The 99,175-nt window shown below is 52.7% G+C and carries 107 protein-coding genes; 79 read left to right on the top strand and 28 right to left on the bottom strand.

Translation table 11 applies throughout. The annotated features are described in order from the left end of the window. The 29 genes from NYR02_RS13630 to rplQ form a co-directional block, all read left to right on the top strand. On the top strand, nt 1-459 hold a 459-nt coding region (locus NYR02_RS13630), incomplete at its 5' end, for an EF-Tu C-terminal domain-related protein (protein WP_260976901.1). A gap of 213 nt (nt 460-672) precedes the next feature. Further along, the gene (rpsJ, locus tag NYR02_RS13625; protein WP_260976900.1) at nt 673-984 is read left to right on the top strand and encodes a 30S ribosomal protein S10; all 312 of its coding nucleotides are present in this window, start codon (nt 673-675) and stop codon (nt 982-984) included. A 109-nt stretch (nt 985-1,093) separates the two neighbouring features. Further along, nucleotides 1,094-1,726, top strand: coding sequence for a 50S ribosomal protein L3 (gene rplC, locus NYR02_RS13620; protein ID WP_260976899.1), 633 nt, complete (start codon nt 1,094-1,096; stop codon nt 1,724-1,726). Nucleotides 1,727-1,729: 3 nt separating this feature from the next. Next, nucleotides 1,730-2,332 (top strand): 50S ribosomal protein L4, encoded by a 603-nt coding sequence (rplD, locus tag NYR02_RS13615; protein WP_260976898.1) that lies wholly within the window; start codon nt 1,730-1,732, stop codon nt 2,330-2,332. Beyond that, nucleotides 2,329-2,625: a 50S ribosomal protein L23 gene (rplW, locus tag NYR02_RS13610; RefSeq protein WP_260976897.1), complete on the top strand. Its 297-nt coding sequence runs from the start codon at nt 2,329-2,331 to the stop codon at nt 2,623-2,625. The genes rplD and rplW overlap by 4 nt, the downstream gene beginning before the upstream one ends. A 12-nt stretch (nt 2,626-2,637) precedes the next feature. Beyond that, on the top strand, nt 2,638-3,465 hold the full coding sequence (gene rplB / locus NYR02_RS13605; protein WP_260976896.1) for a 50S ribosomal protein L2: 828 nt from the start codon (nt 2,638-2,640) through the stop codon (nt 3,463-3,465). 17 nt (nt 3,466-3,482) lie between these two features. Further along, nucleotides 3,483-3,758, top strand: coding sequence for a 30S ribosomal protein S19 (gene rpsS / locus NYR02_RS13600; RefSeq protein ID WP_145466720.1), 276 nt, complete (start codon nt 3,483-3,485; stop codon nt 3,756-3,758). 13 nt (nt 3,759-3,771) lie between these two features. Then, nucleotides 3,772-4,107, top strand: a complete 336-nt coding sequence (rplV, locus tag NYR02_RS13595; protein WP_145466719.1) for a 50S ribosomal protein L22 — start codon at nt 3,772-3,774, stop codon at nt 4,105-4,107. Nucleotides 4,108-4,118: 11 nt separating this feature from the next. Beyond that, nucleotides 4,119-4,808, top strand: coding sequence for a 30S ribosomal protein S3 (gene rpsC / locus NYR02_RS13590; RefSeq protein WP_260976895.1), 690 nt, complete (start codon nt 4,119-4,121; stop codon nt 4,806-4,808). Between the two features lie 12 nt (nt 4,809-4,820). Next, nucleotides 4,821-5,234, top strand: a complete 414-nt coding sequence (gene rplP, locus NYR02_RS13585) for a 50S ribosomal protein L16 (RefSeq protein WP_145466717.1) — start codon at nt 4,821-4,823, stop codon at nt 5,232-5,234. Then, nucleotides 5,234-5,425, top strand: coding sequence for a 50S ribosomal protein L29 (rpmC, locus tag NYR02_RS13580; RefSeq protein ID WP_260976902.1), 192 nt, complete (start codon nt 5,234-5,236; stop codon nt 5,423-5,425). Before rplP ends, rpmC begins: the two co-directional genes overlap by 1 nt. A 2-nt stretch (nt 5,426-5,427) precedes the next feature. Further along, nucleotides 5,428-5,694: a 30S ribosomal protein S17 gene (gene rpsQ, locus NYR02_RS13575; RefSeq protein WP_260976894.1), complete on the top strand. Its 267-nt coding sequence runs from the start codon at nt 5,428-5,430 to the stop codon at nt 5,692-5,694. A gap of 32 nt (nt 5,695-5,726) precedes the next feature. Beyond that, nucleotides 5,727-6,095, top strand: a complete 369-nt coding sequence (gene rplN, locus NYR02_RS13570) for a 50S ribosomal protein L14 (RefSeq protein WP_145466715.1) — start codon at nt 5,727-5,729, stop codon at nt 6,093-6,095. Nucleotides 6,096-6,110: 15 nt separating this feature from the next. Next, nucleotides 6,111-6,425: a 50S ribosomal protein L24 gene (gene rplX, locus NYR02_RS13565; RefSeq protein ID WP_260976893.1), complete on the top strand. Its 315-nt coding sequence runs from the start codon at nt 6,111-6,113 to the stop codon at nt 6,423-6,425. 18 nt (nt 6,426-6,443) lie between these two features. Further along, a complete protein-coding gene (gene rplE, locus NYR02_RS13560; RefSeq protein WP_260976892.1) occupies nt 6,444-6,983 on the top strand; it encodes a 50S ribosomal protein L5 in 540 nt (179 codons plus the stop codon). A 10-nt stretch (nt 6,984-6,993) separates the two neighbouring features. After that, nucleotides 6,994-7,299, top strand: a complete 306-nt coding sequence (rpsN, locus tag NYR02_RS13555) for a 30S ribosomal protein S14 (protein WP_145466712.1) — start codon at nt 6,994-6,996, stop codon at nt 7,297-7,299. Between the two features lie 60 nt (nt 7,300-7,359). Continuing rightward, nucleotides 7,360-7,752 (top strand): 30S ribosomal protein S8, encoded by a 393-nt coding sequence (gene rpsH, locus NYR02_RS13550; protein ID WP_145466711.1) that lies wholly within the window; start codon nt 7,360-7,362, stop codon nt 7,750-7,752. Between the two features lie 11 nt (nt 7,753-7,763). Continuing rightward, the gene (rplF, locus tag NYR02_RS13545; protein ID WP_145466710.1) at nt 7,764-8,297 is read left to right on the top strand and encodes a 50S ribosomal protein L6; all 534 of its coding nucleotides are present in this window, start codon (nt 7,764-7,766) and stop codon (nt 8,295-8,297) included. A gap of 10 nt (nt 8,298-8,307) precedes the next feature. Further along, on the top strand, nt 8,308-8,658 hold the full coding sequence (gene rplR / locus NYR02_RS13540) for a 50S ribosomal protein L18 (protein ID WP_145466709.1): 351 nt from the start codon (nt 8,308-8,310) through the stop codon (nt 8,656-8,658). 11 nt (nt 8,659-8,669) lie between these two features. After that, the gene (gene rpsE / locus NYR02_RS13535; RefSeq protein ID WP_260976891.1) at nt 8,670-9,179 is read left to right on the top strand and encodes a 30S ribosomal protein S5; all 510 of its coding nucleotides are present in this window, start codon (nt 8,670-8,672) and stop codon (nt 9,177-9,179) included. 6 nt (nt 9,180-9,185) lie between these two features. Beyond that, complete coding sequence (gene rpmD, locus NYR02_RS13530) at nt 9,186-9,371, top strand: 50S ribosomal protein L30 (RefSeq protein ID WP_145466707.1); 186 nt, start codon at nt 9,186-9,188, stop codon at nt 9,369-9,371. 1 nt (nt 9,372) lies between these two features. After that, on the top strand, nt 9,373-9,807 hold the full coding sequence (rplO, locus tag NYR02_RS13525; protein WP_145466706.1) for a 50S ribosomal protein L15: 435 nt from the start codon (nt 9,373-9,375) through the stop codon (nt 9,805-9,807). Next, entirely contained in the window at nt 9,807-11,126 is a 1,320-nt protein-coding gene (gene secY / locus NYR02_RS13520; RefSeq protein ID WP_260976890.1) for a preprotein translocase subunit SecY, read from the top strand. Before rplO ends, secY begins: the two co-directional genes overlap by 1 nt. A gap of 20 nt (nt 11,127-11,146) precedes the next feature. Then, on the top strand, nt 11,147-11,260 hold the full coding sequence (gene rpmJ / locus NYR02_RS13515; RefSeq protein ID WP_145466704.1) for a 50S ribosomal protein L36: 114 nt from the start codon (nt 11,147-11,149) through the stop codon (nt 11,258-11,260). Nucleotides 11,261-11,366: 106 nt separating this feature from the next. Beyond that, entirely contained in the window at nt 11,367-11,723 is a 357-nt protein-coding gene (gene rpsM, locus NYR02_RS13510; protein ID WP_145466703.1) for a 30S ribosomal protein S13, read from the top strand. Nucleotides 11,724-11,795: 72 nt separating this feature from the next. Next, the gene (rpsK, locus tag NYR02_RS13505) at nt 11,796-12,185 is read left to right on the top strand and encodes a 30S ribosomal protein S11 (protein ID WP_145466702.1); all 390 of its coding nucleotides are present in this window, start codon (nt 11,796-11,798) and stop codon (nt 12,183-12,185) included. Nucleotides 12,186-12,197: 12 nt separating this feature from the next. Next, the gene (gene rpsD, locus NYR02_RS13500; protein ID WP_145466701.1) at nt 12,198-12,818 is read left to right on the top strand and encodes a 30S ribosomal protein S4; all 621 of its coding nucleotides are present in this window, start codon (nt 12,198-12,200) and stop codon (nt 12,816-12,818) included. A gap of 22 nt (nt 12,819-12,840) precedes the next feature. Beyond that, entirely contained in the window at nt 12,841-13,842 is a 1,002-nt protein-coding gene (locus NYR02_RS13495) for a DNA-directed RNA polymerase subunit alpha (RefSeq protein ID WP_260976889.1), read from the top strand. Between the two features lie 32 nt (nt 13,843-13,874). After that, complete coding sequence (gene rplQ / locus NYR02_RS13490) at nt 13,875-14,285, top strand: 50S ribosomal protein L17 (RefSeq protein WP_260976888.1); 411 nt, start codon at nt 13,875-13,877, stop codon at nt 14,283-14,285. 59 nt (nt 14,286-14,344) lie between these two features. Here rplQ and NYR02_RS13485 read toward each other — a convergent pair whose 3' ends face one another. The 7 genes from NYR02_RS13485 to NYR02_RS13455 all read right to left on the bottom strand — a co-directional run bounded on the left by NYR02_RS13485 (nt 14,345) and on the right by NYR02_RS13455 (nt 24,563). Next, nucleotides 14,345-15,256: an alpha/beta hydrolase gene (locus NYR02_RS13485; protein ID WP_260976887.1), complete on the bottom strand. Its 912-nt coding sequence runs from the start codon at nt 15,254-15,256 to the stop codon at nt 14,345-14,347. A gap of 200 nt (nt 15,257-15,456) precedes the next feature. Then, nucleotides 15,457-16,734: a TRAP transporter large permease gene (locus tag NYR02_RS13480; RefSeq protein WP_260976886.1), complete on the bottom strand. Its 1,278-nt coding sequence runs from the start codon at nt 16,732-16,734 to the stop codon at nt 15,457-15,459. Next, nucleotides 16,731-17,216, bottom strand: a complete 486-nt coding sequence (locus tag NYR02_RS13475) for a TRAP transporter small permease (protein WP_260976885.1) — start codon at nt 17,214-17,216, stop codon at nt 16,731-16,733. Before NYR02_RS13475 ends, NYR02_RS13480 begins: the two co-directional genes overlap by 4 nt. Then, complete coding sequence (locus NYR02_RS13470; protein ID WP_260976884.1) at nt 17,216-18,217, bottom strand: TRAP transporter substrate-binding protein; 1,002 nt, start codon at nt 18,215-18,217, stop codon at nt 17,216-17,218. The genes NYR02_RS13475 and NYR02_RS13470 overlap by 1 nt, the downstream gene beginning before the upstream one ends. A 6-nt stretch (nt 18,218-18,223) precedes the next feature. Further along, entirely contained in the window at nt 18,224-19,057 is an 834-nt protein-coding gene (locus NYR02_RS13465; protein ID WP_260976883.1) for a TRAP transporter TatT component family protein, read from the bottom strand. 98 nt (nt 19,058-19,155) lie between these two features. Then, nucleotides 19,156-22,896, bottom strand: coding sequence for a DUF1631 family protein (locus NYR02_RS13460; protein WP_260976882.1), 3,741 nt, complete (start codon nt 22,894-22,896; stop codon nt 19,156-19,158). Between the two features lie 287 nt (nt 22,897-23,183). Further along, nucleotides 23,184-24,563 (bottom strand): sigma-54 interaction domain-containing protein, encoded by a 1,380-nt coding sequence (locus NYR02_RS13455; RefSeq protein WP_260976881.1) that lies wholly within the window; start codon nt 24,561-24,563, stop codon nt 23,184-23,186. A 322-nt stretch (nt 24,564-24,885) separates the two neighbouring features. Here NYR02_RS13455 and cydP point away from each other — a divergent pair, with 322 nt between their 5' ends. The 9 genes from cydP (at nt 24,886) to NYR02_RS13410 (ending at nt 30,731) form a co-directional block, all read left to right on the top strand. Then, nucleotides 24,886-25,083, top strand: coding sequence for a cytochrome oxidase putative small subunit CydP (gene cydP, locus NYR02_RS13450; RefSeq protein ID WP_260976880.1), 198 nt, complete (start codon nt 24,886-24,888; stop codon nt 25,081-25,083). Beyond that, nucleotides 25,080-26,684 carry a cytochrome ubiquinol oxidase subunit I gene (locus NYR02_RS13445; protein ID WP_260976879.1) on the top strand — a complete coding sequence of 535 codons (1,605 nt, stop codon included), beginning with the start codon at nt 25,080-25,082 and terminating at the stop codon, nt 26,682-26,684. The genes cydP and NYR02_RS13445 overlap by 4 nt, the downstream gene beginning before the upstream one ends. 10 nt (nt 26,685-26,694) lie before the next feature. Beyond that, the gene (gene cydB, locus NYR02_RS13440) at nt 26,695-27,831 is read left to right on the top strand and encodes a cytochrome d ubiquinol oxidase subunit II (RefSeq protein ID WP_260976878.1); all 1,137 of its coding nucleotides are present in this window, start codon (nt 26,695-26,697) and stop codon (nt 27,829-27,831) included. Between the two features lie 43 nt (nt 27,832-27,874). Further along, nucleotides 27,875-27,991, top strand: a complete 117-nt coding sequence (gene cydX, locus NYR02_RS13435; protein ID WP_145466689.1) for a cytochrome bd-I oxidase subunit CydX — start codon at nt 27,875-27,877, stop codon at nt 27,989-27,991. A gap of 3 nt (nt 27,992-27,994) precedes the next feature. After that, nucleotides 27,995-28,291, top strand: a complete 297-nt coding sequence (locus NYR02_RS13430) for a cyd operon YbgE family protein (RefSeq protein WP_260976877.1) — start codon at nt 27,995-27,997, stop codon at nt 28,289-28,291. A 60-nt stretch (nt 28,292-28,351) separates the two neighbouring features. Beyond that, a complete protein-coding gene (locus tag NYR02_RS13425; RefSeq protein ID WP_260976876.1) occupies nt 28,352-28,732 on the top strand; it encodes a rhodanese-like domain-containing protein in 381 nt (126 codons plus the stop codon). 9 nt (nt 28,733-28,741) lie between these two features. Beyond that, complete coding sequence (locus NYR02_RS13420; protein WP_260976875.1) at nt 28,742-29,317, top strand: Tll0287-like domain-containing protein; 576 nt, start codon at nt 28,742-28,744, stop codon at nt 29,315-29,317. A 1-nt stretch (nt 29,318) separates the two neighbouring features. Next, nucleotides 29,319-29,756, top strand: a complete 438-nt coding sequence (locus NYR02_RS13415; protein ID WP_260976874.1) for an OsmC family protein — start codon at nt 29,319-29,321, stop codon at nt 29,754-29,756. A gap of 132 nt (nt 29,757-29,888) precedes the next feature. Next, nucleotides 29,889-30,731 (top strand): potassium channel family protein, encoded by an 843-nt coding sequence (locus NYR02_RS13410; RefSeq protein WP_225693558.1) that lies wholly within the window; start codon nt 29,889-29,891, stop codon nt 30,729-30,731. Here NYR02_RS13410 and NYR02_RS13405 read toward each other — a convergent pair. Beyond that, nucleotides 30,728-31,060, bottom strand: coding sequence for a TraR/DksA family transcriptional regulator (locus tag NYR02_RS13405; RefSeq protein WP_260976873.1), 333 nt, complete (start codon nt 31,058-31,060; stop codon nt 30,728-30,730). The genes NYR02_RS13410 and NYR02_RS13405 overlap by 4 nt on opposite strands. Before the next feature lie 145 nt (nt 31,061-31,205). Here NYR02_RS13405 and NYR02_RS13400 point away from each other — a divergent pair, with 145 nt between their 5' ends. Then, nucleotides 31,206-32,333: an HD domain-containing phosphohydrolase gene (locus NYR02_RS13400; RefSeq protein ID WP_260976872.1), complete on the top strand. Its 1,128-nt coding sequence runs from the start codon at nt 31,206-31,208 to the stop codon at nt 32,331-32,333. On the opposite strand, the gene NYR02_RS13395 is transcribed toward NYR02_RS13400, so the two are convergent. Continuing rightward, entirely contained in the window at nt 32,321-32,749 is a 429-nt protein-coding gene (locus NYR02_RS13395) for a CBS domain-containing protein (RefSeq protein WP_260976871.1), read from the bottom strand. The genes NYR02_RS13400 and NYR02_RS13395 overlap by 13 nt on opposite strands. A 126-nt stretch (nt 32,750-32,875) precedes the next feature. Between NYR02_RS13395 and NYR02_RS13390 the strand changes: the two genes are divergently transcribed. The 7 genes from NYR02_RS13390 to NYR02_RS13360 all read left to right on the top strand — a co-directional run bounded on the left by NYR02_RS13390 (nt 32,876) and on the right by NYR02_RS13360 (nt 39,227). Beyond that, a complete protein-coding gene (locus NYR02_RS13390; protein WP_260976870.1) occupies nt 32,876-33,151 on the top strand; it encodes a late competence development ComFB family protein in 276 nt (91 codons plus the stop codon). 97 nt (nt 33,152-33,248) lie between these two features. Next, complete coding sequence (locus NYR02_RS13385; RefSeq protein WP_260976869.1) at nt 33,249-33,944, top strand: response regulator transcription factor; 696 nt, start codon at nt 33,249-33,251, stop codon at nt 33,942-33,944. Between the two features lie 39 nt (nt 33,945-33,983). Further along, nucleotides 33,984-35,324, top strand: a complete 1,341-nt coding sequence (locus NYR02_RS13380) for a sensor histidine kinase (RefSeq protein WP_260976868.1) — start codon at nt 33,984-33,986, stop codon at nt 35,322-35,324. A 162-nt stretch (nt 35,325-35,486) separates the two neighbouring features. Continuing rightward, nucleotides 35,487-35,735 (top strand): hypothetical protein, encoded by a 249-nt coding sequence (locus tag NYR02_RS13375; protein WP_260976867.1) that lies wholly within the window; start codon nt 35,487-35,489, stop codon nt 35,733-35,735. A 99-nt stretch (nt 35,736-35,834) separates the two neighbouring features. After that, nucleotides 35,835-36,869 (top strand): NAD(P)H-dependent flavin oxidoreductase, encoded by a 1,035-nt coding sequence (locus NYR02_RS13370; protein WP_260976866.1) that lies wholly within the window; start codon nt 35,835-35,837, stop codon nt 36,867-36,869. 417 nt (nt 36,870-37,286) lie between these two features. Beyond that, nucleotides 37,287-38,228 carry a lipase family alpha/beta hydrolase gene (locus tag NYR02_RS13365; RefSeq protein WP_260976865.1) on the top strand — a complete coding sequence of 314 codons (942 nt, stop codon included), beginning with the start codon at nt 37,287-37,289 and terminating at the stop codon, nt 38,226-38,228. 3 nt (nt 38,229-38,231) lie between these two features. Continuing rightward, complete coding sequence (locus NYR02_RS13360; protein ID WP_260976864.1) at nt 38,232-39,227, top strand: lipase secretion chaperone; 996 nt, start codon at nt 38,232-38,234, stop codon at nt 39,225-39,227. Here NYR02_RS13360 and NYR02_RS13355 read toward each other — a convergent pair. The 3 genes from NYR02_RS13355 to NYR02_RS13345 form a co-directional block, all read right to left on the bottom strand. Next, nucleotides 39,204-40,016, bottom strand: coding sequence for an inositol monophosphatase family protein (locus NYR02_RS13355; RefSeq protein WP_260976863.1), 813 nt, complete (start codon nt 40,014-40,016; stop codon nt 39,204-39,206). The two genes, NYR02_RS13360 and NYR02_RS13355, sit on opposite strands and share 24 nt — an antisense overlap. A gap of 107 nt (nt 40,017-40,123) precedes the next feature. After that, nucleotides 40,124-42,808: a putative bifunctional diguanylate cyclase/phosphodiesterase gene (locus NYR02_RS13350; RefSeq protein ID WP_260976862.1), complete on the bottom strand. Its 2,685-nt coding sequence runs from the start codon at nt 42,806-42,808 to the stop codon at nt 40,124-40,126. A gap of 69 nt (nt 42,809-42,877) precedes the next feature. Next, nucleotides 42,878-43,525, bottom strand: coding sequence for an arylesterase (locus NYR02_RS13345; RefSeq protein WP_260976861.1), 648 nt, complete (start codon nt 43,523-43,525; stop codon nt 42,878-42,880). Nucleotides 43,526-43,562: 37 nt separating this feature from the next. Between NYR02_RS13345 and NYR02_RS13340 the strand changes: the two genes are divergently transcribed. The 5 genes from NYR02_RS13340 to NYR02_RS13320 all read left to right on the top strand — a co-directional run bounded on the left by NYR02_RS13340 (nt 43,563) and on the right by NYR02_RS13320 (nt 51,367). Beyond that, nucleotides 43,563-44,264: an ABC transporter ATP-binding protein gene (locus tag NYR02_RS13340; protein ID WP_260976860.1), complete on the top strand. Its 702-nt coding sequence runs from the start codon at nt 43,563-43,565 to the stop codon at nt 44,262-44,264. Further along, a complete protein-coding gene (locus NYR02_RS13335) occupies nt 44,261-46,759 on the top strand; it encodes an ABC transporter permease (protein WP_260976859.1) in 2,499 nt (832 codons plus the stop codon). Before NYR02_RS13340 ends, NYR02_RS13335 begins: the two co-directional genes overlap by 4 nt. Nucleotides 46,760-46,814: 55 nt before the next feature. Beyond that, nucleotides 46,815-47,795 (top strand): CobW family GTP-binding protein, encoded by a 981-nt coding sequence (locus tag NYR02_RS13330; RefSeq protein WP_260976858.1) that lies wholly within the window; start codon nt 46,815-46,817, stop codon nt 47,793-47,795. Between the two features lie 85 nt (nt 47,796-47,880). Then, nucleotides 47,881-48,615 carry a substrate-binding periplasmic protein gene (locus tag NYR02_RS13325; protein WP_260976857.1) on the top strand — a complete coding sequence of 245 codons (735 nt, stop codon included), beginning with the start codon at nt 47,881-47,883 and terminating at the stop codon, nt 48,613-48,615. Nucleotides 48,616-48,727: 112 nt separating this feature from the next. Then, nucleotides 48,728-51,367 (top strand): ExeM/NucH family extracellular endonuclease, encoded by a 2,640-nt coding sequence (locus NYR02_RS13320; RefSeq protein WP_260976856.1) that lies wholly within the window; start codon nt 48,728-48,730, stop codon nt 51,365-51,367. A gap of 90 nt (nt 51,368-51,457) precedes the next feature. Here NYR02_RS13320 and NYR02_RS13315 read toward each other — a convergent pair whose 3' ends face one another. Then, nucleotides 51,458-51,928, bottom strand: coding sequence for a CZB domain-containing protein (locus tag NYR02_RS13315; RefSeq protein ID WP_260976855.1), 471 nt, complete (start codon nt 51,926-51,928; stop codon nt 51,458-51,460). Nucleotides 51,929-52,142: 214 nt separating this feature from the next. Next, nucleotides 52,143-52,619: a hypothetical protein gene (locus NYR02_RS13310; RefSeq protein WP_260976854.1), complete on the bottom strand. Its 477-nt coding sequence runs from the start codon at nt 52,617-52,619 to the stop codon at nt 52,143-52,145. A 202-nt stretch (nt 52,620-52,821) separates the two neighbouring features. On the opposite strand from NYR02_RS13310, the gene NYR02_RS13305 reads away from it, so the two are divergent. Together NYR02_RS13305 and NYR02_RS13300 are read left to right on the top strand one after the other, a co-directional pair. Beyond that, a complete protein-coding gene (locus NYR02_RS13305; RefSeq protein ID WP_260976853.1) occupies nt 52,822-53,712 on the top strand; it encodes a diacylglycerol/lipid kinase family protein in 891 nt (296 codons plus the stop codon). Between the two features lie 102 nt (nt 53,713-53,814). Further along, entirely contained in the window at nt 53,815-55,422 is a 1,608-nt protein-coding gene (locus NYR02_RS13300; protein ID WP_260976852.1) for a DUF4124 domain-containing protein, read from the top strand. 20 nt (nt 55,423-55,442) lie between these two features. Here NYR02_RS13300 and NYR02_RS13295 read toward each other — a convergent pair whose 3' ends face one another. Next, entirely contained in the window at nt 55,443-55,826 is a 384-nt protein-coding gene (locus tag NYR02_RS13295) for a hypothetical protein (RefSeq protein WP_260976851.1), read from the bottom strand. Then, nucleotides 55,819-56,097 (bottom strand): hypothetical protein, encoded by a 279-nt coding sequence (locus NYR02_RS13290; RefSeq protein ID WP_260976850.1) that lies wholly within the window; start codon nt 56,095-56,097, stop codon nt 55,819-55,821. The genes NYR02_RS13295 and NYR02_RS13290 overlap by 8 nt, the downstream gene beginning before the upstream one ends. 148 nt (nt 56,098-56,245) lie before the next feature. Between NYR02_RS13290 and NYR02_RS13285 the strand changes: the two genes are divergently transcribed. From NYR02_RS13285 to NYR02_RS13255, 7 genes are all read left to right on the top strand, one after another. Next, nucleotides 56,246-58,420 (top strand): TonB-dependent receptor plug domain-containing protein, encoded by a 2,175-nt coding sequence (locus tag NYR02_RS13285; RefSeq protein WP_260976849.1) that lies wholly within the window; start codon nt 56,246-56,248, stop codon nt 58,418-58,420. A gap of 24 nt (nt 58,421-58,444) precedes the next feature. Further along, nucleotides 58,445-59,578 carry an HmuY family protein gene (locus tag NYR02_RS13280; protein ID WP_260976848.1) on the top strand — a complete coding sequence of 378 codons (1,134 nt, stop codon included), beginning with the start codon at nt 58,445-58,447 and terminating at the stop codon, nt 59,576-59,578. A 19-nt stretch (nt 59,579-59,597) separates the two neighbouring features. After that, nucleotides 59,598-60,797, top strand: a complete 1,200-nt coding sequence (locus NYR02_RS13275) for a hemin-degrading factor (RefSeq protein WP_260976847.1) — start codon at nt 59,598-59,600, stop codon at nt 60,795-60,797. Between the two features lie 2 nt (nt 60,798-60,799). Beyond that, a complete protein-coding gene (locus NYR02_RS13270; RefSeq protein WP_260976846.1) occupies nt 60,800-61,693 on the top strand; it encodes a heme/hemin ABC transporter substrate-binding protein in 894 nt (297 codons plus the stop codon). A 20-nt stretch (nt 61,694-61,713) separates the two neighbouring features. Next, on the top strand, nt 61,714-62,784 hold the full coding sequence (locus tag NYR02_RS13265) for a FecCD family ABC transporter permease (protein ID WP_260976845.1): 1,071 nt from the start codon (nt 61,714-61,716) through the stop codon (nt 62,782-62,784). Nucleotides 62,785-63,152: 368 nt separating this feature from the next. Continuing rightward, on the top strand, nt 63,153-63,956 hold the full coding sequence (locus NYR02_RS13260) for a heme ABC transporter ATP-binding protein (protein WP_260976844.1): 804 nt from the start codon (nt 63,153-63,155) through the stop codon (nt 63,954-63,956). Nucleotides 63,957-64,060: 104 nt separating this feature from the next. Then, nucleotides 64,061-64,489, top strand: coding sequence for a hotdog fold thioesterase (locus NYR02_RS13255; protein WP_260976843.1), 429 nt, complete (start codon nt 64,061-64,063; stop codon nt 64,487-64,489). A gap of 62 nt (nt 64,490-64,551) precedes the next feature. Here NYR02_RS13255 and NYR02_RS13250 read toward each other — a convergent pair whose 3' ends face one another. The 3 genes from NYR02_RS13250 to NYR02_RS13240 form a co-directional block, all read right to left on the bottom strand. Next, the gene (locus NYR02_RS13250) at nt 64,552-65,652 is read right to left on the bottom strand and encodes a M48 family metallopeptidase (RefSeq protein WP_260976842.1); all 1,101 of its coding nucleotides are present in this window, start codon (nt 65,650-65,652) and stop codon (nt 64,552-64,554) included. Between the two features lie 27 nt (nt 65,653-65,679). After that, nucleotides 65,680-66,744 (bottom strand): YjgN family protein, encoded by a 1,065-nt coding sequence (locus NYR02_RS13245; protein WP_260976841.1) that lies wholly within the window; start codon nt 66,742-66,744, stop codon nt 65,680-65,682. A 182-nt stretch (nt 66,745-66,926) separates the two neighbouring features. After that, nucleotides 66,927-67,760 carry an MBL fold metallo-hydrolase gene (locus NYR02_RS13240; RefSeq protein WP_260976840.1) on the bottom strand — a complete coding sequence of 278 codons (834 nt, stop codon included), beginning with the start codon at nt 67,758-67,760 and terminating at the stop codon, nt 66,927-66,929. Nucleotides 67,761-68,359: 599 nt separating this feature from the next. Here NYR02_RS13240 and NYR02_RS13235 point away from each other — a divergent pair. The 6 genes from NYR02_RS13235 to NYR02_RS13210 all read left to right on the top strand — a co-directional run bounded on the left by NYR02_RS13235 (nt 68,360) and on the right by NYR02_RS13210 (nt 73,933). After that, on the top strand, nt 68,360-69,913 hold the full coding sequence (locus tag NYR02_RS13235; RefSeq protein ID WP_260976839.1) for a flavin-containing monooxygenase: 1,554 nt from the start codon (nt 68,360-68,362) through the stop codon (nt 69,911-69,913). Next, nucleotides 69,910-70,887, top strand: coding sequence for a patatin-like phospholipase family protein (locus NYR02_RS13230; RefSeq protein WP_260976838.1), 978 nt, complete (start codon nt 69,910-69,912; stop codon nt 70,885-70,887). Before NYR02_RS13235 ends, NYR02_RS13230 begins: the two co-directional genes overlap by 4 nt. Before the next feature lie 100 nt (nt 70,888-70,987). Further along, the gene (locus tag NYR02_RS13225; RefSeq protein ID WP_260976837.1) at nt 70,988-71,401 is read left to right on the top strand and encodes an NUDIX hydrolase; all 414 of its coding nucleotides are present in this window, start codon (nt 70,988-70,990) and stop codon (nt 71,399-71,401) included. Nucleotides 71,402-71,430: 29 nt separating this feature from the next. Then, nucleotides 71,431-72,135: an AraC family transcriptional regulator gene (locus NYR02_RS13220; protein ID WP_260976836.1), complete on the top strand. Its 705-nt coding sequence runs from the start codon at nt 71,431-71,433 to the stop codon at nt 72,133-72,135. Between the two features lie 106 nt (nt 72,136-72,241). Next, nucleotides 72,242-72,973, top strand: coding sequence for a transglutaminase-like domain-containing protein (locus tag NYR02_RS13215; protein WP_260976835.1), 732 nt, complete (start codon nt 72,242-72,244; stop codon nt 72,971-72,973). A 78-nt stretch (nt 72,974-73,051) separates the two neighbouring features. Further along, a complete protein-coding gene (locus NYR02_RS13210) occupies nt 73,052-73,933 on the top strand; it encodes a bifunctional transcriptional activator/DNA repair enzyme AdaA (protein ID WP_260976834.1) in 882 nt (293 codons plus the stop codon). A gap of 228 nt (nt 73,934-74,161) precedes the next feature. Here NYR02_RS13210 and NYR02_RS13205 read toward each other — a convergent pair whose 3' ends face one another. Beyond that, nucleotides 74,162-74,749 (bottom strand): hypothetical protein, encoded by a 588-nt coding sequence (locus tag NYR02_RS13205; protein WP_260976833.1) that lies wholly within the window; start codon nt 74,747-74,749, stop codon nt 74,162-74,164. Here NYR02_RS13205 and NYR02_RS13200 point away from each other — a divergent pair. Both NYR02_RS13200 and NYR02_RS13195 read left to right on the top strand, forming a co-directional pair. Continuing rightward, nucleotides 74,738-76,258: a nitrite/sulfite reductase gene (locus NYR02_RS13200; RefSeq protein ID WP_260976832.1), complete on the top strand. Its 1,521-nt coding sequence runs from the start codon at nt 74,738-74,740 to the stop codon at nt 76,256-76,258. The two genes, NYR02_RS13205 and NYR02_RS13200, sit on opposite strands and share 12 nt — an antisense overlap. A 1-nt stretch (nt 76,259) precedes the next feature. Further along, nucleotides 76,260-76,757, top strand: a complete 498-nt coding sequence (locus tag NYR02_RS13195; protein ID WP_260976831.1) for a DUF934 domain-containing protein — start codon at nt 76,260-76,262, stop codon at nt 76,755-76,757. A gap of 109 nt (nt 76,758-76,866) precedes the next feature. Here the strand turns inward: NYR02_RS13195 and NYR02_RS13190 are convergent, their stop codons facing one another. Beyond that, complete coding sequence (locus tag NYR02_RS13190; protein WP_260976830.1) at nt 76,867-78,282, bottom strand: aminotransferase-like domain-containing protein; 1,416 nt, start codon at nt 78,280-78,282, stop codon at nt 76,867-76,869. Nucleotides 78,283-78,421: 139 nt separating this feature from the next. Between NYR02_RS13190 and NYR02_RS13185 the strand changes: the two genes are divergently transcribed. The 3 genes from NYR02_RS13185 (at nt 78,422) to NYR02_RS13175 (ending at nt 81,042) form a co-directional block, all read left to right on the top strand. Next, nucleotides 78,422-79,822 (top strand): cytochrome ubiquinol oxidase subunit I, encoded by a 1,401-nt coding sequence (locus tag NYR02_RS13185; RefSeq protein WP_260976829.1) that lies wholly within the window; start codon nt 78,422-78,424, stop codon nt 79,820-79,822. 11 nt (nt 79,823-79,833) lie between these two features. After that, nucleotides 79,834-80,841, top strand: coding sequence for a cytochrome d ubiquinol oxidase subunit II (gene cydB / locus NYR02_RS13180; RefSeq protein WP_260976828.1), 1,008 nt, complete (start codon nt 79,834-79,836; stop codon nt 80,839-80,841). Between the two features lie 75 nt (nt 80,842-80,916). Then, complete coding sequence (locus NYR02_RS13175; protein ID WP_260976827.1) at nt 80,917-81,042, top strand: DUF2474 family protein; 126 nt, start codon at nt 80,917-80,919, stop codon at nt 81,040-81,042. A 69-nt stretch (nt 81,043-81,111) separates the two neighbouring features. On the opposite strand, the gene NYR02_RS13170 is transcribed toward NYR02_RS13175, so the two are convergent. From NYR02_RS13170 to NYR02_RS13160, 3 genes are all read right to left on the bottom strand, one after another. Then, nucleotides 81,112-82,047, bottom strand: a complete 936-nt coding sequence (locus NYR02_RS13170; protein WP_260976826.1) for a phosphatase PAP2 family protein — start codon at nt 82,045-82,047, stop codon at nt 81,112-81,114. Between the two features lie 152 nt (nt 82,048-82,199). Then, nucleotides 82,200-82,799 (bottom strand): hypothetical protein, encoded by a 600-nt coding sequence (locus tag NYR02_RS13165; RefSeq protein ID WP_260976825.1) that lies wholly within the window; start codon nt 82,797-82,799, stop codon nt 82,200-82,202. Nucleotides 82,800-83,639: 840 nt separating this feature from the next. Next, nucleotides 83,640-84,677, bottom strand: a complete 1,038-nt coding sequence (locus NYR02_RS13160; protein ID WP_260976824.1) for a PNPOx family protein — start codon at nt 84,675-84,677, stop codon at nt 83,640-83,642. Between the two features lie 178 nt (nt 84,678-84,855). Here NYR02_RS13160 and NYR02_RS13155 point away from each other — a divergent pair, with 178 nt between their 5' ends. The 4 genes from NYR02_RS13155 (at nt 84,856) to NYR02_RS13140 (ending at nt 91,696) form a co-directional block, all read left to right on the top strand. Beyond that, on the top strand, nt 84,856-85,890 hold the full coding sequence (locus NYR02_RS13155; RefSeq protein WP_260976823.1) for an AraC family transcriptional regulator: 1,035 nt from the start codon (nt 84,856-84,858) through the stop codon (nt 85,888-85,890). Between the two features lie 156 nt (nt 85,891-86,046). Then, nucleotides 86,047-87,798 (top strand): alkaline phosphatase D family protein, encoded by a 1,752-nt coding sequence (locus NYR02_RS13150; RefSeq protein WP_260976822.1) that lies wholly within the window; start codon nt 86,047-86,049, stop codon nt 87,796-87,798. A 299-nt stretch (nt 87,799-88,097) separates the two neighbouring features. Further along, the gene (locus NYR02_RS13145) at nt 88,098-91,130 is read left to right on the top strand and encodes a ricin-type beta-trefoil lectin domain protein (protein WP_260976821.1); all 3,033 of its coding nucleotides are present in this window, start codon (nt 88,098-88,100) and stop codon (nt 91,128-91,130) included. A 281-nt stretch (nt 91,131-91,411) separates the two neighbouring features. Next, nucleotides 91,412-91,696 (top strand): DUF3861 domain-containing protein, encoded by a 285-nt coding sequence (locus tag NYR02_RS13140; protein ID WP_260976820.1) that lies wholly within the window; start codon nt 91,412-91,414, stop codon nt 91,694-91,696. Nucleotides 91,697-92,040: 344 nt separating this feature from the next. Here the strand turns inward: NYR02_RS13140 and NYR02_RS13135 are convergent, their stop codons facing one another. Beyond that, complete coding sequence (locus NYR02_RS13135) at nt 92,041-92,901, bottom strand: LysR family transcriptional regulator (RefSeq protein WP_260976819.1); 861 nt, start codon at nt 92,899-92,901, stop codon at nt 92,041-92,043. 101 nt (nt 92,902-93,002) lie between these two features. Here NYR02_RS13135 and NYR02_RS13130 point away from each other — a divergent pair, with 101 nt between their 5' ends. After that, nucleotides 93,003-93,932 carry an MBL fold metallo-hydrolase gene (locus tag NYR02_RS13130; protein WP_260976818.1) on the top strand — a complete coding sequence of 310 codons (930 nt, stop codon included), beginning with the start codon at nt 93,003-93,005 and terminating at the stop codon, nt 93,930-93,932. A gap of 11 nt (nt 93,933-93,943) precedes the next feature. Here NYR02_RS13130 and NYR02_RS13125 read toward each other — a convergent pair whose 3' ends face one another. Both NYR02_RS13125 and NYR02_RS13120 read right to left on the bottom strand, forming a co-directional pair. After that, entirely contained in the window at nt 93,944-94,261 is a 318-nt protein-coding gene (locus NYR02_RS13125) for a hypothetical protein (protein WP_260976817.1), read from the bottom strand. A gap of 53 nt (nt 94,262-94,314) precedes the next feature. Continuing rightward, on the bottom strand, nt 94,315-95,277 hold the full coding sequence (locus NYR02_RS13120; RefSeq protein WP_260976816.1) for a GlxA family transcriptional regulator: 963 nt from the start codon (nt 95,275-95,277) through the stop codon (nt 94,315-94,317). A gap of 153 nt (nt 95,278-95,430) precedes the next feature. Between NYR02_RS13120 and NYR02_RS13115 the strand changes: the two genes are divergently transcribed. Then, nucleotides 95,431-95,910, top strand: coding sequence for a nuclear transport factor 2 family protein (locus tag NYR02_RS13115; protein ID WP_260976815.1), 480 nt, complete (start codon nt 95,431-95,433; stop codon nt 95,908-95,910). A 138-nt stretch (nt 95,911-96,048) separates the two neighbouring features. Here the strand turns inward: NYR02_RS13115 and NYR02_RS13110 are convergent, their stop codons facing one another. Further along, nucleotides 96,049-96,969, bottom strand: coding sequence for an alpha/beta fold hydrolase (locus NYR02_RS13110; protein WP_260976814.1), 921 nt, complete (start codon nt 96,967-96,969; stop codon nt 96,049-96,051). A gap of 298 nt (nt 96,970-97,267) precedes the next feature. Between NYR02_RS13110 and NYR02_RS13105 the strand changes: the two genes are divergently transcribed. Further along, nucleotides 97,268-98,209, top strand: coding sequence for an SPFH domain-containing protein (locus tag NYR02_RS13105; protein WP_260976813.1), 942 nt, complete (start codon nt 97,268-97,270; stop codon nt 98,207-98,209). 3 nt (nt 98,210-98,212) lie between these two features. Then, a complete protein-coding gene (locus NYR02_RS13100) occupies nt 98,213-98,683 on the top strand; it encodes an NfeD family protein (RefSeq protein WP_260976812.1) in 471 nt (156 codons plus the stop codon). The last annotated feature ends 492 nt before the right edge of the window (nt 98,684-99,175 follow it).

Below are 99,175 nucleotides of genomic sequence, written 5' to 3'. Positions count from 1 at the left end.
CTGTCCATCATCGGTATCAAAGAGACCATCAAGACGACCTGTACCGGTGTTGAGATGTTCCGTAAGATTCTGGACGAAGGCCGTGCTGGTGAGAACGTAGGTGTTCTGCTGCGTGGTACCAAGCGTGACGAAGTTGAGCGTGGTCAGGTACTGGCTAAGCCAGGCACTATTACTCCGCACACCAAGTTTGAATCTGAAGTTTACGTACTGGGTAAAGATGAAGGTGGTCGTCACACGCCATTCTTCAAAGGTTACCGTCCACAGTTCTACTTCCGTACCACTGACGTGACTGGCGCTTGTGAGCTGCCAGAAGGCGTTGAGATGGTAATGCCAGGTGACAACGTTAAGCTGACCGTTACTCTGATCGCGCCGATCGCGATGGATGAAGGTCTGCGTTTTGCGATCCGTGAAGGCGGTCGTACTGTTGGCGCTGGCGTTGTAGCTAAGATCATCGAATAATCTGAGCTCTGTCTGCAGGCCCTTGGGTCTGCTCTGAAAAAGCCCGCTTTCAGCGGGCTTTTTTGTCGGTAATGTTCCGCTGCGGCAGTTGATTGTCCGCTCCGGAAGTTGCTTGCTATTCCGTGGTTGACACTTTTTGTACAGCCGCATACAATTCGCGTCCCCTTAATCCGGGGAAAAGTGAGCTCTTGCACATAAACTTGGAGTTTGGTAATGCAAAACCAACGAATCCGTATCCGTTTGAAGGCATTTGACCATCGACTGATCGATACATCGACTCAGGAAATTGTTGATACTGCCAAACGTACGGGCGCTCAGGTACGTGGTCCTATCCCACTGCCTACTCGTAAAGAGCGTTTTACCGTTCTGATCTCCCCGCACGTTAATAAAGACGCGCGTGATCAGTACGAAATCCGTACACACAAGCGCATGCTCGACATTGTTGAGCCGACTGAAAAAACAGTTGATGCGCTGATGAAACTGGATCTGGCTGCCGGCGTGGAAGTTCAGATCAGCTTGGGTTAATCCGGCTGGGTTTAACCATACACAGTGCTCTGTGTAACGCCCTGATCCATCCCGGATACAGAGGCGGCCATAGTGGGTTAAAGCCCCGTACACGAGAGGTAATTAGAAAATGGCAATTGGTATTGTCGGTAAGAAAGCGGGCATGACTCGTATCTTTACCGAAGAAGGTCAATCTGTTGCTGTTACTGTAGTTCACGTAACACCTAACCGTGTTGCGCAAGTGAAAACCGTTGATACTGACGGCTACAGTGCTCTGCAGGTTACATTTGGTGAGAAGAAAGCTTCTCGCACTACAAAAGCTGAGGCAGGCCACTTTGCGAAAGCAAACGTACAGGCAGGTCGCGGCGTAATGGAATTCCGCACCGAAGAAGCTCTTGCCAATGGCGATGAGCTGACCGTTGCGCAATTCGAAGCTGGTCAGAAAGTTGACGTGACTGGTTCATCTAAAGGTAAAGGCTTCCAGGGTGGCGTTAAGCGCTGGAATTTCCGTACTCAGGATGCTACCCACGGTAACTCCCTGTCCCATCGTGCTCCTGGTTCTATCGGTCAGTGTCAGACTCCTGGTCGTGTGTGGAAGGGCAAGAAGATGGCAGGTCACATGGGTGCTGAACAGGTTACTACTCAGAACCTGGAAGTCGTTCGTGTGGACGCAGAAAACAATCTGCTGCTGATCAAAGGTGCTGTGCCAGGTGCTACTGGTTCCGATGTGATTGTTAAACCAGCTGTTAAGGCTAAGGGGTAAGCAATGGAACTGAAAACTAACACTGGTACCGCTGTAGCTGTTTCTGAAGCTGCATTTGGTCGTGAATTTAATGAAGCTCTGGTTCACCAGATCGTTACCGCCTATATGGCCGGTGGCCGTCAGGGTACCAAAGCACAGAAGTCTCGTTCTGAAGTCAGTGGTGGCGGTGCTAAGCCATGGCGTCAGAAGGGTACTGGTCGTGCCCGTGCGGGTACTTCTAACAGCCCGATCTGGCGTTCAGGTGGTGTTACATTTGCTGCTAAGCCACGTAACTACGAGCAGAAAGTTAACAAGAAAATGTATCGCGCGGCGATGCAGTCAATCTTGTCTGAGCTGGTTCGTCAGGACCGTCTGATTGTTGCTGATTCTTTCTCTGTGGAATCCCACAAGACCAAAGAATTTGTTGCCAAGCTGAAAGGCATGGAACTGAGCAATGTCCTGATCGTTGCCGATGAGATCGACGAGAAGCTGTATCTGGCTGCCCGTAATGTTCCTCATGTTGGTATTACCGAAGCTTCAGCTATCGATCCTGTAAGCCTGATCGCTTTTGAAAAGGTACTGGTGACTGTGCCCGCCCTGAAGAAACTCGAGGAGGCATACGCATGAACCGTGAACGTATCTATAAGGTACTGGTAGCTCCGCATATTTCCGAGAAAGCAACCCTGGTTGCTGAGAAACACGGCCAATATGTATTCCGTGTTGCTCCGGATGCCACCAAGCCTGAAATCAAAAAGGCTGTTGAAGCTTTGTTCGAAGTGAAAGTTGACTCCGTACAAACTGTCAACATCAAAGGTAAAACCAAGCGTACTGCTCGCGGTGTAGGCAAACGTAACAATGTGCGTAAAGCATATGTTCGCCTGGCTGCTGGTCAGGACATCGACTTCGCAGACGCGGAATAAGGGGTTTAAGTCATGGCATTGGTGAAAACTAAACCGACTTCTCCTGGCCGTCGCCATCTGGTGAAAGTCGTCAACAATGAACTGCATAAAGGCAAGCCTTTCGCAGCTCTGGTTGAGAAGAAGTCAAAAAGTGGTGGTCGTAATAATAACGGTCGCATTACTACCCGTCACATTGGTGGTGGCCACAAGCAGCATTATCGCTTGGTCGACTTCAAGCGTGACAAGGACGGTGTTCCAGCAGTTGTTGAACGTCTGGAATACGATCCAAACCGCAGCGCAAACATCGCACTGCTGAAATATGCCGATGGCGAACGTCGCTACATCCTGGCCCCTAAAGGTCTGAATGCTGGTGATGCGATTGTGTCTGGTGAAGATGCACCAATCAAAGTAGGTAGCGCGATGTCTCTGCGCAACGTACCGGTTGGTAGCGTAATTCACAACGTAGAACTGAAGCCTGGTAAAGGCGGTCAGATCGCACGTTCTGCAGGTACTTCTGCTCAGCTGGTAGCGCGTGAAGGTGCTTACTGCACTCTGCGTCTGCGCTCTGGTGAGATGCGTAAGGTCCTGTCTGATTGTCGTGCCACGATCGGTGAAGTTGGCAACAATGAGCACGCTCTGCGTGAACTGGGTAAGGCTGGTGCTTCGCGCTGGCGCGGTGTTCGTCCTACCGTTCGCGGTGTGGTAATGAACCCTGTTGATCACCCACACGGTGGTGGTGAAGGTCGTACCTCTGGTGGTCGTCATCCTGTTACTCCATGGGGCGTTCCAACCAAGGGTTACAAGACTCGTAAGAATAAGCGTACCGATAAACTCATCGTACGTCGTCGTTCTGCGAAATAATTAGAGAGGATAGAACTGTGCCACGTTCATTGAAAAAAGGTCCATTTATTGACCATCACTTGATGAAGAAGGTAGAGGCCGCTCTTGAGAAGAACGACAAACGTCCGATCAAGACTTGGTCTCGCCGCTCCACAATCTTTCCAGATTTCGTGGGGCTGACAATCGCTGTTCATAACGGCAAACAACACATGCCAGTTTTCGTAACTGAAGACATGGTAGGTCATAAACTCGGCGAATTCGCGCTGACCCGTACTTACAAGGGTCATGTGGCGGATAAGAAAGCCAAACGATAATAAGGGGTGAAATATGTCTGAAGTAGCCGCTGTATTACGTGGTGCTCGCTTATCTGCACAGAAAGCACGTCTGGTTGCGGATCAGATCCGCGGCAAGAAGATTGATGAAGCTCTGAACATTCTTTCCTTCTCAGGAAAGAAAGGTGCAGACATCATCAAGAAAGTACTGGAATCTGCCATCGCCAACGCTGAGCACAACGACGGTGCCGACGTAGACGAACTCAAGGTTTCTACCGTGTTCGTTGACGAAGGTATGACAATGAAGCGTATTCGCCCACGTGCGAAAGGTCGTGCCGATCGCATCATGAAACGCACTTGTCACATCACTGTGAAAGTTTCAGAAAAATAGGAGTTGGTCAGATGGGTCAGAAAGTTCATCCAACCGGTATCCGTTTAGGTATCACTAAAGATCATAACTCGATCTGGTATGCCGGTAAGGATAAGTACGCCGACAACCTGCTGACTGACATTGCTGTTCGATCTCTGATCGAAAAGCGCCTGGAAAAGGCTTCAGTGAGCAAGGTCGTCATCGAGCGTCCAGCGCAAAACGCCAAAGTAACCATCCACACTGCCCGTCCAGGCATCGTGATTGGTAAAAAAGGTGAAGACGTAGAAGTTCTGCGTAAAGATCTCAGCGATCTGATGGGTATCCCGGTACACATCAATATCGAAGAAGTTCGTAAACCGGATCTGGATGCCAAGCTGGTAGCCCAGAGCGTTGCAAGTCAGCTGGAGCGTCGCGTGATGTTCCGTCGCGCTATGAAGCGTGCTGTACAGAATGCAATGCGTGGTGGTGCCGAAGGTATCAAGATCCAAGTGAGTGGCCGTCTGGGTGGTGCTGAAATCGCTCGTTCCGAGTGGTACCGCGAAGGTCGTGTTCCTCTGCACACATTGCGTGCAGATATCGACTACGCAACGTACGAAGCACACACTACCTATGGTGTAATTGGCGTTAAGGTCTGGATCTTCAAAGGTGAGATCCTCGGTGGTATCCAAGAGGTACGCGACCGCGCTAAGAGCCAGGGCAAAAAGAAAACCGGTCGTTCGTAAGGGGAATTAGTTATGTTGTTACCAAAACGTACAAAGTTCCGTAAAGTTCAGACCGGCCGCAATCGCGGTTTGGCGATCCGTGGCTCTAAAGTGAGCTTCGGTGAGTACGCTCTGAAGGCTACTGGACGTGGTCGTCTGACTTCGCGTCAGATTGAGGCAGCACGTCGTGCGATGACTCGTAAAGTTAAGCGTGGTGGTAAAATCTGGATTCGCGTTTTCCCAGATAAGCCTATTACCGAGAAACCTCTTGAGGTTCGTATGGGTAAAGGTAAGGGTAACGTTGAGTACTGGGTTTGTCAGATCCAACCAGGTCGCGTTCTTTACGAAATCGAAGGCGTACCAGAAGAGCTGGCTCGTGAAGCCTTTGCTCTGGCTGCTGCGAAACTGCCTTTTGAAACCGCATTTGTTAAACGGACGGTGCTGTGATGAAAGCAAGTGAACTGAACAATAAATCAGTGGCTGAGCTGCAATCTCAGCTGGAAGAACTGTTGAGCGATCAATTTAAACTGCGTATGCAGAAAGCGACAGGTCAGCTGGGTCAAACTCATCTGATCGGCCAGACCCGTCGTGATATTGCTCGCGTAAAAACCGTGCTGGCTAGCAAGGCAGGTGAATAATCATGACTGAGAACACAAAAACCGTTCGTACCTTGAGTGGTCGTGTCGTGAGCAACAAGATGGACAAGTCCGTCACTGTTCTGGTTGAACGCTTTGTAAAGCATCCGATCTATAAAAAGTTCGTGAAGCGCTCTACTAAAGTGATGGCCCACGATGAAAATAACGAGTGCCAGATTGGCGATCTCGTTACAGTAAAAGAGTCACGTCCAATGTCTAAAAACAAGACTTGGGCGCTGGTAAATATCGACGAGCGCGCCGCCAAGGTCTAACGACCGGGCGCAGTTAGTTAGGAGCGAGAGGCATGATTCAAACTCAATCAATGCTCGACGTTGCCGACAACAGCGGCGCGAAGCGCGTACAGTGCATCAAAGTACTGGGCGGTTCTCATCGTCGTTATGCCGGCATCGGTGATTTGATTAAAGTATCCGTGAAGGAAGCAATTCCACGCGGTAAAGTGAAAAAAGGTCAGGTAATGAACGCCGTGGTAGTGCGTACCCGTAAAGGTGTACGCCGTCCGGACGGATCTATTATCCGTTTTGATGTAAACTCTGCCGTTCTGCTGAATGCTTCATTGGCGCCAATCGGTACCCGTATCTTTGGCCCTGTGACTCGTGAGCTGCGCTCTGAGCAGTTCATGAAAATCATTTCCCTGGCACCAGAAGTGCTTTAAGGGAGGGGACACGATATGTTAAAGATTCGCAAAAATGACGAAGTAGTTGTTATTGCCGGTAAAGATAAAGGCAAACGTGGCAAAGTGCAGAAAGTTCTGCAGGATGGCCGTGTGCTGGTATCTGGCATTAACGTGGTGAAAAAACACCAGAAACCAAACCCGTACCTGCAGCAACCAGGCGGCATCGTTGAGAAAGAAACCGGTATTCAGGTTTCCAACGTAGCCATCTGGAACCCGAAAACTGAAAAAGCCGACCGCGTTGGTTTTAAAGTTGAAGGCGAAAGCAAGGTACGTATCTTCAAATCCACTGGCGATCAAGTCGACGCCTAATTGGAGTTGGATACTACTATGTCACGTTTACAAGAACTGTATAAAAACGAAGTAGTAACCAAGCTGCAAGAAGAGTTTGGTTACAAAAACATCATGGAAGTGCCGAAAGTCACCAAAATCACCCTGAACATGGGTGTTGGTGAAGCACTGGGCGACAAAAAACTGCTCGACAATGCGGTGGCCGAAATGGAAGCCATCAGCGGTCAGAAAGTTGTTGTCACCAAGGCACGTAAGTCTGTCGCAGCTTTTAAACTGCGTGAAGGCTGGCCAATTGGCTGTAAAGTTACCCTGCGTCGCGATCGCATGTGGGAATTCATGGACCGTCTGATCGACGTGGCTTTGCCACGTGTTCGTGACTTCCGTGGTATCAACCCTAAGTCTTTCGATGGTCGTGGTAACTACAGCATGGGTGTGAAGGAACAGATCATCTTCCCGGAAATTGAATACGATAAAGTAGACAAAGTCCGTGGTATGGATGTGACCATCACAACTACCGCAAAAACCAACGAAGAAGGCCGCGCTCTGCTGAAAGCGCTGCAGTTCCCGTTCCGTAACTAAGGAGTTAAGCATGGCTAAGATTAGCATGAAGAATCGTGAACTGAAGCGTGAAGCACTGGTTGCCAAGTTTGCCGCCAAGCGCGCTGAACTGAAAGCGATCGTAAGCAACGTTAACTCTTCTGACGAAGAGCGTTGGAATGCACAACAAGCTCTGCAGAAACTGCCACGCGATTCATCCGCGAGCCGTCTGCAGCGTCGTTGTCAAATGACAGGTCGTCCACACGGCGTATACCGTAAATTCAAGCTTTCACGTATTAAGTTGCGCGAAGAAGGCATGAAGGGTAATGTGCCAGGCCTGAAAAAAGCTAGTTGGTAAGCAATTCCCCCTTTCGGGTAGAACCGAGAGGGGGGCGCTGTACAACAGAGGTAACTATTAATGAGTATGCAAGATACGTTGGCGGACATGTTTACCCGCATTCGTAATGCCCAGCAAGCTGGTCATAAGAATGTGAGCATGCCGTCTTCAAAAATTAAGAAGTCTGTAGCCCAGGTTCTCGAAGCTGAAGGTTACATCAACAGTTTTTCTATCGATGAAGCGGTCAAACCGACCATGACCATCGACCTGAAATACTACGAAGGTAAGCCAGTTATTGAGCGTATCCAGCGCGTTAGCCGCCCTGGTCTGCGTCAGTATCGTGGCACCACAGAACTGCCTAAAGTTGAAGCAGGTCTGGGTGTGGCTATCGTATCCACCTCTAAAGGCGTTATGACTGATCGCGCTGCTCGTGCTGCGGGCGTGGGCGGTGAAGTTATTGCGACCGTATTCTAAGGGGAATTACGATGTCTCGCGTAGCAAAAGCTCCTGTACAAATCCCAGCCGGTGTAGAAGTTAAACTGGCTGCAGACAAAATCGCCATCAAAGGCAAGCAAGGCCAGCTTGAGCTGGATGTACATTCTTCTGTTGAAATCAAACAGGAAGAAAATGTACTGACCTTCGCACCTAAAACTGGCGACAAACAAGCTAACGCTCTGGCCGGTACTTTCCGCGCCCTGGTAAACAACATGGTTACCGGTGTGAACGTTGGTTTTGAAAAGAAACTGATTCTGCAGGGTGTTGGTTATCGTGCCAAAGCATCCGGCAAGTCATTAAATTTGACTCTGGGCTTCTCTCACCCAATCGACTATGAACTGCCGGAAGGTATTTCTGTCGAGACGCCAAGCCAGACCGAAGTGGTTATCAAAGGTATTGATAAGCAGAAAGTAGGTCAGGTTGCTGCTGAGATCCGTGGCTACCGTCCACCAGAACCTTATAAAGGTAAGGGTGTTCGCTATGCTGATGAAAATGTGCGTCGTAAAGAAGCCAAGAAAAAGTAAGGTCTAGGCCATGAATGAGAAGAAAAAAGCTCGTTTGCGCCGTGCCACCAAAACACGGATGAATATCCGTGAGAAAAGCGCGGTTCGTCTGTGCGTTCATCGTACGCCCAGACACATTTACGCTCAGATCATCTCTGCCAATGGCGCTACCGTCTTGGCGACAGCTTCCACCGTTGAAGCGGATCTGCGTAGTGACACTACTGGTAACGTTAATGCAGCGACCAAAGTTGGTCAGTTGATTGCTGAGCGTGCGAAAGCTGCTGGCATCACTAAAGTTGCGTTCGATCGTTCTGGTTTTAAATACCATGGTCGTGTGAAAGCTCTGGCTGACGCGGCTCGTGAAAGCGGCCTGGAATTCTAAGGGTAAAGATCATGGCAAATAATGAACGTGTAGAACGTAACGAAAGTGAACTGCAAGAGAAGCTGGTTCAGGTAAACCGCGTAGCCAAAGTGGTAAAAGGTGGTCGTATTTTCGCCTTTACCGCTCTGACCGTGGTTGGCGACGGCAATGGTCGTGTTGGTTTTGGTCGTGGTAAATCCCGTGAAGTGCCTCTGGCAATTCAAAAGGCGATGGAACAGGCTAAGCGCAATATGGTCAATGTCCAGCTGGACGGCAACACTCTGCAGTATCCTATCCGTGCCCGTCACTCTGGTGCACAGATTTACATGCAGCCGGCCTCTGAAGGTACCGGTATCATCGCCGGCGGTGCAATGCGCGCTGTTCTGGAGATGGTTGGTGTTAAAAACGTATTGGCTAAGTGCTATGGCTCTACCAACCCGGTAAACGTTGTTCGTGCGACCTTCAATGGTCTGGCACAAATGAAGTCTCCGGAAGAAGTAGCTGCTAAGCGCGGTAAGTCCGTAGAAGAGATCCTGGGGTAATACGTTATGGCTAAGAAAACCGTAAAAGTGACCCAGACACGGAGCACTATTGGCAAGTTGCCAAAGCACCGTGCGACTATGCAGGGCCTGGGTCTGCGTCGTATTGGTCATACCGTTGAGCTGGAAGATACTCCATCTGTACGCGGCATGATCAACCAAGTTCAATACATGGTTAAGGTAGAAGGGGAGTAATATGCGTCTCAACGAATTGAGCCCAGCTCCTGGTTCGAAGCCTGCTCCTAAGCGTGTTGGCCGTGGTATCGGTTCTGGTCTGGGTAAGACTGGCGGCCGTGGCCACAAAGGTCAGAAATCACGCTCAGGCGGTAAAGTGGCTCCGGGCTTTGAAGGCGGTCAGATGCCAATCCACCGTCGTCTGCCAAAATTTGGCTTTACTTCACGCAAAGCACAGTACGTTGCAGAGATCCGTCTGAACGAACTGGCTCTGGTTGAAGGCGATGTTGTTGATCTGGCAGCTCTGAAAGCCGCTGACGTAATCGGCGAGAAGATTAAAGAAGCTCGCGTGATTCTGTCCGGCGAAGTCAAGAAGGCTTTGACCATTAAAGGTCTGAAAGTCACTCAAGGCGCAAAAGCTGCTATTGAAGCAGCTGGTGGAAAGGTCGAAGACTAATGGCTAGGCAAGGACTCCCACAGGGCACGCAAGGCGGACTGACTGAACTCTGGTCACGCATCCGCTTCGTGCTTCTGGCGATTGTAGTATATCGGATAGGCACCCATATTCCGGTGCCAGGTATTAATCCGGAAGCATTGGCACGTTTGTTTGAACAGAATCAGGGCACAATCCTGGAGATGTTCAATATGTTCTCCGGTGGTGCACTGGAACGCATGAGCATTCTTGCATTGGGTATCATGCCCTACATCTCTGCCTCCATTATCATGCAATTGCTGACGGCGGTGAGTCCGCAGCTGGAACAGTTGAAGAAAGAAGGCGAAGCTGGTCGTCGCAAGATCACGCAATACACCCGTTACGGAACTGTACTGCTGGCGACGATTCAGGCCTTTGGCGTCTCGGCCGGCTTAGCCGGTCAGGGCGTTACCTTTTCTTCGGGCATTGATTTCTACATCGCCGCCGTACCCTCCTTCGTGGCAGGTGCAGTGTTTATGATGTGGCTGGGTGAGCAGGTTACTGAGCGTGGTATCGGTAATGGCATCTCTATCCTGATCTTTGCTGGTATTGTTGCCGGTTTGCCGAGTGCTATTGGTCAGGCTTTCGAGTCTGCGCGTCAGGGTGACCTGAATATTCTGGTATTGCTGATTATTGCTGCCCTGGCAGTCGTGGTGATTGGTTTCGTAGTGTTTGTTGAACGCGGTCAGCGCCGCATCACAATCAACTACGCAAAGCGTCAGCAGGGCCGCCAGATGTTCGCTGCACAAACCAGTCATTTACCGCTGAAACTTAATATGGCCGGTGTAATTCCTGCGATCTTTGCCTCCAGTCTGCTGCTGTTCCCTGCGTCATTGGGAACGTGGTTTGGCCAGGGTGAAGGTATGGAATGGCTGCAGGACGTAAGTATGGCTCTGGCGCCAAGCCAGCCTCTGTACATCGTACTGTTCGCTGCCGGTATTATTTTCTTCTGCTACTTCTATACGGCGTTGATGTTCAACCCGAAAGATGTTGCCGAAAACCTGAAGAAGTCTGGTGCTTTCATTCCGGGTATTCGCCCGGGCATTCAGACCGCCAAGTATATTGATGCCGTCTTAGGACGCCTGACACTGTTCGGCTCGCTGTATATCGCTGCCGTGTGTCTGATGCCTCAATTCCTGGTGGTTGCTGCAGATGTACCTTTCTACTTCGGTGGCACATCGTTACTGATCGTGGTTGTGGTCGTAATGGATTTTATGGCGCAGGTTCAATCGCACCTGATGTCAAACCAGTACGAATCGCTGATGAAGAAAGCAAATCTGAAGAATTTTGGCTCAGCTCGCTGAGTCAGATTTAGGAGACTGTCATGAAAGTACGTGCGTCTGTTAAAAAAATCTGCCGTGAATGCAAAATTATTCGCCGTAACGGTAGTGTGCGCGTGATCTGTTCAGATCCAAAGCACAAGCAACGTCAGGGTTAATCCCCGGACAAGGTCGGGTGTGAATACTACGGATAGCTTGATTTATTTTTAAGCTGCCTGTAGTATCTCGCGCCCTTTCATCAAGTAAAGTGTAACGGAGTTAGACATGGCCCGTATTGCCGGTGTCAATATTCCTGACAACAAGCATGCAGTGATTTCTCTGACCTATGTCTATGGCATTGGTCGTACTACTGCCCAGCAGATCTGTGCCGCTACTGGCATCGCTGAGACCACCAAAATTGGTGATCTGAGCGAAGAGTTGTTGGATGTTGTTCGTAACGAAGTAGCTAAACATACGGTTGAAGGTGATTTGCGCCGTGAAGTGCAAATGAACATCAAGCGTCTGATGGATATGGCTTGCTATCGTGGTATCCGCCACCGTCGCAGCCTGCCACTTCGTGGTCAGCGTACTAAAACGAATGCTCGTACTCGCAAGGGTCCGCGCAAACCGATCCGTAAGTAATCTTACGGTCGGTCTTTTAGTGTAGCTGCATTCGACTTGTTGCAGTGTTGATATTAAAAGCAGGATTTAAAAATGGCTAAGCCACAAAGATCAACCAAGAAAAAGGTTAAAAAGACGGTCGTCGATGGCATTGCGCACATCCACGCCTCTTTTAACAACACCATTGTGACCATCACCGACCGTCAGGGTAATGCTCTGTCATGGGCAACCGCCGGTGGTTCTGGTTTCCGTGGTTCTCGTAAGAGCACTCCTTTCGCCGCTCAGGTAGCAGCAGAGCGTGCTGGTGAAGCAGCAAAAGAGTACGGTCTGAAAAACCTAGACGTGGAAGTTAAAGGTCCAGGTCCAGGTCGTGAATCAGCAGTCCGCGCTCTGAACGCATGTGGATACAAGATCGCTAACATCACCGATGTTACCCCGATCCCACATAACGGCTGTCGTCCACCTAAGAAGCGTCGCGTATAAGGAGGCAGAAATATGGCACGTTATATTGGTCCTAAGTGTAAGCTGTCTCGTCGTGAAGGAACTGACCTGTTCCTGAAGAGCGGCGTTCGTGCATTAGACACTAAATGCAAAATGGAAACCAAGCCTGGCGTACACGGTGCTGGTCGCGGTCGTCTGTCTGACTACGGTCTGCAGCTGCGCGAAAAGCAAAAAGTACGTCGCTTGTACGGTATCCTGGAAAAGCAATTCCGCAGCTACTACAAAGAAGCAGCGCGTCGTAAAGGCGCAACTGGTGAAAACCTGCTGCAACTGCTGGAATCTCGTCTGGATAACGTTGTATACCGCATGGGCTTCGGCTCTACCCGCGCTGAATCGCGTCAGCTGGTCACTCACAAAGCAGTAGCTGTGAATGGTCAGACTGTGAACGTTCCTTCGTTCAACGTTAAGAGCGGCGATGTGGTTACGATTCGTGAAAAAGCGAAAAATCAGGATCGTATCAAAACTGCTCTTGAACTGGCAGCACAGCGCACTGATTGTGCGTGGATTGATGTCAATGCAGGTAAGATGGAAGGAACTTTCAAAGCAGTTCCTGAGCGCGCTGATCTCCCAGCAGAGATCAACGAAAACCTGATCGTGGAACTTTACTCTAAGTAATAGAGGAAATTAAGGGGCAGCTATGCAGCGTGCAGTTAATGAATTTTTGACACCTCGTCACATCCAGGTGGATGAGGTAAACAATACCCACGCTAAAGTGACTCTGGAGCCGCTTGAACGCGGTTTTGGCCACACTTTAGGCAACGCATTGCGTCGTATCCTGCTTTCCTCTATGCCGGGTGCTGCGATCGTTGAATGCGAAATCGATGGCGTTCTGCATGAGTACAGCGCGATCGAAGGTGTACAGGAAGACGTCATTGAAATCCTGCTGAACCTGAAAGGTGTTGCGGTCAAATTACATGAACGTGACGAAGCGATTCTGAGTCTGGCGAAAGTTGGCCCGGCGACAGTTACAGCTGCCGACATTCAACTGGATCATGGTGTTGAGGTTGCTAACCCAGCTCACGTTATCGCCCATCTGGGTGAAGGCGCTGAACTGAAAATGACCCTTAAAGTTGCTTCAGGCCGCGGTTACGAGACTGTTGAGTCACGTAATCAGAGCGATGAAGAAACCAAGGCGATTGGCAAGCTGCAGCTCGATGCAACTTACAGCCCGGTTAAACGTGTTTCTTACAGCGTCGAAAGCGCTCGTGTAGAACAACGTACCGACCTGGACAAGTTGGTTATCGATCTGGAAACCAACGGTACTATTGATCCGGAAGAAGCGATCCGTCGTTCCGCGACCATCTTGCAGCAACAGCTGGCTATTTTCGTGAATCTGGAAAATGACGAAGTCGTTGAACAGATTCGTGAAGAAGAAGAGATCGATCCGATCCTGCTTCGTCCTGTGGACGATCTGGAACTGACCGTTCGTTCTGCCAACTGTTTGAAAGCAGAAAACATTTACTACATCGGTGATCTGATCCAGCGTACAGAAGTAGAGCTGTTGAAGACTCCTAATTTAGGTAAGAAGTCTCTGACTGAAATCAAAGACGTTCTGGCCTCACGCGGACTGTCGTTGGGTATGCATCTGGAGAACTGGCCACCAGCCAGCCTCCGCAACGACGACAAAGTATTAGCCTGAGCTGAGCGTTCAGTTAGTTAAGGAATAAAACCATGCGTCATCGTAAAAGTGGTCGTCACTTCAATCGTACCAGCGCACACCGTCAAGCCATGTTTAAAAACATGGCGGTGAGCCTGTTCGAGCATGAAATTATCAAGACTACCCTGCCAAAGGCGAAAGAGCTGCGTCGTGTAGCTGAGCCACTGATTACTCTTGCAAAAGAAGACTCAGTTGCTAACCGTCGTCTGGCCTTTGCTCGTACCCGTAGCAAAGAAGCAGTAGGTAAGTTGTTCAGCGATTTGGGTCCTCGTTATCAAGCCCGCCCAGGCGGCTACATTCGTATTCTGAAATGTGGCTTCCGTGCTGGTGATAACGCTCCAATGGCTTATGTTGAACTGGTAGACCGTCCGGTTGCAGTAGCAGAAGCGGATGTTGTTGAAGTTCAGGATGAAGCCGCTGAGTAATTTCAGCAGTTAAATAAAAAGGCCCGCCGTCGTAAGACTGCGGGCCTTTTTATTGGCCGTTATTCGGCTTGCTGACGGATAAAAGCCGCCACTTCATTCAGCGCCTGCCGGGCTTCAGGCATATATCCGGCATGCAGCTGAAACACATGCCACATCTGCGGGTATTCACTGAGGGTCACATCGACACCGGCATGGCGCATGCGCTGGGCCAGGCGGCAGCTGTCATCGTAAAGAATTTCTTCACTGCCGACCTGAATCAGGGTGGGGGGAAAATCACAGAAGTCAGCATGCAACGGTGACAAGTGCGGATGGCCCAGATCCTGATCACCGGCGTACTGTTCGGCGGCATAACGCAGCCATTCCGCCTGTAGCAGTACTTCACGCTCATCACGTTCATTGATTGAGGCACCACTGCAACTCAGATCACACCAGGGCGAGAATAAAACCAGCGCCTGTGGGCGTGGTAGCTGCTGTTCCAGAATAGCTGCAGTCAGGGTCAGACTCAGTCCACCGCCAGCGGAGTCGCCAGCGATGATTACCGGTCCCTGAGCTCTGAGTGTACGGTAAGCCCTTAACGCATCCTGCAGTGCGGCCGGTGCCGGATGCTCCGGTGCAAGGCGGTAATCAATCAGCCAGGTATCGAGATTGCACTGGCGGGCAATGCGCGCAACCATCTCGCCATGACTGGTCGGTGAGCCCACCACATAACCTCCGCCATGAAGGTAAAGCAAGACCGTTTGCGGGATCGTCTGCGTGGGCGAAGCTTCATGAATCGTGGCCGGTGTCAGGCGCCAGGCCGGAATACCGCCGCAGGGCGTCGTCTGTTTGCGCACGCCAAAAGGCATCGGCATAAGTTGTTGCAGGGTATTTAAGCGCTGACGCTGGCGTTTAAGGCCGAACCCGGGGGTGAATGTGGGTTGCACGAGGGTGCGCAGCAGTGTGCGGGTCAGGCGGGCGCTCAGACTGGCCATAAGCCTTCCTGTAATTATTATTGATTTGACGGACGGGATTAAAAAAAGCGGGTCAAGATTAACCCGCAAACAACGTCTTAGGAAGGATACTCATCCATGAGCACGATCATGAGTGACTACCATAACCCGCCGCCATGTCAGATTGGGCAAGCAGCTGTAAAGAAGGGTCAGACGCTCCGCAGAACGTCTGTAGTCGTTGTTTATAACAGTGCGAGGCTCAGACCAGGCCAATAGGTAATAATCAGCACACAGGCGAGCAGAATAAAGAAGAACGGGATGGTGGCGCGATACAGAGTCATAACCGGTTTATTAAAGCGGAAGCTGGCAATAAACAGATTCATCCCCACTGGCGGCGTAAAGTAGCCGAGCTGCATATTGGCGAGGAACAGAATGCCCAGATGAATCGGGTGGATGCCGTACTCAACGGCAATCGGCAGGATGATCGGAATCATAATGACGATGGCTGAGAAGATATCGAGCATCATGCCCAGAATCAGCAGGAAGATGGTCAGCAGCAGCAGGAAAGTGAAAGCATCACTGACGTGTTGCTGAATAAAACCAAAAATCTGCTCCGGTACACCAGCATCAATCATGTAGTTGGTGGATGCCATCGAAACCGCCAGAATCAGCAGAATAGCACCGACCAGTTTCATCGAGTCGCGCATCACCTGTGGCAGCTGGGTAAAGCCGATTTCACGGCGGATAACCACGCTGACGATGAGCACATAAAACGCCGTCAGGGCGGCAGCTTCCGACACCGCAAAGAAGCCGCTGTAAATCCCGCCAAGCACGACAAATGGCAGTGGAATTTCCCAGGCGCTGTCTTTGATAGCCGCCCAGGCTTCGGCTTTGTCGAAGGGACGGGTTTCTTTATGGATACCGCGTGATTGCCACGCACTGTACAGCGACAGAGCAAACAACATCAGCAGACCGGGCAGTAAACCGGCGAGGAACAGGTCATCAATGCTGACCGGAGTTTCCAGCGCCATCTGTTGCGCGACCACACCGTAAAGAATCAGCGGCAGAGACGGCGCAAATAACAGGCCGAGGCTGCCGGAGGTGGTGACCAAACCAAGGTTGAACGATTCTTTGTAGCCCGCTTTCTGCAGGGCCGGCACCAGCAGCGCGCCGAGCGCAACAATGGTGACACCGGACGCGCCGGTAAAGGCGGTAAACAGCGCACAGGCGGCCAGCGCAACAATGGCCAGGCCACCGGGCATCCAGCCGAGGAAGGCATCGGTAATGCGCACAAGACGCTGTGGCGCCTTACTTTCGCCCAGCATATAGCCGGCAAAGGTAAATAGTGGAATGGCAATCAGTACCGGCATTTCAGCAATCTGGTAAATGCTGATGGCCATGGTTTGCAGATCCACATCGGTCTGCCAGAAGCCCCACATCGCACTGGCGGCAATTACGGTGAACAACGGCGCTCCGGCTAACGCCAACAGCAACAATAACAGTGGAACCAGAATGCTCATGCGCTGGCCTCCTGCGGTTTACCCAGCAGCTCGCTGATGCCTTGCAGGGCAAAACGCAGGCCCATCAGGGCGAAGCTGAGCGGAATCACCAGTTGCAGCGGCCAGGCAGGGACGCGCCCGAAAGCAACGTCGCCGAACTCAAAAGCAAAACGCACAAAGGCCTGAGCATGCCAGGCGATCACCAGACAGATAAATGCGGCAAAGGCCGAGGTCAGAACGGCCAGCCAGCGTTTGGTCTGCGGGCCGGCGAGGCGGTTGATCAGATCGATGGCAATGTGTTCGCGTGAGCGGGTTGCCAGCAGCGCACCCAGCAGGCCCAGCCACAGCACCATCACACGCAGCAGTGGCTGCACCCAAACAACGCCACCACCAAATAAGGTGCGGGCGAGAATATCGAAGCCGGCGAGTACAATCATCACCAGCAGTAACAGCACCAGCACACCGTCTTCGATGCGATGCAGGGTATGCAGCCATTTTTTCATTACTGGGCAGCCGCCTGACGTTTGTTTTCCAGGGTCTGCTTCAGCTGATTGTACAGTTCGGCAGGGTAGACCGATTTTTCACGCAGTGTATCAATGCTGTCCTTAGCCATCTTGCGCCAGGCAACTTTGTCTTCTTCGCTCAGCTCAACAAACTGCATGCCGTTGTTGATGAGTGCTTCGCGCGCGCCTTTTTCGTCTTTTTCGTTCTGTACGTCCATTGCGCGGAATGTGGCGGCCATCACGCGTTTCACAACAGCCTGATCAGCGGCGTCGATTTTGCTGAAGGCGCGTTCGTCAACGACCAGCATGCCGAAGATAAAGGCTAGAGGGAAATCCGTGGCGTAGCTCAGTTTGGTGTGCCACTGCATGGCAATGGCTGAGGTGGCATTAACGGCAACGGTGTCAATCAGGCCGGTCTGCAGGCTGGTATAAACATCGGATACCGGCAGCGATATCGGCTCAACCTGGCCGTTCTCGAACGTGGTCTGGCTGATCATATCGCCTTCCGGTACCCAGACTTTCTGGCTGCGGGCATCGACGGAGGTTTTGATTGGCTGGTTGGACATCAGGTAGGCGAAACCTCCCTCCGACAGCCCCAGCAGTACATAGCCTTTTTCCTGCAGAGCTGCGGCAATGTAGTGATCGTATTCGGCGCGTACGGCACGCACTTCATCCAGATTACGAAAGGTAAATGGCAGGCTGTAGATCTGCGTCACGTTGGTGATGTGAGCCATGGCACCGGTCGATACGGCACCGCCCTGCAACTGACGAATCTGCATTTTACGCAGTACGCTTTTGTCGCTGCCCTGCACGCCACCGGGGAAGTATTTGATTTTTACCCGGCTATCGGTTTCGGTTTTGATGTCGTCAGCGGCCTGGCGCATCAGCTTCATCCAGTTGGTGCCATCAGGAACCAGGGTAGCAATTTTCAGGGTGGTGGCTGCCTGAGCAAGCGGACTCAGCAAGCTCAGGGTCAGCGCCAGGGCGGTGATCAGTTTCATAGGATCTCACTCAAAATAGTCTGGGGATTCGGCTAACAGAACGGCTGCCTGACGCTGGGCCAGGCGGTTAATCAGGGTAAGCCCCTCGCTGTGTGGATCGGCGTCCAGAGCTTCCTGTAATAAGCGGTCGTGCAATGCCTGTTCAAACATCAGGCGGGCGTATTGTTTGGCATACAGCACTTTGGCCATCAGGTTTTCGCCCTGGGTCATGCTGATGGCGCGTTCGAAATATTCCCGCCCCAGTTCCGGCTTACCGCCCAGTGACGGCGGTAACTGGGTTTCCAGCACGCCGAGGTACACCTGCACGGTGGCGTGGTCATATCCCGGGTCCTGGGTGGCTACCCATTGCATCAGGATTTTGACCTTGCCGAGCTGAGCGATGGCATTCCAGTCATCGCTGTTGGCCTGAATCCAGCCGGCCCAGGCGGCGGCCATGGCGTAGAACACGGCGATATCGTCGGCATCGTAATCTTCCTGCAGGCCGGGCAGGATCTGATCCTGCGGGCCATCGATTAAGATACAGGCATCTTCATCGTATTCGCATAACGCCCGGCGGGCATAACCGATGGCTTTATCGGCCATGCGCTTGGCCTGGTCCGGATCCTGCGCAAAAACGCCGGCATAAGCGCCGTACAGGCGTGAGCCGGCGAGCAGGAAATCTTCGTTATCGGGATAGGTAAGAATTAAGGCATCGAGGAGTAACAGGTAGGCCGGGGCACCGGCGGCGACGATGGCAGGATCATCCTGATTCATCATCGAGCGCGACAGGTTGCCGGGCAGGTTGCTCACTGAACAGGCACTGAGCAACCCGAATAACATAAGACTGACAATCGTTTTCATACCGCTTCAGAACCAGAGCGCTGCTTTATGGAGCGCGGATTGTACACTGGTTATCCTTGCGGTTTCATTACCTGCTCAGGCCATCGGCCTGAGACGCGTCAGCCAAGCTTCTCAAGCGCCTGATATTCCGCCGGTGCGCCGACGACAAAGTCGATACCAATGGAACGCAGAATTTCCCAGACGTTATTGTTCGCGCTGTATTCGGCAATGGTTTTCTTGGCCATAAAGTGTGTGATTTCCTGAATGGATTTCACCAGCGCGTAGTCGGCGGAACTGGTGTGAAGCCCGTCGATAAAGCTGTGGTCGATCTTAACGTAGTCCACCGGCAGGGCTTTGAGGTATTCAAAGGACGACTGACCGGTACCGAAATCGGACAGCACAAACTGGCAGCCGAGGCTGCGCATTTCATGCATAAAGTCGGCGGCATCTTCCAGATTGCGGATGGCCGATGTCTCGTTCAGCTCAAAACAGAGTTTCTTCACCGGAACATCTTTTTCCCGTGCTTGCTCAAAAATGTAGGCCAGCAGGCTTTCATCGTTGATGGCGTGGCCCGACAGGCGCAGTACAAAGCGGTTGATGCTTTGCGCAGCGGTGGGGTGGTCATGCATCCATTGCACTAACTGCTCCAGTGTCCAGCGATCCAGCATATACATGCGATTGTAGTTTTCGGCGGCCTGCAGATATTCCATCGGCGGAATCTGAGCGCCATTTTTATCCTGGATACTGATGATGATTTCATACTGGCGCGTACCTTTATGCCGCTCCTGGATTGCGGTAATCGGCACGCACAGCACCTGCAGCTGATTGTTGGCCAGTGCCTGATTGAGCTTATTGCCCCAGGCCATAAATTCATCGTGGCGCAGGCGGCCGGCATCATCGAACTCGTACTGAACGATGCGTGAACCGCCTTTTTCTTTCGCGATTAAACAGGCGGATTCGGCTTGCTCAACCAGATCTGAAGCGTCGGTGATATCGGCATTCATGGCCGCCAGTCCGACGCTGATATGAATATGGAAGCTGTCCTCAGCGCTGCTGATGGCCGCGCCTTCAATGGTTTTCTTCAGCAGTTTGGCACTGGCTTCGGCTTGTTCCATGTCGGCATGATTCAGTAACACGGCAAATTCATTACTGCCGATGCGCGCGCACAAAGCATCGTGACACTGGTCTTCCAGCATGATTGCCACCGCCTGCAGGCAGGCATCGCCGCCATCCACGCCATAGTTTTTATTGATCAATTTGAATTGGTCAATATCGATCATCGCGAGGGTACAGGGCGCCGGGTTGCGCAGACTGGCCTGGAAGCGCTCCTGCAGTTGGCGCAGGAAGTGCTGACGATTGGTCAGGCCGGTCAGGGCATCGATGTTGGCCTGCTCGGAAAGGTCGCGGTAGATCTGTTGTACCAGTTTATCGACGCCCTGATCGACGGCCGATTCATCCTGTTCGTACATCCGTTTAACCCGGCCTTCGTCAAAGGCCCGGGCCAGTTCGGCCAGGGTAAAGTCGATGACCTTCATGCCGCTGTGATTCACACAGGCAAACTTGGAGGCGTCCTGAGCGATCCAGACCACGGAAGCAGACTGATCCTGTTCGACCAGCAACAACCAGTCACCCACCTGCAGATTCATGGCGCGGCGCATGCCACGACCTTCCGGCACCACTTCGGCGGGTTTGGCGACGAAGGTTGGCAGATCGATGGCTTCGCGAATTTCACCCTGATTCAGATGGCTTTCCGCCGCGGCCATGATTTCGTCATACCAGCGCTGATGCTCCGGCAGACTGCCGTTCAGGCGGTCCAGCTCCGCGCGGGCGAGCTCCATCATTGGCTGAAAACGCTGCAATAACTCACGTCGTCCGCTGTTGTCCGGATTAAACAGCGCCAATACCTGACGATAGAGCTTTACCGCACCTTTGAAGCGTTTGCTGTCCGGGCCTTCGCGCAGCAACAGCAGGGACAGCATTTGTTGCCAGCCCTGTTGCAGCCACTCGACCACACAGGAAGGCAGGGTTCTGTCAGAGCTGTCTTTGCCGACCAGGTGTTCGATCTGGCGGCGGACTTTCTGCAGCTTATGCTCACCTTCGGCGGCCTGAGCCACACGCTCAGCGTTCTGCTTGGCTTTGCGTTCTGCGCCCGTGACCAGTCCCTGCAGGCTCTCGAGCAGTTCGTCGAGTGAGTTCTCATCGGTGCTGATGTTATGCACGACCGGGTCGATCATGCCCTGCAGGCGACTGGCGACCTGAGCTTCACCGCTGGTGGTCAGTTGTCCCAGCTTGGCCAGCTGATTCAGAACCTGACGACCGGGGTGGTCGGGGTTGAACAGCAGGCTGGCATCTTTCAGCATCAGCTGCAGCAAAGGCCAGCCCAGACGCTCAATGAACGGTTTAATGAAGTCGGCTACCTGATCGCTGGACAGCAGGTGTTGGGTGACGTGTTCCAGTGTATCGATGGCATCGCGGGATTCTGCAGGCAGGCTGACGTCTTTTTCCGCCAGAACTTTCTCCACATGCTCACGCACATGACCCTGAGCCAGACTCTGTTGCTGGGCAACGTGGCTGACGACATCACTGATCAGCTCCGGCTCGGCGGCGGGCAGGGTGTCCTGAGCGAGGGTTGCTTGTTCGAAGCGCTGGTAGCGCAGTTGCAGTAAATTCTGAATATTGGAGTAGGCCTGGCGCGCCTCTTCCTGGTGACGCTGAAAGTTCTGCAGGGTTTGTTCGTTGTAGTGCGCCGGTTGAGCGTTGCGCATCGCGGTGCTGGCATGATGGTTGGTGCCTGTCTGTGAGCCATTACCCGCAGGCATCGTATTGCCGGAGGCGTCGTTGTTGCCATTAGCGCCGCCGTTAGTCTGATTATAACCGTTACGGCTGTCCTGCTTTTCCGCCGCGGGTTTGCGGTAACGGAAGGTGAGCGGGATATCGATCTGTTTGACCAGGTTCTGATACGTGGTCTGCAGATTGCCGCCAGCGATTTGCTCAAAGGTTTCAAAGGCCAGTGCACGTGCTTCCTGCGGCAATTGCAGTTTTTCCAGACTGTCACGGAAGGCTTCGGTAATGGTGCCGGGCCCTATCGGGTTGAAGCAGTTTTCAATGCTGGCGTCGGACAGTGTGTCGAGCAGCTGGCGCAGTTCAAACGTCATGTGTGCCAGACGTGACTGCAGATGCGATGAGGTAACCTTGGCCAGCAGCCAATCTTCAAATTCAGCCTGTTGTACCAGCGACAGGCGCATATCGCCGCTGGCCTGCTGATTCTCGGCGACATATTCCGGTTTGCCTTCAAACCACAATTCGAGCTGGCGCATCAGATTCTGGCTGAAACGCTGATGCAGTGCTGCGGCTTTTTCTTTGGATTGTTTTTCCAGACGCAGCCATTGTTGCTGCTCGGCGGTGTTGCGCGCCATATTGGCTTTGGTGAACGTGCCTTCAAGAAATTCCGGCAGCCAGAGTTTAGGCAGGCGGTCGATCAGTGAATTGGCTTCCTGACGGAACAGCTCGAGATATTTTTTGCGCTGTTCAGGGTTGATCTTTTTTACGTTGCGATGGTTCTGATTAAATTCCTGCAGACGCAGAAACAGACGATCATCGGCTTTATGCAGATGCACACCGGCGTGCTGCTCGTTGCAGAACACCCATTCTACTTTGACATCGATTTTTTGTGTATCAAGCGCCAGCTCCAGCGTCAGGATGCCAGCGCTATTCTCTGGCTTACCGTGAGGCCAAAGCAGATGCATTCCGCTTTGCGAATAATCCAGTACCTGACAATCAAGCGCTGTGCCATCGGTCAATAATAAGCGGGCGTTAACGTAGGTGGAAAAGCGTGGGTGTTCTCTCAGTTCGACAGCCATAAGTCATCCGTTAATGCGGTGTAACCCTTGCTACACGCGGTTTTGGAGCCCGGACTGTGAGTATAGTCCGCTCTCTGATCCCTTCCCGTACTGTGCTGCAGTTTCGTACTCGCCTTGTGCCGGGCACGCACACACCGTTCACTGTCGCCGGTGCGGCAGGGGAGTGGTGTTTTTTGGCAATTGGCAGGAAACGCGAATATATCTATAAGCGTATATTCTTATCTAAAACGCCTGCCGCGCCTACTGTTATTACGGCCAAAGTGTAAGGCGCGGCGGCGGATGTTCACTTATTTGTCCATATTGCTGCTGTTTTCTGCCCGTGCCTGTTTCAGTTTGCGGTACAGCGTGCGTTCGCTGATGCCGAGCTTGTAGGCCAGGTTGGCATTGTCACCGACATGCCGCGCTGCAAGTTGAGTCAGGTAGGCATTTTCGAGTTGGTCCAGCGGCATGATCTCAGGCAAACCATCGTGAGCAATGAATGCGGATGGCGTGTGATTGGCGTGTGCTCCCTGATGCTGACTGAACTGATGCAGATCCAGGTGCAGGTGTTCGGGTTCGATCTGCGAGCCGTCACACAGCAGAATGGCGCGCTCGATGCGATTACGCAGTTCGCGGATATTACCGGGGAACGGCTGCAGAATAAGCCAGTCGCAGGCGTCTTCGGATAATTGCAGTACGCGATGCTGGCTGAGTTGCTGCAGCAGGTGAGTGGCGAGTGGAATAATGTCTTCCGGCCGTTCTCGCAGAGAGGGCAGCAGCACCGGGAACGGACTGATGCGGTAGTACAGATCCTGGCGGAAGGTACCGGCGGCAACCAGATCTCCGAGTTGCCGGTGAGTGGCGCAGATCAGGCGGAAATCAGCTTGTTTGGGGGTAATGCTGCCAACCGGACGATAGCTGCCGGATTCAATCAGGCGCAGCAGCTTAACCTGCATTGGCATGGGAATATCACCAATTTCATCGAGAAACAGCGTGCCGCCCCGGGCCGCTTCGATCAATCCCGGTTTGCGGTGAGTGGCGCCGGTAAAGGCGCCTTTTTCGTGGCCGAACAGCTCGCTTTCAAACAGGCTTTCCGTCAATCCTGAGCATTCTACGGTAACAAAAGGGTTGTTTCGTCGCGGGCTGTGGCCGTGCAGATATTGTGCGGCCAGTTCTTTGCCGGTGCCGGACTCGCCCAGCAACAGGACGCTGATATCGCTGGCCGCCGCGCGGCTGAGTAATTCCAGCATCTGTGTATAAGCCGGACTGTAACCGACCATTTGCTGCTCGAATGGACAATCCCCGTGTTGTACCGGGTTCATGATCTCGACGAAGAAACGGATCTCGCCCTCTTCGTCGCGTATCGGGCTGATCTCAACATCCACGTGCTCGCGCCCGCGGGCAGTATTATGAATATGCAGAATGCGCTGGCGCTGGCCGCTTTCAAAGCACTGGCGCAGCGGGCAGGTTTCTCCGGCCTGATCGCAGGGGACTTTATAGCCATGGGACACTTCGTAACAGTGACGCCCGACGACCTGGTCATTATCACTGCCGGCAAAGGTATGACGATAGGCTTCATTGGCGGCGCAGATTTCATAATCAGGACTGAGCAGGACAGCCGGTGCAGCGATCGCCTCCAGCAGTGAGGCAATGGCAGGCAAAGAACGATAATGCGGATGACTGAACATAGTATGACGTCTGTGACATAGCGTCTGACAAATCTGGCAGTGTGTCAGGGGTTTGTAAAGCATAACCTGCGGATTATTGTCTGCCGACGGCCATTATATGGCTTTGTCCGGGTTGGCCTGCTCTTTGCTCTGTTCTGTGCCGCCAGGCATAAAGCGTCCATCGTCATCGCCCTGCGACAAAGCATCGCAGTGTTGTCATTGCAATATTGCTCTATGCTGATGCTGTTATTTAGCCGCCGCCTTTTCCTGTGCTGCGGGTTCGCTTTGGTGGATTGTACGCGCTGCCCGGCGACAAATGAGTACCTCATGCAAGAGAGTGTTTATGGCAAAAAAATCCCTGTTTTCTGTGCCTCTGGTGCGTGAGCTGATGGTCGTACTGGTGATCAAGCTGATGCTGATCTTTGCCATCAAAATTATCTGGTTTTCTGAACCTGTGGACATGACCAATCCGCAGGATGCTGTTTCGCAACAATTTGGTTTTTCAACTACTACCCCCTCGCAATCGGAGGATCAGCAATGATCAGTGAGAGTCTCGTCGATTTATCGCGGCTGCAGTTTGCTATCACCGCGCTTTATCACTTTTTGTTCGTGCCATTAACGCTGGGACTGTCGTTTATCCTGGCGATTATGGAGTCTGCCTATGTCATGACCGGTAAGCAGGTCTATCAGGATATGGTCAAGTTCTGGGGCAAGTTGTTCGGTATTAACTTCGCGCTGGGCGTTACTACCGGCCTGACCATGGAATTTCAGTTCGGTACTAACTGGGCTTATTACTCACACTATGTGGGGGATATTTTCGGTGCACCGCTGGCGATTGAAGGACTGATGGCTTTCTTCCTTGAGTCGACGTTTATCGGTCTGTTCTTTTTTGGCTGGGACCGCCTGACCCGTGTGCAGCATTTAATGGTGACCTGGCTGGTGGCCATTGGCTCTAACATGTCGGCACTGTGGATTCTGATTGCTAACGGCTGGATGCAAAACCCGGTGGGTGCAGAATTTAATTATGAAACCATGCGCATGGAAATGACCAATTTCGCCGAGGTGATTTTTAACCCGGTCGCGCAGGTTAAGTTTGTTCATACCGTATCAGCCGGCTACGTTACCGGTGCCATGTTCGTGCTGGCTATTTCTGCTTATTACATGCTGAAAAAACGCGACCTGCCGTTTGCCCGCCGCTCGTTTGCCATTGCTGCAAGCTTTGGTTTTGCCTCGATTATCAGCGTTATTATTCTGGGTGATGAATCGGGTTATGAAATTGGCGATGTACAGAAAACCAAACTGGCGGCGATAGAAGCAGAATGGCATACCCAGGAGCCACCGGCAGATTTCACTCTGATTGGCTTCCCGAATCAGGAAACCATGGAAACCGATTACGCAGTTAAAATTCCTGGCGCTCTGGGGTTAATTGCTACCCGTTCAGTGGATGAAGAAATCGTTGGTATTAAAGATCTTCTGAAAGAACACGAGCTGCGTATTCGTCGTGGTATTGAAGCTTATGCCTTGCTGGAAAAAATGCGTCGTGGTGATAAATCAGATCCGACCATCGCCGCTTTTGATGCATTAAAAGACGATCTTGGTTATGGCCTGTTGTTGAAGAAATACACCAACAACGTGGTCGATGCGACCGAAGAACAAATTAAGCAGGCCGCACAGGATACCATTCCGAAAGTGGCGCCGATGTTCTGGGCATTCCGTTTGATGGTCGGCCTTGGCTTCCTGATGTTTATCCTGATTTCGCTGTCGTTCTATTACAGCACGCAACATAACGTAGAAACCAAAACCTGGTTGTTAAAGGCGCTGATTATTTCTCTGCCAGCGCCCTGGATTGCCTGTGAAGTCGGTTGGTTTGTTGCAGAATTTGGCCGTCAGCCATGGTCGATTGCCGAAGTGTTACCAACGCATTTATCGGTATCAACCCGTTCGGTAGAAGATCTGTACATGAGTCTGGCTGGTTTTATTGGTCTGTATACGCTGCTGTTGATTGTCGAGATGTACCTGATGATCCGCTTTTCACGCATGGGGCCATCCAGTCTGCATACCGGCCGCTATCACTTTGAACAGAATCATGGCGGAGGCGCGGCCATTGCCCAGCCTCAGCAAGCCGTAAAAGATCAGGCATAAGGAGCAGAGCATGGATTACGAAACCCTGAAGTTAACATGGTGGGTACTGATCGGCGTGCTGCTGATCGGCTTTGCCGTGACCGACGGCTTTGATATGGGCGTTGGTGCCTTACTGCGCGTCATCGGTAAAACCGACAGTGAGCGCCGCGTGATGCTGAACACCATTGGTCCGCACTGGGATGGTAACCAGGTGTGGTTTATTACCGCCGGTGGTGCCCTGTTTGCGGCCTGGCCGGTGGTGTATGCGGTGGCGTTTTCGGGCTTTTACTGGGCGTTGCTGCTGGTGTTATTCGCCATGTTTTTCCGTCCGGTTGGATTTGAATACCGCTCGAAAATGGAAGATCCGCGCTGGCGCAGTGCCTGGGACTGGGGTCTGACCATCGGTGGTGCCGTACCGGCGTTGGTATTTGGTGTGGCCTTCGGTAATTTATTCCTCGGTGTGCCGTTTACCCTGGATGAGTTTATGCGCTCCACTTATACCGGTTCGTTCTGGGCGCTGCTGAATCCGTTTGCGCTGGTGGCCGGTCTGGTGAGTCTGGGGATGCTGGCCATGCATGGTGCAACCTATCTGCAGATGCGAACCGACGGTGACCTGCATGAACGGGCGCGGAAAATTTCCGTTCTGCTGGCGATTATCGTAGCCGTGCTGTTTGCTCTGGCGGGTGTGTGGATTTATGTGGGTATTGATGGTCTGGTGATTACCAGCACGATTAATACCGCTGCAGCAATGACACCGCTGGATAAAACCGTAGACGTTGCCGCCGGCGGCTGGCTGGAAAATTATTCGCGCTATCCGGTCATGATCAGCGCGCCGGTTGTCGCTTTCGCCGGACTGTTAATTACTGTGCTGATGTCCGCGGCTAACCGTGGCGCGCTGGCCTTTATCGGCAGCTCGTTGGCGGTAACCGGTATTATCTGTACCGCCGGTTTCAGTTTGTTCCCGTTTATTATGCCGTCGAGCCTTAATCCGGCGTACAGCCTGACCGTTTGGGATGTGGTGTCCAGTCATAAAACCCTCGGCATTATGTTCTGGGTGGCGATGATTTTTGTGCCCATTATTCTGCTGTATACCACCTGGGGTTATTACAAAATGCGCGGACGTTTAACCACCGCCTTTATCGAAGACAATAAATACAGCACTTACTGATACAGAATGAGTGGCCGCAGCGCGGCCACAAAGGAGATTATTTATGTGGTATTTCGCCTGGATTTTAGGGGTGTTGCTGGCCTGTTCCTTTGGTCTGATTAACGCCATGTGGCTGGAAATGAATGAAAATTTTGATCGCGACGCGGATCTGAAAGAGTAAGTCATGAACGCACCGGTGGATTATAAAACTTACGGCCCGCTGTATGCGGGCTGGGCGCGGGCGCTGTCATTACTGGCGGCGCTGGGCTTATCGGGATTATTGCTGGCGGTGCCGCATGTGGTGGCCAGTGAAACCATGAATATTGATCATGGCCTGCTGTCTCTGTGTTTATGGGGGATCAGTGCCGGTTTTGTGCATGGTGTGGGCTATGTACCGGAAATGAAAATCTGGCGGCTGCTGTTCAGCCCTTATGTTGGCTGGCCACTGATGCTGGTCTGTGGCTGGTGGTGGATTGCCTGACAGCTGTCAGTACTAATACATTCCTGTATGCTTATTCGGAAATGCGAAAGGAGAACTGACATGGCATTAAGCAAAGACGATTTATTGGCTGAAGCACGCACCGCTGTTAATCCGGTGGATGCCGCCGCCGCTGAAGCATTGTTGGCACAAGGCGCGGTGGTGCTGGATGTGCGTGAACCGGCGGAGTTCGATATGGGCCACTTGCCCGGTGCGGTTAATGTACCGCGTGGCGTACTGGAATTTCGCGTGGGTGATCACCCGGCATTAACCAACCCGCAGGCCGATATTCTGCTCTACTGCAAAAATGGCGGACGCAGCACGCTGGCGGCTTATACGTTGAAGCGTATGGGCTTTGAACAGGTCAAAATGCTGGTGGGCGGCTTTGACGGCTGGAGCGGCACAGTACACAAAGTTGAAGTTGACCCAAGCGTGTATCGCTGAGGAGTTGCTATGGAAATGTTAAAACGCAGTCTGGTGCTCACTGCCATGCTCAGTCTGACGCCGTTGGCGTTGGCTCAAAACACGCCTGCGACAAACGAAGCACAACTGACGCAGGAAGCGCGGATGCAGACCAAAGCCTTTGCTCAGGCGCTGCAGAAAACCCTGAAACAGGGGATTCAGTCGAGTGGCCCGGATGCAGCGATTCATTTGTGCAATACCGAAGCCCCGGTCATTGCCGCCGGGCTGAGCCAGAATGGCTGGCAGGTGGCGCGCACCTCAACAAAAATCCGTAACCCGGACAATGTTGCCGACGCCTGGGAACAGCAAACGCTGGAAGATTTTGCACAGCGGCTGCAGGCCGGTGAAGACCCGATGAGCATCGAAGCCACGACCCTTGCGGATGGCGAATTTCGCTATATGAAAGCCATTCCGACCGCACCGCTGTGCCTGACGTGTCACGGCGCGCAGCTGGCACCATCGGTAACCGCCAAGCTGGACGAGTTGTATCCTGCCGATCAGGCGCGCGGATTTAACGTGGGTGATCTGCGCGGCGCTTTCACATTACGTAAAACACTGGAGCAATAACGTGTCAGAACACCGGATTGATATTCGCTGGGAAAAACAGGGTGAGTTTTCCCATGAGGGGTTTGAACGCCGCCACAATATTCAGTTTTTACCGCAGGTCAGTCTGGCTGCTGGCGGCGCGGGTAATGATTTTGGCGCGGACCCCGAACAGATGCTGGCGGCGGCGATGGCCAGCTGTCATATGCAGACCTTTCTCGCCTTAGCGGCTAAAAAGCGCCTGCAGGTATTGTCGTATGAAGATTCGGCGGTGGCAGAAATGGCACAGCGCGAAGATGGTAAATTCTGGGTGTCGTGTATCCGCCTGAATCCGAAAGCGGTATTCGGCGGCGATAAGCAACCGGATGAGGCGGCGGTGCTGGCGATGCATGATAAAGCGCATCAGCATTGTTTTATTGCCAATTCCACCACCAGCGACGTTCAGGTTAATCCGCAGTTCTGAATACGGATGGTAAGGCGCCGGTTTTTCCTTGCCGGATGATCTGCGTCGCGTTTTAGCGTTAAGATTCGGCTACTCTTTTACGTAACCCGTTTTTATAAAGCGGCTTACCCGACGGTGCTGAACTGAGCTTTGATGATTCTCTCTTTTTCTAAAATGGTCGGCCTTTCCGGCGTTGATAACAACGAAAATGCCCGCGCCCGGCGCATCGGCCGCATGTTTGAATGGCCGATGATTCTTATCGCCTTCTGGATTGTGTTCGAGTGGTATCTCGAAGCCCGCGCCGATGGCCCACTGCCATACACCTACATTACCGACTGGTTTCTGTGGACGTTTTTCCTGCTGGAAACGCTGGTGCTGACCGCCGTGGTCGACGATAAAGCGCGCTACTTACGTAATAACTGGAGCAATCTGGTGATTGTGATTGCCGGTATGCCGTTGCTCTGGCAGGCCTTTCCTCACGCCGGTGGATTACGCGCATTGCGACTGTTGGCGATGTTCACCATGTTGATGAATATGTCCGGCTCGTTCCAGAAAATTATGGGAAGAAATCATCTGGGGCCAACGCTGATGGTGAGTTTTATCATCATCATTATGGCCGGCACCTTAATGGCTGTGATTGATCCCAATGTGCAGACACCGATGGATGGTATCTGGTGGGCCTGGGTGACGGTGACGACGGTCGGTTATGGCGATATTGTGCCGGGCAGCACCGCCGGGCGTTTATTCGGATCGGTGCTGATTCTGATGGGTATTGGCTTATTTTCGATGATGACCGCCAGCTTCTCAGCGTTCTTTATGCAGCAGGAAGAAGAGGATCTGATCGCCAAAGAAACGGCGAATGCCGACCGGCTGGCTAAAATGGAAAGCCGTATGGAGCAGCTGGAAACCAAACTGGATCAGCTGCTGACCATTGCCCTGGAAGCTGAGCAGCAACGCCGTGAACAGGGACGCGACCTGGATGGTGGCGAGCGTTAATCAGTCTGTTCTGCGCACTGGATACATTGGGTTGTGTAAGGAACGGCCTGCAGGCGTTTTTCGTCGATGGTATTTCCACATTCGCTGCATTCGCCATAAATACCTGCATCCAAACGTGTCAGAGCCTGATTGATCATCGTGATCTCGTGTAAAGATTCACCGGCGATGGCGTGCAGAACATCATCATTTTCCCGTTCGACCGCCTGCTCGGCAAAATCCGCCGACAGTGGCTCATCGCGGTGACTGGCATCACGCTCAACCTTACTGGCGCGGTTTTCCAGCATGGCTTTACGCTGTGTTAAGACTTGTCTGACGGCGCTGGTATCCATATCACTTTCCTTTGTTAGCTTTACTTTAGGCTAGGCCAGTGGTTGGCTTTTCACCTTGATGTGTATCAGGAAGGCAGCATTCTCTGCCGCCGGGCGCGGGCCAGTTGGCCTACACTGTGGCTGTTGAATGGCGGCGAGAGCAGACATGGAAGAACCCCTGTTTCTTAACGATCCCTATCAGGCTTTGGGTCATAAAATGCATTTTATGCAGCGTATCGAACGCCTTTACCGCGTGTTACGCGAGCAGTATGAAGGCATTCAGCGTTTTGCTCTGGTGCTGTACAACGACGATGACGGCCTGCTGTCGACCTTTATTTATGAAAGCGACGATGCCTCACCGTTGCTGGGTTACAGCGTCGGTCTTGATGATGTTCCGTCATTGCGCGAACTGGCCGAAAAACCGGCGGTGCGTGTGGTGAATGATATGCGCTGCTTCCGCAATACACGCTGGTCAGCTCATACCGAGGCTCTGTTATCACAGGGGTATCGTGCCAGCCTGACGATGCCGGTGTTTAACGATGGAGAATTACTGGGTTTTCTGTTTCTCAATTCATTACAGCGCGATTATTTTTCTGAACAGAAAATTGCCTACTGCAATCTTTGGGCGCACCTGATCGCTCAGCTGTTGGTGCGTGAGCAGGATGCCGTTCGCCGCATGCAGGCGCTGGTAAATTTTGCCACCGATGTCAGCGGCCGGCGTTCAGTTGAAACCGATGCGCATGTACGGCGCATGGCGGCTTATGCGCGTATGATTGCCCGTTCGCTGCAGAAAACACTGCAGTTAAGTGATGCCTTTATCGAATACTTGGCTTTGTTTGCGCCACTGCATGACATTGGCAAAATAACGATTCCGGACAGTATTCTGCACAAAGCCGGCCCTCTGAGCAGCGATGAATTTGAGCGCATGAAAACGCATGTAAAAGAGGGGCGCGACATTGTTGATCAGGCGCTGGCACACTTTTCTTTGGGTGATATGGAGCATACGGAAATGTTGCGTAATATCGTTCAGTTTCATCATGAAAAGTTGAATGGCAGCGGTTATCTGGGCGCACAGGGGGATGATATTCCGCTGGAGGCGCGCATTATTGCTGTTGCCGATATTCTCGATGCGTTGCTGAACCGACGCAGTTATAAAGAAGCGTGGCCACAGGAAAACGTCTTTGCTGAGCTACAGAGAATGGCGGTAGCGCACGAACTCGACCAGGCTTGTGTGGATGCGGTATTGCAGCATCCACAACAGATTGATGATATTCAGCGGCGTTATCCGTCCTGACGTTCCAGTAATTCAATCGCCAGGCGGACGAAATCTTTCGAACTGAGCAGGCCAATCAGATGATTGTCGCTGTCGGTGACCAGCAAGCAGCCCTGGCGGCTGTTACGCAATTGTTGCCCGGCGGTGGTCAGTGGCATATCAGCCGGAATGGTTTGTACGTCAGTGTTTATGCAGGAGCGCAGGGTTGTCTTGGCCAGATACGTCTGCATGTTATGCGCGCCGAATTTATCGGTAATGCGGAACGCTTCGGTTAAAAACTCTTTCTGGCTGAGCAGGCCAAAAATTTTCCCTTCTTCATCGACCACCGGAATATGACGGATCTGATGGCGCCCCATGGTTTGTTCGGCATCCTGCAGGGTATCGTCAGGTAAGTGGGTAAGCAGTTCGCGGGTCATCAGGTCGCTGACCAATTTCATATCATGTTCCTGTAGAAAGTCCGGATTGACGGCGTTAGCGCCCATCCCGGAGTGGTTGTACTCTGTTTATCAGTAAAGCAGGAAATAGCCGGAGTGCTATGCTGAGACTACTTAAAGGAGGGTGGCATGAGCATCAATAATCACATTCGTAATTACTATGAGCAGCTGGTTGCGGAAGAGATTCTGCGTCGTCTGCATGGCCAGACGCCGGAGGTCAGCATTGAGCATATGGCAGACATTGCCTGTGTTGCGCTGAATCGCCTGCCACCACGCTATATCCGCTTTGAAGTGGATATGGCGTTTTTCATGACACCGGACGAATTGGTGCAGACCAATAACAGTGTTATCAAGGCCGTCGACGAGGCCATTACCTTCGTTGCCGAGCACCGGCGTGAAGAATAATAACGTCCGTTTCTTTACATAATGTAAAGAAACGGTTCAGCTGCTTGAAACTACAGCGCTTTTTCTCTGACACTGAGCCCCATAACCGGGGGAACTTATGAATTTGTTATTGGTTGATGACGATCAGGAACTGTGTGCATTGCTGCGCCGTTACCTCGAACGTGAGTTGTTTAAGGTCACGACGGTACATACCGCCGACGAAGGACTGAGCGAAGCACTGACCGGCAAATACCAGGCGGTTATTCTCGATATCATGCTGCCGGGAGGTAACGGCCTCGAAATTCTGCGCAGCATCCGCCAGCGCAGTGATCTGCCGGTTATCATGCTGACCGCCAAAGGTGATGAGATTGACCGTATTGAAGGTCTGGAGATTGGTGCTGACGATTACCTGCCGAAACCCTGCAATCCCCGTGAACTGTCTGCGCGTCTGCGTTCGGTATTGCGGCGCAATCGTTCCGCCGAGGTTGTCTCGGCCAATATTGAGCTGGATGAACTGGTGATCGATCTCGACCAGCATCAGGTGCTGCGTAACAACGAAGCCATAGAACTCACCGTCACCGAGTTCAATATTCTCAGTGTACTGGCTCGCGACGCGGGCAAAGTGGTGGAGAAAAACCGCCTGGCGGAGCAATCCATGCAGCGCTCCCTGACGCTGTTTGACCGCAGTCTGGACATGCATCTGAGTAATCTGCGTAAAAAGCTCGGACCTAACCGCAACGGCGATGCCCGTATCCGTACCATTCGTGGCGTTGGCTACATGTACGCTCCGGAACAGGATATGGCTCAGGCCTGATTCGTGCGCGGCATCTTTATTCGGATCTACCTCGCCTTTATGGTCACCAGTCTAGTGGCCACGCTGGTGACCCTGTTACTGGCGATGTATTACCGCCAGTGGTCTAACGACTCCGTTAACCTGATTGCGCCTACGGGCGGTTATATCTCCGCGGCCGAGCTGATTCTGCAGCGTGGCGGAGAACCCTTGTTGCTCGAATGGTTGCTGACCTTCGAGCGCCATCCCAGTGTGAATGCTTATGTCTTTGACGATCAGGGCATCAGCCTGTTGCCCCATGTGCCGGCCGATGTTCTGGAATACGCCTTTGCGTCCGACTCTTATCAGGCGCGGGTTAATCCACTCGGACAAACCGAAATTCTGGTGAAGGCACCGCTGCAGAGTCACGATGGCCGGGTCTATCTGCTGGTGGTTGAGTTTCTGCACCCGCTGGCGGTGTTTAACTTACCGGCTTATCTCGGTTGGGGATTTCTGGCATCGCTGCTGCTGTTTGCTATCTGGGGATTTGTGCTGTCGCGCTACATGGCGCGGCCGTTGCTGTCTTTGCAGCGCAGCGTACGGGCCTTTGCCGATGGCCAGTGGCCGGTGCGGATTGCACCTAAATTACTGCGGCGGCGTGACGAAATTGGTGAGCTGGGGCGTGAATTTGGTCAGATGGCCGAGCGTCTGCAACGGCTGATTTCCGACCAGCGCCAGTTGTTGCGCGATGTCTCCCACGAATTGCGTTCGCCACTCGCACGCACCGCCGTTGCCCTTGAGCTGGCACGCCTGGATGCCGTGCCAGAGCAGGAGGAATACCTCGACCGTATTGAGCTGGAGACCCAGCGCCTGAATGAACTGATTGAAGATCTGCTGGGCATGGCGCGGCTGGAAACGGTGCAGGATCACAGCCATTGGCAATCGGTTAACTGCGCGGCCTTGTTGCAACAGGTTGTTGCTGACGCCCGTTTCGAACGGCCACAAAATGTGCTGCAACTGAACCTGCCTATGGATGCTGTTTGGGTTCAGGGTGACGCGCGGTTACTGACTTCGGCGTTTGAAAATATTATCCGCAACGCATTGCTGCATACCGCCAGTGGTACTTCGGTGGATATTGATCTGCTCTGCCGCCGCGGTCAGGTACGTATCAGCATCCGCGATCATGGTCCCGGGGTGCCGGAGCACTTATTGGCGGATTTGCTGCGGCCTTTTGTGCGCAGCGAGCAGGCGCGGGAGCGCAGCCCTGACAGTCTGAGCAGTGGCCACCGCGGTTTTGGCCTGGGTCTGGCGATTGCTGACCGGGTCATTCGTCATCATCGTGGCAATTTGCAGCTGAGCAATCACGCCCAAGGAGGGCTGGTGGTGACTATTCAGCTACCACAAGAGAGCTCTGAAGATGACTGACCGGGCACTTTACGTCTCTTTTACGCCTGCAGGGCTGTGTATTGACTGCCCGCTGCCGTTAGAATCCATGGATTGTTATTACGGGGTTTGTCTGTGAGGTTATCGGGCTTATTGTTATGTTGCTGCGTTTGGACGGTTCATGCCGGGCCGGATGTTCACATATTGCCAGCAGAACCCGCCCCCATTCAGCATCCCGGACTGCAGCTGGAGTGGAACAACAGCCGCCCGGAGCAGCGTCAGGCCCTTGATAACTTCTATCGCTCATTGCAGAACCTGCAAGTGCAGGAACAAGCGATGCAACGCATGGAACGCCAGCAGCGCATTGAACAGCTGCGTGGTATGTCGCCGGAACAGCGTCAGCAACAATTCCTCAACTTCGTTCAGCAACAGCAGCTCGCCCCCGGGCGCTGATCCTCTTTTCTTCCCAATCTCTTTCCGGATTATCTGTGCAGGTCGCCAGCTGGCGGGTCAGGCATTAGAATGCGTGTTTTTATTTTTCCGGATCTGGTTATGAAAACGCGTATTACTGAATTGCTGGGCATCGAGCATCCCTTGCTATTACCGGGTATGAGCTGGATTTCTACCCCTGAACTGGTGGCGGCGGTGTCAAACGCCGGTGGTCTTGGGATTCTGGCCAGTGGTCCGCTGACCGTCAGCGAAACCCGTGACGCTATTCAGCGTATACGCGAACTGACGGATAAGCCTTTTGGTATCGGCGTAACCCTGTTGATGCCGGGCGCTAAAGAAAACGCTGAAGTGGCCCTGGCTGAGAAAGTCCCGGTTATTAACTTCTCGCTGGGCAAGGGCGATTGGCTGGTGAAGCGCGCTCATGAGTATGGCGGCAAAGTGATTGCGACCGTGGTCAGTGAAAAACATGCGTTGTCGGCGCAAGCAATTGGCGCCGATGCATTGCTGGTTACCGGCCATGAAGCGGCGGCTCACGGAGGAGATGTAACCTCGCTGGTGCTGGTGCCGGCCATCGCCGCTAAAGTTCGTATCCCGGTGATTGCTACCGGAGGCTTTGCTGATGGACGTGGATTGCTGGCCGCCTTATCACTGGGCGCTGAAGCGGTAGCCATGGGTTCACGTTTCGCCACCAGTGAGGAAAGCCCGTTGCATCAGGCGACCAAAGATGCGGTCATCGCGCGCAGCGAACAGGATACGATTTATTCGAAAAACTTCGACGGTATACCGGCCCGCGTTATGCGCACGCCACGCTCAATTAAAGCCACCCGCAAACCGATGAATTTTCTGCTCGCCTGTTGGCAAGCAACACGGGCTGCGCGCATGGTCAAACAGCCGGTGTGGAAAGTGATGATTGGAATGCTGGCAATGATGGATAAGGTTAAATTGCTGGCTTATTTTGGTGCCAGTGTGCCGCGCTTGAAAGCCGCGACCATTGATGGCGATTTACAGCAGGGCGTGCAGTTTATCGGTCAGACCCAGGGGTTGATAAACGATATACCCAGTGTTGAAGACATCATTCAGCGCATGCTGCGTGAAGCTCAGGAGCTGCACCAGCAACAACAGCGTTACTGGAACTGACATTGCCGGGCTGCGTATGCGCGCAGCCTGTTCTCCTGCTTCAGTCCATCTTATCTTCGGGCCATCTTATCTTCGGGCCATCTCATCTTTGATCTATTTAACCCTCAGCCTGCTTTGCCACCTGTCGGTGCCCCAGTGTAAGACTATGTTGTAAAAACATTCTTTTTATTCCTTTTGTTGTTATCGATAGGTTCTGATTGGTACGGACGAACAACTCAGGTGGCGTGTTGTGTCGTATTTGGCGAGGGGCGTCTTCGACCATGAGGGAAGGGGGCAGCGCTGACCCGTCATGTCCTACCGCTCCGGTGGTGCTGGCCTACACTGAGTTCGCTTTTGCAGTATCAGGGAACCTTCCCGGTCAGTGCATTACGGTGAGAGTGCGGTTTCCAACAAAAATAACAAACCCAAGGAACGCTCATGCTAAGCAAAATATTCTCTGTGGCAGCGCTGTCTGCCGTGCTGTTTTCGGCTCAGGTGTCGGCCATGTCGGCAACCCCGGAAAGTGGTTATACCGCCACCAAATACCCCATCGTGCTGACTCACGGCCTTTATGGCTTTGACAGCCTGCTGGGTGTTGATTACTGGTACAAGGTTCCGGAAACCCTGCAGAAAGATGGTGCCCGGGTGTTTGTTACCACCGTATCCAACTCTAATTCGCCGGAAATCCGTGGCGAGCAGCTGATTCCGCAAATTGAACAGATTCTGGCGCTTACCGGTGCCGAAAAAGTTAACCTCATCGGTCACAGTCATGGTGGTCCGACTACACGTTATGTGGCCTCTGTGCGTCCTGATCTTATAGCGTCCGTTACCACCATTGCCGGTGTTAACCGTGGTACTCCGGTCGCCGAAACCCTCAACGACTGGTCCAATGGTTCGAAAGAATTTGAAGGCCTGATCAAAACACTGGGTAACGCTTTGGCTGTCGCTATTAACTTCCTGTCCGGTGGTGATTACGATCAGGATATTCTGGCGTCCATGCGTTCTATGACCTTTGCCGAAACCGCAGCCTTTAATCAGCAGCATCCGGGTGGCATTCCGACCACGGCCTGTGGTGAAGGGGACTATCAGTACAATGGTGTGCGTTACTACTCTTGGAGTGGTGCCAAGCCGCTGACCAACGTACTTGATCCTCTGGATCTGCTGACCGGTACGACCAGTCTGTTCTTTCCGGCCGGTGAGAAAAATGATGGTCTGGTCGGCTCCTGCGCCAGCCGTCTGGGGATGGTGATCCGTGATGATTTCCGCATGAACCATCTGGATGAAGTAAACCAGACTCTGGGGTTGCATGATCTGACCGAAACCGATCCGCTGACGGTATTCCGTACCCACGCCAATCGTCTGAAAAACATCGGGTTGTAAGCCATGAAGCCACTTCACGGTGCGCTGGGCTTAACACTGTCGGTGGTGGCGGTCGTCCTGCTGGTATCGGTCTGGCAGGACGATGTTCTGGTGCAGCGGGCTGAATTTCAGCCTGCGCGCACCGGCAGCGGAGCGGATTCCGCTGCTCCGCGGGCTGCCATGCCAGAGAATGGTGTTGATCCCACACAGCTGATGACGTTTCGTGGTGCCACGGTGGATGGTTATCTGCGAACCGATCATCGTGGGCAGTTGGTTATTGATATACAGCTGCGTCACTGGATGGATTTTTATCTGTCTGCTCAGGGCGAAGTACCGCTCGATGATTTATTGCTGACCATGCGCGCTCAAATACGCGGGTTGCCTGAGCCCGGACGCTCACAGGCAGAGAACATTCTGGATGAATATCTGGGCTATCTGGCGGCATTGGCTGACTATGATCGCGAAGCGCAGAAGCGGGTTGGAGAATCCGGGCTGGATGAGCTGTCTGCACGGGTTGCCTGGCAACAGCGCTTGCGCCGCGAATGGCTTGAGCCGCCAGTGGTCGAGGCGTTTTTTCAGGCAGATGAAGTGATGGATAACTACACGCTGGCGCGTCATCAACTGCGTGCGCAGGGCGCTGATGAGGCGCAGCTGGCGGAGTTGAACAGCAGTCTGCCGCAAGAGTTACAGCAGATGCGCGAGCAATCGCAGCAAGTGCTGACGCTGCAGCAGCAGGAACAAAAACTGCGTCAGCAGGGTTCCTCAGCGGCTGATATTCAACAATGGCGTGAACAGCAATATGGCAAGGAGGCGGCTGAACGACTGGCAAAAGCCGATCAGCAGCAACAGCACTGGCAGCAGCGTTTGCAGGATTATCAGCAATACCGTGATTCGCTGGCCTTGCAGGGATTGGCGAATCAGGACCGTGAGTTGCTGCTGAAAACATACCGCAGCCGGCACTTTTCTGAAGCAGAGCAAAAGCGTCTTAACGCCGCCTTAACTCTTCTGGCTGGCGAATAAGGCATCGGCCTGTTGCAGTAATTGCTGCAACGGGCTGAACAATGCCGGGACGGCCAGAATAATATTCTCTCCCACCAACTGTGGGTTTAATCCCTCCGCTACGGGATGAATGTGTCCAAATTGCACTCCGGCTTCGCGGGCAATTAATTGTGCGGCGGCAAAATCCCAGGGTTTGACCGTTTCGTAGTAACCATCCAGACGGCCACAGGCTACCCAACAAATATCCAGCGCAGCGGAGCCCAGACGACGCACATCGGCACATTGTGTCAGTACCGCCTGCAAACGCTGTATCAGCTTTGGAATATCGTGTTTTTCATAAGGAAAGCCGGTGGCTATTAATGCACGGCGCATATCCTGTGTTGCGGCACACTGAATTGGCTGTTGATTCAGCCAAGCACCAAGGCCATTAATGGCACTGAATGTTTCGTTCAGAAACGGGTTATGCACAACGGCGACCTGAGCTTCGCCCTGATGATAATAAGCAATGGAAATGGCCACTTGCGGGTGCAGGTGAGCGTAATTTACGGTGCCATCAATCGGGTCGATAATCCACAGATGCTCGCTATCGGTCGGATTATCCGGTGCCAGCTCTTCGGAAAGAATCTGATGTTGCGGAAAACGGGAGAGAATACCATCACGGATAATCTGGTCGGCGGCCACATCCGCCTGTGTGACCAGCTCGGTTCCCTGTTTAAACTGAATATCCAGCTGATGGCGCTGACGGGCAATTTCTTCCCCGGCCTGGCGGGCGAGCTGCAGGGCAACATCGTATAACGTTTGATTATCCACGGATGGGTCTCTCATCTGGTTTTTGGGTGCGTATGTCAGCACTGATGATTGGATGTATTCCAGAGCACTTCGGAATGGCTCTGCGTCATACCGGAGAAATGTTTAGCCTAGTATTGCTGCAGCATTTTCTCTGCGGGCGGGCTTTGTTCCAGATAATTCTGGCGAAAAACAGCGGCCGGTACCGGCTTGCTGAAATAGTATCCCTGATAACTGTCACACGCCAGCGCCTGCAGCAGTGTCAGTTGCTGGTGGTTTTCCACACCTTCGGCGACCAGTTCAAGTTTCAGTGTTTTGGCCAGAGCAATAATGGCGCGGACAATGGCTTCGTCCTCCGGGTCGCTGTTGATTTCATTGATAAAAGCCCGGTCAATTTTCAGCTTACTGATCGGAAATTGTTTCAGATAGCTCAGTGACGAATAGCCGGTGCCGAAATCATCCATCGCAAAACGCACACCCAGCTTATTGATGTTATCCAGAATTCTTAAATTCTCCTGCACATTATCCAGCAGCAGGCTTTCGGTGATTTCCAGCTCCAGATATTTTGGATCAAGGCCGCTGATGTTTAATATTTCCTGGGTGCGCAGCACAAAAGCATCGTCCAGCTGGCGTACCGATACGTTAACCGAAATGGTCATATCCAGTGAAAACGTGTCATTCCATTCGCGGAACTGTTTGCAGGCTTCCATTAATGCCCAGTCACCAATCTCACGAATCAGCCCGGTTTCCTCGGCGATAGGAATAAAATCAGCCGGTGACACAACACCGGCACTTGGGTGTATCCAGCGGATTAATGCTTCTGCTCCCAATAACGTGTTATCAAACGTGTTGACCTGGGGTTGGTAGTACAGCTCAAACTCCTGATTTTTAACCGCACGGCGCAATTCATTTTCCAGGGTTAAGCGTGAATTCGCTTTTTGATTCATTTCTTCGGTATAAAACTGATAGCAGTTACCGCCACGGGATTTTGCCTGATACATCGCGGTATCGGCATTGCGCAGCAGTATATAAGACTCGCTGGAGTCATCCGGGCATACGCTGATGCCAATACTGCAACTGATTGAAAGTTTGTAGTGGTCAAGTTTATAGGTCTGGCTCACAGCTTTAATAATTTTGTCTGCCAGCTGCTCTATTTTCTTTGAATTTTCAGGATCGCTCACCATGACGATAAACTCATCGCCGCCTAAGCGGGCAATCATGTACTGAGGATCAATCAGATGACGTAAACGGTCGGCAACCAGTTTCAGCAAACGATCTCCGACCTGATGACCGAGAGAATCGTTAACCGTTTTAAAGCGATCCAAATCAATAAACAGCAGGGCAATTTTACCTTTATTGGGTTGCATGCGCTCAATGCTGTTAATAAGCTCGTCATTAAAATAATAACGGTTGAACAGTTCGGTCAGCGGATCGCGTGTGGCCAGGAACTCAACATGCTGTTGCGACAGCGTATGGTCGGTAATATCAATCAACAGCCCTTCAAGGCGATAAGGCTGTTGTGCATTAAACAGCACTTGGCCACGGTCCATAATCCATTTTAATTCGTGCTGCAGAGTCTGAACCCGGTAGGTGATTTTATAAGGCGTCCGGCTGTTGCAGTGGCTGTCAATTTCCTGCAGGTATCTTTCCTGATCATCAGGGTGGATATGGGCAAGCAGGCTTTGGCGTCCGGCGCGATCGCTGTCTTCGTCAGCAATAATGCGCAGGTCGCCACTGGTAATAAAGTTCAGCAGGTGTTCGGGCAAACTGATTTGATAAATACTGCCCGGGATATTGCTCATTAGCATATTGATAACGTTTTCTTTCTCGCCTAATGCGCGGCTTTCCTGCGAATAGCGATGTTCTTTTTGCAGCGTATTGCTGAGAACGTAGCGGTAGAGCTGCCAGCTGCCAGCCAGCAATATGAGCAGGAATAACACAGGCCAGATAATATCTTCCAGCCACAGACTGAGCAGGGAGGCCATTGGCAGCGAAACCATTTGCAGCAGTTGCAGTTGTGGATCAAAGCTGACGACACCTAAGCGTTTAATGCCATCGAATTCGGTTTTATTCGAAAAATAAGCAAGCGTGGTTTCGCGATAGACGTCCGTGCGCAGGTTGAGGTCGTCACGTTGTCGCTCGCTGACGTTCTTGCCCAGAATCTGCTGGCGGCTGACCGGCAATGGCGAGGCAATTAACAGTACGCCGTTACCGCTGATAATACGTTGCGCGGAATGCTCCAGACTGCCGGCGGCCTGCCATTGCAGACCATTACTGCTGGTTGATGTCAGCAGGCAAGCAATCAGCGCTGTCTGTTGCTGCTGCATTGGCATGCAATAGGGCAGATAGTGCCCTTTATTGATCTGTACGGTACTGACAAAACCCGCATGTTGTTGGTGTCGTAACAGGTTCAGATCATCGTTGCTGAGATCGGGTGGAGTCTGCTGCGGGTCGGCACTGTCAAAGGAGCTGGCGAGCAGCTGGCCGTCGCGATGGTAAAGAGCAAGGTGGCTGTGTTGCGGTCGTGGTTTTTGCTTTTGGCGTAACCACTGTAATCCATCAAAGTCTGTGCTGTGGTTTTGCAGGTCGGTTCTGAGATCAAGCAGCTGGTGCTGAAGTTGCTGCTGCAGCAGCCGCGTGTTGCTCTGCGCGACGGCAACCAGTGCTTCAAGCTGGGTCAGCGTGCGTTGGCGGTTGGTTTCCCAGCTGCCGAACAGGTAAAGCAGAAGCAGCACGGCAAATAGCAGCAGCCCCAGCAGCACGCGGATACGCTGTGGCGGCATGGCTTTCAGAGTGTGCGTGATGCGGTTGAACATAGTCTGTCCCTGATACCCTGAAGAGCCCGGGAAAATGCAGGCTGGCCCCTCAGAAACAGAGTATAGAAGTCAGTTACCGTTGCTGCTCAGGTGTGGCTCTAACCAATTGTTCAGTACCGCAAGCACCGCATCACGCATCAGCGGTTGCGCGGCGGCTGTCGGGTGAATACCGTCGGCCTGCATCAGCTCTGGTCTGGTGGCGATCCCCTCCAGCAGAAAAGGCAGCAGCAGCGTGTTGTGTTGTGTCGCCAGTTGCGAAAATACGTCGCGGAAGGCACTGGCATATCGCGCCCCATAGTTAGGCGGAATCTGCATACCCAGCAAGAGAACGTCGCTGTTTGCCTGATTGGAAAGCATGATCATACGTTGCAGGTTTTTTTCGATCACGCGTACCGGTATACCACGCAGGCCATCGTTGCCGCCCAGCTCGATGATCGTCAGATCGGGTTGATGCTGTTGCAGCAATGCGGGCAGACGTGTCAGGCCACCGCCAGTGGTGTCGCCACTGATGCTGGCATTCACTACCCGGGCACCGGGAACGCGTTGTTGCAGCGAATTCTGTAATAAAGCGACCCAGCCCTGTTGCACCGGCACGCCAAATCCGGCACTAATGCTGTCTCCGACAATCAGAATGAGTGGTTCTGCGCGCGCAGTCAGCGGCAGAGCCAGCAGTATTAACAACGGCAAAGGAAGAAGTACTTTGACGGACAGCGGCACAAACAGCCTGAGCAAGGCTCCTACAGAGGCTCGGCACATGACTGAAGCAGGCAGTAATAAAGCAGACACCGGTTTTTCTCTCCGAATTCAGCAGCTGGGCAAAGTGGTGGATACCGGCGCCCAGCGGCTGACCATCTTGCAGGCTGTGAATATTGAGATCAAGTCGGGTGAGAGCGTGGCCATTGTCGGCGCTTCCGGGAGCGGTAAATCAACTCTGCTGGGGATTATGGCCGGGCTGGATTTACCGACCACGGGCAGTGTGGAGTTACTGGGTCATGAACTGGGAACGCTGGATGAAGATCAGCGTGCGGCAGTGCGCGCTGAAGGCGTGAGTTTTGTGTTCCAGAACTTCCAGCTGCTGCCAGGCCTGACGGCATTAGAAAACGTGATGCTGCCGCTGGAGATTCGCGGTGTGCGCAACGCCCGTGACGAAGCCCGGCAACTGCTGACTCAGGTGGGCCTGGGCGAACGACAACTGCATTACCCGACGCAACTGTCTGGCGGCGAACAGCAGCGGGTTGCTATTGCCCGCGCCTTTGCCGGTAAGCCAGCGATTCTGTTTGCTGATGAACCGACCGGTAATCTCGACAGCACAACCGGTGCGCAAATCGAAGACCTGTTGTTTGAGCTGAATCAGGCCGGTGGCACCACCCTGGTTCTGGTCACCCACGATGAACGTCTGGCGCAACGTTGCCAGCGCCGGGTGCACATGAACGCCGGTCGGCTGGAGGCGTTATGACGCTCTATCGCCAATGGCTGCTATCGCTGCGTCTGTTATTGCGCGAAGCGCGCAGTGGTGAGCTGACGTTAATTCTTGCGGCGCTGCTGATTGCCGTGACCTCTACCACCGCCATTGCGTTGTTCAGTGCCCGTCTTGATCTGGCCATGCAATCGCGTTCCAACGATTTACTCGGCGCCGATCTGCGCCTGCAATCGACCACGCCGATTGATTCTGCCTGGACGGAGCAGGCGCAGCAGCTGGGGCTGAAAACCAGCCAGACCCTGACCTTCCCTTCGGTGGTGTTGCATGGCGATGATATGTCGCTGGCGGCGATCAAAGCGGTGGATCAGGGCTATCCGCTGCGCGGTATTCTGCGCATCCGTGAGCAGGCCGACGACAACGCCGCCGTCTTCGCCGCAGCACAAGGCCCGGCGGCAGGTGAAGCCTGGGTTGAGCCGCGTTTGCTGGCATTGCTGAATGCGCAACTGGGTGATGAAGTTGAGCTGGGTACGACCCGGTTGCGCCTCAGTGCGGTGATTATTGAAGAAAGTGACCGTGGTGGAAATTTTTATAATCTGTCGCCGCGGCTGATGATGAACTGGGCCGATCTTGAAGCCAGCGGCTTAACCGCTGCCGGCAGCCGCCTGAAGTGGCGCTTGCTGTTACTCGGCGATGAGCAGGCACTGGCGCAGTTGCGTAACTTCCGCGATCTGGCGCCCAATCAGACATTTGAATCACTGGCCGACAGCAATCAGGCGATGGCCAACGCTCTCGATAAGGCGCGGCGTTATCTGGGCTTAGCCGCCATGCTGGCGGTGGTGCTGGCCAGTGTGGCGGTGGCGATCAGCGCCCAGCGCTATGCCAGTCGCCATTTTGATATCAGCGCGCTGATGCGTACCTTTGGTCTGGCGCGGGCACAGGTGTGGAATATCTACGCCTTACAGCTGTTGCAGCTGGGGCTGGTGGCGACGCTGGCCGGTCTGGCGCTGGCGGCCGGGCTGCAGGCGGGCTTGTTGGCGGTTCTGGGTGAACTGGTGCCGCAGCCGTTACCGGCTGCACCCTGGTCGGCCTGGCTGCTGGGTGCCAGCAGCGGTGTGCTGACCTTGCTCGGTTTTGCCTTGCCTTATCTGCTGCCGCTGGCGCGGGTGACGCCGCTGCGGGTGCTGCGCCGTGAGTTGCAGCCGGTGCCGTTATCGGGCTGGTTGATTACCTCGCTGGCGTTAATCGCTTTGACCCTGCTGCTGTTCCTGTTTACACACGATCTGCCGATGACGCTGGGCATGATGGGCGGTGGTAGTTTGCTGGTGGTGATTATGCTGCTGGTGCTGAATGGTCTGATTCTGCACTTGCGCCAGCGCCTGGCGCAGCACGATTTGCCGTTAATGTGGCGTTTTGCCTGGCAACATCTGAGCCGCAACAGCCGTCAGAGTGCCGGACAGATTCTCGCCTTTGCCCTGACCATGATGGTGATGCTGGTGATCGGCGCGCTGCGCAACGATCTGCTGGCTGACTGGCAGGCGAGCCTGCCGGACGATGCGCCCAATGTGTTCGCCATTAATATCCAGCCCTATGAAGTGGATGACTTCCGCCAGTCACTGCAGGACGCCGGGCTGGAAAGTCAGAAGCTGTACCCGATGGTGCCCGGCCGCCTGTTGCGCATTAATGATGTCAGTGTGCAGGAGCTGGCGGTGGCCGATGACCCGGCAATTAACCGCGATCTGGCGCTGACGTCGGATCAGCAACTACCGGCCTCTAATGTCATTGAAGAGGGCAGCTGGCAAAGGCTGCTGGATGAGAGTGGGCAGGTATCGCTGGAGCAGCGTCTGGCCGGACGGCTGGGTGTCGGGCTGGGTGACACACTGGCATTCAGTGCCGGTGGGGTGGAATTCAGCGCGGTGGTAAGCAGTATCCGCAGTGTTGACTGGGGTACCATGACGCCGAACTTTTACATGATGTTCTCCGCCGATGTACTGGCGCAGTTGCCGGCCAATTACCTCACCAGTTTTTATGTGCCACCGGCATCACAGGCGCAGCTGACGGCACTGATTCGTCAGTATCCGGGGATTACCCTGCTGGATATGCAGGTGGTGCTGGGCCAGGTGCAGGCGCTGCTCAGTCAGGTCAGTCTGGCGGTGGAGCTGATTCTGCTGTTTGTACTGGTGGCAGCGCTGCTGGTGATGCTGTCGTCGCTGGTGGCGGCGTTACCGGAGCGTCTGCGCGAAGGCGCGGTGTTGCGCACCTTAGGGGCCGGTACCGCGTTATTGCGTCGCGGCCATCTGGCGGAATTTGCTTTGCTCGGTTTTATTTCCTCGTTGCTGGCATTGCTCGGTGCCGAGGCGATCTGTTTTGGGCTGTACCGTGGCCTGCTGTCGCTGCCATACGATGGTCTGGGCTGGGTGTGGTTATGGCTGCCACCGCTGGCGGCGGTCATGCTGGCGCTGCCGGGCATGTGGCTGATGCGGCGTACCGTAACCGTGGCGCCACTGACCGTTTTACGTGAGCTGGTGGAGTGACAGGTGGGTGGACAGTAGTGTTATTATGTAACAATTTTGTTTTAGAGATCCTGTCATGATCCGTACCCACCTGATTACCGGTTTCCTCGGCGTTGGTAAAACAACGGCTATTCTGCACCTGCTGAAACAAAAGCCAGCTGATGAAAAGTGGGCGGTGCTGGTTAACGAGTTTGGCGAAGTCGGGGTCGACGGCGCCATCCTTGCCAGCCAGGGGGCGGTGGTGAAAGAAGTGCCCGGCGGCTGTTTGTGTTGTGTCTCCGGCCTGCCATTTCAGATTGGTCTGAATATGCTGATTGCGCGGGAAAAACCCGATGTGCTGCTGATTGAGCCAACCGGGCTGGGCCATCCGCGCAATATTCTGCAAACCCTGCGTAATGAACATTACCGCGATATTCTGCAACCGGGCGCCAGTCTGTGTGTGCTTGATCCGCGTCATCTCAGTGACCCGCGCTATCTGGATAATGACGTCTTTGCCGATCAGATTCAGCTCGCCGATGTGCTGGTGGCGAATAAAACGGATCTGGCAACAGACGCTGACCGCAACGCGTTTGAGCAATTACTGCAGCGCGCTGAGCCGGCGAAAACCGCCAGCGCCTGGGTAGTGAATGGTGAGATAGCGCTGGAATTATTAGCCGGTGGTACGCAATCGCAACGTCTGGCATTGCATCCCGATGCGCACGCGCATCAGCATGCCCGCGAGGATCTGGCACCGCAGAATGCGCTGGCAGAGGGTGAAGAGCTGCGCCTGCTGGAAAATCATGGCCAGGGTTATTACTCCGTTGGCTGGTTAATTAACGCAGGTTGGGTATTTTCGGCACGGGCTTTACGTGGCTGGCTGAACAGCCTCGATGTGCAACGCGCTAAAGGTATTATACTGACCGACGAAGGGTCGCTGGTGCTGAATATGCGCGATGGGGTATTAACCGAAATGCCAACGCGTATGCCGGATGAAAGCCGGCTGGAATTACTGCACACGCAGCCGTTAGAGTCTGCCGTGCTGCAACAGTCACTCCTGGCTTGCCGGGCAGAGTCATAAATTATTGATCAATAAAATCGCAGGCGTATGCAGTCTGTCGTCTGAATACGGAGAGTTGGTAGTGCGTCCTGTGCTTTTTCTATGTATGTCGATGATTGTTTTATTCAGCCCGCTGTTCAGTGCCAACAGTTATGCACTGACTCTGAATATTGCCGCCGAAGATGCCTGGCCACCATTTTCCGATGCGCAGGGTAATGGTTACTCCCGTGATCTGGCTCTGGCTGCTTTTGCGGTCAGCGGTGTCAGTCTGACGATTCAGGCCGTGCCTTATGCCCGTGCTTTAAATCTTACCCTGGCGGGAAAAGCCGATGGCTGTTGGAATGTCACTCGCCAGCCAAGCACCGAGGAACAGTATATTTTTGGCGAGCAGCCATTATTTACCGCCTCGGCTTCTTATTATTTTAAAACCGGAAAAGAAAAAAACTGGCAAACTCCGGCGGATATTCCGGACGGAACTGCGCTGGCGATCATGAACGGTTACGAATACGGTGCCGAGTTTGAAAAGCACCGTCACCGACTTAAACTGATTGAAGTCTCCAAACAGCAACAAATGATTGCCATGCTGATCAGTGAACGCGTGGCCGGTGCCATCTTCTTTGACCGGGTATTCGATTACACCATGGCTGGCAGTCATTACGACCGTTCGCTGATTCGCCGTGGTCAGCAAAATCACACCAGTGATATTTACATTGCCTTCAGTCGCCAGAAACCGGAGGCCGATAAATATGCCCAATTACTTGATGAGGGTCTGAAAATACTGAAAGCAAATGGTGAATATCAACGCATTATGGACAGCCACTACGATCGCTGGTCAGAATAACGGCGCTGTCATATAACGCACATAAATCTGTCAATAATCCGTATCTTATCTGCAACACTTATTCTCTTTAATGCCCTGCTGAATCATCCATTTTTTACAGCAGAGAAATACGATGAAACCGCTTCTTACACTGACGCTTCTGGGCTTAAGCCTGAGCAGTCTGGCCGACAGCAGCGCGCTGTTAATCAACGAAGTCGATTCCGACAATTCAGGCACCGATACCGCAGAATTTATTGAACTTTACGATGGTGGTATTGGTAATACGGCGCTTGATGGTCATGTTGTTGTGCTGTTTAACGGCTCGAGTGATCAGAGCTATCTGACGGTTGATCTCAGTGGCCACAGCACCAACGCTCAGGGCTATTTTGTCATTTGTGGTGATGCGGCCAATGTTGCCAACTGCGACCTGGATATTTCCCCCGACAGCAACCTGATTCAGAACGGTGCCGATGCGGTGGCGTTGTATCAGGCCGCGGCGGTCGATTTCCCGAATAATACTGCGGTAACCACCACGAACCTGATTGATGCTCTGGTGTATGACACTAATGATAACGATGATTCAGGTCTGTTGGTGTTGCTGAATGCCGGTCAACCGCAGATGAATGAAAACGAAGGCGGCGATAAAGACAACCAATCGCTGCAGCGCTGTGAAAATGGTGCCGGAGGTGCCCGTAACAGCGCCGGTTTTATTACCGCAACACCGACTCCCGGTGCTGCATCTGCCTGTAATGTGGTGGTTGAACCTGTGCTGGGTAACTGCGGCGAAAGCAGTCAGGCAGAATTCCGTTTAATCAGTGCGGTGCAGGGCAATATTACTGATGTCAGCGCTGATGCCAGTCCGCTGTTGGGTGAAACGGTGATCGTCGAAGGTATCGTCACGCTGGATAAGCAGGGCGGTTTGCTGGCGAACGGCGACAGCTCTTATGAATACAGCGGCTTCTGGCTGCAGGAAGAAGACAGTGATGCCGATAACGATGCCATGACCTCTGAAGGTATTTTTATTTATGACTATAAAAATACCGTGAACAGCGGAGACAAAGTCCGGCTAATGGCAAAGGTTGCTGAATACCAGCAGGTAACGCAGCTGAAAAATGTGCAGGATCTGGTGATCTGTTCTTCCGTTAATGCCTTGCCGGCCGCGGTCCCAGTTACTTTACCGGTGACTAATCTGAATAAACTGGAAGCGCTGGAAGGCATGCGCATCAGCAGCTCGCAGAACCTGGTTGTCAGCGACCTGTTTGGTACCGGTTATGGTTTCGGTAATTACGGCCAGTTTGTTGTGTCATCGGCACTGCATTTCCAGAGTACCGAAATTGCTGCACCACAATCAGCAGAAGCTCAGGCGGTTATCGCTGCGCGCGCACTGGATGTGTTATTAATCGATGATGGTGTGTCGGCGGCGTATCCGGCATTTATTCCGTTTCCGGACGACAGTGGTTTCAGCGCGCTGAATCCTGTGCGTATCGGTGACAGCGTCAGCACCTTCGATGGTGTTATGCATGCTTATAAAAATAATTACACCGTAATTCCTTCTGCACTGAGCATCGACCCTACACATCCGCGTACGGCCGCACCCACGATTGCTGCCGATGCCAATCTGGTGATCGTTGGTATGAATGTTCTCAATTACTTTAATGGTGATGGTCAGGGTGGCGGTTTCCCAACCAGCCGTGGTGCTAAAACCTATGATGCATTCACCATGCAGAGCGATAAAATTGTCGCGGCGTTAACCGCTATGAATGCCGATATTATCGGTCTTATGGAAATCGAGAACGACGGTTTCGGTGAGTACAGCGCTATTCAGACACTGGTTAATGAACTGAATAAACAGCAGACGGCAGGTAATGAATACAGCCTGATTAATCCGGGTGTCAGCAGCATTGGCAGCGATGCGATTACCGTAGGTTTGATTTACCGCGCCGGAAAAGTAACCGCCGTAGGTACCACCGCGATTCTCGACAGCAGCAATTCAGCCAAAGATGAAAATGATCGGCCATTATTTCTTGATACTAAAAACCGTCCGGCATTAATTCAGTCGTTCAGTATGAATGATGAAATCTTCACGGTTGCTGTTAATCACCTGAAATCCAAAGGCTCTGCCTGTAATGAAGACAATGAAGGCGCCGATGGTCAGGGCAACTGTAATCAGACCCGCAACCGCGCCGCGCAGGCATTAGTCCAGTATCTGGCAACCCAGCCTACCGGTGTCAGCAGCAATGCCCAGCTGGTGTTGGGTGATCTGAATGCTTACAGCAAAGAAGATCCGATTAATACGATTCTGGATGCCGGTTTCAGCAATCTGAAATACAGCGAAAAATCGACAGAAACTCAGCCTTATTCTTATTCCTTTGGTGGTTTTCTTGGCAGCCTGGACCATGCTCTGGCGACCGCAGATTTTTATGCCCATGTGGTCAGTGTTGATGCCTGGCATATCAACTCGGTAGAAGACAGTCTGATGGATTATGAGACTGAAGCAACGGGTCAGGATTACGACTCCATTGATAATTACGCCAATGCTGATGCTTACCGCTCATCCGACCATGATCCGATTGTGGTTGCCCTGCGTATTGATGAGAAAACGCCAGAGCCTCAGCCAGAACCCGAGCCTCAGCCAGAACCTGCACCGGAAAATCCGGATAACGGCTCAGATAACGGAAACAATAATAATAACGACGATAACAACGGTGGCCCATTGCACCCGTTGAGTTTGCTGGTGCTGGCATTGACTGCCGCATTGCGTCGTCGTGCCTGAGGGCGAAAACGGATAAACATAAGCAACACGGACGTGATAAAAAATCAGCCCCGCCAGTGAACACTGGCGGGGCTTTTTTAATGTGACCGATTAAAACTCTTGTGTTGCCTGAAGCTGTCGCTCCAGAGTTTCCAGTGAGCGTAATAAATCACCGGAAACACTGGTCAGCAGTGTGGCTTTCAACTGTATTTCTGCGGCTTTTTTACTATCGCCTTTGCCTGTCGGGTCCAGAATACGTTGCCAGAGCGATGGTTTTTCACTGCGCTTCAGCAGGCTGAATAAGTCGAGGCAAACCTGATGCAGTTGTTTGTGTGGGATTTCTATTGCGCGGAATTCCGGCAGGGTACGTAAGGCCTGGCCAGCACCATAATACCAACGCCCGAACTGACATTCGTCATGTTCCAGCGGCAGCTGGCCCTCTTCGATATCGTGGCCGGAGAGCAGTGCCTGAGCGTAGGCGCGCCAGCGCAGGTGTGCGGTTTTGGCGCGGCCAATCTGCTGCAGAAATTTTTCTCTGTCGGTATGGCTGATATTAATATTGGCAATAAAGGGCATAAGCATCAGGCACAATAATGGATAACTTCAGCCTAGCAATAAATGGCAAAAGTGCCGTATGCCTGCTTTAAAGCGCTAACCTTGGACACCTCTGAATACGTCAGTGCCCGCTTCGGCTTACTGAAAACGTTCACATTATTCAGCGGTGCCCTCGAGTAAGTGCATCCTTGCTTACCCTCAGTCCATTTCGGTACGAGCAATCCGGTGCTCGTTTTAATCATCAGCTCAGGTAACGATTGGCGAGCGTAAATTCATGCACAATCAGATTCAGATGCGTGCAGCGTTCCGGTTTCGTGCGGTACAAATGCTGCAGCGCAAAAAAAGGTTGGTACAGATAATCCAGACACTGACGCCGCCAATGGTTGCTGGCATCGGTGTTAAACGTTGCATCACGCAAGGTGTTATACATACGCGTCAGCCAGCTTTCCTGTAACGGTTGCAGATGGCGCTCACCGGCGCGGCAGGCCAGTTCCAGCCCCAAATCCAGATATTCATTCAGCCATTCCGGGTGCAGCTCGCAACCCTGGTGCGAGCGTATCTGCAGCTCCAGCTGTGCGAGTCGTTGCTGCTCATGCATTGGCACCAGGCTGCCGCCTTGCGTGGCCGGAGCCGAACGAAACTGCCGTGGACGGATAACCCGCCCGCCAGCTGCGGGCTGCGCAGAACAGAAAGCAGATTCGCAGTATGAATGAGGCATGGCGGACTCCTTGGTAAGTGCAGGCAAATTAATCTAATGATAATAATTATCATTTGCAAGCTTTTCATGGAATCTTGATTTGTCGCAGGCATGGCCGTCAACGGCATCCATAGGCTGGCTGTCATCATTCCGCTATAATCCGCGCCGCGCTGGCCTCCACCCTTGTTCATTGCCGCCAGCGTGCCGATGGGGAGTATGCTGAGTGGCTGCAACACAGGTTCTGATCGTTTTTAATCCGGTTTCCGGCTCCGGTAATCGCCGCATTGTTGAAGCTGTACAGCAGGCGCTGAGCAACCGTGGTTGTGATGTCAGTCTGTATCCGACTCAGAGTGCCGGTGATGCAACCCGTTATCTGGCAGCGTATGAAGGCCAGCTCGATGTTGTGGCGGTGGCCGGTGGCGATGGCACGATCAATGAAGTTGTGAACGGTCTGCGTGAGCGCGACAATCAAAGCTACCGCCTGGCTTTAATTCCGACCGGAACCGTGAATGTTCTGGCGGCTGAACTGGGCATTGGCAAAACACCGGAAGGCATCGCCGATATTATTCTGCAGGGACGCGAAAAGCCGATTTATCTGGGATCAGTAAATGAACGCCGCTTTGTTTTAATGGCAGGAATCGGTTACGACGCCTGGGTGGTGGATAACGTCGATCTGGCGTTAAAAAAGAAAGTCGGCAAGCTGGCGTATGTATTGTCGATGCTTAAACAGCTGCGCCACTTCGGTAAAAAAACCTATCAGCTGACGGTGGATGGCGAACGCTATCAGGCCAATTCTGTGGTGATTACCAATGGCCGTTATTATGCTGGATCTTTTGTCCTGTCGCGTCAGGCGGATTTAAGCAAGCCTACCACGCAGGTATTGATGATATCCGGCAACAGCCCGCTGAAATTTATCGGCATTTTGCTGGGGCTGCCCTTGGGGATTATGGAAAAAATGCCGGGCATGAAATCTGTTGCTGCCCGTCATGTGCAGATTGAATTACTGAATGCCGGTACCGAACGCGAGCCGGTGCAGGCCGATGGTGATTCGCTGGCCGAATTGCCGCTGAATCTGCAGATGGAAGGCAGTCCGGTACGCCTGCTGGTGCCTTAGCGCCCGTTTTATCCCTTTATTCAGGCAACAGGCGACGGTTACATGTAACCCTCAAACTGTTACTCTTCACGATAACGGATGAAGGATAACAAGGAGGGTTATATGCGCATAACGCTGTCGTTACTGCTGTTTTCATTATGGGTCGCCAGCGCGCAGGCTCAGGTTTATAAATGGACCGACGATAAAGGTCAGGTGCATTTCAGCGACAAGCCTCCGGCAACCAGTCAAACGCCTGCTAAAGTCGAAACCGTTAATCCCGGAGCTCAGAAGCGTAACAGTCATTTGTCGACTGCTCCTGATAGCGCAGCTGCGCAGTTTGTTTCTTCATCCTCTTCTGATGCCATTCAGTTCGTTGTTTCTTTACGCCAGATGCTGGCCGAAAAAAATTACACCAGCCTGAACCTGCGTCTTCAGGCTCTGAGCCGTTTGCGTGAAAAAGATATTCGCAGTGAGCGCAGCGAAGTTGCCGCCTATGCTGCTTTCCGGGTAATCCGTGAAAATTATCTCCAGCAACTGAACGATTGGGTGAGCAGCAGCCCGGTTAATGTGCAACCCTATATGGCAAGGGCAAATTATTATTACGCGATGGCCTGGGCCAGTCGTGGCGGCAACGTCAGCTCCGAAACCAGTGATCAGCAAATTCAGGGTATGGAGTCTTATGCAAAACTGGCCCGTGCTGATTTGCAGCGGGTTATCCAGCGTAAGGCCGATATGTTGCCGGCCTATGCGTTATTAATCTGGACAGAAAAACTATTAGGAAATGACGAGGGAAGTCAGCAGGCTTTTTCACAGGGAGTAGATTTACAGCCTGCCAGCTATACGCTTTACCGTAATTTTATTATTACTCAGGCTCCTCACTGGGGTGGTTCCTATGACAGCATGAAGGCCGTTGCGGAAGCCGCAAACTCCGGGGTCAGCAGTAACCCTCTGCTGGCACAAATTCCCGGATTTATTCTGCAGGAAGCAGGCAAAGATTCACGCATCGCGAATCATTATAATGATTCTCTGCAATATTATGATGCCGCGCTGCAGCTGGGTGATAACGATGAAGCGTTCTATGGCAAAGGCCGGACACTGTATGACAAAAAAGAATACGCAGCGGCTTCAAAGGCGCATCAGCGGGCAATCACCCTGTATCCTTATGAAAGCAGCTATTATCAGCAACTGGCCTGGAGTGAGTATAAGCGCGAAGAATACAGTGCAGCGGGTAAAGCAATACGTCAGGCCTGTCAGTTGAATCCTGAGAACGAAAAATATCAGAGTTTGCGTAAAGATATTGCATTGAGCCTGGCGCAAAAAACTTACCAGCAGCGCTCGGAGATGTTGCCCGGAGCGCAGGTTGCGGCTTATCAGCAGGCGCTGCAGTTAGCCCCGGATAATGATGAAGTGTATTACTACCGCGCACTTTATTATGCTCATCAGGGAGACTGGAGCAATGCTGAAGTTGATCTTAAAAAAGCCATCGAGCTGGATCCCGAAGATTTCGACAATTATTACCGGCTGGATTATGCCCTTATCCGGAAAAACAAAGACTTTGCGCAAATAGCCAGATACTGGCTGCAGTATCTTGAATTAAAACCGAATGACAGTAAGGCCCTGCTGGAGATTGCCGGAACTTATTATCATATGAAAGACAAAGAAAAAATGCGCTTTTATGCCCAGAAATCTGCCGATCTGGGCAATATTGAAGCGCAAAAGTATCTGCAGTGAATCAGATATTTACAGGCGTTTTAAACCCAGTCGAAGGGCTTTTCTTCATCGCGGATTAACTTAATCCAGCCTGGTTCATCACTTTGAGCCGATTCCTGCCAGCCACTGTCAGAGCAGCGTACTTCGCTGCTCAGTGCGGCGTGGGCGGCACGGCCACAGTCGAGGTCGGTTGCCCAGGGGGTCAGGTTCTGTTTAAACCACAGGCTGGCAAAGTTTTTCTCGGCATTTTCATTCAGGAAAATGTCCATACTGCTGCCATCTATCTGTGCTTGCCAGTGGTGGCTTCCGGCGTTTTCTTTCAGGGTTTGCAGTGGCTGTTGCAGTGCATCCTGCAGCCATTGACGTACAGCCACTGGCTCAGCTTTCATGATGTAAATTTCAATATCGGGGAAGTGTTCAGTCATTTTTCCGGGTCAACCTTATGATGCGCAGAATGCTCAGCGCAATATAACCGAGAGCGGCGCTCAGAGCACCCATTGCCGCGAGGATCAGACCTGCCAGGCTGACAATTTCCTGCGCCAAAGAAGGTAACAGGTATTTCTGCGCCATCAATATAATGCCCAGTCCGGCGAAAAAAGCCGCAGCACCGAATACGAATAAACGCAGGTTTTCCCGATCCTGTTCAGCCCTTTTTTGCAGCCATTGCAGCAGTGCTGTGGCCTTCTTGCTTGCCATACATCATCCCCACCTTCTGTCCGACGGGCAGAGCATAGCAAAAGCCAGACCCTGGTGTGAGCTGGCATTACTTTGCAAAGGCGTTGTTGCGAATAAGTATCATTTGTGTTTATTATCTAAAAGATAATGATTCTCAACTGAGGTTTGTATGGCGCGCTGTCTGGTCCCCGGAGCAACAACAGGAGCAACAACAGGGTCAACAACAGGAGCAGAAACAAGAACGGATTACGGCCGCCTGTCGCTGCCGCAGTTTGCACTCTGTGGCTGCCTGTACCTGTTGTTTCCTGCCGCTTATGCCGCCGGAACGTCCTCCACTGCGGTGTTTAATCTCAGCGATGTGGTGGTGTCCGGCAGCCGCAGCGAACGGCCGCTGGCCGATACGCCGGTGCGTACCCAGATTCTCGATCAGGCCACCATTCAGCGTCTGCACAGTCGTGACCTGCGCGATGCGCTGCGCATTATGCCCGGTGTGCAACTGCGTGAGATCCACGGCAAAAGCGGTGAAGAGGTCTATCTGCAGGGCTTTAATGGTGACCGCGTACTCATTCTGGTCGACGGTCTGCCGGTATCGGCCAGTACGGGGTCAACGGTGGATACCTCGCAGCTGGCGATGCTGGATATCGAACATATTGAAATCGTGCCCGGCGCGGCTTCGGCCTTGTATGGCAGTGCGGCCATGGGCGGCGTTATTAATGTGATTACCCGTAAACACCAGAATTCAGATCAGCGCTTAAGTGGCCATGCCTCACTGGATTCAGGCAGTTACGGTTCGCGTCAGCTGGATGAAAGTAAGGTATCCGGTGAGCAGCATCTGAATGCCAGTGTGACTCAGATATTGGGACAGAGTGAGCTGCGCCTGGGTATTGATCAGCGTTATTCCTCCGGTTACGACCTCAATCCGGACAGCTGGAGCAGCGATGGTTTCAGCGGCTCGAAAACGAATCTCAGCGCCATGCTGGCACGGAATTTTGCTGACAGTCAGTGGCGATTAAATACCGAACGTTTTGAGGAAGACAGCGAAACCCGTCGTGCCGGAACCAGCGGCAGCGATGGTATTAAGCGCGAATTATTACAGCGTAACCGTCTGGCGCTGCAGGGCGAATGGCAGAGCCGTATTGGTCAGTGGCAGCTGCAGGCTTTGCATGAACAACAAGATGACCAGTCGGACCAGCTGAATAACGACAGCGATATCCCGGCCGGTAATCTGTGGCGTGACACCCAATACCAGCAGCAGAAAGCCGCTTTGCAATGGCAGTACAGCCTGGACTCAGCATTAGGCTATGGCGCAGAAATGGTAGCCGGAGTTGAAGGTTTCCGTGAATCCATGGAGCAGGATAAAAATGAAATTAAACTCACCGATGAAGGTCTTGGGGAAAATGATCAGGTCAGCCAGCGGCCAGACGGTACCTATTATGTCAGCACCAATGAAGTACCCTATGCGCAGCGTAACAGCCGCGAATTTTTCACCCAGCTGATTATTCCTCTGGGTATTAATGGCGATGTTTCCACCGGAGGTCGCTGGCAGAACGATAGTGACTTTGGAAAATTTTTCTCACCAACAATCAGTGTCAGACAAAATTTCCAGTGGCATGACCTGCAATTTCAATGGCGGCAATCCGCCGGTCTGGGTTATCGCGTACCGAATTTAAAAAACCGCTATTTTATTTTTGACCACAGCGTCAACGGCTACAAAGTTCTGGGCAGCGAAGACTTAACCCCGGAAAAATCCCGCAGTTTACAGATGTCATTTTCCCTGACCGATAACGAACATTTTCATGCCGAACTGGCGCTGTTTAATAACCGCATTCAGGATTTAATCGAGGCGCAGGACTCAGGTGAAAGCGAAGACGGTGGTCGTGTGGCGATTTATCGCTACACCAATTTTGCTAATGCCCTGACCCGTGGTTATGACCTGAGCCTGCAATGGCAATTACTGCCGGGGCTGCAGCAGCGTCTGTCATTCGGTTATCTCGATGCCCGCGATCTGGATCTGGATACGCCGCTGATTAACCGTGCCCGTCATCACGCTAAAGCTCTGTGGTTGTGGGATATCAGCCATCGTTTGCAATTAACCCTGAGCGGAGAATATCAGGGTGAGCACATCAGCAGTATCAGTGAGGCAGACAGCGGCAGCAGCCAGCTGAATGTCAGCCCGGCGTACAGCCGCTGGGATATTAAAGGCAGCTGGCTTTTAACCCCCCGCACCAGTGTCTACGGCGGTGTGAATAATCTGTTCGATACCGTACGTGACAGTGCCGATGCCTACGATCGTCGTCCGGTGTTTGGCCGCATGCCTTATGCCGGCCTCTCTTATCAGTTTTAACCATCCCTAACCAAGGAAAAGAAGATGAAATCATCAGGATTAATATCATTTAAACGCCTTATGCTGCCACTGGCGACGGGCAGCGCTTTATTAATGAGCGGTTGTGGCGGTGACGATAATGACAGCAGCAATGACACTGCGGATAACGAAAAATTTTCCAGCCTGAAAATTAACGCCGCCAGTTATACCGACTGGCAGTACGTTAATCTGAGTAGTGGCGAACTGGTAACTTTAACCACTGAGCAGGCTGCCACTTCAACCGACTGGCATATTGCTTTGCGCCGTACCGAAGTAAAAATTAACGGCGGCGTTTCCGGCAACGGTAATGGTAAAGGTGCCCTCGCAGCGACTCCCGATGGTTTTTACGATGCAGAAGGTAATGCCGTTGCTTCGGTATTCACCAATGCCGATGCGGACATTCAGGCTCAGGCATTAAGCGCGGAATATAATCTGGCGGACCTGACGTTTAAAGCCGACCGCTATGTTCCGGCGATTCAGGATTGGTATATCTATAACCCGACCACCCATCAGATCAGCGCCAACAGCGCTAATGGCTGGTTATTGCGCCACGCCGATGGCACTACCTACAGCAAGTTTGTTCTTGATACGGTGAGCTACAGCGAAATTACGGTGCGTTATGAAACTCAGGCAACGGATACCACGCAGTTTGCCGGTGGTGAAAAAACACTGACCGCCGCTGTTGCAGACGGCAGCACAGAACTCTGTCTGGATTTTGATGCTCAGGCTGCGGCAGATTGCGGCGGTGCCGACTGGGATCTGCGTTATGAAATAAACCTTGCCGCACGGGCAATTAATTTATGGAGTAACGGTGGTGTTTATGGTGATGGTAATGGCGCCGCCTTTGGTGCCATCGCCGCTACTGAACTGGCGGGCTATACCAGTGCCACCATGGTCGACAGTACCAGTATTGCTGCTCATTACAGTGCTGATTCTGCCAGCAGTATTTTCAGCGATTCCAGCTGGTACGCTTACAACCTGAGTGGCTCCCATAAACTCTGGCCAAATTTCCGTACTTATATCGTCGATGCTGACAGCAATACTGAGAACAGCGACAAGTTCGCTGTACAGATCAGTAACTACTACAGCCTGGGCGGCTCAGGCAGCCCTGAAATCCGCTTTAAGAAAATCACCCAGTAAACTCTGCCGGAGACAAATTATGACAACAGCAACTATTCATTCGGTATCGGCCAGCAGTACAGCTGCGGATATTGTTCAGTTCTTTTCTGATCTTGCCCGGCGCTGGCAGGAGCTGCGTGAAAAAAACGAAAAGCTGCGTATACGTAATGCCGCCGAACAACTGGGTGTCAGTGAAGCTGAATTGCTGGCTACCCGTGTCGGTAATGGTGTAACGCGCCTGAATAATGATTTTAAAAAACTGTTCACCGAGGTGGAGGGCTTAGACAGCGTCATGGCGCTGACCCGTAACGACGCCATGGTGCACGAAAAAACCGGCCAATATAAAGACCTGAGTATTCACGGCAATATGGGACTGGCGCTGGGCGTGATTGATCTGCGTATTTTCTTTAACCGTTTTGTTTATGGCTTTGCGGTACAGGAAGGTGCAGGAGAAAATATGCGCAATAGCCTGCAGTTCTTTAATGCTCAGGGCGAAGCCGTGCATAAAATTTATGCCAACAGCAATACCGATATGCAGGCCTTCCGTAATCTGGTGGAGCATTATCGTGCCGCCGAGCAAAGCGCATTTATCGTTCTGGATAATCACCAGCCGGACGCTGCTCAGGCGGAAGATAGCCAGGCGGCAGATAACCAGGCGAAAGACAGCAACCCATTATTGCAGTCACCAGAAGCACTTAATGTTCAGCAACTGCGTAAAGACTGGAGCGAACTGAAAGATGTGCATCATTTTCAGGCGATGCTGAAAAAACATCAGCTGGAACGCATTCCGGCCTACCGGGCTATCGGTGCCGACTACGCCCAGCAGCTGGATAAGCAGGCCTTTGAAGATGCACTGCTGCAGGCCGCGGCCAGCGAGCTGCCGATTATGGTGTTTGTCGGCAGTGAAGGCATGGTGCAGATTCACACCGGCCCGGTTAAAACACTGCTGCGTACCGGCCCCTGGTTTAATGTACTCGACCCGGATTTTAATCTGCACGCCAACACTCAACTATTGGATCAGGTCTGGCTGGTGCGTAAACCCACAACGGATGGCGTTGTCAGTGCTCTGGAAATGTTTGATGCCGAAGGCCGGCAGGTGGCTCTGTTATTTGGTGAACGCAAACCCGGAAAACCAGAGCTTGAAGGCTGGCGCGAATTATTAAATAAATTGCTGGCAAAGCATGCACTGGCTGTTAAGTCTGACGTAGATGCTGTTCAGTCCGCGACTGACGGAGAATAACGATGTGTTATTTTATTCAACTCCGCAGAATCGCGGTATTTACCGCAGGGCTGTTCTCGTTTGCCTTGTTCAGTTCTGCAGTGCTTTCTGCCGAGCGGGTGGTCAGTATTGATGGCTCGCTGACCGAAATTATTTACGCACTTCAGGCGGAAAACTCGTTGGTTGCAGTCGATACCACCAGTCGTTATCCGCAAGCGGCGACAAAGCTGCCGGATGTCGGCTATATGCGGCAGTTATCGGCGGAAGGCATTTTGGCATTGTCGCCAACACTGGTGCTGGCCAGCACCGATGCCGGACCGGACAGCGTGTTTGAGCAGTTGCAGCAGGCGGGTGTGCGTGTTGTGCGTATCCGTAATGATTACTCCGTCGACGGCGTACTGAATAAAATACAGGCTGTAGCTGACGCACTTAATAAACCGGAGGCAGGACGCGCACTGGCGGGCAATATTAAACAGCAGGCCGATGCAGCACTGGCCAGTATTCCTGCCGATGCCGCACCGCCGGCGACGTTATTTATTCTCGGTGCCGGTAATCGCGGGTTAATGGCTGCAGGCAGTAAAACCCAGGCCGATGCCATGCTGGCACTGTTAAATGCGCGCAACGTTATGGCTTATAACGGCTATAAACCCGTCAGTGCGGAAGCGGTGTTACAGGCCGGGCCAGAGGTTGTATTAATTGCCAATACTGAAGCCGTGGCGAATAACTCGCAGACGCAGAGTGCCGCATTAAGCACGCAGTTGGCGATGACACCGGCCTTCAGCCAGCAGCGTATTCATACGCTGGATACTTCACTGGTATTGGGTTTTGGTCCGCGTATTGGCAGCGCTTTAGAGCAATTGGCGGCGTTACTGTATCCGTCCGCCGTACAGACATTATCTTCTGCGGAGCAACCCTGATGCCCGGCGCGGTAATACGTTTGCAAGGGCCGCGCCTGGCGCTGTTGCAGTTTGCTGCAGTGCGTCAGGTGCTGTTATTTTTTGCGGCGGCCGGGCTGTTGATGCTACTGATTTTATTGTCGCTGCGTACCGGCCCGGTCGAACTGAATAATACCCAGGTACTGCAGTCATTATGGAATGCCATCACCTTTGCCGATATTCAGGGACAGAGTGATTGGGTAGTGCGTGAATTACGCCTGCCGCGTACTCTTTTAGCGGTGCTGGTTGGTGCTGGCCTGGCCGCCGCCGGTGCCGTTACACAAGGGGTTTTCCGTAATCCACTGGCCGACCCCGGATTAATTGGTGTCGCCAGTGGCGCGGCGCTGGCGGCGGTTGCGGTGATTGTTTTAAAAGATTCACTGCTGGCTTTCTGGGTCGCGATTATGGGGCCGCTGGCGTTGCCGATTGCCGCCTTTCTCGGTGGCTTAGCCGTTACTCTGGTGATCTATCGTTTAGGTACCCGCAACGGTCAGACGCAGGTAGCGACGCTGCTATTGGCGGGTGTGGCCATTAACGTATTAACCGGTGCATTAACCGGCATTCTTACCTATATGGCCGACGATCAGGCGTTGCGCTCCATGACCTTCTGGTCAATGGGCAGCCTGGCTCATGGCCGCTGGCCGGAAATTGCGGCTCTCAGTGTTTGTATTATTTTGCCCTTATGTTTTCTGCCGCGCTTTGCCCGCTTATTAAATGCGTTATTGCTGGGCGAAGCGGTAGCAACCCACCTTGGTTATCGCGTGCAGCAGGCCAAGCTTTGGTTAATTACCGCAGCGGCTTTAATGGTCGGTGCCGGTGTCGCGGTGGCCGGTATGATTGGTTTTATTGGTTTGGTGGTGCCGCATTTATTGCGCCTGTTAATTGGGCCAGACCACCGCGCGTTATTACCGGCCTCTGTCTTACTGGGGGCATCGTTGTTATTGATTGCCGATATGATCGCGCGCACCTGGCTGTCACCGGCTGATTTACCGGTGGGCCTGGTCATGGCAGTGATTGGCGGGCCGGTATTTTTGAGCCTGCTGTTGCAACAGGTAAAACACAGTCGTGGGTAAGCCACTGGCAGATACTAGGGCCTGTCGACACTAATTGAATAGATCCTGCTGAGAGCCAGTTTTTATCAGAACAAGGAGAGAGGCGTGATATTGTCAGGAACATCCATGTTCCTGACCCTACGGGCTTCGCGCCCATCTGCTCCGGGCAGATGGGTAGCGGGCTAAATGAATGACGAACGACGAAGTTAATGAGGAAAACTGGCCTCAGCCCGAAGGGTTATGGCTAAAAATCCCTCATCCTGCGTTGCTGTTCGTTCGCTTAACCCGTTAGGCCACACTCTCAGCGCCTTGTTTGAGATATTTTTAGCTAATAACAGGCCTGTTTAATTAGTGTCGACAGGCCCTAGCAGGCACAAACAGGAGTCCCTATGCTGAATGTTAAACACCTTAGTGTCCGTATTGGTGGTGGCTTTAATCGTCCCGGAAAAAATCTGCTGACCAATATTAATCTGCATCTGGGACACGGCGAAAAATTAGCCGTGCTGGGCGCTAACGGGGCGGGTAAATCCACGCTGTTAAAATGCCTTTGCGGTGAACTCAGTGATTATCAGGGCGATATTATTCTGGATCATTTATCGCTTAAATTCTGGCAGGGTGCAGAGCGCGCGCGGCAGATGGCGGTGATGCCGCAAAAAGTTGAATTGGCCTTTCCATTCCGCGTTGATCAGGTCGTGGCACTGGGTCGAGCGCCCCACGGTGATGAAAATCAAAGCACCGCATTGCAACGCGCAGCCATGCAGTGTGCCGATGTCTGGCATCTGCGCCAGCGCAGTTACTCCGGTTTATCCGGTGGTGAGCAGCAGCGGGTGCAGTTAGCGCGGGTGCTGGCGCAGATCTGGCTGGCAGAACGTAATGAGCAGGGGCAGGAGCTGCCACGTTATTTATTGCTCGACGAATGCACCTCGGCTCTCGATCCTGCGCATCAGCACAGCATTATGCAGCGCGTCGGTGAGTTTGCCGGACGCGGCGTGGCCGTGTTGGCGGTGATGCACGACATCAGCCTGGCGGCTTCCTGGGCTGACCGGGTGTTGATACTGCGCCATGGCGAAGTGCTGGCCTGTGGCGGGGTAGAGCTGCTGGCTGATGCGCAATTGCTGGCGACTGCTTATGCATTGGAGGCTCCGTTAGCGCAGCGTTATGCCCAGCAAAATCTCGGCTGGATGCAGGCCTGATACAGACCGTTCGCCAGCGGCGGCTAAAGTCGGGGTGACCTTTTATCCGCTTTCTGATAAAAAACTTAACTGCATAAATACAATAAACTGAAGTTGAGGTTTTGATGAGCAGTATCTGGTTTGCCACCCCCGACATCGCGGATATGAACCGCCAGATGGAAAATACCGCCTGCAGCAATTTAGGTATCGTAATCACCGAAGCCGGTGACGATTATGTCGTGGGTACTATGCCCGCCGATGAGCGTACCTTTCAGCCGGTTGGGCTGGTGCATGGCGGCGCAAATGTTTTGTTTGCCGAAACGCTGGGCAGCATGGCGGCGAATCTGTGTCTGGATAACAGTAAAGAATATGCGGTGGGGCAGGAGATTAATGCCAACCATCTGCGTGGTGTGCGCTCCGGTGAGTTAACCGGTATCGCTAAACTGGTGCATAAAGGCCGCAGCTCTCAGGTGTGGGAAATCCGCATTAATAATGCTGAAGGTAAGCTGAGCTGTATTTCACGCCTGACCATGGCGGTGGTTGCTGCGCAGTAAGCAGGTCATTGCAGAGCGATACAGGTTATCGTATCGCGCTGCTTCTTTGCCGGATCAGAGTGTTATTGTGCTTCTGGCTGCCACTCTTCTGCGGCTTGAATCCGCTCTAACGTATCCGGGTGTGAACTCAGGTACTCCATCACATCGCGCGCACGTTCTCCGTCGTTCTGCTCATCACCTTCATTGCTGTGATTATGTAAGTGCTCTTCGCTGACACCATGGGACGTCATTAATGCCCGCATCGCATTGGCAAAATCGAGTGGTGAATGGCCGATTTTATGCAACTGGGTGTAGGCGAAAGCATCGGCTTCGCGTTCCATATCGCGTGAAAACGCACTCTGCAATAAACTGCTGCCAACCCCGAGAATCATTTCACCGGCACCGTCGATATCGCCGAACATCATGGCAAACATCATCGTGGTTGCCGTGGCCTGAGCCAGCATTTTTAAACTGTGTTTATGTTCAACATGGCCGATTTCGTGCAGGAGCACGGCATTGAGTTGTTCCGGATGATCCTGCATTAATTCAACAATATCGTCGGTCAGGATGACGCTGCCATCGGGCAGAGCAAGAGCATTGGCACCGATGCTGCTGGCACGGAAATATAAGCGGTATTTTTCCTGCGGCAGTGTCAGACGCTGCAATATGCTATGCCATTCGTCGGTGATTTTTTCCTGCTGCGCGCGGCTGACCTGAGTGGGTTCCATGTAAAGGCGATCAAGCAGATCGAGGGTTTGCTCGCCCAGTTCGGTCGCCACAAACTCCGGTAAATACTGCACACTGGCACCAGCGGCACTGGGAATAACTTTGTATACCATTAACCAAACAAAGCCGGGCACTAAAATAACGGCAGCCAGCACCGTCAGCCAATGAGCTTCAAGCCAGGCGGGTAAGCGCTGTGCTGTGGAGAGTCCGGGCCAGCGGTAAGAGGCATCGTTGGGAATAAAACGCGCACCATCGGCAAAGATTAATTCTGCGGGCAGGCCGGGAATAATGTCGCCATAGCGCATATCCTGCGCATTGCTGTAATGCAGTGGGCGTTGGTCGTTGGCGGCGATAATCTGCACGCTGCCATTATCATTAATACGGGCAACGGCCGGGTGTGCTTCTGCACGACCGGCTATCTGGAAGGTGCCCGCAATGGGTAAACTATCGGTTGCCATGCGGGCTTCTCCTTTTCAGTTTGCTGATCAGGTCAGTGACAAATCAGCATCAAACAGACCGGCGGCTTCTTCGCCAAAGGCCGAGTATTTATCATCAACAGTATTCACCAGATGATCGGCAGCTGGCTGCAGATTAACCAGCGTGGCTTCTGCCAGAAACGCATTTTTACGGATTTGGGTTACCGGATAAGCCAGACCCAGAGTAAAAATCAGCAGCAGCGAGTTAGACAGCATCAGCCAGATGTACGGCTTCACTTCTACGCTGGAATTAAATGACGCGACGCCATCGATGCTCAGGTTGTTCATCACATGGTTGCGGATCATGCTCTGATAAACCGCAGCAACAACGTAACCGAAGATAAAATAGCTGGCGATAATAATCACCATGCCGCCCAGTGCAGCAGGGTTGCCAGCGCTGATCGCGGTGATCACGCCGCTACCAAAAATGCCCAGACCAATAAAATACAGAATAGCCAGACCAATACACACCAGAATGGCTTTGTAGTAGTAGCCAGCCGACGAGTTCAGGGTGAAGTTATGGCCACCGAAGCTGACAGAGTCGTGAATATATTTCTGCAGACGCTGAATCACCCACGGCATAGCCAGACCAAAGGTCAGAGCGCCGAGTGCAGGTAAAACAATAAAATGCAGCAGCACGCCGCCGTAGTTGGCATCAAAGGAAAAACGCACATTGCGGTAAGCGGTCATACGCAGAGTAAAACGCAGCCCCTGAATTAACAGCCAGGGTAATGCGACCAGTAACAGCAGCATTAATACCAGGTTGGCAATCGGATGCAGGCTGGAAATAATCACGTACAAACCAAAAACAATCACCGCCATAATACGGCCGCGCAGAATTTGCAGAGGGGTTGCCAGGAACTGTAAACGGTGGCCTTCAATCTGAGTGTGGCCATACAGGTATTGAGTGTTACGCACTTTGGCCCAGGCACTGTAGATGCCCAGTGTGAGAATGCTGAGCAGCATATTCACCAGCCAGATTTTCAGATACTCGCCTTTTTTACCGGAAAAAATAACCGGCAGAGTGCGGGTTTCGCCAGCATTGCTGTTGGCGGGGGAAACAGATGGATTCATCTGGATACGTCCTTGTTAAATTGGGCCGCAATTTATAACGAAATCAACGAGGCGCTGCAATGCCGCCAGGCCCTGATCTGGTATCTGTATAAAGGTTTTTTGTAACAGTTCACACATATTGCTTATTCAGAAGCTTTTAAGGCCTGTTGATTGAATGTCAGCAGGCCGCAGAGGATTGCGTGCTATGACAGCGGATACATCAGTGCCTGACGAATCAGATTGCGTTTGGACAAATTATAACCAGTGATTTTAGCCATCCAATCTTCCGGCCCGAGCATTTTGACCACAATCTCATCGGCATTCATGCCCTGTTGCTGCAGCTGTTGCGCCTGTTCACACATCCGGTAAAGATTATCGCGTTTTTCCTGCAGCGCGGTTTTACCGTCTTCAACAATGCCCCGGTGTGGACAAAACAGCGTGGTAAAGTCGAGCGCCAGCAGTTTATCCAGGCTGTTGATCAGATCCCCCAGATGCTCATCAATGCGCAGATATTTCAGCGATTTGGAAATATACATATCGCCGCTGAATAAATATTTTTGCTGCGGCATAAACAGGCAGGTTAAATCTTTGGCGTGGCCTGGAGTGTGTACCGGCACCACCGGACTGCCGTCTGTGAGGGTCAGGTTATCGTGCAATGCCTGGGTCGCCACCGGACGCGGACTGCCCCAGATTACTTTCTGTAATAATGGGGTGCGATAACCGCGTGCCAGTTTTTCCTGCCCCTGAACCGGTGCATGGGGCAGCACGCCGGTCAGCTTGCTGATACGGCGGGCGTTACCGCTGTGGTCTTCATGATGGTGGGTAATCAACAACTGGCGCAGCGGCGTGTGTTGCTGGCTGCGCTCCAGTACCTGCTTTACTTCGCGCCATTGATTGGACGGGCCGGTATCAATCAGCGTGTCGCCCATGCGATAAACAATAAAGGTGGTATTAATGCCCAGATTAAAACGACCAACACGGGTGCCGAGGACGGAATGCTCACCATTGTCGAAACGGTATTCTTTGCGTATGGGCATTATATGCTCCGTTATTGATTTTGGGTTGCAGTATGGATTTAAAACCGACCGGGGTTAATAGCCTTATGGCGCAGTCTTTATGGCAAAAATGCCAGCCTCTGCCCGCTTGCGGTTGATGCCGGATGTTCGCTTCTGCAGGAGCTGGCCTTCAACAGGCGCTTCCTTCAACAGGCGCTTCCTTCAACAGGCGCTTCCTTCGACGCGTTCTCTCTAGTCTGTAACGCTATGACGGAGCCGGGTCTTTTTCAGGGCGCTTGTCCAGTGTGGTGACCTGGAATGGTGACCTGGAGTGATGACGCTTGGCGTGGCGGCCTGTGCTTTGCGGACAATATCCCACGCCAAAGAGCAAAGGGGCTGACACAAATCCACCCGCCGTTCTGCCGCTATCGTGTGCCAGGCCAGATACGACGCGGCTCGGGCCTGGCGTACTGCGCGATTCAATATCTGTCGACGGGCTGTTTGGGTGCCCCCTCAAAATTGACGAGCTATTCCGCTTTGGGTAGTCTGCATTAAAACTGAATAGCTCATCAGGTTTGATCTGAAGCATAAGAGCATTCCGCATTGACCGCCAAGCCGCCCAAGGGCCAGGAACAATAATAATGAATAAAACACACTGGGATACCATCATCATCGGGGCCGGGGTCAGCGGTATCGGTGCTGCGATTAAACTGCTGGAGCAGGGCTTCAGCGATTTTCTGATTCTGGAAAAATACCCGGATCTGGGTGGTTGCTGGCGCGACAATACCTATCCGGGCTGTGCCTGCGATGTGCCTTCGGCGCTGTACTCGTATTCGTTTGCGCAGAAACCAGACTGGAGCCGCGCCTTTGCGCCGCAGGCGGAAATTCTCAGCTATGTGCGCAGCACAGCAGAGCGTTTTGGTATCACACCGTTTATCCGTTATGGCATCGCGGTGGAAGACAGTTTCTGGCAGGAAGAATCACAGCAGTGGTTAATTAAAACCGCAGAGGGCGATGTTAAAACCGAGCTGACGGCCAACAAAGTCATTTCGGCGGTGGGTTATCTGCATGAACCCATTATGCCGACGCTGCCTGGGCTTAATGAATTTAACGGCGAGGTGTTTCATTCATCACGCTGGAATCACGACTGTGACTTAAGCGGAAAGCGCGTGGCGGTGATCGGCACCGGTGCATCGGCCATTCAGTTTGTGCCGGAAATTCAGCCAAAAGTTGGCAAACTGAGTATTTTCCAGCGCACGCCACAATGGATTTTGCCCAAACCCGATCACCGTATTCCGGCCATTGAACGTGCGTTTTTCCGCCTGCCATTAACGCTGAACAGCTGGCGCAAACTGATTTACACCGGTTTTGAAGCCTTCGGCGTCGGCTTCCGCAAGCCGCTGTTATTAAAGTGGATGCAAAAAATCGCCAGCGCGCACATTAAGCGCAAGATTAAAGATCCGGAATTGCGCCGTAAATTAAGCCCGGATTACACCATGGGCTGTAAGCGCGTATTGCTGTCGAATAATTATTATCCGGCGGTGGCAAAAAGCAACGTTGAGGTATTGGCCACCGGTGTTAAAGAAATTCGTGGCAATACGGTGGTTGGTCAGGATGGCAGCGAAGCCGACGTGGATGTGATTATTCTCGGCACCGGTTTCCATGTGTCCGATGTACCCATTGCCCACCATGTGCATGGCCGCGATGGCCGCTCGCTGGATGACGTCTGGCAGGGCAGCCCGGAGGCTTACCGTGGTACCTGTATTCATAACTTTCCGAATTTCTTTTTAATTCTTGGCCCTAATCTCGCGATTGGTCATAACTCGGCATTTATCGTGATCGAAGCGCAGATTAATTACATTATGGGTGCAGTAAAAACCATGCAGCGTAATCAGCTGCAGACGCTGGAAGTGAAAGCCGAAGTGCAACAGGGCTATAACCAACGGGTGCAGCAGGAACTGCAGGGCACGGTTTGGAATACCGGCGGCTGCTCCAGTTATTACCTCGACCAGAATGGCAAAAACAGTATTGGCTTTCCCTGGAGCACTTACCGTATGCGTAAATTGTTAAGCCGTTTTGATATGGCGTCTTATGTGGGTCTGGCAAAGGTTGATTGGGCGGCTCAGAATTTAAAAGCCAGTAGTACGAAAAAAACGACAACCCGGCGGAAAAAAGCCACGGAGGTTAGCGTATGAGTCAGTCAAAACGGGCGTTGGTGTTGGGTTGTGGTGCCGTTGCCGGCGGCGCCTGGAGCATTGCTGCGCTGCAGGCGGTGAGCAAGCAGCTGAACTGGAACCCGGCGGATGCCGATATTATGGTGGGCACCTCGGTAGGAGCAGTGCTGGTCGCGCTGCTTGCCAGCGGTGTCAGTCTGGAACGCTTAGTCGCCGCGCAAAATAATGAGCCGCAGCATGGTTGTTACTGGAATCACGCCACCGACTCCGGCGGTAAATTACCGCCCTGGCCACAATGGAAATTCAGTGGCCCGGCGTTATTTAAAAAAGCATTAAACCGCGAAGTCAGTTTGTTAACCGGACTCTGCGGAATACTGCCCCGTGGCCGCACCGATATGTCGGGTTTTGTGCGTCTTATTCAGTCCGCTTCTGCCGGAGATGTCTGGCCACAAGCGCTGCAGGCCGGACAGCAAACACAGCAAACACAGAAAAAACTCTGGCTGATGGCGGTGGATGCAAAAACTGCCGCACGCCGTGCCATTGGCCGTCAGGCCGACGATTTTACTCAGGTGCCATTATCGCGTGCGGTCTGTGCTTCCTATGCGGTGCCGGGCTGTTGTCCGCCGGTGAATATTCAGGGTAATACCTATCTGGATGGCGGTATTGTGTCACCGGCGTCGGCGGATTTATTGGTTAATGAAGACGTTGATGAGGTCATTATTATTGCGCCGATGGCATCGCGCTGGCCGGGTAAATCCGGCAGTGTTTTTAATGCCGTTGAGCGTTACGCCCGCAAGGGGATGACACGTATTGTTGACCGTGAAGAAGCCATGCTGCGCGCTGCTGGCAAACGGGTAATCCGTATCGAACCCAACGAAGATGACTTACAGGCTTTTGGCTGGAACCTGCTCGATCCGGCACGGCGGCAGGGCGTGTTCGATACCGCGTTATTAACCACACCGACAACGGTAGCTCAGGCCATTGCGATGGCCTGAAACATTTTACCGCACGACGGACAACTTGCTGAATGAACGCAGGCTGGTTATAAGATAGCCCCGGAATAACCATGCTCCGCTTAATCTTCAGGATGAAACTATGTCCGCTGCCGTTGTTGATCAGCCCTTTGCGCCCTGCGTCTCGTTTATTCTGCTGCGCGATGACTGCGTGCTGCTGGAAAAGCGCCGTGACGATAAAGAAACAGATCCGGGCCTGATTATGGTGCCGGGCGGTCATATGGAAGAGGGCGAACATCAGCACGACACATTAATACGTGAGCTGGACGAAGAGCTCGGTATTCAGCCGCGCAATGCCCGTTACGTGTGTTCGCTGCTGCACCCCACCGACGAGCTGCAATTACTGCATTACTATTTAATTACCGAATGGGCGGGAGATCTTCAGGCCTACGAAGCCGAAGCGGTATTCTGGCAACCCTTGTCGGAACTGGGGGTGCTGAATATTACGCCTGACCATACCGCCATTGCCGAAGCACTGCGTTTATATGGCGCTTAATTATTTAATCAACGCGGCAAATAATTCCCGTGCTGATTATTAAACCCGGCATTCTGGCCTTTTACAGCCCACATATACTCGCCGATAAGCACCAGCACGCGGCTCTGCAACTGGTGTGGCCCGGCGCGCAGGGGCACTGGCAACTGAACGCTGAAAAAGGCACAGCCCCATTGCTGATTGCACCGCAAGCGGAGCACGATCTGGCCGCTGAACACTGCTGGATTATTTTGCTGGAACCTCTGTCTGTCGCCGGTAAACATGCTTTGCAACACATGAACGGCCAGCTGTTGGTATCCCTGCCTGGCCCGGCATCTGCAGCTGACAGCACAGAGTTACTGGCGGCGTTAAGCCATCTGTTGGGGCTTGATAAACAGGCATTTAATCTGCAAATATCCGACAGCCGCCTGCTGCGACTGCAGCAGCAACTGGATCAGTGTTTTAACGGCGGCTGCATCAAACCTTCGCAATGGCGTGCGCGGGATATTGCCGCCGGACTGGCGTTGTCGGAGAGCCGTTTTCTGCATCTGTTCCGTGAGCAGATGCACATGCCCTGGCGGCCCTATCTGTTATGGCGCCGCCTGCTCTGTGCGGTGCAGGCGTTACATCAGGGGAAAAGTGCGACCAATGCAGCGCAGGATGCGGGCTTTGCTGACAGTGCTCATCTTAGCCGGACTTTCCGTCGTCATTTTGGGTTATCGGTGCGCGAAGCCGTGCAGCTTGCCCGCAGCGATTAGACTCCCGGATAAATCACCGCAATCAATCACAAGAGCAAGTCAGCCAGTTTATTCAAGTTATCAGCCTGTACCGGCGGTAGTCTGGTAAAAAAACAGGAGGTACACCATGGCTGACAACACAACAAACACAGCAGATAACTATCTGGCCACAACCCGCATGCTGGATTACCGGCATCCGGCCATTCAGCAGCTGATTCAGCAACGGGGCTGGCACCAGCAGGATACCCGCCAGCAGATTGCGGAGGTTTATCGTTTTGTGCGCGATGAGATCCGCTTTGGCTATAACGCCGATGACAGCCTCAGAGCCAGTGAAGTACTGAGTGATGGTTACGGCCAGTGCAATACCAAAGGTACGCTGCTGATGGCGCTGTTACGGGCGCTGGGCATTCCTGCGCGTTTTCACGGCTTTACCATTTATAACGAGCTGCAGAAGGGCGCAATTCCGCTGTGGATGTTCGCCTTTGCACCAGCACGTATTCTGCACAGCTGGGTCGAAATCTATTACGATGGCCGCTGGCTGGAAATTGAGGGTTATATTATCGACCAGCCGTACCTGCAGCAGGTGCAGAAAGCCTTTGCCAGCGAGTGTGAAGCCTTTAGTGGTTATGGCATTGCCACGCCTTGTTTGCAAAAACCACAGAACGACTGGCTGGGCGGCAATACCTATATTCAGAAAGAAGGCATTGCCGATGATTACGGCGTTTATAACACGCCGGATGAATTTTACGCGGCGATGGGCACAAACCTGCGCGGCTTCAAACGCATTCTTTATCGTTGTCTGCTGCGTCATCTGATGAATATCAATGTCAGAAAAATCCGTCGCGCCGGTATCCGTTAAGCGCAAGATCCGGGTTGTGTTTGTGGCCCGGATTTTTATGATGAAGAGAATCAAACCCAAACCGGGGCGGAGCTGCTTATGTCTGACTATCAACGAATTGCAACGGCTATCCGTTTTATTACGGAGCATGCCCGCCAGCAGCCGTCGCTGGACGATATCGCTGCAGCCGTTAATCTGAGTCCTTTTCATTTTCAGCGCCTGTTCAGTCAGTGGGCGGGCACCAGCCCCAAACGCTTTTTGCAGGTGCTGACGTTGGAGCGCGGTAAATTCCTGCTGCGCCAGCAATTACCGTTGCTTGAGGCTGCCGACGAGTTGGGGCTGAGCGGCAGCAGCCGGCTGCACGATCATTTTGTTCAGTTGGAAGCGGTCACGCCGGGGGAATACCAGCGCGGCGGAGCCGGGCTTGCGATCCGTTATGGTGTGGCTGACACACCCTTTGGCCCGATGTTTATTGCGCAAACACCGCGTGGTTTATGCCGCGCCGTCTTTATCGCCGCAGACAGCGGTTTAACGGATTCGCTGCAAACGCATAAAGAACGCAGCGCCGCTGAAGAGCTGGCCGCGCTGCAGGCCGAATGGCCGGCGGCGGAACTGTTAGAAGACCGTGCCGCCGCACAGCAATTAGTGGCCACGCTGTTTGCTGCGCGCGGCAGCACCTCAGCCACGGCGCCATTATCGCTGCATGTGCGCGGTACCAATTTTCAGCTGGCGGTCTGGCGCGCGCTGTTAACGATCCCGGCCGGTCAGGCACTCAGTTATGGTCAGCTGGCAGCACAGCTGGGTCAGCCAACGGCGGCTCGCGCCATTGGCAATGCCGTCGGGGCCAATCCCGTGGCCTTTATGATTCCCTGCCACCGGGTCATTCAGCAGAGTGGGGCGCTGGGCGGCTATCGTTGGGGGCCGCTGCGTAAGCAAATGATCCAGAGCTGGGAACGCTTACGGCTGAGTGGCGACGAATAATCATTGGCCGTGCCTACATCTTTATCGCGTCTGATCCGGCTCAGACGGATGATCGTCTAAAAAACCAACGCTTTTCAGCAGACCGCACCAGCTATGGCTTTGTCCTGCTTATCGCCAACTTATCCAGTAGGTTATCCACAGATTCTGTGGATTCAATGTCAGCTTTGTCCCCATGTCGCTGGGTGTCTTATCCTGCTGGCGGGAATGGCCTTATGCTTCTGTGCTTGCTCAGAGGATTTTTTTATGATCGCGCCGCAACCCTCGCCACGCCTTGAAAAATAAAGATTTTTTAACTTTTTTGCGCTGTGTAAAAAACACACGGTTTTTGCCGGGTGGCGTATTTACTGCATTCAGGAGAGTTCTCAAAAGAATATGCACAGAAATATCCACAACTTCTGTGTAAAACTTCAGGGTTGACAGAAAAAACTTATACACAAATTGCAGAAGGCGCTTGACGGTGCTTTTTTCTCTGTGTTTGCTGGCAGCAACGATACGCAGCCCCGTTGCTTGCACCCGGCGGCCAAGCTGTTTGTGATCGCCCTTGTGGCGGTTGTCATGCTGTTGATCGTTATCTGTGCCTATCGTTTTTATTTTTTCTTGTCCTATTAGAGACACGGACCGATTGATATTTTCTCCGCCTATCAGATTGAGGGGAGAGTGATACGAATGTATCGGTACGATGAATATGACAGGGCGCTGGTTAACGAGCGGGTAGAAGAGTTTCGTGATCAGGTCGCGCGCCGGATGAATGGCGAACTCACGGAAGACGAGTTTCTGCCGTTGCGTTTGCAAAACGGTCTGTATTTGCAAAAACACGCTTATATGATGCGGGTCGCTATTCCCTATGGTGCGTTATCCAGTGATCAGATGCGCGGTCTGGCGGTTATTGCCAATAAGTTTGATCGCGGTTATGGGCATTTCACCACCCGTCAGAATATTCAGTTTAACTGGATTGAGTTAGCCGATACGCCAGATATTCTGGCGCACCTGGCGTCTATTGATATGCATGCGATTCAAACATCAGGTAATTGCGTGCGTAATGTGACTACCGAAGCCTACGCGGGTGTTGCACCTGATGAAGAATATGACCCGCGTATTTTTGCCGAGATTATTCGTCAGTGGGCTACCGTCAATCCTGAGTTCTTGTTCTTACCCCGTAAATTTAAAATTGCAGTCAGCTCCAGCCAGGAAGACCGGGCAGCGGTGCGAATGCACGATATTGGTTTGTATTTGTATCGTGATAAAGAAGAAACGCTGCGCTTTCAGGTTATGGTTGGCGGAGGGTTAGGTCGCACGCCTTTCCTTAACCAAACCGTAAAAGATGACCTGCACTGGTCGGAAGTGTTGTCCTATATCGAAGCGGTTCTGCGGGTTTTTAACCGCTATGGGCGACGTGATAACAAGTACAAGGCACGTATTAAAATCCTGGTAAATTCACTGGGAATCGACGATTTCCGTGAAGAAGCAGAAGCTGAATGGCGACAGATTCGTGGCAGTTTTTCCACGCTGACTGAAGACGAGCTGAGCCGTGTGGCTTCTCAGTTCTTGTCGCCTCTTTATTCAACTTTAGATGATGCCAATCTTGAGTATGGACATCATGTAACAAGCAATAGCGAATTTGCTGCCTGGGTATCGCGCAGTGTGAAGCCGCACAAGGTGAAAGGTTATGCTTCTGTGGCAATTTCTACCAAATTCCCAACCAACACACCGGGCGATTTAACCGCAGAACAAATGCAGTGTATTGCCGATTTAGCCGATGCTTATGGCTTCAGAGTGATTCGTATTACTCATGAGCAAAACCTCGTGTTGCCGGATATTCCTAAAGAATATCTTTTCAACGTCTGGGAAAGTTTATGTGAGGTGGGCTTGGCGTTACCTAACGTGGGTTTAGTCAGCGATATGATTGTTTGTCCCGGGGCGAGTTATTGCAACCTGGCGACGGCACATTCTTTTCCTGTAGCCAAAAAAGTGGCTGCAGCTTACAGCATTGAAGAACAACTGGAAGTCGGTGATATCAGTATTAACTTATCCGGTTGTATTAATGCCTGTGCTCATCATCATATTGGGAATATAGGCATTTTAGGGCTGAATAAATCGGGTGAAGATTATTACCAGATTACCGTTGGCGGAGCGCAAGGCAAAGACAGTCAGATCGGCAAAGTGATTGGCCCGGCGGTGAGTGAAGAGCTGTTACCTGTCGTGGTGAAAAACATCACCAATGCGTATTTAGCCAATCGGAATGACAAAGAGACATTTCATGAAACTTTTTTGCGCATAGGATTGGAGCCACTCAAGTTGGCCGCTTATGAGTCGGCAGGAGCTTAGTATGAAGAATATTATCCGTATTCAGTCTAATGAGGTTGCTGTTGTTAAAGCCGACAATTGGATTATTTCAGAAGAAGATAATGACGCGCTGGGGTCTTGTGAAATTTTACCAATGAAAGCCTGGTTAGCCCGTATCAAGCAAGGTGATGATGTTAATGCAGCGCTCTGGATTGATGTTGATGATGATGCTATGGAATTACAGGACGTTATTGAAAAACTCTCGTTTATCTGTGTTTTCTTTGAAGACTTCAAAGATGGGCGCGGTTACTCGACGGCGTATTTACTGCGCAAGCGGTTAAATTATCAGGGTGAGTTACGGGCTTTTGGCGATGTATTGCGGGATCAGCTGAGTCTGATGCGCCAATGCGGCTTCGACAGTTTTGCTATTAAAGAAGGTAAAGATCCATACGATGCGACAAAAGGTATCAAAGGACTGTCGGTTACGTACAGTGGCAGCGTATCGCAACCGAACCCGCTTTATAGACGGGTTCGTCGATAGACATAATATTTAAGACACTTCTGCTATGGCACTTCTGTTGAGGAACTTCTGTTAAGGCGCTTCTGTTAAGGCGCTTCTGTTAGGGCGCTTCAGAATTATTCAGAGGTGCCTAAGCCTGTCCAAGCAGTACGCTGAACAGCTTTTTGACTGCGGCTTGCCTTTTTTCTGTTAACGGATGGATATAACTTAAACGTAAAAAGTTTTTATACTGACCCGATGCCGAGAAAAGTGAGCCAGGTGTCATGATTACGCCGTGCTCTAATACTTTGTTGTAACTGTGTTGCGTATTAATGGATTCATCCAATTCTACCCACATCGAAATACCACCCTGGGCTTGGGTGTAGCGAATTTGATCGCTCCAATGGGTACTTAATAAGGACATCAGTTCCCGTTGCTGCTGCTTTAGTGTACTCACCTGTTGGGCCAGATAGCGCCGGTAATGGCCTTCTTCTAAAAATGTCGCAACCCCCTGCTGAGTGGATTCACTGGAGGACAGCTGGGTGACCAACTTGAGCTGAGCAATCCGGTCGTGCCATTTTCCGCCAAACACCCAGCCAATCCTTAAGTCTCTCGATAAGCTTTTTGAGAAAGAGCTGCACAGAATAACGTTACCCTCAGTATCCAATTTTTTCAGCGGTTCTGCTGTGAACGGCGGAAAAGAAAGATCTCCGTAAATATCATCCTCTATGATGCAAAAATCGTTGTCGACCGCCAGATTGATTAATTCCCGCCGGGCTTTTTCTGGCATGAAGGCACCGGTAGGCGTGGCGTAATTCGGAGAGAGTATGCAGGCTTTTATTGGCCACTCGGTTATTTTTTCAGCCAGGTCTTCAATACTTAAACCCTCAGCAGGGTCGGTGGCAACTTCGATAATTTTCAGCTTCAGCTGCTCCATGATTTGCAGAACACCATAAAACGCCGGAGATTCCACCGCCACGGTATCGCCGGGTGAGCAGGTCGCCATGAGAGAAATGAATAATGCATGCTGACAGCCACCGGTAATACAAACCTGTGATGGGTCCTGGTTCAAGCCACGATGGCGATAATGGCTGACAATGGCGTCTTTTAAACGCATGTCGCCGCTTGAATCATTGTAGTAAAGGGCTTTTTGCGTGGCTCTGGAGCGCAGAGCTTTGCTCAAGTGTCGGTTCAATGTCACAAGGTGCCTGGCGTCATGGGAGGTCGCAGCCGTTGGTAAAATATCAAAGGCGGCGCTGCGCATCATGATGTCTTTTAAAATAGCCGGAACCGTAACATCCCTGGGAGCGGCAGGCGGGTTAATGCGTTTTGGCGGGAGTCGGTCATTTTGTGAGGCCGTTTTGACAAAGTAACCGGATTTCGGCTTGGAAAAAATCAATCCTTCTGCCTCGAGCCGATGCAAGGCATGTAACACCGTGGCTTTAGAAAAGCCCAGGTTCTGGCACATTTCCCGCACTGAAGGAAGTTTTCCGCTAGGTAAAAAATGGTTGGCTTTTATGTCTTTGCGTAATAACTGCTCCAGTTCCAGATACTTAAACTGACTCATAACGGCACCTTTCCGGGTAATCTGTACCTATTCTAAATTAATTTTTTGTACCTGTTCTGTATTTTTTTACGTCATACACTCAACACGGTAAGTAATTTTGATTTTGCTTTCTGGCAGTGTAGAGGGTAGGCAGAGCACCATGATTGATTTAAATGCTATTGATCTGGCGCGAATACAATTCGCGTTCACCGTATCGTTCCATATTATTTTTCCTGCGATAACGATAGGGCTGGCCAGTTACTTGGCGGTCTTAGAGGGTTTATGGCTGTATACCAGAAAGCCGGTTTACATGACGCTATGCCGGTTCTGGATGAAAATATTTGCCGTTAATTTCGCCATGGGGGTCGTTTCCGGCATTGTCATGGCCTATCAATTTGGTACTAACTGGAGCCAGTTTTCTAACTTTGCGGGAGCGATCACCGGTCCGTTACTCAGCTATGAAGTTCTGACGGCTTTCTTCCTGGAGGCTGGCTTTTTAGGGGTTATGTTGTTTGGCTGGAAAAAAGTTGGAGAAAAGCTGCATTTTACTTCCACTATCCTGGTTGCTATTGGGACTCTGATTTCAATGACCTGGATTCTTGCATCAAACAGTTGGATGCAAACCCCCCAGGGGTATGGCATCGTTGATGGGCGCGTTGTGCCGCTAGACTGGTTTGAAATTATATTTAACCCCTCCTTTCCTTACCGTTTAGTGCACATGGGCCTGGCGGCATTCCTGGCGACGGCATTGCTGGTCGCTGCCTCCGGTGCGTGGCATTTGCTTAAAGGCTCCCATATTAACGTAGCGAAAAAAATGTTGTCCATGGCGATGTGGATGCTGCTTATTTCTGCGCCATTACAAATGTTTGTTGGTGATTTGCATGGCTTAAATACCTTAGAGCACCAGCCGATCAAAGTGGCTGCAATGGAAGCGCATTGGCATGATGCCAAGCCCGGTGACGGTGTGCCGCTTGTTCTGTTTGCCTGGCCAAATATGGAGAAAGAACAAAACGATTTTGCGATTGAAATTCCCAATCTGGCCAGCTTGATTTTAACCCATTCTATGGATGGTACTATTCCGCCATTAACTTCCGTTGCCCCGCAAGATCGCCCTAATGTGCCAGTGGTCTTCTTTAGTTTCCGCATCATGGTTGCACTTGGCCTGTTGATGATTGTGCTGGCGCTTGCTGCGTTGATTCTGCGTAAAACAGGCAAGCTCTATGAGAAAAAATGGTTCCTGAACTTTTGTGTAGCCATGGGGCCATCCGGCCTGATCGCCATGCTTGCCGGTTGGTTTGTGACGGAAGTCGGTCGTCAGCCCTGGGTTGTATATGGTTTGCAGCGCACCGTAGATGCCGGATCGCCCAACAGTGTTACTGCTATGAGTTTGTCTTTGCTGGCTTTTGTCTTGGTGTATATCTGTGTCTTTGGTGTCGGTGTGCGTTATATGTTGGCATTGATTGCTAAAGGTCCTGCAGAAAACTACTCGCTGGAAGATGACGAGCACTTGAATAAACGCCCGGCCCGTCCGCTATCCGCCGCTGATGGCGTAGAAATTTAGGAGATCATGTCATGCATTTTGATTTACCGACTATCTGGGCCTTTGTTATCGGCTTTGGCTTAATGATGTATGTGTTCCTGGATGGCTTTGATTTAGGGATTGGCTTGTTGTTTCCTTTTATTAAAGACAAACATGAACGCGATATTATGGTGAACTCGGTTGCCCCCGTATGGGACGGCAATGAGACCTGGCTTGTACTCGGTGGTGCTGGTTTGTTGGCCGCCTTTCCGATGGCATATTCGGTGATCTTGTCTGCTTTGTACGGACCGATTCTGCTGATGCTATTTGGTTTGATTTTGCGTGGTGTCGCTTTTGAGTTTCGTTTTAAAGCTACGGAGTCTCATCGCCCAATGTGGGACAAGTTATTCTTTATTGGCTCCTTAATGGCAACCTTTGCTCAGGGTGTGGCAATGGGGGCTGTGATTCTGGGTTTTCAAGTAGACAATGGCGAGTTTTCCGGCGGTGGACTGGATTGGTTAAGCCCATTCAGTCTGTTTACAGGGTTTAGTTTACTGTTTGCTTATGGATTGCTCGGAGTTACCTGGTTGGTTATTAAAACAGAGCACGGTTTACAGAAAAAAATGCGCGCACTTATTAAGCCATTAACTCTGCTGTTAGCGACATGTATGTTTATTATCAGCCTCTATACACCGATGGTTAACGAAAGTGTGCGGGATTTATGGTTTAACCTGTCGAACATCGTGTATCTGGCACCTTTGCCTGTTCTTACTGCTGCTTTTGCTTTTTTGCTGATGGGAGCTGCGCATTCCAAAGTAGAAAGTCGCGCTTTTATTTGTACTTTATGTATGTTGTTTCTTGGCTATTTGGGGTTATGTGTCAGTTTGTGGCCAAACATCATTCCACCGGGTATTACGATTTATCAGGCTGCGGCACCAGCGTCGAGCCTTAAGTTCACCTTAGTGGGCGTGGTGTTAATTGTTCCTGTGATTTTAATTTATACCTTTTGGTCTTATCGGGTTTTCCGTGGAAAAGTCGTCGATACCGACGGTTATCATTAAAACACTGCCGCAAAGGGGTTGGCGTTTACAGGCGCTGATCTCTTTTGTTAGAACGTAAGTCTGAAGGAGTGCAGGATGAAAAAAAGTCTTCATCAGTTTAAATGGCTCTTGATCTATTGGGCACTGGGTGTTGGTACGCTGTTAGTGGTTGCGACGCTAATACGTTTTGCTATGAGCCTGGCCGGAATGGAAGCCCAATAAACATCTTCGGATTTCAGCAAGGGAGCGCTGAATACGCTCCGTTGTGCAACCGATGGCTAAAGTAAATGTTTAATGTGGGTTGCGCGATGCTATCTGTGGCAAGCGCAGCTGCGCGACGATAACGGCCAGTAGTATGCCCCCCAGCACATCGGCTGCGTAGTGATAGCGCAAATACAGAGTTGAAAGGGTGATGCTCAGCGTCATGGTTAATACCAGCAGACGCAACGGCCACGGATACCAGCGCCAGCACAACAGCAGTGTTACCCAGGGCACGGCGGTATGCAGGCTGGGAAAGCAGTCGTAGGCATAGCGGAAGCTGTTGACCGCGTCGTACACCAGGCCATCCTGCGCACCGAGGCTGACGGTGAACGACGCTGCCAGCCATTGACCCGGGCCGATTACCGGCACCAGCAGATACAGCAGCCAGCCAATGACCAGGGTGTAAATAATCCCCTGACGCACAAGAATAAAGGCCGCAGGTTGTTCTGCCCGGTAATAAAACAGCCACAGCAGAGAGCCAACAGGGACGATGTAATAAAAGTGCAGGTAGGCATTTTCCATCAGCAGGGTCATGGCCGGGCTGACCCAATGCTGAATCAGCAGCGGCAGTGGCTGGCCGAACAGCGCGGTATCAAAGGCAATCATCTGCGGGTCCATTAATTCAATGCCCAGCGCATCAATCGCCAGCTCCAGCCGTAATAAACGCATCAGCAGATAACCCAGCAGCATGGCCGGTACTGGCCACAGTTCGCGCAGCAGCCATTCATAACGCGTACTTAATACATTGCGCGCCAGTGCCAGGCGGGTAAGGGCAATCAATAAAAAGAAAATACCCGTGCCGGTTAATGCGGCTTTATTGTCAGCGGGCTGCCATTGGCGGATATCACCAAACAGCAGGGCAAACAGCAGAATGCCGGCGGGAAACAGCAGGGTCAGTTGTTTATCCAGCGACCAGTGCTGCCAGGCACCAGCCCAGCGGCGCAGATTCAATACAGGGGATGTCATGGTGCTGTACGGCTTATTGTTTTTGTTGTTATCAGAAGCAGCCAGTTTACCGTTTTATGACAAGGCGGGGGAGGGAGAAAACGGCCGCAATCCGGGCGGATATGGCCGTTCCGTACAGGCCAAAGCCAGAACCTGTACGGTAGCTGTGCCGTTCAGGAAGGCTGAGCGGCAACAATATCCGGGCGTTTGGTCTGAATAAACTTCACCAGCATGCCGAACTCCAGCAGACACTGCTCCGGAAATTCATCGCGGAATTCCTGAATATTAAAAATCTCCAGCTGGCCGTCCGGTGATTTGGCCGACTGGCTCAGGTCGGTTACCGCCGGGGCATCACGATGCAGCAGGAAAGGAATGGCAAACAGATAAAAACCATCCAGATTCAGATCGTAGCGTGTCAGCATTTCCGCAGGCCAGTTCACATGGCTGTGGAAAGTACCGCCGAGAAATTCGGCTGGTACCTGAATAGCGCTCTGGCCTTCGGCAACGGCGGTTAACGCCTGCGGATCACGGGTGGCGAGCAGGGCATAGAGTGCCAGCCAGGGCGTGGTGCCTTTTTCATTAATTAAATACTGCGGGTCAATGGCACGCGGGCAGGAAATAGCTGCCGGTGCATTCGCCATACTCAGCAATGCCTGCATTTGCTCGTTGCTGAGGCTGATGTCCTGCGGGGGAACACGGCTGATGCCGGTAAAATACAGATGACGCCATTCACCGGCGCTGTGGCCGGCGTTTTTCTTCTCTTGTTCGCTCATTCGCTATCCATTTGCCCGCTATTCTGCACGGGGTTTTTTCAGGGCTTATTTTTTCAGAAGGGGTCATGCTAACCGCGGGATACGGTGGTGGGAAGACAAAGCTACGGGGCTACAGAAAGAAAATAAGAAAAAGATAAGAAAAAGGGGGATAAGAAAAAACAGACGCAGCGGACCCGGTGTATAAACCGCAGGCGCTGCGCCTGTCAAAACACGCTTATTACCGGGAGTTACTGGCTGACAGCCGCCGCTCTGATCAAACGACAGCACAACAAACACCCCAGTAAACCCGGCGGACGACAGCTTGCCACCCTCATAGCGCACCGCCGAACACAGGCCTTCAGAATATGCCTTGGAGGTTATTTTGTCGCTGCGACAGGATGTCGCAGGGAATGAGCCAACCAATCCGCACCGTTCACACTTCGACTTGATCCCGCTGGTCCTGAGCCCGTCGAAGGGGCGGCAAGCTCAAGATAGCCAGTCGAAGGGCGCGCTCACACTTCGACTGCTTCGCGCTCAGTGCGAACGGTGTTTATATACTCCGCTCATCTATTCCCGCTTGTCTCGTCGATCCTGAGCCAGTCGAAGGGCGCCTGCCTTTGACGTTATTCCGTTCGTCCTGAGCCCGTCGAAGGGCGCGCTCAGTGCGAACGGAATTTTATATACCGTTCATCCCGTTGCCCATGAAATAGTCAGACAGCTGCAATAATTATGCAGCCCGCAAAACCATGATTCCGAGGATTCATGTCCTTTATTCTTTGGGCTGGAGGCTAAAGCCGGAGCGTTAAATATGCGGCTTTTGTCAACCATCATGCTGATTAAAAACGATGGACAGTCGCACTCTCAGTACAGATTCTTCAGATCGTGTTTTACCACCTGATCCACCACCAGATGGGTGGCTTTGCCCATTAGTCCTTCACCGCTCATATGCGCCGACAGCGCTTTGGCGAAAGGCGTCAGCTGTTTGGCTTCAATCCGGTGTTCCGGGTTGAATACGCCAGCGTCGGTCAGCGCGCTGGCGCTGGTAAAGCGGATGGCCTGCGGCTCAATAAGTAACCCCAGCTTCGGCACTTTATCGCCAATGGCGCAGGCGGCGAGTAACTGCGGTTCGGTTGTCAGCTGCGCACTGCCGCAGATATGCAGCAGCTGTGGCTGGCCGGGAATCAGCAACAGCAATTCCAGCGCCGGGTTCTGCAACAGGTTGCGCAGGCTGAGCGCGACTTTATTGCCCGGCCGTTCGGCCATAAATAAACGCCCATCGGGCAGCATGCGGATCACACCGGTTTCGTCACCGCGTGGTGAAACGGAGGTAATGCCCTGGGCGTCGCAGGTTTTCAGCAGCAGATACATCGCCTGTTGCAGGTACTCTTTTCTGTCGCTCAGTACGGTGCTATCAGTCAGTACCGCAGTGCTGCTATTGGCGGCATCGTAGTCCCAGAGACCGGAGCGCACAGCCGCGCGCGCGCAGTGCAGATAGGCGCTTTTAACCTGCAGTTGCCAGTGTCCGGATGGTTGCTGCCGGGTCAGGCGGCCGTTGACCCGCAGGGCATGGCCGACGCCTGGTATCAGAAAATACAGGCTGGCGTACTGAGCGCTGTGGCCATGATTGGCTTGCTTGTCTGCTTGCTGGCCTGGCTGTTCGTCCGCTTCGGGCAGGCAGAAGCACACGTTGTTAGCGCTAACCTCCAGCTGGCAGTGGGCAAGACTGACGGGTTGTAATGCCGGAGTACCGCTTTCGCTGGCGACGATCATCACCCGGGCGTGGTTGATAACCTCAAAGCAATAAGCATCCAGCTGTGTCTGTACGCGCTTTTCCAGCAGTGCTGGTGGCGCAGAGATTAATTGCCGCAGTTGCTGCTCGTTCTGAACCTGGTGCTGCATAAGGTGTTCCTCATCGCGTTGGTTGGGGACGTTTTCTTTATCCTAAGCGCGCAGGCGGTCGTTACTCAGGCGACTGGTTGCAAGGTTATGGAATCTGGTTGCAGGCAGAGTACTTTTGGTCTTTTTTCGGGCATTCTTGGCTCTGATCAGGTGAATATATGAAGGGTATTGAATCGTTATGCCCCGCAATAAACTAAGCGTTTCTGCCGTGGCCGTAAAAGATCTGGCCGATGAATTACAGCGCCGCGGTGTGTTATCAGCCACGCAGGTGGCGGTGTATACCAGCACCAAATCGGCAACAGCGCCGCCGCCGGTACACGAGCTTCGTCAGGCAGAAAGTGCGCTGCGCGCCCTGTGGACGGAAGCCCGCAACAACAGCACCGATGACTCTTTGGGACTGAAGATTGGCCTGCAGGTTAATCCGGCTGCCCGCGGCCTACTGGCGCGCTGGATCGCGCATTGCGCCACGCTGGGCGAAGCGCTCACGACGTTTATTGATCATATTCAATTGCTGAACCCCGCCGAACGCTGGCAGTTACTGCCGGCCGGAGATCAGGTTGAAATTCGCTTTGAATTTTTGCTGCCTTATCCGCAGATTGCGGTTGAACGCAGCATGGCGGCGTTGCTGGCCTGGGGCGCGGTACTGGGGAATCTTTCTGCTGCTGGTGCAGCAGGCGATCTTGACGCGATTGCGGTAGGTAAAGCCGAGCTGGCACGGACAGAGCCGGCTGACAGTCAGCTGTTTTATCAATTGTTTGGTGCGGGATTACGGTTTACTGGTGCAGTGAGCGGTGTTAACCGCCTGTGGCTGGATGCTGCGCTGCTGAAGCATCCATTACCGGCGGCGGACGCGTATCTGCGCGACCTGTTGGCGGCGCGCGCGCAGCAGATTCCGCTGGTGAATCATGTTCCGCACGATGCGCCGTTTAAATCACCGCTCAGCCTGCGGGTGCTGGCACTGCTGGAACAGGATATTCATAAATTCAGTCAGATTCAGGCGGTATGTGCGGCGGTGCATATCAGTCGTTCAACGTTATTCCGTAAGCTGAAGCAAGAACACACCAGCTTTACCGAACTGCTGAATCAACAGCGTTTGCGCCTGGCGCGCAGTTCGCAGGCACAGGGTATGAGTACGGCCGAATTAGCAGAGTTACTGGGCTTCAGCGACAGCAGCTCATGCTACAAGTTTATGCGGCGTCTGGCTCCGGTCTGAGACCCGCTGCGACAGAGTGTTGACTGTCATAATTCAGTCATCTGCTGGTCATCAATCCGCCATGATTCTGCAACCCTATGGTCAGCAAAGCGCAACCGCGCTGTCATCGTCTGCTCATTAAATAGATCGCGTTCAGTCTTTGCTGCGGAAAGCACCATGACCCTGACGCGCCGGAATTTTTTAGTTAATTCGTCCCGCTCTGCGGCCTCTCTCGGAATGGCTGCCGCCGCCGGCCCGGCGCTCGCGGGCGGTGGTTTGTCGGGGGCGGCTCTGGCCAATGCATTTCTGCCACAGCAGGATGATCTGATGGCGGTACCACGCTCCAGCGCCTTTCCGTTTCAGCACGGAGTGGCCAGTGGTGATCCGTTAACCGAGCGGGTGATTCTCTGGACCCGCATTACCCCACCGGCATTGGCCGAAACCTACAGCATTCCTTATCGCTGGCGTATCGCCCGCGACCCGCAATTGCGTGAATTAGTGAATGAAGGCTTTGGCTATACCGATATCAGCCGTGATTTTACCGTTAAAGTCGATGCCGATGGCCTGCAGGCCGGGCAGAGTTATTACTATGTGTTTGAAGCGCTGGGGCAGATGTCGGATGTTGGCCGCACACGCACGCTGCCTCAGGGACGGGTAGAGCATCTGCGCATCGCCTTTACCTCCTGTTCGAATTACGCCCGTGGTTATTTCAATGTGTATAAAGAGCTGGCGCAGCGCAGCGATCTGGATGTGGTGCTGCATCTGGGCGATTACATTTACGAATACGCCAACCTCGATGCCGGTTTAAACAGCGGGCGTATTCATCAGCCACCGCGCGAAATCACCACGCTGGACGATTACCGTCAGCGCCATGCCTGTTATAAAACCGATGCCGATTTACAGGAAGTGCATCGCCAGCATCCGTTTATGGTGATCTGGGATGATCACGAAGTGGCGAATAACGCCTGGCCCGGCGGCGCGGATAATCATACCGAGGGCGAAGAAGGGCGCTGGCAGGATCGCCTGAACGGCGCGGTACAGGCGTATATGGAATGGATGCCGATCCGTGAGATGCAGGCCGGACAGCAGGGCATTTACCGCAATTTTCGCTTTGGTGATCTGCTCGATCTGAGTCTGCTCGATACCCGTCTGGCCGGGCGTGATGCCCAGGCCGCCGATAATGCCGACCGCAACCGGGCGGAGCGTACGCTGCTGGGGTATGAGCAGGAAGGCTGGCTGGCAGACACACTGACCAGCGCGCAGCAGGAAAATATCCGCTGGAAACTGTTGGGGCAGCAGGTAATGGTTGGTCAGCTGGGTACCAACGACACGCCGTTTAATTACGATCAGTGGGATGGCTATCCGGCGGCGCGTCAGCGCCTGTTCGACAGCGTGCGTAAAGCTGCGGTGGATAACTGGGTGGTGCTGACCGGCGATATTCACTCCAGCTGGGCCATGGAGCTGCACGATGATCCTTTTGCTGACGAGCCGGGCCCGGCGTTAGGCGTCGAGCTGGTGACCCCGGCGGTTACCTCACCCGGTATTGAAAGCTACCCGCAGGCACAGCTGGCCAGTCGCTCGCTGCAGGCCTTGCTGCCACATCTTAACTTTGTCGATTTTTATTACCGCGGCTATGTGCTGCTGGATATCACCCACGAACGCCTGCAGGCGGAATGGTGGGTAGTGGATAATATCGATTCCCACCGCTACGTCAGTGAGTGCTTGCGCGCGCTGGTGGTGCCGTCCGGGGAGTCTGTTCTGCGTCCGGCGGCAGCGCTTTCAGCCAGTAAAGCAGCTGCCGCACCAGCACCGGGTTTTTCGCCGGGTTTTGCCTGGTTGCGTCACTGGCGGCGTGACCAGGCCAGCAACCTGCTGGATGGTATGTTGGCCGCACAGGATAACGTTGGCAGCGTTTTACCCGGCGGTTAAAACCGTCGGCTGTCTGGCGTCATAAGTCAGGCGGTGGATTACAAAAATAACAAAGACCTTATTAGTGCCTGAGCCGTCCCGAACGGTGATTACCCTCGTCGTAATTCGTCTTATCGTTTCCTGCAATCAAGGTTTTGCACAGTGTGCGGCGCGTATTGCCATAGGTTGAATCTGAACGCCACGACCATGCTGCAAACGGCCCGTTTATGGCAGGCAGGGAGAGGAGATTGTCGTCTGCCGTAGCGGAACGTTACTCGACAGCAGGTTGTTGCTGCTGCCGTTCGCATGGACAAATAATAATGAAAAACTCAGCACATACGCAGCGCTGGCTGCTGACCTCAATGGTCGGCGGCGCAGCATTATTTGGCAGCACGCTGTTTTATGCCCAGCAGGCCGCCGCTTTCTCGCAACCACCACCGGCTCCGGCCCCAGTAGAGCAACGTCAGAATGCCGAAATGGCGGTACATGAACTGGCTCAGGGTTGTTATGCCATTCAGTCGCCGACTAATGGCAAGTACATGAACCGCTACAGTAAGGGCGGCGCTATTGATAACGGACTCGGCTGGCAGTTAAAGGCGACCGATCTGGATTCGGCAGCGAGTTTCTATTTTAAACCGACATCATTTTTCCACTATATGCTGACGGATAAAGACGGCCGTTATCTGGCAACCCATTTGCCGAATGAAATTTCGGCCGGGCGTTACGCCGGTGAGTTTGCCGAATTTAAAATCACCGCCCATGAACAGGGCAACGGTGCTTACCGCTTCAGTTTTTATGGCCCTAAGCTGGCCAAAATTCTGCGCCATAACTACGGTGGCACCGGTCACTATGCCGATGGTGGCCTGTACGTGATCGATATCCTCAACCCCACCAACGCCGGCTCAGAAACCGAATTTAATCTGGTGCCGAAGAGCGACTGTAAACCGTTCCCGGAAGCGGAGCTTAATACCGTAGGCGAGGTGCCGAAAAGCGATGTGAGTGAGCCCATCCGTGGTGCTATCGACCCACACACCCACATCACTTCCTATGAGTTTATGGGCGGTAAATTCCTCCACGGTGAGCCTTTCCACCGCTGGGGTATTGAGACTGCGCTGCGTGACAGCTCGGAAATTCACGGCCCCTGGGGCTCCCTCGATATCATCGGTAACCTGATGGGTTATGACGATGTAAACCACCGCTACGATACCCGCGGCTGGCCGGACTTCCCGTTCTGGCCGAACCGTAAGCAGGTGTCGCATATGCAGTACTACTACAAGTGGATTGAACGCGCGCATAAGGGCGGTCTGCAGATGATGGTCAGCCATCTGGTGGAAAACGAGGTGCTGTGTAATGTGCAGAAAACCGTTAACCCGGCCAGCTGGATTAACCCCAATAACTGCAACACCATGGCCAGTATTCATCTGCAGGTTCGTCGTCTGCAGCAGATGCAGGACTATATCGATGCGCAGCAGGGCGGGCCGGGTAAAGGGTTCTTCCGTCTGGTGAAAACACCGCAGGAAGCCCGCAAGGTGATTGCCGATGGCAAGCTGGCGGTGCTGATGGGCATTGAAGCGTCAGAGTTGTTTAACTGTGGTCTGAAAGACGGTTGCAGCAAAGAAAGCATCGAACGTCAGCTGCAGGAAGTGTACGACGCCGGCGTGCGTGCGCTGTTCCCGGTTCACCGCTTTGACAACCAGCTCGGTGGTACACGTATGGAAGATGGCTTTATCAACGTCGGCCAGTGGCTGTCGAGTGGCCGTTTCTTTGAAACCGAAGTCTGTGATGCCGGAACCGATGGCTCCCGTATGACCAGTGGCTTCCCGCTGCTGGGTACCGTGCCGGTGATCAAGGATATTCTTGCCGGTATTGGCCTGAATCCGCAATACGATGAAAGCCGCCGTCACTGCAACCAGCATGGTCTGAGTGCCAATGGTGAGTATCTGGTGCAGCGTATGATCGATAAAGGCATGATCATCGAAATTGATCACACCTCGGTGAAGAGCGCACGCGCCATTATGGATATCGTCGAGTCGCGTAATTATTCCGGTGTAATTTCCGGTCACAGCCATATGCATCGTAAGCCGGATGGTTCAGCGCACGAAGTGCACCAGCGTATCGCCCGTGCCGGCGGTATGATGTCGCCGTATAACAGCAGTGCCAACAGCCTGAACTGGAGCATCGGTGAATTTATCGACCTGATTGAGCCAACCGGTTATCTGGTGGGTGTGCCATTTGCTACCGATATGGGTGGTATTGGCTCGCAGGCTTATCCGCGCGATAACACCGACACCGATCCGCTGATTTATCCGTTTGAAACCGAAGCCGGTGTGGTGATCGATAAACAGAAAACCGGTAACCGCATCTTTGACCTGAATAACGAAGGCCTGGCTCATTACGGTCTGGTGGCTGACCATATTCAGGATATCCGCACCCATTCCAACTCACGCATTTATGAGTCGGTGATGAACTCGGCGGAAGCCTATCTGCAGATGTGGGAGCGGGCGATTGCCAATGATTCGCCGAAGTATTCCAGCTCGGATGAAAACTGGTTCTCGATTGTTAACCGTGCCAGTGGTCGCTGCATGGATTTACCCGGCAATGATGACCACCTCAGCAACGGCAGCAATGTGCAGTTGTGGGATTGTCAGTTGACCTCTCAGGATCAGAAGTGGCGCTACGATGCGGCCAACCAGATGTTCCGCAACAAAGCCAACCCGGATAAATGTCTGGATAACCGTGGCCAGGCGCACAACAACGGCGGCGTGGTGATCTGGGATTGTGAGGATTCTGACAACCTGCGCTGGACCTACAGCGGTAACAAGCTGGCCAGCAAGCACAACAGCAATATCGTGGCCGATGCTTTCGGTACAGGTAATGACGCTAACGTTGGCCAGTGGAGTTATCACGGTGGTGCCAACCAGCAGTGGGAACTGCGCTTAATGTCGGCAGAAAACCGTTATGCCCAATACCGCAGCGAATCCACCGGCCAGTGCATCAGTGCCACCGGTGGCAGTCATACCGGTGCGCTGGTGGCAATGGCGGCCTGTGACAGCAGTGCCAATCAGTTGTGGCGTTTCGATACCGCGACCGGCCTGATGGTCAATGGTGTTGCCGGAGCCAAGTGTCTGGAAGTGCCGGAGGGTCTGATCTACGACCATACCCTGCTGCAACTGGCTGACTGTGATGCCAATAACCCGGCTCAGCAGTTTAATTATGCCGGCAAACTGCTGCGTTCACGCATCGACAGTAATCAGGTGCTGGACGTTTCCGGTGGCAATACTTCAACGCTGATTATGTACGGCGTGCATGGCGGTGCGAATCAGCGCTGGCATGCGACGGCCAACGGTCAGTGATTTAACTCTGCTATAAAAACGGGAGCTGAGGCTCCCGTTTTTTTATGCTGTTTTTTATGGCATTGGGGCAAACTTCTATGCCCATGGCTGAGCGCCAGGCTGTACATTCCCGACGGCCATTAGCAATGTTTTTTCTCATATTATCGGTCTGAAACAACGGTTTGGCCTGCACTAAACTGTTCCGTTGACGGCTATTACCGACGGAGGTCGTTTACTGTAACAATGACTCGGCAAGCAACCGATGTGCTTAACAGAAGCAAAATAAATGAACGGGAAATACGATGAAACAACACCAATACGAAATTCAGGTAAAACACCTCAGCGATGCTAAGGGGCAGCCATCCACTTATCCGCAAGCCCTGGTTTTTGAAGTGGGAAATCACGACGATATATTCAAAATTGTTGAACGGATTAAATCCCGTGGTGATCTGCAGGGGTATGAAGAAGCCTTTGCTCTTGGCCTGAAACTCTTCAGTGAAGTGATGCTGGAAAATAAAGACCATCCGCTGTTCAGCGAATTTAAACCGCATTTTATGGATTTTATAAAACAGCTGAAAAAAGGCTGAGGCCGTCAGCCCGTTACATCTGGCTCCTACTCACTACATCTGGCTCCCACGCTCTGCGTGGTAGTCCTTGCTGACGCAGCAGCATTCCCACGCGGAGCTTGGGAACGAGCATACATCTCACGTTTTTTGCCCGTTCGCCCTGAGCCTGTCGAAGGGTCCGTTACTTCCTTCGACACGCTCTCTGAGCCCGTCGAAAGGCTCGCTACTCAGGACGAACGACAGTAATTATTGGGAGAAGACTTACATCTGGCTCCCACGCTCTGCGTGGTAGTCCTTGCTGACGCAGCTGCATTCCCACGCGGGGCTTGGGAATTAGAAAAACAGCTGATGCACTCAGCCCGGCATCAGATCAGTGGATATGTCTGCTGGTGTTGCAGAAAAAAGTCGATAAATACGCGCACCCGGTTGGGCATATGTTTAGGTGCCGGATAAACCAGAAAGAGAGGCAGTCGTGGTAATCCGGCCGGATCGGGCAGAGCCTGCAAGGTTCCGGCGGCAACCTCTGGCGCACAAAAGCCAACCGGCAGTATGGCCAGATTCTGGCCTTGTTGGCAGAGCTGTTTGGCCAGCGTCAGATTGTGGGTCAGCAGCTGGCTTTCAGGCCAGTTAAGGTCGCTGGTTAACAGCGGGCGGATATTCAGCGGGTCGGCGATTGGGTAATGCGGCCAGTTAACAGGGGCTTCATTCCGGGCCGGGTGGTTGGCTGCGCAGAAAAACCCCAGCTGTATATCGCCCAGTTTACACGCAACCAGACTCAGCGAACCCGGCGCCCGCCCGCGAATAGCAACGTCCGTCTGGCTGCTGATAAAGTCGACGGTTTCATCGGTGCTGCGCACCTCAACGCTGAGTTTGGGATAACGGGCACTGAATGCCTGCAGCAGAGCGGCAAGCGGCGCCATGGGCAGATCGAGGGGAACACTGATTCTGATGCGGCCGGTCAGGTCCTGCGGGTGGATCAGGCTGTCTTCCAGATCCAGCAGTTGTTCCAGGACCTCTTTACAACGGTTGAAGTACAGACGGCCCTCATCGGTCAGACCGACGGAGCGGGTGGTGCGGTTAAGCAGACGGATGCCGAGATGCTTTTCCAGTGCCTGAATCCGGGCGCTGACCGCCGATGTCGATACTTCCAGACGCCGGCTGGCTGCGGCAAAACTACCGCTGCTGGCGACTTCAATAAAGGTCTGAATGTGCTCTAAGTTTTTCATTATCCCGAAATCCAGGACAGGCCATCAATATTGGGCCTGATTATGTGGATAAAACGCGATGATATTCTCCGCCGCACTGATAAACAACCGGAGAAATCGTTATGCACCACTACCTTACTGCGCTGTGTCTGAGCCTTTTGCTTGGCGCGGCTGATCTGCTGGCCGCAGAGTCCGGAACCGGGCAGGCTGACACGGTCAGCTCTCCTCCGCAGGTCAGTATTACCTGGCTGGGCGGCCCGACCATGCTGCTGGAATTTAATGGTTTTCGTTTGCTGACTGACCCCATGCTGGGCAGTGGTCAGCATGCCTTTATTATGGGCGATCCGAACGAGCCCTTTGACCTGAAGCACGGGCCGAACATTAAAGAACATGCCCGTTTAACGGCGCTGCCTGAGACCGATCTCAGCCAGCTGGATCTGCTGTTGCTCAGCCATGCTCACGAAGATCATTTTGATCAGCAGGCACAAAGCCAGCTGGATAAAGGTCTGCCGCTGCTTGTTCCGGAACATGATCTTGGCGCACTGCGGGCAAAAGGTTTTACGGCGGTACAGAGTCTGGCCTGGCAGCAGAGCCTGGAATATCAGGCCGGTGCCGGTCATATACGCATTACTGCGGTTGCGGCACACCATTCGGCAGATCCTGCTATGGATGCCTTGCTGGGGGCTGGCAATGGTTACTGGCTGGAATTTTCTCAGGGTAACTGGAGCAAAAGATTGTACTGGACGGGGGACACCATGCCGGTCAGTGATGTGCTGACTCAGGTGCAGACGCTGATTCAACAGCGTGGACCGCTGGATATTCTGGTTCCGCATCTTGGCCGGGTAGGGACTCCCGGCCCGCTGGGACAGATCAGCATGGGGGCTTCTGATGTAGTGGATATGGCGCATGCGCTGCAACCGGCGCATCTGTTACCTATCCATCATTCCAGCTATGCGCTGTATCTGGAGCCAATCAGTGTGTTGACTGAGGCCAGCACTGGCGAAGACTACCAGCTGGATTTACCGCAGGAAGGGGTTACCTTGCACTACTGAATGGCAAGCACTCAGCGGCTATAGGTCGGCTGGTCGTACAGGCTGTAATCAATGCCTTCGGCTATCCGGCCGGCTTCCTGTTGCAGGCGGCGTTCGCGGATGCTCATCGAAAAAACCTGCTGATGCATTTCTTCCATTAACTGCTTTAACTCGCTGTTACTGCTTAACCCGAGAAACACACCGGCCTGCATAAACCCCTGCAAACGGAAGCGCTCGGCATCGGAGGCTTTGATGCGTTGTTTGCTGTTGTTAAACATCGTCAGCAGCCGCTTTTTGGCTTCCTCTATAAATTGCTGGCGCAGTGTGGCTGGCGCTGTGTTGTTACTCATGGTGATCCTTAGCACATTGAACATGTATCCCGACGCTATTCTGCCGGGTGTTATTACGCCTGCCAACGGGCAAATTTCTGTCGGTAAGCCAGTGGCGTCAGACCCGTGCTGCGGCGAAACAGTTCACGGAAAAAACGCACATCTTCATAGCCGCAGTCTCGTGCAATCTGTTCAACCTGACGGCGGCTGGTGGTCAGCGCCTGACGGGCTTTTTCCATGCGCAAAGCCTGAATATAAGCCAGTGGTGGTTGCTGTACGGCCAGGGTAAAACGGCGTTTGAACTGACGCTCGCTGAGGTGAGCGCGTGCCGCCAGATCGGCCAGGGTAAAGGGTTCTGCGGCGTGCTGATCAAGCCAGTCCTGAATTTCCAGAATACGTTCATCCTGATGCTGTCGCTCAGGCATAAAACCGCTGTACTGCAACTGGCTGTGGCGGTCGGAATCAATCAGCACCGTACGCGCCACTTGCAGGGCGACACCTTCGCCAAAATAATCGCGCACCAGTTGCAGACTCATATCCTGATAGGCGCTGGCTCCACCGGAGCAGCTGATATTGCCATCGTGGGTCAGCATGGCGTTTTTCTGCCATAAAACAGCGGGAAACTGCTGCTGCAGCCAGTCGCTAACCGCCCAGTGGCTGGTGGCCTGCCTGCCTTCCAGTATGCCCGCCGCAGCCAGCACAAAAGCTCCGGTGCAGATACTCACCATACGGGTGCCACGCTGATGAAGAGTGTGTATCTGCTGCAGGGTACTGGCCTGCAATGCATCCGGGCGTTTTCGCGGATCGCCAATAGCGGCGACGATAAGCAGGTCGGCCTGTTCAACATCGGCCAGACGGGTATGAGCGTTGAGGCTGATGCCGCCGTGACCGCTGATGGTTTGCTGCTGTTCTGCCGCGACCTCAATCTGCCAGTCGTGGGCGGCAGCCAGGCGCGCGCCCAACAGCAGAATCTCCAGTGGCCCGGAAACCGACGATAACGGGCAGTGGTTCAAAGCCAGAATAACGCAGCGAGGCATAACGGTATCTCAAATAATGTGGCCCGATTGTCTACCATGTTGGGCTTATATGCCACCTTATGGCCAGCCTGATTCTGCGCCAGAATGATTTCAACAACCTGCGGCTCTCTCCCGATGGCAACAGGCCCTGATAACACAGAGAACAGAGCAGTGATGACAGCGACCGATAACAAAGCATTGATCGAGCATTTCTATCGTGCCTTTCAGCAAAAGGATTATCAGAACATGGCGGCGTGCTATCACCCGCAGGCGACCTTCCGCGATGAAGCTTTCGGCCTGAATGGCGCAGAAGAAATCGGTGCCATGTGGCAGATGCTGTGTGAACGCGGCAAAGACATGCAGATGACCTTCGCCGTTACTGAGCATCACGGCGGGCGGATAACGGCACACTGGGAGGCACAGTACACCTTCAGCCAGAGCGGCCGGCGGGTGCACAATAAAATTGACGCTGAGTTTGAATTTCTGGATGGCAAAATCATTCAGCACATTGATCGCTTCAGTTTCTGGAACTGGAGTCGTCAGGCGCTGGGCTTGCCGGGTTTATTATTGGGCTGGACGCCACTGCTTAAGAATAAAGTACAGACCATGGCGATGAAGAATTTACGCTCGTTTATGAAAAGCAACGGGCGCTAATGCGTTGCTCCCGTTACCTTGGGTACCTCTGCATAATTCAGATGCATGATTCAGATGCATGATTCAGATGCATGATTCAGATGCATGATTCAGATGCATGATTCAGATGCATGATTCAGAGGTGCCCCGGATCATTATTTATTGCTTTAAAAAAGCCAGTGCATCGGCGGCACTCTCGGCCGGCAATTCTTCCATCGGCATATGACCGCAATCATCATAAATAATGGTGCGCGCCTGGGGCAGGGCTTTGGCGAATTTCTCGGCATGCGCCAGCGGAATCCAGGCATCGTTACGGCCCCACATAATCAACACCGGCTGGGTTACATTTTTCAGCGGTGCGGTATCAAAGCCGGCACGATTGCGGATAAAGCGTAATACAGCGGCACCGGCACCACGGTTACCGGCACGCATAAATAAATCGTAGTAACGCTCCAGTACGGGTTTGGTCAGCCGCTCTTTCTGGCTGTAGGTGGTGCGGATGGTGGCGTACATAGCTTTACGCGGTACCGGCATCATCGATGCCATCCAGCCGCTGAGTGGCAGTCCCATACTCAGCAGTACCGGTGGCGGCACAAAGAAAAAGCCCGCACTGTCGAGCAGAATAACCTTATTAACCTTGTGCGGATAACGACCGGCAAACTCCCAGCTCATCCAGCCGCCCAGAGAATTACCGGCCAATGAGCACTGCTTAATGCCTAATGCGTCGGTAAATTCGTTGAGGAAATCGCTGTAAATATATTTAAACATGCCGCGCGGGTGTGCGCCGGTAAGGCCAAAATTCGGGCTGTCGATACTGATAACACGGAAATCTTTGCTGAGAATATCGGTCCAGTCATTCCAGGTATGCAGCGACGAAAAAATACCGTGCAGCAGAATCAATACCGGTGCTTTATCCGGTTCGGCGCAGCGGCAGACATCACGGTAATGTACGTTCATCCCCTGCAGTTCAATAAACTGAGATTCGGCGGTAGTGTGGCGTGCCAGCATTTCCTCCAGCGAAACCGCGCCAACTTCACCTTTAAAACCGTTTTGCATGGTCTGCCAGAAATTCATCAGCATGGAGTATTCCTAAGTAATGGGTGCAAGGGACAGGCTGGCAGCCATTGTGCGAGCAGATGCACGCTTTGGTAAGGGAACATTGCGCCAGATTTCAGGCGTAAACGGGTGCTGAGCTGCCGTGATCTGACCGCATTTACCGATATGATCAAAGAATGTTCTTTATCAGGAAGATACATCGGCACTTATGCGAACCTTGTCGCATGCTGTGCATCGAATTGTAAAATCAGGCCAATGGCTGCTGCGTCACGCCGGAGGCTGGTGTTAAACTGGCGGTTCGTTTAACAAGGAAACACTATTCATGGAATATTTGCTGAGCAAACTCTTATCGGTCGAAGCCTTTGCGCTGATTTTTATTCTGGTGGTGCTGAAAAAAAGCATCATCTTCGTACCGCAAAACCGCGCCTGGCTGATTGAGCGTTTTGGAAAGTTTCAGGGCACTAAAGAAGCCGGTCTGAACTTTGTCATCCCTTTTGTTGACCGTATCGCCTCTGATCGTAGCCTGAAAGAACAGGCCGTCGATGTACCCAGCCAATCGGCCATCACCAAAGACAACATCACTCTGTCGGTTGACGGTGTACTCTACTTCCGCGTACTTGATCCGTACAAAGCAACCTATGGCGTTGACGATTATGTATTTGCCGTAACGCAGCTGGCGCAGACCACCATGCGTTCGGAACTGGGTAAAATGGAACTCGACCGCACCTTCGAAGAACGTAGCGTGCTGAACACCAACATCGTATCGTCGATTAACGAAGCCGCCGAGCCATGGGGTATTCAGGTTCTGCGTTACGAAATTAAAGACATTGTGCCGCCAAAATCGGTGATGGAGTCGATGGAAGCGCAAATGAAGGCTGAGCGGGTTAAACGCGCGCAGATTCTGGAGTCTGAAGGTGACCGTCAGGCCGCAATTAACGTTGCAGAAGGTCGTAAACAGGCTCAGGTTCTGGCGGCCGAGGCCGATAAAGCCGAACAGGTATTGAACGCCGAAGGTGAAGCCCAGGCCATTCTGGCGGTTGCAGAAGCAAAAGCTGAAGCGCTGCGCAAAATTGGTGAAGCGGCCAATACGGCCGAAGGTCAGAAAGCCATTCAGCTGGATCTGGCGACTAAAGCCATTGAAGCCAAAGCGGCCATCGCCAAAGAATCTTCTGTTGTTCTGCTGCCAGACGCCGGCACCGATGCCAGTTCGCTGGTGGCGCAGTCGATGGCGATTATCAATTCATTAAATAATAAAAAGGAATAAATTATGGAATTGCTGCAACAGAATCTTCCTCAGACATTGATGGTGGTTGGTATTGCCGCACTGATTATTGAAGTAGCGGTATTAGGTTTTGCGACCTTTATCCTGCTGTTTTTCGGTGCCTCATTGCTGATTACCGGGTTTTTCATGAGTCTGGATCTGTTGCCTGCAACTGCTACCGCAGCGCTGTGGAGTAACGCCATATTAACGCTGTTACTGGCGTTAGCGCTGTGGAAACCATTGCAACGGATGCAAAATAAAGTACAGAAAGACAGCATCAGAAGCGATTTCGCCCGCCAGCCTTTTATGCTGGAAGACGATGTTGATGGCGCCGGAAAAACCGAATACTCCTACTCCGGAATCCGCTGGAAACTGAAAAGCTTTGAACCTATTGCCAAAGGCACCATGGTGGAAGTGATTAAAGTGGATGTTGGTGTGTTGTGGGTTAAGCCACTGGAAAGCGCTGATTCACAGTGAGTTCCGGAAAATAAAAAAGCCTCTGCGGAGCACTACTGTCCCACAGTTTTTAATCAGCACCGTAGTTGGCAAAAACAGCATTTTTTAACATCAAGGCCTGCTGCCTCGCAGGGGAACTTATCCCCTTGCCGGCGGGCCGACCCCAGCTTCGCGCTTTCTGGGCCGTATTCCTTGAAACCTTGATATTTACTGGCCGCGTGCCTCATCGGCCATCCATGGCTGGAGCCACTTGTCCGCATCCCTGCGGACAGACCAGAAATATCATCGGTTTCTGCGGCGGCCCCAGAGGCGCAGAAAACCGTCACCGCGATGCTGCTTTTCAGAGCAAGTAGCTGAACTGAAATTTCATGTCTCAAACGTTTTTTCCGTTGAAATACGGCTGAGCGGATTGCTTAAACCGGCGATCGTGCGGCGCCAGACAACCAGATGATTCTGCGGCCTTCAGAGCAAAACCCTGCCCCGGAACGATACAAATTGTTGGTATTTAAAAGA

It is taken from the genome of Thalassolituus pacificus, from assembly GCF_025318105.1.
Lineage (GTDB): Bacteria > Pseudomonadota > Gammaproteobacteria > Pseudomonadales > Oceanobacteraceae > Venatoribacter > Venatoribacter pacificus.
Note: the sequence above shows the minus strand (reverse complement) of the source record. Positions and strands in the feature narration are given on the sequence as shown.

What these genes read in the sequence shown, in the direction of transcription:
- NYR02_RS13225 (WP_260976837.1), top strand. Translation starts at nt 70,988, where the DNA reads ATGTCCGCTGCCGTTGTTGATCAGCCCTTTGCGCCCTGCGTCTCGTTT.
- rplV (WP_145466719.1), top strand. Translation starts at nt 3,772, where the DNA reads ATGTCTGAAGTAGCCGCTGTATTACGTGGTGCTCGCTTATCTGCACAG.
- NYR02_RS13210 (WP_260976834.1), top strand. Translation starts at nt 73,052, where the DNA reads ATGTCTGACTATCAACGAATTGCAACGGCTATCCGTTTTATTACGGAG.
- rplO (WP_145466706.1), top strand. Translation starts at nt 9,373, where the DNA reads ATGCGTCTCAACGAATTGAGCCCAGCTCCTGGTTCGAAGCCTGCTCCT.
- NYR02_RS13320 (WP_260976856.1), top strand. Translation starts at nt 48,728, where the DNA reads ATGAAACCGCTTCTTACACTGACGCTTCTGGGCTTAAGCCTGAGCAGT.
- NYR02_RS13395 (WP_260976871.1), bottom strand. Translation starts at nt 32,749, where the DNA reads ATGAAATTGGTCAGCGACCTGATGACCCGCGAACTGCTTACCCACTTA.
- NYR02_RS13285 (WP_260976849.1), top strand. Translation starts at nt 56,246, where the DNA reads ATGGCGCGCTGTCTGGTCCCCGGAGCAACAACAGGAGCAACAACAGGG.
- NYR02_RS13420 (WP_260976875.1), top strand. Translation starts at nt 28,742, where the DNA reads ATGGAAATGTTAAAACGCAGTCTGGTGCTCACTGCCATGCTCAGTCTG.
- rpsH (WP_145466711.1), top strand. Translation starts at nt 7,360, where the DNA reads ATGAGTATGCAAGATACGTTGGCGGACATGTTTACCCGCATTCGTAAT.
- NYR02_RS13485 (WP_260976887.1), bottom strand. Translation starts at nt 15,256, where the DNA reads ATGGCCAGTCTGAGCGCCCGCCTGACCCGCACACTGCTGCGCACCCTC.
- NYR02_RS13365 (WP_260976865.1), top strand. Translation starts at nt 37,287, where the DNA reads ATGCTAAGCAAAATATTCTCTGTGGCAGCGCTGTCTGCCGTGCTGTTT.
- NYR02_RS13115 (WP_260976815.1), top strand. Translation starts at nt 95,431, where the DNA reads ATGACAGCGACCGATAACAAAGCATTGATCGAGCATTTCTATCGTGCC.
- NYR02_RS13105 (WP_260976813.1), top strand. Translation starts at nt 97,268, where the DNA reads ATGGAATATTTGCTGAGCAAACTCTTATCGGTCGAAGCCTTTGCGCTG.
- rplW (WP_260976897.1), top strand. Translation starts at nt 2,329, where the DNA reads ATGAACCGTGAACGTATCTATAAGGTACTGGTAGCTCCGCATATTTCC.
- rpsM (WP_145466703.1), top strand. Translation starts at nt 11,367, where the DNA reads ATGGCCCGTATTGCCGGTGTCAATATTCCTGACAACAAGCATGCAGTG.
- NYR02_RS13335 (WP_260976859.1), top strand. Translation starts at nt 44,261, where the DNA reads ATGACGCTCTATCGCCAATGGCTGCTATCGCTGCGTCTGTTATTGCGC.
- cydB (WP_260976878.1), top strand. Translation starts at nt 26,695, where the DNA reads ATGGATTACGAAACCCTGAAGTTAACATGGTGGGTACTGATCGGCGTG.
- rpmD (WP_145466707.1), top strand. Translation starts at nt 9,186, where the DNA reads ATGGCTAAGAAAACCGTAAAAGTGACCCAGACACGGAGCACTATTGGC.
- NYR02_RS13170 (WP_260976826.1), bottom strand. Translation starts at nt 82,047, where the DNA reads ATGACATCCCCTGTATTGAATCTGCGCCGCTGGGCTGGTGCCTGGCAG.
- NYR02_RS13155 (WP_260976823.1), top strand. Translation starts at nt 84,856, where the DNA reads ATGCCCCGCAATAAACTAAGCGTTTCTGCCGTGGCCGTAAAAGATCTG.
- NYR02_RS13465 (WP_260976883.1), bottom strand. Translation starts at nt 19,057, where the DNA reads ATGAAAACGATTGTCAGTCTTATGTTATTCGGGTTGCTCAGTGCCTGT.
- NYR02_RS13380 (WP_260976868.1), top strand. Translation starts at nt 33,984, where the DNA reads ATGGTCACCAGTCTAGTGGCCACGCTGGTGACCCTGTTACTGGCGATG.
- rplN (WP_145466715.1), top strand. Translation starts at nt 5,727, where the DNA reads ATGATTCAAACTCAATCAATGCTCGACGTTGCCGACAACAGCGGCGCG.
- NYR02_RS13195 (WP_260976831.1), top strand. Translation starts at nt 76,260, where the DNA reads ATGAAGAATATTATCCGTATTCAGTCTAATGAGGTTGCTGTTGTTAAA.
- rpsE (WP_260976891.1), top strand. Translation starts at nt 8,670, where the DNA reads ATGGCAAATAATGAACGTGTAGAACGTAACGAAAGTGAACTGCAAGAG.
- cydB (WP_260976828.1), top strand. Translation starts at nt 79,834, where the DNA reads ATGCATTTTGATTTACCGACTATCTGGGCCTTTGTTATCGGCTTTGGC.
- NYR02_RS13275 (WP_260976847.1), top strand. Translation starts at nt 59,598, where the DNA reads ATGACAACAGCAACTATTCATTCGGTATCGGCCAGCAGTACAGCTGCG.
- NYR02_RS13100 (WP_260976812.1), top strand. Translation starts at nt 98,213, where the DNA reads ATGGAATTGCTGCAACAGAATCTTCCTCAGACATTGATGGTGGTTGGT.
- NYR02_RS13325 (WP_260976857.1), top strand. Translation starts at nt 47,881, where the DNA reads ATGTCGATGATTGTTTTATTCAGCCCGCTGTTCAGTGCCAACAGTTAT.
- NYR02_RS13330 (WP_260976858.1), top strand. Translation starts at nt 46,815, where the DNA reads ATGATCCGTACCCACCTGATTACCGGTTTCCTCGGCGTTGGTAAAACA.
- NYR02_RS13235 (WP_260976839.1), top strand. Translation starts at nt 68,360, where the DNA reads ATGAATAAAACACACTGGGATACCATCATCATCGGGGCCGGGGTCAGC.
- rplX (WP_260976893.1), top strand. Translation starts at nt 6,111, where the DNA reads ATGTTAAAGATTCGCAAAAATGACGAAGTAGTTGTTATTGCCGGTAAA.
- NYR02_RS13425 (WP_260976876.1), top strand. Translation starts at nt 28,352, where the DNA reads ATGGCATTAAGCAAAGACGATTTATTGGCTGAAGCACGCACCGCTGTT.
- cydP (WP_260976880.1), top strand. Translation starts at nt 24,886, where the DNA reads ATGGCAAAAAAATCCCTGTTTTCTGTGCCTCTGGTGCGTGAGCTGATG.
- NYR02_RS13430 (WP_260976877.1), top strand. Translation starts at nt 27,995, where the DNA reads ATGAACGCACCGGTGGATTATAAAACTTACGGCCCGCTGTATGCGGGC.
- rpmC (WP_260976902.1), top strand. Translation starts at nt 5,234, where the DNA reads ATGAAAGCAAGTGAACTGAACAATAAATCAGTGGCTGAGCTGCAATCT.
- NYR02_RS13160 (WP_260976824.1), bottom strand. Translation starts at nt 84,677, where the DNA reads ATGCAGCACCAGGTTCAGAACGAGCAGCAACTGCGGCAATTAATCTCT.
- rplB (WP_260976896.1), top strand. Translation starts at nt 2,638, where the DNA reads ATGGCATTGGTGAAAACTAAACCGACTTCTCCTGGCCGTCGCCATCTG.
- NYR02_RS13230 (WP_260976838.1), top strand. Translation starts at nt 69,910, where the DNA reads ATGAGTCAGTCAAAACGGGCGTTGGTGTTGGGTTGTGGTGCCGTTGCC.
- NYR02_RS13445 (WP_260976879.1), top strand. Translation starts at nt 25,080, where the DNA reads ATGATCAGTGAGAGTCTCGTCGATTTATCGCGGCTGCAGTTTGCTATC.
- NYR02_RS13410 (WP_225693558.1), top strand. Translation starts at nt 29,889, where the DNA reads ATGATTCTCTCTTTTTCTAAAATGGTCGGCCTTTCCGGCGTTGATAAC.
- rplD (WP_260976898.1), top strand. Translation starts at nt 1,730, where the DNA reads ATGGAACTGAAAACTAACACTGGTACCGCTGTAGCTGTTTCTGAAGCT.
- NYR02_RS13185 (WP_260976829.1), top strand. Translation starts at nt 78,422, where the DNA reads ATGATTGATTTAAATGCTATTGATCTGGCGCGAATACAATTCGCGTTC.
- NYR02_RS13255 (WP_260976843.1), top strand. Translation starts at nt 64,061, where the DNA reads ATGAGCAGTATCTGGTTTGCCACCCCCGACATCGCGGATATGAACCGC.
- NYR02_RS13350 (WP_260976862.1), bottom strand. Translation starts at nt 42,808, where the DNA reads ATGTTCAACCGCATCACGCACACTCTGAAAGCCATGCCGCCACAGCGT.
- NYR02_RS13145 (WP_260976821.1), top strand. Translation starts at nt 88,098, where the DNA reads ATGAAAAACTCAGCACATACGCAGCGCTGGCTGCTGACCTCAATGGTC.
- NYR02_RS13250 (WP_260976842.1), bottom strand. Translation starts at nt 65,652, where the DNA reads ATGGCAACCGATAGTTTACCCATTGCGGGCACCTTCCAGATAGCCGGT.
- NYR02_RS13480 (WP_260976886.1), bottom strand. Translation starts at nt 16,734, where the DNA reads ATGAGCATTCTGGTTCCACTGTTATTGTTGCTGTTGGCGTTAGCCGGA.
- NYR02_RS13310 (WP_260976854.1), bottom strand. Translation starts at nt 52,619, where the DNA reads ATGCCTCATTCATACTGCGAATCTGCTTTCTGTTCTGCGCAGCCCGCA.
- NYR02_RS13215 (WP_260976835.1), top strand. Translation starts at nt 72,242, where the DNA reads ATGGCTGACAACACAACAAACACAGCAGATAACTATCTGGCCACAACC.
- NYR02_RS13135 (WP_260976819.1), bottom strand. Translation starts at nt 92,901, where the DNA reads ATGAAAAACTTAGAGCACATTCAGACCTTTATTGAAGTCGCCAGCAGC.
- NYR02_RS13120 (WP_260976816.1), bottom strand. Translation starts at nt 95,277, where the DNA reads ATGCCTCGCTGCGTTATTCTGGCTTTGAACCACTGCCCGTTATCGTCG.
- NYR02_RS13240 (WP_260976840.1), bottom strand. Translation starts at nt 67,760, where the DNA reads ATGCCCATACGCAAAGAATACCGTTTCGACAATGGTGAGCATTCCGTC.
- rpsQ (WP_260976894.1), top strand. Translation starts at nt 5,428, where the DNA reads ATGACTGAGAACACAAAAACCGTTCGTACCTTGAGTGGTCGTGTCGTG.
- rpmJ (WP_145466704.1), top strand. Translation starts at nt 11,147, where the DNA reads ATGAAAGTACGTGCGTCTGTTAAAAAAATCTGCCGTGAATGCAAAATT.
- rpsC (WP_260976895.1), top strand. Translation starts at nt 4,119, where the DNA reads ATGGGTCAGAAAGTTCATCCAACCGGTATCCGTTTAGGTATCACTAAA.
- NYR02_RS13400 (WP_260976872.1), top strand. Translation starts at nt 31,206, where the DNA reads ATGGAAGAACCCCTGTTTCTTAACGATCCCTATCAGGCTTTGGGTCAT.
- NYR02_RS13315 (WP_260976855.1), bottom strand. Translation starts at nt 51,928, where the DNA reads ATGCTTATGCCCTTTATTGCCAATATTAATATCAGCCATACCGACAGA.
- NYR02_RS13125 (WP_260976817.1), bottom strand. Translation starts at nt 94,261, where the DNA reads ATGAGTAACAACACAGCGCCAGCCACACTGCGCCAGCAATTTATAGAG.
- rpsD (WP_145466701.1), top strand. Translation starts at nt 12,198, where the DNA reads ATGGCACGTTATATTGGTCCTAAGTGTAAGCTGTCTCGTCGTGAAGGA.
- NYR02_RS13260 (WP_260976844.1), top strand. Translation starts at nt 63,153, where the DNA reads ATGCTGAATGTTAAACACCTTAGTGTCCGTATTGGTGGTGGCTTTAAT.
- rplC (WP_260976899.1), top strand. Translation starts at nt 1,094, where the DNA reads ATGGCAATTGGTATTGTCGGTAAGAAAGCGGGCATGACTCGTATCTTT.
- cydX (WP_145466689.1), top strand. Translation starts at nt 27,875, where the DNA reads ATGTGGTATTTCGCCTGGATTTTAGGGGTGTTGCTGGCCTGTTCCTTT.
- NYR02_RS13300 (WP_260976852.1), top strand. Translation starts at nt 53,815, where the DNA reads ATGCGCATAACGCTGTCGTTACTGCTGTTTTCATTATGGGTCGCCAGC.
- NYR02_RS13405 (WP_260976873.1), bottom strand. Translation starts at nt 31,060, where the DNA reads ATGGATACCAGCGCCGTCAGACAAGTCTTAACACAGCGTAAAGCCATG.
- NYR02_RS13175 (WP_260976827.1), top strand. Translation starts at nt 80,917, where the DNA reads ATGAAAAAAAGTCTTCATCAGTTTAAATGGCTCTTGATCTATTGGGCA.
- NYR02_RS13290 (WP_260976850.1), bottom strand. Translation starts at nt 56,097, where the DNA reads ATGGCAAGCAAGAAGGCCACAGCACTGCTGCAATGGCTGCAAAAAAGG.
- rplP (WP_145466717.1), top strand. Translation starts at nt 4,821, where the DNA reads ATGTTGTTACCAAAACGTACAAAGTTCCGTAAAGTTCAGACCGGCCGC.
- NYR02_RS13460 (WP_260976882.1), bottom strand. Translation starts at nt 22,896, where the DNA reads ATGGCTGTCGAACTGAGAGAACACCCACGCTTTTCCACCTACGTTAAC.
- NYR02_RS13390 (WP_260976870.1), top strand. Translation starts at nt 32,876, where the DNA reads ATGAGCATCAATAATCACATTCGTAATTACTATGAGCAGCTGGTTGCG.
- NYR02_RS13475 (WP_260976885.1), bottom strand. Translation starts at nt 17,216, where the DNA reads ATGAAAAAATGGCTGCATACCCTGCATCGCATCGAAGACGGTGTGCTG.
- NYR02_RS13455 (WP_260976881.1), bottom strand. Translation starts at nt 24,563, where the DNA reads ATGTTCAGTCATCCGCATTATCGTTCTTTGCCTGCCATTGCCTCACTG.
- NYR02_RS13140 (WP_260976820.1), top strand. Translation starts at nt 91,412, where the DNA reads ATGAAACAACACCAATACGAAATTCAGGTAAAACACCTCAGCGATGCT.
- rplR (WP_145466709.1), top strand. Translation starts at nt 8,308, where the DNA reads ATGAATGAGAAGAAAAAAGCTCGTTTGCGCCGTGCCACCAAAACACGG.
- NYR02_RS13470 (WP_260976884.1), bottom strand. Translation starts at nt 18,217, where the DNA reads ATGAAACTGATCACCGCCCTGGCGCTGACCCTGAGCTTGCTGAGTCCG.
- rplQ (WP_260976888.1), top strand. Translation starts at nt 13,875, where the DNA reads ATGCGTCATCGTAAAAGTGGTCGTCACTTCAATCGTACCAGCGCACAC.
- NYR02_RS13495 (WP_260976889.1), top strand. Translation starts at nt 12,841, where the DNA reads ATGCAGCGTGCAGTTAATGAATTTTTGACACCTCGTCACATCCAGGTG.
- rplF (WP_145466710.1), top strand. Translation starts at nt 7,764, where the DNA reads ATGTCTCGCGTAGCAAAAGCTCCTGTACAAATCCCAGCCGGTGTAGAA.
- NYR02_RS13130 (WP_260976818.1), top strand. Translation starts at nt 93,003, where the DNA reads ATGCACCACTACCTTACTGCGCTGTGTCTGAGCCTTTTGCTTGGCGCG.
- NYR02_RS13360 (WP_260976864.1), top strand. Translation starts at nt 38,232, where the DNA reads ATGAAGCCACTTCACGGTGCGCTGGGCTTAACACTGTCGGTGGTGGCG.
- NYR02_RS13385 (WP_260976869.1), top strand. Translation starts at nt 33,249, where the DNA reads ATGAATTTGTTATTGGTTGATGACGATCAGGAACTGTGTGCATTGCTG.
- secY (WP_260976890.1), top strand. Translation starts at nt 9,807, where the DNA reads ATGGCTAGGCAAGGACTCCCACAGGGCACGCAAGGCGGACTGACTGAA.
- rpsJ (WP_260976900.1), top strand. Translation starts at nt 673, where the DNA reads ATGCAAAACCAACGAATCCGTATCCGTTTGAAGGCATTTGACCATCGA.
- NYR02_RS13370 (WP_260976866.1), top strand. Translation starts at nt 35,835, where the DNA reads ATGAAAACGCGTATTACTGAATTGCTGGGCATCGAGCATCCCTTGCTA.
- NYR02_RS13245 (WP_260976841.1), bottom strand. Translation starts at nt 66,744, where the DNA reads ATGAATCCATCTGTTTCCCCCGCCAACAGCAATGCTGGCGAAACCCGC.
- rpsK (WP_145466702.1), top strand. Translation starts at nt 11,796, where the DNA reads ATGGCTAAGCCACAAAGATCAACCAAGAAAAAGGTTAAAAAGACGGTC.
- rplE (WP_260976892.1), top strand. Translation starts at nt 6,444, where the DNA reads ATGTCACGTTTACAAGAACTGTATAAAAACGAAGTAGTAACCAAGCTG.
- NYR02_RS13165 (WP_260976825.1), bottom strand. Translation starts at nt 82,799, where the DNA reads ATGAGCGAACAAGAGAAGAAAAACGCCGGCCACAGCGCCGGTGAATGG.
- rpsN (WP_145466712.1), top strand. Translation starts at nt 6,994, where the DNA reads ATGGCTAAGATTAGCATGAAGAATCGTGAACTGAAGCGTGAAGCACTG.
- NYR02_RS13150 (WP_260976822.1), top strand. Translation starts at nt 86,047, where the DNA reads ATGACCCTGACGCGCCGGAATTTTTTAGTTAATTCGTCCCGCTCTGCG.
- NYR02_RS13280 (WP_260976848.1), top strand. Translation starts at nt 58,445, where the DNA reads ATGAAATCATCAGGATTAATATCATTTAAACGCCTTATGCTGCCACTG.
- NYR02_RS13110 (WP_260976814.1), bottom strand. Translation starts at nt 96,969, where the DNA reads ATGCTGATGAATTTCTGGCAGACCATGCAAAACGGTTTTAAAGGTGAA.
- NYR02_RS13340 (WP_260976860.1), top strand. Translation starts at nt 43,563, where the DNA reads ATGACTGAAGCAGGCAGTAATAAAGCAGACACCGGTTTTTCTCTCCGA.
- NYR02_RS13295 (WP_260976851.1), bottom strand. Translation starts at nt 55,826, where the DNA reads ATGACTGAACACTTCCCCGATATTGAAATTTACATCATGAAAGCTGAG.
- NYR02_RS13190 (WP_260976830.1), bottom strand. Translation starts at nt 78,282, where the DNA reads ATGAGTCAGTTTAAGTATCTGGAACTGGAGCAGTTATTACGCAAAGAC.
- NYR02_RS13270 (WP_260976846.1), top strand. Translation starts at nt 60,800, where the DNA reads ATGTGTTATTTTATTCAACTCCGCAGAATCGCGGTATTTACCGCAGGG.